Consider the following 110507-nt stretch of genomic DNA (forward strand, 5'->3'; position numbering starts at 1 on the left):
CTCGCGGCCGTGTTCCAGCTCGATCTTCTGCAGCGCGTGCAGCAGCTCGAGCGGGGCCAGCGAGGTGGCAAGCTGCGCGACGGCGTTGATGTAGTCGTCGCCGCCGGCGTCGACCGGCGCCGTGCGATAGAGCGACGACGTGCGCAGCAACTGCGATTGCGGCAAGGCGGCCAGCCGCCTGATCGCCTCTTCGACCGTGCCGCGGGCATCGCCGAGATTGCCGCCGATGCCGATGTAGGCGATGGCTTGCTGCGCTTGCATTGATGCGTCAGTCGTTGTCGCCGGCGGGCGCGGCGTCGGCGCCGCCCGATGCGCCGCTGCGACTGCGGCTGCGACGACGGCGCCTGGGGGCCTGGGCGCTGCCGGCATCGGCGCTTTCCGGTGCGGCGGGGGCCGTCTTTTCAGGCGCCGGCGCCGCTTCCGCCGCGGTATCGTTGTCCGCTTCTCCTTGCGCGGCATCCTTTGAGCGGCTGCGGCCGCCGCGGCGCTTGCGTTTCTTGGGCGCGGGGCCGGAAGCGGTATCGGCTGGCTTGCGGGCGATCAGTTCTTCGCGCTCGGCGCCGCTGCCGCCGATGAAGGCGCTCCACCATTCGCCCAGCTCGGCGTCGAGCTCGCCCGATGCGCAACGCAGCATCAGGAAGTCGTAGCCGGCGCGCAGGCGCAGGTGCTCCAGCAGCTTGTAGGGCGCCTTGCCGACGCGGCGTTCGAAGCGCGGCTGCATGGCCCAGATGTCGCGCATGTCGGAGGCGATCTTGCGCTGCAGGGCCAGCTTTTCGGTCTGGGCATCGAGCACGTCGTCGGCGGCCAGGTGCAGCGCGGGGATCGGATATTCGCCGGCGGCCTGGTAGGCGCGCCATTTCTCCAGCACCTGGTGCCACAGCAGCGAGGCGAACAGGAAACCGGGCGACACCGGCTTGCCTTCTTTGACGCGGGCGTCGGTATTGGCCAGCGCCAGCGTCACGAACTTCTCTCCCAGCGGTTGTTCCAGCACCACGTCCAGCAGCGGCAACAACCCGTGGTGCAGGCCTTCCTTGCGCAGCTGCTGCAGGCAGGCCAGGGCGTGTCCGCTCATGAGCAGCTTGAGCATCTCGTCGAACACGCGCGCGGCCGGCACGTTGTCGATCAGCGGCGCCATCACGCGGATGGGTGCGCTGCTGGCGGGGGCGATGGTGAACTTGAGCTTGGCGGCGAAGCGCACCACGCGCAGCATGCGCACCGGGTCTTCGCGGTAGCGCGCTTCGGGCTCGCCGATGATGCGCAGCTTCCTGGCGCGGATGTCGGCGATGCCGCCGTGGTAATCCAGCACCGTCTGCGTGGCCGGATCGTAGTACATGGCGTTGATGGTGAAGTCGCGCCGCACCGCGTCCTCATGCTGTTCGCCGAAGGTGTTGTCGCGCAGCACGCGGCCGTGTTCGTCCTTGGGCGAGTTGTCGGCCGAGGCGCCGCGGAAGGTGGTGACTTCGATCAGTTCCTGGCCGAACATCACGTGCACGATCTGGAAGCGGCGGCCGATGATGAAGGCGCGGCGGAACAATTGCTTGACCTGTTCCGGAGTGGCGTTGGTGGCGACGTCGAAATCCTTGGGCTTGACCGACAGCAGCAGGTCACGCACCGCGCCGCCGACGATGAAAGCCTTGAAGCCGGCTTCCTGCAGCGTCTGGGTCACGCGCACCGCGTTGGGCGACACCAGCGAAGGATCGATGCCGTGCTGTTTGGGGCCGAGCACGTCCGGTTCGGTGGCGTCGGAGGCGGCGCCTTTCTTGCCCTTGCCCAGGATCGAGCGAATCAGTTTCTTGATCATTGCGCGTGGCCGTCGAAGAGATTGATCACCGGCCAGCCGCGCGCCTGGGCATGCGCCAGCAGCTTGGCGTTGGGGTTGGTGGCCACCGGATCGGTCACGCGTTCGAGCAGCGGGATGTCGTTTTGCGAGTCGCTGTAGAAGTAGCTGCGCTCGAACTTGGCCAGCGTGTGTCCGAGCCGGTCCAGCCAGGCTTCGGTGTGGACGATCTTGCCGGGACCGTAGGTCGGCGTGCCGCGCAGCTTGCCGGTGATGTTGCCGAGTTCGTCCAGCTCCGGCAGGGCGGCGATCAGGTGTTGCACGCCGAAGTGCGAGGCGATGGGCTCGGTCACGAAGTGGTTGGTGGCGGTGACGATGGCGACCAGGTCGCCGGCGTCCAGGTGTTTCTTCACCAGCGCCAGCGCCTGCGGCAGGATCGCCGGCTGGATCACTTCAGCCATGAACTGGCGATGCATCTCGTCCAGTTGCGCGCGCGGGAACCTGGCGAGGATGCCGAAGGCGAACTCCAGGTACTTGACCGGGTCCAGCGTGCCCGCCTGGTATTGGGCGAACCATTGGTCGTTGGCCTGCCTGAAGCTGGCGGCATCGACGGCGCCGGTGCGGGCCAGGAACTCGCCCCACTCGTGGTCGGAGTCGAGCGGAAGCAGCGTGTGGTCGAGGTCGAATAAGGCAAGGTTCATTGTTGTTCGGTTTCCTGTTGTAACAGATCGCGCAGCAGTGGCAGCGTAATGGCGCGCTTGGTCGCCAGCGAGTAGCGGTCCAGCGCATCGAGCATGCGCGACAGCGAAGGCATGTCGCGCCGGTAATGGGTCAGCAGGTAGGGCAGCATGCCGGGCGGCAGTTCCAGCCCGCGGCCTTGCGCGGCCTGCGCGAGGGCGGCGATTTTCTCGTCGTCCGACAGGCCGTGCACTTGGTAGATCAGGCCCCAGCCCAGGCGCGTGCGCAGGTCTTCGCGCAGTTCCAATTGGGTCGGCGGCAGCGCGCCGGTCGAGACCAGCCAGCCGCCTTGTTCGCGGATCTGGTTGAACAGGTTGAAGGCGGCGATCTGGGCTGGCGGACCGAGCTGGTCGGCGTCGTCGATCAGGTAGTGCGCGACCTGCGGGCTGTACTCGAAGGCCGATTCCGGCGCATCGGCGGCGATCAGGCGCGCTTGATCGCCGGCCTGGTGCGCGATGGCATGCAGCAGGTGGCTCTTGCCGGCGCCGGCTTCGGCCCAGAGGTAGAGGAAGCGGTCGGTGCTGGCGCTGGCGGTGTGGGCGGACTTGTCCGCGCCGGCCGTGGCGAGTTGCTGCAAGCGCTGCAGCAGTTCTTCATTGCGGCCAGTAACGAAAGTATCGAAGCTTTGCGGCTGGTCCGCGCTTAAATCGAGCGGAATCTGTTTCATCGGAATGTGTTATGTCCTATTCCAGCCCCGGAAACGGGCCGGATACAAGGCACGACGACATGCCGCAGCGGCGCTGCGGCAAGGAGAAATAAGGCGGCGGGCGGCCCGTTTCCGGGGCCGCCCGAAGGATTTCGGATGAGCGTGCGCCTTGCGCGGCATTGCTTCTCATTCGGACGCTGGGGCTGGAATAGGACATGGCGCACGTCAGTGGTTGTAAAAATTGCTGGCCAGATAGGCGCGCCGCACGTGCATGGCGATCACCGAGACGATGGCCGATGCCGGCAGCGCCAGCAGCACGCCCACGAAACCGAACAACTGGCCGAACGCCAGCAGCGCGAAGATCACGACCAGCGGATGCAGGCCGATGCGTTCGCCGACCAGCTTGGGCGTGAGGATAAAGCTTTCCAGCACCTGCCCGATGCCATAGATCAGCGCCACCCACAGCAAGCCCACGGCGCCGTCGAATTGCAGGATGGCGGCCAGGATCGCCAGCACCAGGCCCATGCCGAAGCCGACGTAGGGAATGAACACCAGCAGGCCGGTCAGCACGCCGACCGGCAGGGCGCTGTCGAAGCCGGCGACCGTGAGCGCCACCGAATAATAGACCGCCAGCGTCAGCATCACCAGCAACTGGCCGCGCAGGTACTGGCCCAGCAGGTCGTTGACTTCGGTCGCCATGAGGTTGATGCGCGGCGCCCAGCGGCGCGGGATCATGCTCTGCACGCGCTTGATGAAGGGATGCCAGTCCTGCAGCAGGTAGAACAGCACCATCGGCACAAACAGCAGATTGGCGGCCCAGGCCAGCAGCGCCGTGCCGCCCGCGCGCGCCGAGGCCAGCACGGAGGTCCACATTTCATCGCTGCTGGTGCTGATCTGCTGGGTCAGCAAGGCCTTGATGCCGGCCAGATCCAGGCGCACGTCGATGCCCAATAGGTGCAGGCGCGGCGACACGATGGCGTTGAGCTTGTCCAGCAACGGCGGTATTTGCGCCTGCAATTGCGGGATCTGGCGCAGCAGCAGCGGCACGACGATCAGCACCAGCGCCAACACGGCCAATATCAGCAGCAAAATCATGATGGTCACGGCCACGAAGCGCGGCACCCGCAGCGGGCCGATGCGGCGGCTGGCGATCCAGTCCACGCCCGGATTGAGCGCGTAGCCGATGATGCCGGCGGCGATGAATGGCGACAGCATGGGGCCGAGCGCGGCCAGCAGGGCCAGCAGCAGGATTCCGACGATCAGCCACACCAGATTTTGTTTTTGCTCTTCGGATAAAGAAAAAGGCATGGAATCGGGGTTTGGGGGTGTCGGTTTTGTTAAAATCACGGTTTAGCGGGGTTTATCAACCCCGGATTTCCTTATTTTACCGTCTTCACTGGCAATATCATCATGACTTCATCATCCAATGTCTCCCTTTCCTACCGCGACGCCGGCGTCGACATCGATGCCGGCGACGCCCTGGTGGAGGCAATCAAGCCTTTTGCCAAGCGCACCACCCGCGAAGGCGTGCTGGGAGGCATTGGCGGTTTCGGCGCCCTGTTCGAGATCAGCAAGAAATACAAGGAACCGGTGCTGGTGTCCGGCACCGACGGCGTGGGCACCAAGCTGAAGCTGGCGTTCTATCTTAACAGGCACGATACGGTCGGTATCGACCTGGTCGCCATGAGCGTCAACGACATCCTGGTGCAGGGCGCCGAGCCGCTGTTCTTCCTCGATTACTTTGCCTGCGGCAAGCTGGACGTGGCTTCGGCCACCGATGTCATCAAGGGCATCGCCGCCGGCTGCGAACAGGCCGGCTGCGCCCTGATCGGCGGCGAAACCGCCGAAATGCCCAGCATGTACCCCGATGGCGAGTACGACCTGGCCGGTTTCGCGGTCGGCGCGGTGGAAAAGTCCAAGATCATCGACGGCACCAAGATCGCACCGGGCGACGTAGTGCTGGGCCTGGCCTCGTCGGGCGCGCATTCCAACGGCTACTCGCTGGTGCGCAAGATCCTGGAAGTGGCCAAGCCCGACCTGAACGCCGATTTCCACGGCCGCAAGCTGGCCGACGTGCTGATGGCGCCGACCCGCATCTATGTCAAGCCGCTGCTGTCGCTGATGGAGAAGCTGGAAGTCAAGGGCATGGTCCACATCACCGGCGGCGGCCTGGTGGAAAACATTCCGCGCGTGCTGCAGGACAACCTGACCGCGGAACTGGACGCCAAGTCCTGGACCATGCCGCCGCTGTTTTCCTGGCTGCAGCAGCACGGCGGCGTGGCCGATGCCGAGATGCACCGCGTCTTCAACTGCGGCATCGGCATGACCGTGATCGTCTCCAGGGAAAACGCGGACGCCGCCGAAGCGCACCTGAAGGCGGCCGGCGAGACCGTGTTCCGCATCGGCCATATTCGCGCCCGCGCCGAAGGCGAAGCGCAGACGATTGTTGTCTGAAAGAAATTTTCCCTCCCTGGCTTTCCAGCGGAGGGAAAAAGATAAAAAAATGGCTGCGATAGCGATATCGCAGCCATTTTTATTTCCAGAAGGAAATTTTCTGGAATTTAATGGGCCTGTTCCTTATTGCCGTCCTGATGCGCCAGGATCTGGCGCGGCACGGTCGAGGCATTGCGCGCGACATTGGGCGGCGGCGGCACCCGCACCGGTTCGCTGTGGTCGGCGGAGGAAGACAGCACATTGAGCGTGGCTTCGGGCGCGGCATCCCAGACCGGATCGTCGATGGCTTCGAACACGCGCTTCAGTTGCGCGCCCCAGCTGCGGCGGATCATCTGGAAATACTGGTTGTGCTCGTCGATCGTCACGAAACGGCTCACGGCCAGCTCGTCGCTGTTGTAGAGCAGCAGGTCCAGCGGCAGGCCGACCGAGATATTCGACTTCAGCGTCGAGTCCATGGAAATCAGGGCGCACTTGGCGGCCTCGTCCAGCGTGGTCGAAGGCGTGACCACGCGGTCGATGATGGGCTTGCCGTATTTGGCTTCGCCGATCTGGAAATAGGTGTTCTCGTCGTGCGACTCGATGAAGTTGCCGGCCGAATACATCTGGAACAGGCGGCAACGTTCGCCCTTGATCTGGCCGCCGAAGATGATGGAAACGTTGAAGTCGATGCCGAACTTGCCCAGTTCGCCGGCTTCGCGCTCATGCACCGCGCGGATGGCGTCGCCCAGGATCTGGGCCGCCTCGTACATGGAGGTGGCGGTCCAGATGCTGCGCCCCTCGGCGTTGGTGCGCTCGCCCAGCATCTGGCGGATCGACTGCGAAATCGAGAGATTTCCTGCGGTCATCAGGACCATGACGCGATCGCCCGGATTCTCGTAAACACTCATTTTGCGGAAAGTGCCGATATGGTCGACCCCCGCATTGGTTCGCGAATCGGAGAGGAATACCAGGCCGCTGTTCAGGCGCATGGCAACGCAATAGGTCATGATGTGATCTGAAAATGTAAAAACCGGATTTTACAGGAAGCCTTGTCCACCCAAGTCGCGGACAAGGGCTTCTTGTCGCCGTGTGCCTACAGTAACGGCGCAATTCAGAATTTTCTTAGGTAATGGCGTTGGTTTTTTGAATATTCATGCTGCCAAAGGAACAAGAAAATCCCGGCTGATCCGGTTGCCCAGCTCGAAGATGCGCTCCAGGAATACCGTCAGGTAATCGTGCAGCCCGGCATCGAGCACTTCCTCGATGCGCGCGAACTTGAGGTCGGCGTGCAGCTTGCCGGCGAAGCGTTCGGTGTCGGACGAGACGTCGTTGTGCACGTTCTTCAGGTTGGACAGCACATGGCCCATGCAGGCCAGCAGCGAGCGCGGCATGTCGGCGCGCAGGATCAGCAGTTCGGCTACCCGCTCGGGCGTGATGACGTCGCGGTAGACCTTGCGGTAGATCTCGAAACCGGACACCGAGCGCAGGATCGCGGCCCAGTAGTAGAAGTCGATCTGGCCGTCGCCTTTCTCTCCGGATTGCGACTGCGATTGCGATTGGCCGTTGTGCTTTTGCGACTGGCTTTCCTTGGCGCCGTGGAACTTGACGTCGATGATGCGCGCCGTGTTGTCGGCGCGCTCCAGGAAGGTGCCCAGGCGGATGAAGTGGAACGCCTCGTCCTTGAGCATGGTGCCGATGGTGACGCCGCGCGAGAGGTGCGAGCGGTGCTTGACCCATTCGAAGAAATCGCTCGGGTTCTGCTCCAGCGCGTTGGTCTGCAGGTAGGACTGCATCTTGATCCAGGTGGCGTTCTGGATTTCCCAGGCTTCGGTGGTCAGCGCGCCGCGCACCGCGCGCGCGTTCTCGCGCGCCTGGCGCAGGCAGGAGGCGATCGACGAAGGGTTGTTCGGATCGCGCACCATGAAGTCGATCACATCCCTTTGCGTGAGCTGGTCGTACTTCTGGTTGTAGCCGTACAGCAGCTCGGAAATGCCGAGGACGGCGCGCCAGCCTTGCTCGGCGTCATCGGTCGATTGCGGCAGCAGCGCGGTCTGCACATGCACGTCGAGCATGCGCGCGGTGTTTTCGGCGCGCTCGGTGTAGCGGGCCATCCAGAACAGGTGATCGGCGGTACGGCTGAGCATCTTATTTCTCCAGAATCCAGGTGTCCTTGGTGCCGCCGCCCTGCGACGAGTTCACCACCAGCGAGCCTTCCTTGAGCGCTACGCGCGTCAGGCCGCCCTTGACCATCGTCACGTTCTTGCCGGACAGCACGAACGGGCGCAGGTCGAGGTGGCGCGGCGCGATGCCGGCCTCGACATAGGTCGGGCAGACCGACAGCGCCAGCGTGGGCTGGGCGATGTAGCCGTCGGGTTTGGCGATGACGCGGGCGCGGAAATCCTCGATTTCCTGCTTGGTCGAGGCCGGGCCGACCAGCATGCCGTAGCCGCCGGCGCCGTGCACTTCCTTGACCACCAGCTTCCCGAGGTTGGCCAGCGTGTAGTCGAGGTCTTCCTTCTTGCGGCACTGGTAGGTCGGCACGTTGTTGAGGATGGGTTCTTCCGAGAGATAGAAGCGCACCATGTCCGGCACATACGGATAGATCGACTTGTCGTCGGCCACGCCGGTGCCGATGGCGTTGGTCAGCGTCACCTTGCCGGCGCGGTAGGCCTGCAGCAGGCCCGGCACGCCCAGCGCGGAATCGGGACGGAACGCCAGCGGATCGAGGAAGTCGTCGTCGATGCGGCGGTAGATCACGTCGACCCGCCTGGGGCCGCGCGTGGTGCGCATGTAGACCACGTTGTCCTTGACGAACAGGTCCTGGCCCTCGACCAGCTCCACGCCCATCTGCTGGGCCAGGAAGGCATGTTCGAAATAGGCCGAGTTGTACATGCCCGGGGTCATCACCACCACCACCGGATCGGTCACGCCGGCCGGCGCCACCGAGCGCAGGTTGTCCAGCAGCAGGTCGGGGTAATGGTCGACCGGGGCGATCTTGTGGCGCGTGAACAGGTCGGGGAACAGCCGCATCATCATCTTGCGGTTCTCCAGCATGTACGACACGCCGGAGGGCACGCGCAGGTTGTCTTCGAGCACGTAGAACTCGCCCTCGCCGGCGCGCACGATATCGACGCCGGCGATGTGCGCGTAGATGTCGTTGACCACGTTCACGTCCTGCATCTCGCGGCGGTACTGCGCGTTCTGGAAGATCTGCTCGGGCGGAATGATGCCGGCCTTGACGATCTTCTGCTCGTGGTAGATGTCGTGGATGAACATGTTGAGCGTCTTGACGCGCTGCACGAGGCCGGCTTCCAGCTTGGCCCATTCGGCCTTGTGGATGATGCGCGGGATGATGTCGAAGGGGATCAGCCGCTCGGTGCCGGCGTCGTTGCCGTAGACCGCGAAGGTGATGCCGACGCGGCGGAAGATCAGGTCGGACTCGGCACGTTTGCGGGCGATGGTTTCAGCCGACTGCGCCGCCAGCCAGTGGGCGAATTCGGCGTAGTGCTGGCGCACTTGCGGGTTGTCGCTTGCGACGCTCCCCGAATACATCTCATCGAAAAAATGTGCCATAAATTTGATTCGTTTTCCTGGTGTGGACAGGAACTTTTCTAAGTTGAATGTGACGACAAACGAGACGTGGAGATCTTCTGCAAAGGCGCGCGCTTGCTAGCGTGTGCCGGATAAGCCTATCAGAGGCATATGTTTTTGGACAGTGGAAAGTTTCATGGTTTCGATCTTTGCTCCCGATCCGTTTTTCCTTCTTGCACACGTTCGAAAAATCCCGCAAAAGCATGCCCCGTTTCATCGAGACCGGTACGCCGATGAAACGGGAGGCCGGGCGGAAAGTGCGCGTCGCGCCCGGCTCAGTTCCACGGCGTGGGCGGCGGCACGGCGCATGGCGCCGGCATGTCGATGGTCTTGAAATCGGCCGGGCTGACGATCTCCAGGTACTCCATGTCGGGCGAATAATCGAACAGGAAATGCACGATGCCGGGGCGCTGGTGTACGCAGTCGCCGGCCTTCACCAGCGTCACCTGGTCTTCATACATGAAACGCGCCCAGCCCTTCAACATGATGACGATGTGGAAATTCGCCTCGTGCCGGTGCCATCCCGTGCCTTCTTCCGGCGCCATGTTGGCCTTGACCAGTTGTGCGACCACTTGCCCGCCCGTGGCGGCGGCGATGCCGAGGTCGCGGTAGAGGAAAAAGTCGCGCAACCCTCCCGATTCGTAGGGCGTATCGCCCTCGCATACATGCGAGAACGTGTTTCCTGCCAATACGCTTTCAGCTACCGTGTTCATCACATCCATCCTTTCTGCGGCGTCCCGCATTTGGCTTGCGACAAAAATAGCTGCGGCGGCCGCCGCACCCGCGGGCGCGTTCGATTTTCCAGCGAACGCGTCCTAAAACTCCACATCCAGCTCATCAATGTCTTCCGGCTCCTTCTTGGCGGCGGTGATCCATTCCTGCATCTCCGGCATGGCCATGATGCGCTTGCCATAGGCCGCGCACACCGGATCGAGCTTGACGTCGTAGGTGACGAAGCGCGTCACTACCGGCGCATACATGGCGTCGGCCATGGTGCGCTGCTCGCCGAACAGGAAGGGGCCGCCGTACTTGGCCAGGCATTCCTTCCAGATGGTGGTGATGCGGTGGATGTCGGCTTCGGCGCGCGACCATACCTTGAAGTTGGGGAAGTGCGCCTTGAGGTTCATCGGCAATGCCGCGCGCAGCGCCGAGAAGCCCGAATGCATTTCGCCGCATACCGCGCGGCAGTGCGCGCGGGCGGCCTGGTCGGCCGGCAGCAGCTGCGCCCCGGGACGGATTTCGTTGAGGTATTCGGCAATGGCCAGGGTGTCCCACACCAGCACGCCGCCATGCTTGAGGCTGGGCACCAGGATGGAGGAAGACAGCAGCAGGATCTCCGCGCGGGCGGTCGGATCGTCCGGCGGCACGATGTCTTCCTCGAAAGACAACCCGGCGAACTTGACCAGGAGCCAGCCGCGTAAGGACCAGGAAGAGTAGTTCTTGCTGGTGATGCGCAAAGTCGTCTTAGGCATGTCAGTCCTTTATCTGTTTTCTTGCAATGTTGACTTTGGGCACGACGTTGCCGGCGCGGATACGCTGGCGCAGGCACGACATCGTTGCCGCTTTTGTTCCCGTGTTTGTCCGGCCGGGATGGAAGGCGGCAGCTGGAGCATGTGCTTGCAAAGCGCGTGCCAGCCTGCGGATTTGTCGCGGCCCACGGTCGACAAAAAATGCCGCGATGGCGGCGCGCGGGCCGCGCCGCGAAAGGCATCGGTGGATATCAGTGGCATGCATATTGCATCGCAAGGAAGACTGCGAGCGAACACTATAAGAGACAGAAGGGCGGCGTCCTCATGATCAATACCTACCAGCTCTACCAGCAATATGCAGACGCCACCGATCCCCTGCGGACTTGCGCCAGGATGATGGCACCCGTGTTCGGGTACCAATGGCCGGGCTTGCCGGCGCATCCTGTCATGCGCAGGCTGGCGTCGGCCTGCGAAGTGTTCGCGCGTACCCAGCTCACCCACGTCCGCCCGGATTTCGGGATCACCGCCGTTGACGATGATGGGTGCACAGTTTCGGTGCGCGAGGAGGTCGTCGCCGGCACGCCTTTTTGCAGCCTGCTGCATTTTCGCAAGGAAATTCCGGATGCCCAGCCCAAGGTGCTGGTGGTGGCGCCGATGTCGGGCCACTTCGCCACCTTGCTGCGCGGCACGGTCAACACCCTGTTGCGCCATCACGATGTCTACATCACCGATTGGCACAATGCGCGCGACATCCCGCTCGGGCATGGCAAGTTCGGCATGGATGAATACGTTTCCCACATCATCTCCTTTCTCGAGATCCTGGGGCCGGGCGCCCATCTGCTGGCGGTTTGCCAGCCTACCGTGGCGGCCCTGACGGCGGCCGCCGTGATGGCCGACGACGGCAATGCGGCGCAGCCGCGCACCATGACGCTGATGGCCGGCCCGCTCGACACGCGGGTCAATCCCACTGCCGTCAATGCCCTGGCCAAGAGCAAACCGATCGCCTGGTTCGAAAAGAACATGGTCAGCACCGTGCCGGCCCGCCATGCGGGCGGCGGCCGGCGCGTGTATCCGGGTTTCATGCAACTGGCCGCGTTCATGAACATGAACCTGAACCGCCACGTCGACGCTTTCCGTAACCTGTACCGCCACTTGGCCGACGGGGATGACGAGAAGGCCTCGCAGATCAAGACCTTCTATGAAGAATACTTCGCCATGTCGGACTTGCCGGCCGAGTTTTACCTGGAGACGGTGCAACTGGTGTTCCAGGAGCATGCGCTGCCGCTGGGCGCGTTGCAATACCAGGGGCGCGCCGTCAATCCGCGCGCCATCCGCCGCACCGCGCTGTTGACCATCGAGGGCGAGAAGGACGACATCTGCGCCGTCGGCCAGACGGTGGCCGCACAGGAAATGTGCAGCAGCATCCGGCCTTACATGCGCTTGCACCACGTTCAGACGGCCGTGGGACATTACGGCGTCTTCAACGGCCGCCGCTGGGAAAACGAAATCTATCCACGCCTGCGGGATTTCATTAATATGCATCACAGGTAGGTACGGCGGCGTAGTCGCAGTTCCAGGGGAGGGGTAATGAACAGGTTTCACGCATAACCCGGTATGCATCACCGTCGCTGCGCCCGCCTTGCGCAACCGGAAAGGCGCATGGAGCGGATGACGGAAATGCAGATCGCAGTCAGGTATTCATCATTTGCTCGCCGTAAAGGATCTCCATGTCAATTCACGTGGCGCTGAACCATGTCACCTCGTACCGGTATGACCGTCCAATCAACCTCGGGCCGCAAGTCGTCCGCCTGCGTCCCGCCCCGCACAGCCGTACCCGCATCCTGAGCTATTCGCTGCGCATCCTGCCGGAGCCGCACTTCATCAACTGGCAGCAGGATCCCGAGGCCAATTACCTGGCGCGCCTGGTGTTCCCGGAGAAAACCACCGAATTCAAGATCGAGGTCGACCTGGTGGCCGAGATGTCGGTCATCAACCCGTTCGATTTCTTCCTCGAACCCTACGCCGAGCAATTCCCCTTCGAGTACGCCAAGGACTTGCAGAACGAACTGATGCCGTACCGGCAGAAGCTGCCGTTGTCACCCTTGTTCAAGAAATTCCTCGATGGGATTTCACGCGAGAAAATGGGCAGCGCCAATTTCCTGGTCGCGTTGAACCAGAAGCTGGCCAACCACATCGATTACACCATCCGCATGGAACCCGGCGTGCAGACCCCGGAGCAGACGCTGGAACTGAAGTCGGGCTCCTGCCGCGACTCGTCCTGGCTGCTGGTGCAACTGATGCGGCATCTGGGGCTGGCGGCGCGCTTTGTCTCCGGCTACCTGATCCAGCTGACGGCCGACCAGAAATCGCTGGACGGCCCCTCCGGCCCCGAGGCCGACTTCACCGACCTGCATGCCTGGTGCGAGGTCTACCTGCCGGGCGCCGGCTGGATCGGGTTGGACCCAACCTCGGGGCTGTTCGCCGGCGAAGGCCACATCCCGCTGTCATGCACGCCCGAGCCGGCTTCGGCGGCGCCGGTGTCGGGCCTGGTCGACCCCTGCGAAGTCGAGTTTGAGCATCTGATGAGCGTCAAGCGCATCTGGGAAGCGCCGCGCGTGACCAAGCCCTACAGCGAGGAGCAGTGGGCCGAGATCGAAGCGCTCGGCCACGCAATCGACCACGACCTGGTCGCCAACGATGTGCGCCTGACCATGGGCGGCGAGCCGACCTTCGTCTCGCTCGACCACCCGGACGAGCCGGAATGGAATACCGCCGCCATGGGGCCGACCAAGAAGCCGCTGGCGGCCGCGCTCTACCACCGCATGCGCGACAAGTACGCGGTGCAAGGCCTGCCGCATTTCGGCCAGGGCAAGTGGTACCCCGGCGAGCAGTTGCCGCGCTGGGCGCTGAACTGCTACTGGCGGCGCGACGGCGAACCGATCTGGCTCAATCCCGCGCTCATCGGCGACGAGACCCAGCCGAACGTGGCCGACAAGATCGTCACCAGCCACTTCCTGCACCGCGTGGCGCAGCGTCTGAAGCTGGATGGCAAGAACGTGTTCCCCGCCTACGAGGACGTGTTCTACTACATGTGGCGCGAGCGCCGCCTGCCCGGCAACGTCGACCCCTTCGATTCGCGCGTGGACGACAAGCAGGAGCGCGAACGCCTGATGCGGGTGTTCACGCAAGGCCTGCAAAGCGCGGCGGGCCACGTGCTGCCGCTGGCGCGCCGCTTCGACGGCCGCGGCTGGCAGAGCGGCAGCTGGTTCCTGCGCAGCGAGCGCTGCTACCTGTATCCGGGCGATTCGCCGCTGGGTTATCGCCTGCCGCTCGATTCGCTGCCCTGGGTGAGCGCCAGCGAATATCCGGCGGTATATCCGGCCGACCCGTCGCAGGCGTTCAAGGGGCTGCCCGGCGCGGCCGAGATCCGGCGCCAGGCTGGCGGCCCGCAACAGCCGCCGTTGCGCGTGGGGGCGCCCATCGGCGCCGCCGCGGCCAGGCCGGCGCGGCGGCAGATCGGTGAGGCTGCGGACAATGCCGGCAATGCCAGCAATGCCAGCAATGCCGCCAGCGTAACGCCGGCGCATGGCGAATCGGCCAACGGGATCACCCGCACCGCGCTGTCGGCTGAAGTGCGCAATGGCGTGCTCTACCTGTTCATGCCGCCGCTGGCGCAACTGGAGCATTACCTGGAGCTGGTGGCCGTTATCGAAGCGGTGGCGGAGGAACTCAAGCAGCCGGTGCTGCTGGAAGGCTACGAACCGCCCAACGACCCGCGCTTGCGCAAGTTCAGCGTGACGCCGGACCCCGGCGTGATCGAGGTCAACATCCAGCCGGCCAACAACTGGAGCGAACTGGTCGAACAGACCACCCACCTGTACGAGGCCGCGCGCGAGTCGCGCCTGACCACCGAGAAGTTCATGCTGGACGGCCATCACTCCGGCACCGGCGGCGGCAACCACATGGTGCTGGGCGGCATCACCACCGGCGATTCGCCCTTCCTGCGCCGGCCGGATCTGCTGCGCAGCCTGATTTCGTACTGGCACAACCATCCGTCGCTGTCCTACCTGTTCTCGGGCATGTTCATCGGCCCGACCTCGCAAGCGCCGCGCATCGACGAGGCGCGCAACGATTCGACGGTGGAGATCGAGCTGGCTTTCGTCGAGATGGACAAGCAGGTCGCCAAGGGCGAATGCCCGCCGTGGCTGGTGGATCGGTTGCTGCGCAACCTGCTGATCGACGTCACCGGCAACACCCACCGCGCCGAGTTCTGCATCGACAAGATGTATTCGCCCGACAGCGCCACCGGCCGCCTGGGCCTGCTGGAGCTGCGCGCCTTCGAGATGCCGCCGCATGCGCGCATGAGCCTGACCCAGCAGTTGCTGCTGCGCGGCCTGGTGGCGCGTTTCTGGCAGCAGCCGTACCAGCCGGCGCGGCTGGTGCGCTGGGGCACCGAACTGCACGACCGCTTCCTGCTGCCGCATTTCATCGCGCAGGATTTCCGCGACGTGATCGACGATATGAACGAGGCCGGCTACGCCATGAAGGCCGAGTGGTTCGCGCCGCACATGGAATTCCGCTGCCCCAAGATCGGCGACTATGCGGTCAAGGGCATGGAGATCGAATTGCGTACGGCGCTGGAGCCCTGGCATGTGCTGGGCGAGGAGAGCAGCGGCGGCGGCACCGCGCGCTATGTCGATTCCTCGCTGGAGCGCTTGCAGGTGAAGGTGTCCGGCATGGCTTCCGATCGTTATGTGCTCACCTGCAACGGCGTATCCGTGCCGCTGCAGCCTACCGGCACGGTCGGCCAGTTCGTGGCCGGCATCCGCTACCGCGCCTGGCAGCCGCCATCGGCGCTGCACCCGACCATCCCGGTGGATTCGCCGCTGACCTTCGACCTGGTCGATACCTGGAACGGCCGCAGCCTGGGCGGATGCCAGTACCACGTGGTGCATCCGGGCGGGCGCAATTACGAGACTTTCCCGGTCAACGCCTTCGAGGCCGAAAGCCGCCGGCTGGCGCGCTACTTCCGCCTCAACCACACGCCGGGGAAATTCGATGTGCAGCCGGCGCGGCCGTCTGTCGAGTTTCCTTTTACGTTAGACTTACGTTACTTCTAACTCATCCGGGCGCGGCGTTCGCGCCGCGCCGGTCCTCCCGCCCACGCAAGCCGGTTCGCCGGCGCCAACAGGCAGCGGCGGACCCGCCCGCATCGCGCCCGCCCAGCCCCATTTATGCATCAGCGTTTACTGGAAAGCTATTCGGCCAACAGCGATCGTTACGACGAAATGCTGTCAGCCGACGGCCGCCTGCGGCCGCATTGGCGGACGCTGATCGACCAGCTGGAAAACCTGTCGCCGGAGATGTTGCGCCGGCGCGCCAGCGAAGTGCGCGAGGCCATCGCTTCCGATGGCGTCACCTACAACGTCTACGCCGATCCCAAGGGCGCCAACCGCCCGTGGGAGCTGGACTTGCTGCCGCACATCGTGGCGGCCGACGAGTGGCAGTTCCTGGCCAAGGCGGTGGCCCAGCGCGCGCGCCTGATGAACGCGGTGCTGGCCGACCTGTACGGCGAGCAGGCCCTCCTCAGCGAAGGCCTGCTGCCGCCGGCGCTGGTGTTCGGCCAGCACGGCTACCTGATGCCGTGCCATGGCATCAGGCCGCCGGGCGGCGTGCATTTGCATGCTTATGCGATCGACCTGGCGCGCTCGGCCGATGGCACCTGGTGGGTGGTGTCGGACCGCACCCAGGGGCCGTCAGGCACCGGCTACGCCCTGCAGAACCGCCAGATCATGGCGCGCGCCATGCCCGAGGCGCTGCGCGACATGCACGTGCAATCGCCGCATGGCTACTTCCACACGCTGCGCGCCATGCTCACGCAACTGGCGCCGGCCAATGGCGAGATGCCGTTGATCGTGCTGCTCACGCCCGGCCCCTACAACGAAACCTATTCGGAGCATGTGTTCCTGGCGCATACGCTGGGCTTCCCGCTGGTTGAAGGTGTCGACCTGACGGTGCGCGGCGACCAGGTGTTCCTGAAGACCCTGAACGGCCTGCGCCGCGTGCATGCCATCCTGCGCCGCATGGACGACGATTATTGCGATCCGCTGGAATTGCGCGCCGATTCGGCGCTGGGAATTCCCGGCCTGACGCAGGCCGCGCGCCTGGGCAATGTACTGGTGGCCAATTCGCTGGGCAGCGGCGTGCTGGAATCGACCGCGTTGCACGGTTTCCTGCCGGCCATCAGCGAGCGCCTGCTGGGCGAGCCGCTGGCGCTGCCGGCGGTGGCGTCCTGGTGGTGCGGCGAGAAGCCTGCGCTGGATTACACGCTGGAGCATCTCGACGACCTGGTCATCGTGCCGGCCTTTTCTTCCATGCGCATGCAGCCGGTATTCGGCCATACCGTCACCGGCGCGGCGCGGCGCCGCCTGATCGAAAGCCTGCAACTGCAGCCGCACGCCTATGCGGCCCAGGAATGGGTGCGCCTGTCGCAGGCGCCGGTGATGTCGCGCAGCGGCGACTATGGCCTGATGGGGCGCACCATCAGCCTGCGCGTGTTTGCCGTGGCCGACGGCCGCGGCGGTTACCAGGTGATGCCGGGCGGCCTGACCCGCGTGGCGTCGCGCCAGCGCCGCGACGTGGTGTCGATGCAGCAGGGCGGCACCACCAAGGATGTCTGGGTGCTGCGTGAAAGCGAACCCGGTCCGGCCGAGCAACTGCCCGATGATATCGTCGATACGGTCAACGGCACGCTGATCCGCAGCACCGTCGACGTGTCTTCCCACTCCGGCGAAAACCTGTTCTGGATGGGGCGCTATTCGGAGCGCGTGAAGAACCTGGCGCGCCTGCTGCGCACCACCTTGCAATACACGATGGACGGCCAGAGCGAAAGCCGCGGCATCCTGGGCAGCGTGAGCTGGATTTGCAGCCAGCTTGGCGTGCTCATGCCCAAGTCCGATCCTCGCCCGACCATCACCGGCCTGCAGCAAAGCCTGCAGGCCGCCGTCATCGATTCGTCGGCGCCGGTCAGCGTGGCGACCCAGGTGCGCCAGCTGGCGCACGCGGCCTACCAGGTGCGCGAACACCTGTCGCTGGACAATTGGCATGCCCTGACCAAGATGCCGGCCATGGTGCAGGAGCGCATCAGTACGCCCACCGGCGCCCAGCATGTGCTGGGCAATGTGATCGACGCCTGTTCCGGCCTGGCCGGCCATGCCTTGGACGACATGACGCGCGACGCCGGCTGGCAGTTCCTGATGGTGGGGCGGCATATCGAGCGCATGGTCAACATGGCCACGCTGCTGGACAACTTCCTGCGCCTGCCGGCGGCGCGCCAGACCGCGGCGCTGTCGTGGCTGCTGGAGTCGGCCAGCAGCATCGTCACCTACCGCGTGCGCTATCGGCGCACGCCGGAGTGGCTGCCGGTGTTGCACTTGCTGGTGTTCGATACCAGCAATCCGCACGGCATGGCTTACCAGTTCCGCATGCTGCAGCAATACCTCGCCGACATCGCGCAGCAACTGGGCTTGCTGAGCATGACCATTCCGGCGCACCTGGCCGGCCAGCTGGAGGCGATGAACCTGGCCGATTTCGCGCACGGCTCGCCTACCATGGAAGAGGCCAACGCGCGCCTGGCGCAATTGATGCGCGACGCCGTCAGCGGCGGCTATATGCTGTCGGACGACTTGTCGCGCCATTACTTCACGCCGTTGACGGCGCCGGTCAGCCAGGGAGTATGAAATGACGGAAAAAGACACCGCCGGCCAGGCCGCCGACGAACGCGTCATCTACCAGATCCACCACCAGACCACTTACCAGTATTCGCTGCCGGTGCGCCTGTCGCACCAGATGCTGCATCTGACGCCGCGCGAGCTGGCCTGGCAGCGTTGCCTGTCGCACCAGGTCAATATCCAGCCGGCGCCGGCGCTGGTGCGCAGCTATGAAGACAATTTCGGCAACGTCATCAAGGCATTCTCGTTGGACATCGACCATACCAGTCTCGACGTGGTCGCCGAGTCCTGGGTCGAGTTGAGGCCGCGCCTGCTGCCGGTGCATTCCATGCCGTGGGAGGAGGCGGTCGCATTGCTGTCCTACCAGGGGGCGCGGCCTCTGCCGCCGGAGATGCTGGATGCGTCCAATTTCCTGTTCGAGTCTTCCCATGTGCGCATCAAGCGCGAGTTCATCCATTACGCCGAGCAATGCTTCACGCCGGGGTTGTCGTTGCTGGACGGGGTGCGCGCGCTGATGCTGCGCATCTTTGATGAATTCGCGTTCGACCCGGCCGCCACCACCGTTTCCACGCCGGTGACCGATGTGTTCGCCAACCGGCGCGGCGTGTGCCAGGACTTTGCGCACCTGATGTTGTCCTGCCTGCGTTCGGTCGGACTGGCCGCGCGCTACGTCAGCGGCTACCTGCTGACCCAGCCGCCGCCGGGCCAGCCGCGCCTGGTGGGGGCCGACGCCTCGCATGCCTGGGTTTCGGTGTATTGCCCCGGACGCGATGGCCAGGCCGGCGTGTGGATCGATGCCGATCCCACCAACGGCCTGTTTCCCGGCACCAGCCACATCACGCTGGGATGGGGGCGCGATTTCCTCGATGTCTCGCCTTTGCGCGGCGTACTGATTGGCGGCGGCCAGCAAACCATGCAGGTGGCGGTCACGGTGATGCCGGGCGAAGAGGCGGGCGAACTGGCGTTCGCGGTCTAGGTGTCTATGTAGGCAGGCGGGATGGCGCAACCCGGTTCTTGTCGGGTTGCTGCATGGAAATCCATGGCGGATACCGCCTTGCCAGGCGCGGCGGCGGCCCGGGATTTAAGCCTGCGGCTTGAGCATGAATACGCTGACGGCCTGCTGCAGGCGCTGCGCCTGGTCCTGCAGGGTCTGCGCGGCGGCGGCGGCCTGTTCCACCAGCGCCGCATTTTGCTGCGTGGTCTGGTCCATCTGCAGGATGGCGTCGTTGATTTGCTGGATGCCCGAGGCCTGTTCGCGCCCGGCTTCGGTAATCTCGGCGACCACGTCGCATACCTTGCGGATGCTCTCGACCACGCCATCCATGGTGCTGCCGGTCTGCTGCACCAGCTGGTAGCCGCTGTCGACGTTGCTGACCGATTCTTCGATCAGGGCCTTGATTTCCTTGGCCGCCGATGCGCTGCGCTGGGCCAGCGAGCGCACCTCCGAGGCGACCACGGCGAAGCCGCGTCCCTGTTCGCCGGCGCGCGCAGCTTCCACTGCGGCATTCAACGCCAGGATATTGGTCTGGAAGGAAATGCCGTCGATCACGTTGATGATGTTGACGATCTGCTTGGACGATGAATCGATCGCATTCATGGTGGCGATCATGCGTTGCACCGACTGGCCCGCATTCTCGGCGATCTCGGAAGCCGAGATCGCCAACTGGCTGGCCTGCGCCGCGTTATCGGCGTTTTGCCGCACGGTGGAGGTCAGTTCTTCGATGGCCGCCGCGGTTTCTTCCAGCGAGCCGGCCTGCTGCTCGGTGCGCGACGAGAGGTCGAAGTTCCCGGTGGCGATCTGGGTGGTGGCGACGGCGATGGCATCGCTGCCGGTGCGTACCTCGCTGACGATCTCCTGCAGGTTGCCGTTCATCGATTTCATGGCATGCAGCAAGCTGGTTTTCTTGCCGTCGACGGTGATCTGGCTGCTGAGGTCGCCGGCGGCGATGCGGTTGGCGATGTCGGCGGCATACGCCGGCTCGCCTCCCAGTTGGCCGACCAGCCCGCGCGAGATGGCCAGCGCCAGGACGATGCCGATGGCCAGCGCGATGACGCCCAGTACCAGTATGGTGTGTTTGGCGACCAGGTAGAACGAGGTCGCCTCCGCGCTGGCTTCGTTGTTGAGGCGGTCTTCCAGTGCGACCAGCTCACCCAGTTTCACGCGGCGTTCCGTTTGCTTGGCAGTCAGGCCACTGGCCAGCAACTGGCGCACGCCCTCGATGTCGTCGGCGTCCGCCAGTTCGGTCAGCTTTTGCAGCAACGGTGCGGCGGACGCTGAAAGTGCCTTGACCTGTGCCATGGCGGCTGTTTCGATGTCGGCCGTCTCTGCCAGGGTGCTGAACATCGTATCGAGTTCCTTTTCGATGCCCTGGTAATTGGCGATTTCCTTCCTGATGCGTTCGGTGAAGATTTTGCGCGCCGCAGCATCCGGCGCCAGCAGGAGGTCGCGCGTGGCCATCGACTGCTCATACAGCGAGGTGCGCAAGGCCACTGCCAGTCGCGCTTCGACATTGTTGACGTTGCTGATGGAGTTGAGACGGGCATTGATTTCGCCCATGAGGTTCACGCCAATGGCGATGACCAGCGCCAGCAACCCCAGCACGACGCCGAATCCCACGTTCAGGCGATTGGAGACTTTCATTTGAGACAGTTTCATCGGTGAGCCCTTTCTTGGTCTTGATTATTAGAGGGGGCGGGGATGATGGCCGATGTCGTCTTGCCCTTGCCGTCCCCCCGGACGTCAAGGATTTCCCCGTGAGTTGAAGATTGTAAGGCCCGAAAGGCTTGTCGCGGAACGGCGATCAGAGCGGGTTTTACCTCGCTTTTTGCGATCGAGCCGGACCGGCTCGCAATGTGTTGCCGCAGGAAATCATGGCGTGCGGATGTGGTCGATCAGCGCGATGGTAGCTTCGTCCGGCGGCGGCGTGAGCAGGCTGACGATGACCATGGCCGCAATGCCCACCGGCACGCCGAACACGCCGGCGGAGATCGGCGCGATGTGGAACCACTGGCCGGCGGCGCTGCCGCCGAAGGTCGGGTTGGTGTGCAGCATGTAGTACACGCACATCAAAAAGCCGCACACGATGCCGGCCACCGCGCCGGCCTGGTTGGCGCGTTTCCAGAACACGCCCAGCACCAGCGCCGGGAACAGGGTGGAACCGGCCAGCGAGAAGGCGGCGCCGACCATCGACAGGATATCGCCCGGTTTGAGCGAGGCGGCATAGGCCGCCAGCAGCGCCACCACCAGCAACAGCAGCTTGGAGATGGTCACGCGTTTCTGGGTCGAGGCGCTGGGGTCGACCACCTTGTAGTAGATGTCGTGCGAGAGCGCGTTGGAGATCGTCAGCAGCAGGCCGTCGGCGGTCGAGAGCGCCGCCGCCAGGCCGCCGGCGGCGACCAGTCCGGAAACGAAGTAGGGCAGTCCGGCGATTTCGGGCATGGCCAGCACGATGATGTCGCCATCCATCGAGATTTCGCCCAGTTGCACCAGGCCGTCGCGGTTGAGGTCGGTAATGGAGACCAGCGGATTGACCTTGTCGATGTTGGCCCAGTAATAGACCCAGTCGGGCAGGTGGTTGTAGCTGCTGCCGACCAGCGAGGTGTAGATGTCGTATTTCACCAGCACGGTCAGGGCCGGCACCGAGAGGTAGATCAGCATGATGAAAAACAGCGTCCAGAATACCGACTTGCGCGCGGCCGACACGGTGGGCGTGGTGTAGTAGCGCATCAGGATGTGCGGCAGCGCGGCGGTGCCCAGCATCAGGCAGAACACCAGCGCGAGGAAATTGTTGCGCTTGATGTCGGAACTCTCTTTGTCGCGGCCGGGGAAGGGTTCGGTCTGCGAGACCGGCGGCTGCGCCCGTATGAGGTTGGCGGCGCGCGCGTCGCTCCAGCGCCGCTCGGCTTCTCCTGCACTTTTCGGATAGGACGACAGGGCGCGGCTGGCGGCCTTGATTTCGGCCAGCGAGGCGTGCGTGTCGCGCTTGACTTCGTCGATGTGGCGCTGCGCTTCCAGGCGCCCTTCTTCCCAGGAGTGGGGCAGGTTCTTCAGTTTGTATTCGAGCTCGTCGGCGCGCGCCAGGAAGATCTTGCGGATCTCCTGTTCCTTGGGGGCGTCTTCGAGCTTGTGTTCGATCGCCTTGAGCTTGGGCAGCACCGCGCCGTAAGCCACCGGCGGCACCGGCACCGTGGTGTGCTTGGCCGACAGCCAGACCACCGGGATCAGGTAGGCGAACAGGATGATGATGTATTGGGCCACCTGGGTCCAGGTGATGGCGCGCATGCCGCCGAGGAAGGAGCACACCAGGATGCTGGCCAGGCCGAGGAAGATGCCGATCGAGAAATCGATGCCGGTGAAGCGCGAGGTGATCAGGCCCACGCCGTAGATCTGCGCCACCACGTAGGTGAAGGAAATCAGGATGGTGGCGGCCACGGCCAGGATACGGATCGGCGTGCCGCCGAATTTTCCGGGATAGCGCGCGGCCAGGAAGTCGGCGATGGTGTATTGGCCGAACTTGCGCAGGTAAGGGGCGATCAGCAGCGCCACCAGGCAGTAGCCGCCGGTCCAGCCGAGGATGTAGGCCAGGCCGTCGAAACCTTGCAGGTAGAGTCCGCCTGCCAGGCTGATGAAGGTGGCGGCCGAGATCCAGTCGGCGGCGGTGGCCATGCCGTTGAACAGGGGCGGCACGCGGCGCCCGGCGACGTAGTATTCGGGCACGTCCGAGGTGCGGCAGACCACGCCGATGGCGGCATACAGGCCGATGGTGACGAACAGGAACAGGTAGCCGATCCAGGAGCGCGGCATGCCCTCGTGCTCGAGGATGGCCAGTACGCACAAAAAGGCGATGAAGCCGACCGTGTAGAGGGAGTAGTAGCGGGTCAGCCGCCAGAAAAAATGCTTGTTACTCTCCATGTCCCTGCTCGCCGTGTACCTGTTGTTCGATGCGCTGCATGCGCCGGATGTAGATCACCACGATGGCCAGGTAGATCAGGATCATGCCCTGGGCCGCCATGTAGAAAGAGATGGGCCAGCCGAACAAATGGATCCGGTCCAGTTCGCGCGCGAAGAAGATGAAAAAGAACGTGGCCAGAAACCAGGCCGCCAGCAGCGCGGCGGTGTGCTTGCGGATCTTGTGCCAGTGGTGGCCGGCATCGCCGGGGCCGTGGTGGTGGGAGGGGCCTTGGTCCATGTCAGCCGATGTCGTCGATGAAAGACGTGCGCGGCACCAGGCGGAAGCTGACGCAAAACAGGCTGCCCGGCAGCTTGGGGTCGCCGCTGCGCGGATTATTGGAAATGTCCACCTTGGCGTCATGCTGCTGGGCGATCTCGCGTACGATCGCCAATCCCAGCCCGCTGCCGGTGCTGGGCGTGCCGAGGATGCGGTAGAAGCGTTCGAACACGTTTTTTCGTTCCGCGGGCGGGATGCCGGGGCCGGTGTCTTCCACTTCCAGGATCGCCAGCCCGGCTTGCTCGTCGCTGCGCGCGCGCACCGTCACGCTGCCCAGGCCGTCGTGCGGCGTGTAGTGCAGCGCGTTGTCGAGCAGGTTGGAGAGCAGTTCGCGCAGCATCAGCGGATTTCCGTGGATCATGATCGGGTGGCCGGGCTGTTCGAAGCCGAGGTCGATGCGCTGGGTGAACGACATCGGCACCCAATCCTGCACCACCGTGCGCGCCAGCTCCGAGAGTTCGATCGGCACCATGGCGCCGGCCTGCGAGACCTGGTTCTCGGCGCGGGCCAGCGACAGCAGCTGGTTGACCAGGCGGGTGGCCGATTCGGAGCTCTTGGCCAGCTGCTCCAGCGAGCGCCGCACATCGACCTGGTCGTCCTGGCGCAGGGCCAGTTCGGATTGCATGCGCATGCCGGCCAGCGGCGTCTTCATCTGGTGCGCGGCATCGGCGATGAAGCGCTTCTGGATCGCGATGGTCTGCGACAGCCGCTCCAGCATGTCGTTGAGCGAACGCACCAGCGGCGAGATTTCTTCGGGCACCTGGCCCGAGTCGATCGGGCTGAGGTCGTCGGGGCGGCGCGCGCGGATGCGCTGCTGCAGTTCCGACAGCGGCGACAAGCCGCGCGAGAGCGCGAACCACACCAGCGCCAGCGCCACCGGCAAGATGATGAACTGCGGCAGGATCACGCCCTTGATGATTTCATTGGCGAGCTGGGCGCGCTTTTCCAGGGTTTCGCCGACCTGTACCGTGGCCAGCCGGGGTTCGCGGGCGGCCGCGCGTTGCGCCGCGCTGCGGCGCAGGTCGACTTGCACGTAGGCGATGCGCACGTCGCTGCCGTGCAGGATGTCGTTGCGGAATTGCACGGTGCCGATGTTCTGGCGGTCGTCTTCGGGCGGCGGTTGCGACATGTCGACGTCGCCTTCCACATACTCCCCGTTGGGGCCGCTGACCTTGTAATAGATATTGTCGATGTCGTCGGCGCGCAGCAGGTCGCGCGCCGAGACGGGCAGCCGCGCCACGACCTTGCCGTTGACCTCGGACACCTGCTGCGCGAGCACGGTGACGCTGTCCTCCAGCGCGCGGTCGAACGGCTGGTTGGCAATCGATTGCGCAATCAGGTAGGTGATGGCGATGCTCATGGGCCACAGCAGCAGCAGCGGGGCCAGCATCCAGTCGAGGATTTCGCCGAACAGCGAGCGCTGGATGCGCTCTACCGGCTGGGTGGCGATGGCGGCGCGGCGTTTCTTGCGCGGCGGCGGCGCCGGCGGGGGCTCGCCGCCGGGCGAGGCGGCCGGTTCGGCCGGCGCAGACGGAGGATCACGCCGCAGCATGGTGGCCGAAGGCATCAGGAGTGGAAGCGCGGCCGGCGCTGGCCGTCATCGCATCAGGCGGCGTTGCTGGCTGCGGTCTCGGGGAGTTTTTCGAGGCAATAGCCCAACCCGCGTACGGTAGCGATACGCACGCCGCCGACCTCGATTTTCTTGCGCAGGCGATGGACATAGACCTCGATGGCATTGTTGCTGACTTCCTCTCCCCATTCGCACAAATGGTCCACCAGCTGTTCTTTGGAAACCAGGCGTCCCGTGCGTTGCAATAATACTTCCAGAAGGCCCAGTTCACGCGCGGACAATTCCAGCATCTGTTCGCCGATGTAGGCGATGCGACCGACCTGGTCGTACGACAGCGGCCCATGCTTGATCACGGTCGGGCCGCCGCCGGCGCCGCGCCGGGTCAGGGCGCGCACGCGGGCTTCCAGTTCGGACAAGGCGAACGGCTTGGCCATGTAGTCGTCGGCGCCCAGGTCCAGCCCTTGCACGCGCTGTTCCACCGAATCGGCCGCCGTCAGGATCAGCACCGGCAGGCGCGAGTTGCGCGCGCGCAGCCGGCGCAGCACTTCCAGCCCGGACATCTTGGGCAGGCCCAGGTCCAGGATCAGCAAATCGAAATCCTGGGTGGAGAGGGCCGAATCGGCTTCCAGGCCATTCTTGACGCAATCGGCGGCGTATCCGGAATGGCGCAGGGAGCGCGTCAATCCATCGGCCAGAACACTGTCGTCTTCAGCTAAGAGGATGCGCATAGGAATCGATCAGAGAGGCGCCTCGTCTGATTTGTCTCGTAATATAGAATTATTGTGGTATTTTTACGCATAATCTACTAATTCAATCGTCAATGCAAATGAGGGCGACGATTGTGTTGAACATAAGCTCGCAATCCGACCAAAGGTCTTCACGGGGCTTGCGATTTATCCGGGAAGCTTGCGCAAGATCGGTATCGGGAGTGCAGGCTCCGTGAGATCATCCGGAAATAAATGTAACAACGGGCGGCCGGCACTTGAAATGGATGGCCTGGTCGCCATCTGGTTGCTGTATTTAATTTTTATCCGTGCTGTTGTCGACATTTTTGTTGTTATAATTTCTCGCATCTTTGCTGGAAAATCTGATGAAACGTTTGTGGGTTCTGTTGCTGATCTGTCTGTTCCCGGTGCAAGTATTTGCAGCGGTGCTGACTTATGCCAGCTCGGTCGCTGCAACCGATTTCTCGGCGCCGGTCCAGATCGAGCTCAACGTCGCCGCCAAGCACCTTGGCGCGCAGACCGTCGCGCTTGCCGATCATGCCGCCGCCGACCTCCCGCAGCCTGGCGCGGTGGCCGAGGCCGACAATGGCGGCGCCAATGACGACAGCAACGGCTACGCCGACAGCGGCGAAGATTTCTCTACCCATGCCGGCATCGGTGACGAACCGGTGCTGATCCAATCTCTGGCAGTCCTGCCGGAACCCTCAAGCCTGGCGCCCGCTCTTCGCAGCGACGACGCCAGTCAACCTCCGTTCTTGCCTCTCGCAGGCCGTCCTCCCCGCGCCTGATCCTGTCGCCTTGCGCGACATCCGTTGCCGCGTCCGCTGAACCGCTCCTGAAACTTGTGGCTTTGCGTCTTGCGACAGCGATGTCCGTACGCGCATGGCTCGCCAGCCGGCTTCGCCCGGCATCAATCAGGTACGCAACAGTTCAGTCAATACGGCCGGTGTGACCGCATCACACCAGATATCAATCTCAGGAGATAGCATGAAAAAAGCATTTGTCGCGCTGATCGTGGCGGCGATGACGCTGTCGGTTGGCATCACCAGCGTCGAAGCCAAGCGTCTGGGCGGCGGCGGTTCGTTCGGCAAGCAATCTTCGTCGGCCAGCCGCCAGGCGCAAAGCCCGGCCCCGATGCAGAACCAGGCCGCTGCCGCCAAGCCCGCCGCGCCGGCAGGCGCTGCGGCCGCCGCACCCAAGCCCAGCCCATGGAAGGGCATCCTGGGTGGCGCGTTGCTGGGCTTGGGCCTGGGCGCGCTGCTCTCGCACCTCGGCCTGGGCGGCGCCCTGGCCAGCATGATCAGCACCATCCTCACCATTGCGCTGATCGCAATGGCGGCAATGTTCATCTACCGCATGTTCCGCCGCAAATCGGAAGCATCGCAGCCGCGTCCGGCCTGGGCCGCGCCCAATGGCGGCCACCCGGCTGACAGCACCGCGACCCCGAAGATCGGTTCGCTGCTGGAACCGGCACAGCCGCCCGCGGCGCTGCAAGGTTCGGGTTTCGGCGGCGGTTTCGGCTCGGCTGAACCGGTGGCTGCCTATGGCATCCCGGCCGGTTTCGACACCGTCGGTTTCGTGCGCAATGCCAAGACCTATTTCATCCGCCTGCAAGCGGCATGGGACAAGGCCGACATCAACGATATCCGCGAATTCACCACGCCGGAAATGTTCGCCGAACTGCGCCTGCAGTTGCAGGAGCGCGGCGCTTCGGCCAACCAGACCGATGTGGTATCGCTGGATGCGGAAGTGCTGGGCGTGGAAACCGTGGGCAACGACTACATCGCCAGCGTGAAATTCTTCGGCTTCATCAAGGAAGACCCGAACAGCTCGCCGGCGCAGTTCGCCGAGATCTGGAACCTGTCCAAGCCGGTTTCGGGCCAAGGCGGCTGGTTGTTGGCAGGTATCCAGCAACTGGATCCCGTGGCGGCGTAAGCAAGCATGCATCAGTAAAAGTTTGGCGCGGAAGGCGGCGGTTAGTGGATGAGCGTCGCCAGTCCGTTTTACCGCCGGCTCTGCCGGCGGTTTTTTTATTTGCACTCCACGCGCCTGACCGTTTCCGTTCGGTCATTCTTTCTTCGCCACGCCCGGCAATTGCGTGACGCATCCCTTCCAGGCCGCTTCTGGCCGTATCCATTCGTAGTTTGTCTTTGCCATCGCCGTGCCATCGCTGTTTCTCGCGAAATCCTACGCGGCGACGCGCCGTTGTCCTATCGTCGCGTGCATGTCGCCGCTGCATGATGAAACACCCTGCGGGCAGCTTGCCGGATCGCAAGGCGGTTGCGCGCCTGTTTCAACCCTGAGCGAAGGAGGCTGTCATGAAACGCAAGGCATCGGCGGTATGGAGCGGCAATCTGAAGGACGGCAAGGGCGCACTCAGCACCGAGAGCAAGACGCTGTCCGATACCCAATACTCGTTTTCCACCCGTTTTGAAAACGGCGTGGGCACCAATCCGGAAGAATTGATTGCGGCAGCGCATGCCGGATGTTTTTCGATGGACTTGTCGGCGCGGCTGGAAAAGGCCGGTTTGGGCCCCAGGCGCATCGATACGGAAGCTACGCTGACGCTGGAAAAGACCGACCCCGGCTTTAGCATTACCGCCATCCAGCTGGCGGTCAAGGTCGACCTGGATGATCGCGATGAGCAGAAATTCAATGACGCGGTGGCTGCCGCCAAGGCCGGTTGTCCGGTGTCGAAGGTGCTGAAGGCGGATATCTCGGTGATGGCCTCGTTGGCCTAGCGATGCCTCTTCCGGTCTTTGGCGGGAGCGCCGTCGCCGTCTTTGCGGCCATCGCCACGGCTGCCCGATAGCGGAAACAGCAATGCCACCACGACCAGCAACACCATGAGCGCCAGCGTGATCTTGTCGAGCCCGTCCATGCCTTACCCCAGTCGCGCCGGCTTCCAGATCGCGACGTCGGCCGTGTTTACCTTTTTCGGCAGCAGGCTGGCGGAGAAGAACGCATCGGCGATGCGTTGCTGTTCGCCCAGCGCCTCCAGTTTTACCGCGCGCACTTCATAGCTGCGGCGGCTGTTGGCCAGCTCGACGGTGTCCGCATCCAGGCCCCACAGCGGCGCGAGGAAGACGGCGGCTTCCCTGGGATGTTGCTTGGCCCATTGCCCGGTCTTTTGCAGTTCGTCGAACACCGTGCGCAGCACATCGGGGTTGGCGTCGGCAAACGGCGTCGACGCCAGGTAGTAGCGCTGGTAGTCGGCAATGCCGCGGCCGTCCGAGAGCACGCGCACCTGGGATTGGCGCTGCACGCCCGACAGGAAGGGATCCCAGGTCACCCAGGCATCCACGCTGCCGCGCTCGAAGGCGGCGCGTCCGTCGGCCGGCGAGAGGTAGGCGGCGTCGACGTCGCTGAATTTCAGGCCGGCCTTTTCCAGGGTGGCGATCAGCAGATAGTGCACGCCGGCCGCCTTGGTCACGGCAATCTTCTTGCGCCTGAGTTCGGCCACGCTGCGGATCGGCGAATCGGCGCGGACCACGATGGCCTGCGCCGACGGCGAGGGCGACTCCTGCGCCAGATAAGTGAGCCTGGCGCCCGCCGCCTGGGCGAACACCGGTACGGTGTCGGCCACGTCGGCGCTGAGGTCGACGCCGCCGACATTGAGCGCTTCCAGCAGCGGCAGGCCGCTGGAGAATTCGTGCCAGGTGATCTTGGCGCCGCCGGGGGCCAGCAGTTTTTCCAGCGAACCGTTGGCCTTGATGATGGTCAGCAGGGTCGAGGATTTCTGGTAGCCGATGCGGATCGCGCGGCCGTTGTTTTGCGCCAGCAGGGACGGCGCCAGCGTGGCGGCGGCGATGGCGGCGCCGGCTTGCAGGAGATGGCGGCGGGTCAGGTCGGGAGAGATGTTCTTGCGCATGGGAATAGTCGGAAAGGGCTGGGTCAGGATTTCGCGGAAGAGGCGCGATGGGCGTCGCGCCAGCGCAGGCAGTGTTGTTCCAGCCGGCGCAGCAGGCCGTCGCTGAGCTTGCCCAGCAGCGCCAGGATCAGGATCGCCGCCAGCACCAGGTCGGGGCGGCTGCTTTCGCGGCCATCGGACAGCAGGTAGCCGACCCCGCGCGTGGTCGCGATCAGTTCGGCCGCCACCAGGAACATCCAGGCCAGGCTGAGGCCGCCGCGCAGGCCGGCGAACAGGTAGGGAAGCGCGGCCGGCAGCAGGATGTGGCGTATCAGTTGGGACGCGCCCAGGCCGGAACTGGTGCCGACTTCGATCAGCTTGTCGTCGATGTCGCGGATGCCAGCCACCAGGTTGAGGTAGACCGGGAAGAAGGCGCCGATGGCGATCAGCACGATCTTGGGCGTTTCGTCGATGCCCAGCCACAGCAGCAGCAGCGGGATCCAGGCCAGGCTGGGGATGGCGCGCAAGGCCTGGAAGCTGGGTTCCAGCAAGGCCTCGGCGCGCCGGCTGATGCCGACCAGCAAGCCCAGCGCGATCGCCAGCAGGCTGCCGATCGCAAAGCCCGCGAGCACCCGCGCCAGGCTGGCCCGGATATGCGGCAGCAGTTCGCCGCGCACGGCCAGCGACCACAGCGTTTGCGCCAGCTCGCTGGGCGGCGGCAGCAGGCGCGCCGGAATGATGTCCAGCCGCGCGCACGCTTCGGTCAGCAGCAGGAAGGCCAGGGGCAGAATCGCACCGGTGAAGCGGCCCGGACGATAACCGTCGTCGTGCGGCCAGCCCTTGCGGAGGGACTTGGCCGTAACGGATTTGGCCCGGACGATTTCCGTCCCTACCGATGCCTGCGCGGGCAGGCTGCCGGATCCCGTCTCGCTCATCGCCTCAGGCCTTCACCACGCCTTGCGCGTACGACGGATCGATCAGCGCGTTGATGGTGCGCGGCAGGTCGGTACCGCTCTTGACCAGGTCTTCCTCGGTCAGGATGGGGGCGGCGGCGCGCAGCGCGTCGATGTGCTCGCGGCCGATCTGCGGATGCGAGAAGTCGTTGCGCTTGAGTTGCAGGCGCGCCACGTCAGGCGACAGTTTGGATTCTTCGGCCAGCAGCTTGACGGTGTCTTCCGGATGCGCGGCGATCCATGCGCGCGCCTGTTCATAGGCGGCGATCACGCGCTTGACCTGGTCGGGATGGCGGGCGGCGAAGGCGTCGCTGACGTTGAGGAAACCGTAGGTGTTGAAGTTGACGTTGCGGTAGATCAGGCGCGAGCCGGCTTCCAGCTCGCTGGCCGCCAGGTGCGGATCGAGCCCGGCCCAGGCGTCGACCCGGCCTTGTTCGAGCGCGACGCGGCCATCGGGATGCTGCAGATGGACGATCTCGACATCGCTTTTCTGCAAGCCGTTTTCATGCAGCGCGCGCAGCAGGAAGAGGTAGGGATCGGTGCCCTTGGTGGCCGCCACCTTCTTGCCCTTGAGTTCGCGCACGGATTTGATCGGGGAATCCCTGGAGACTGCCAGCGCGGTCCATTCCGGGCGCGAATAGACGTACACCGCCTTGATCGGATTGCCGTTGGCGCGCGCTAGCAACGCCGCCAGGCCGGCCGTGCTGCCGAAGTCCACGCTGTCGCTGTTAAGGTATTCGAGCGCGCGGTTGCTGCCCTGGCTCAGCACCCATTTGACGTCGGTGCCCTGGGGCTTGAGCGCTTCTTCCAGCCAGCCGAACTTGCGCAGCACCAGGCTGGGCGGCGAGTAATAGGCGTAGTCCAGGCGGATGGTCTTGGGGGCTTGCGTGGCGCGCGCCATCAGCGGGGCGGCGCCCAACAGGCCGGCGCCGAGCGCGGCCGGGCCGATGCGGAGGAAGTGTCTGCGTTCCATGTGGTCCGTTCTTGTAATGTTGGGGAGTCTGCGGTGCAGACGAACACTCTAAGGACGAACGCGGTGCGGCAGAACGACTATTTTCAAGCTTGGATATGCGCTTTGCGCATGCTGGCGCGACGGTCGCCGCGACAGGCGCGCAGCGGGCTCAGGGCAGGAGGAGTTCGAACAATGCGCCGCCGTCCGGATGGTTGGACAAGCGCGCCTGGCCATGCCGGGTTTGTTTGTTATGGGCCGTGGCGATGGCATTGCACAGGTCCATGCCCAATCCGGTGGACTGTTTCTTTTCCTGGGTGCCGATGCCGGGGCCGTCGTCGCGCACGGTGAAGATCACGCCGCCGTCCGGATTCTTGCGGCAGCCGAGCTCGATGCGCGCACAGGCGAAGCGGCTGGCGTTTTGCAGCGCCGCCTCCAGCGCCAGGGCCACCAGGTGTTCGTCGAAGAAGCCGACCAGCGGCATGTCGGTCTCATCGATCCTGAGTTCGGCATGATGGCCATTGCGGCTCAGGGCGTGCTCGCGCAGCAGCGCCTCCAGGAAGTCCAGCGGCGAGACCGCTTCGACCTGCGCGCGCAGGCCTTGCGAATCGGCCTTGTAGAGCGTCAGGAAGGCGATCAGCTTTTCCTGCAGCGCCAGGCAGGTGACATGCGCCTGCTGCACGCGCGGCACATCGTCGCAAAGGCGGCGCAGTTCGCCCTCAAGGACGCCCAAGGAGTTCTTGATGTCGTGGATGATGATCGCGGCAAGCTTGGGATCCATGGTCAGCTCTTCGGGGCTACTTTGCTTAAGGTGTCGCGTAAAAACTTATGCATCTTGGCAACACGGTCATTGCCCGGAATCAGGCGATCGAGCGTGGCGAGATAGCGCCGCACGCGCCTGACGTATTCGTCGTTCCAGCCGCGCTGGCTCATCCACAGTAGGTGCAGCTGGGCCGACGCCAGCAGCACGCCGGTGTTTTCCGGCATGCTGGAGAGCGCTTCTTCCAGCTTGGCCAGCGACTCGTCGGGCTTGGCGTTGCGCATGAGCGCGTTGGCCTCGGCGATGATGCCCATGCAATGCTTGACGGCGCCGTCGATCAGTTCCTCGGCCAGCGCGGCCTTGCCGGTATCGGCCAATACCTTGCGCGCCAGCATCTGCAGCGTTTTGTTCTCATGGTCGGACTTGATGGCGTTGGCGATCAGCCTGGCGCCTTCGTCATCCTTGCCCATCGAGAAAGCGGCCTTGGCCAGGGCCAGCGTGGCGACCTCGGAAATATCCTCGCCGATGGCCTGCCTGGCCGCTTCGAAGGCCTGTTGCGCCGAGATGGTATCGCCCAGCTGCACATAGGCCTGGGCCTGCATCGCAGCCTGGGCCGCGGTGAACATCCTGGATTCCTCATAGCGGCGCGGGGCGCTTTCCAGCAAGCGCAGGGCCTGGTCGGGATCGCCGCTGTCGACATGCACCTGGGCCAGCGACAGCAGGTCGGTCGGCTGTGCGGTAAGCGAGCCCTTGGTGTGCTTGAGCACCTTGTCGTAGGCTTCCCTGGCCTGCTCCAGATGGCCGCTGCGGTAGGCCACATCCCCCACCAGCCGGCTGCGGCGGGCCGAGGGAATGATTTCGGAGGACATGGTCAGCGCCGCCAGCGCGCCGTCCTGGTTGCCCTGTGCCTCGTCGATCTGCGCCAGCAGGTCATAGGCGGCGATGAACTGCTTGTTCTGGGCGAGCACTTCCTCGACTGTCTTGCGCGCATCATCCAGCTGGCCGGCCACGATATTGCAGCGCGCCAGGCCGAGCTTGGCCCACACCAGGTCGTCGCGCATGGCCAGGGCCTGCGCATACACCTCGCGCGCTTCGTCGATGCGGCGCTGGTCGACCAGCAGCGTGCCCTTGGTCTTCATGATTTCGACGATCCACTTGGGCGCGGCCTTGAGCACGTTGTCGCATTCGGCAATAGCGCCGGCGAAATCCTTGCGCTTCATCTTTTCGGTCACCGGCAGCATGGCGTGTTGCTTTTCCAGCAGGCGATCGACGCGTTCGGCGATGCGGCTGGCGGTGAGCGGCTTGAGCATGTAGGCGTCGGGCTGGAACTCGGCGGCGCTGGCTACCAGGTTGTAGCCGCTTTCGGCGGTCACCATGATGAACATGGAGGTCGGCGAGAGCATGTTCTGGGTACGGAAGAACTCCAGCAATTGCTGGCCGTTGCTTTCCTTGTTCAGGTTGTAGTCGCAGATGATGAGGTCGTAAGTGCCGGCCTGGACGAAACGGATCGCCTCGTCAGGCGTGGCGGCTTGATCCACTTTGGTCACGCCGAGTTGGCCGAGGTGCATCCGGATGTTCTGGCGCATCGTCGGCATGTCGTCGATGATCAGGCAGCGCAAGGCGCTGATATGGCTAAAGGGCACTAAACTCATGACAACAATCTAAAACAGTCTCTATCTCGTTATATTGCAAGTCTGCAATGTATATCAAGCCGACATGCGCCCGTCGCAAGGTTAGGGGCGAAAACGGCATCCATTTCTGGAACACATGTCACTCCTGTTGTGAAATGTGTTCCAGGAAAAGCGCGAGTTTGACGGTTTTTGCTTTTGCTTGCAGTACTTGTGTCGCATTTCTGCGGCCGATCCTCCCGATCTTTTATAATCGGCCCCTCGACTGCGGGGATCGGCCTTCGTCCTCCGGGTGACAAAAAAGCTTGCGCGAATCACTGTTTTTTTATACAGTACTGCTTCATGAGTGCAGCGACACAGAATTGACCGGTGCGCAGTTTCCGGCGCACTGAAGAGATACATCCTGCAGTAGACACCTTCTTCACGACCTTTTGCCGAAAGAGATTTATGGACGACAAAAAAGCTGCAAACAACTCTGAAAAGGGCAAGGCGCTTGCCGCCGCATTGGCGCAGATCGAAAAGCAATTCGGCAAGGGCTCCGTGATGCGCATGGAAGACGGCGCCGTCGCCGAGGAAGTCCAGGTCTTTTCGACCGGCTCCCTGGGGCTGGACATCGCATTGGGCGTCGGCGGCCTGCCGCGCGGCCGTGTCGTCGAGATTTACGGCCCGGAATCCTCGGGTAAAACCACGCTGACGCTGCAAGCCATTGCCGAAATGCAAAAACTGGGCGGCACCTGCGCCTTCATCGATGCCGAACACGCGCTGGATGTCACCTACGCGCAAAAGCTGGGCGTCAACCTGCACGACTTGCTGATCTCGCAACCCGACACCGGCGAGCAGGCCCTTGAGATTACCGACGCACTGGTGCGCTCGGGCGCGGTCGACCTGATCGTGGTCGACTCCGTCGCGGCGCTGACCCCCAAGGCCGAAATCGAAGGCGACATGGGCGACTCCCTGCCCGGCCTGCAGGCCCGCCTGATGTCGCAGGCATTGCGCAAGCTGACCGGCAGCATCAACCGCACCAATACCACCGTCATCTTCATCAACCAGATCCGCATGAAGATCGGCGTCATGTTCGGCAATCCGGAAACCACCACCGGCGGCAATGCGCTCAAGTTCTATGCATCCGTGCGCCTGGATATCCGCCGCACCGGTTCGATCAAGTCCGGCGACGAAGTTATCGGCAGCGAAACCAAGGTCAAGGTCGTCAAGAACAAGGTGGCCCCGCCGTTCCGCGAAGCCCACTTCGATATCCTGTATGGCGAAGGCACCTCGCGCGAAGGCGAAATCCTCGATCTCGGTTCCGAGCACAAGGTGGTGGAAAAATCCGGCGCCTGGTACAGCTACAACGGCGAACGTATCGGCCAGGGCAAGGACAATGCGCGCAACTTCCTGAAGGAACACCCGGAACTGGCGCGTGAAATTGAAAACAAGGTGCGCATCGCGCTCGGCGTGCCGCAACTGGCCAACGGCGAGGCCGAAGTCCAGGCATCGTAATCCGCAAGAAGCTGCCGTCGTGGGCGCCATGCCCTTATTGGCGTACTAGTATGGCCGGGGCAGCGGCAAGGGATGCCTCTCCCGTCGTTGCTGTCCCGGTAGTTGTCGCCGTTGCCGGCGTTGTATGGTGTTATTTGCGATGCCGGCGATGGTTGGTGTTTCTGTCGTTGCTGTTTTGCAGTATCCGTTTTGCCTGCATGTCCGCATGCGTTCAGCGTTTTTGACGTATGCAGTCACCGTTTCATCCGCCTCATAGCCCGTGTAGTCGAACGTCATGCCTAGACCGCCGATCAGCCTGAAAGCACGGGCGCTCAAATATCTCTCTTCACGTGAGCATAGTCGCCTGGAACTTGCGCGTAAGCTGACCCCTTACGCGCAAGAGGGCGATGATGTCGAAGCCTTGCTCAACTGGCTCGAACAATCCCGTTTCCTTTCCGCAGAGCGTTTTTCCGAATCCCTGGTGCACCGGCGCGCGGCGCGTTATGGCAACAATCGCATCTTGTCCGAGCTGCAAAGTCACGGCATCGAAGGCGAGGCGCTGTCCGAGCTGAAATCCGGCCTGGCTGAAGACGAAGGGACCCGTGCGGCCCAGGTACTGCGGCGCAAATTCAGCGAGCCGCCGGTCGATGCCGAGTCTCGCGCCAAGCGTATGCGTTTTTTGCAGCAGCGGGGGTTTTCCCACCGCAGCATCCGTGAAGCGCTCAATACCGCCTGGTCGGATGACGACGGGCCGGATGACTGATTAAGGTGCGAGCGCCATGGCGTCGTTCGGCTGATACCTCCCCGGTAGCGATTGAAAGGCTCAGGCGCAGGTCTTTATCGGCAAGGTTAGCGCTACCATCCCTCAGCACCCCTGCCCTGTGCTAGAATTCGGAAGTTTTTGCTGCGGCGCGGTAGCCGATAAATGTCGATTATTGCTGTTTTCTTGAAAGCGGCGGGTCGATGTAAGGCTGGCGACAGCAGGGAAGACGGATAATGCGGATCGCTCCGGTGCATGCCGGCGAGATGCGAATATCAGAGACCAACTCATGCAGACGGCATGCACATGCCCAATTTTACGAATCCTTTCGCAACCCGCGCAGCTCATGTCTGCGCCAGTTCTCGTCCGGCAACGGATGCGACGCCCGCCTGCGGGTTGCGGTCTGCTTTCTCGTCAGCCGGCATTGCGCCGATGACGGAATTTCAATCCGGCAAGTTTTATTCAATTAGTGTCTAAAGGGAAGCTCCCATGAAAATCCATGAGTATCAGGGTAAAGAAATCCTGCGCCAGTTTGGCGTAACCGTTCCGCGCGGCGTTCCTTGCATGTCGGTCGACGAAGTCGAAGCGGCAGCCAAGAGCCTGGGCGGCTCGGTTTGGGTCGTGAAGGCACAGATCCACGCCGGCGGTCGCGGCAAGGGCGGCGGCGTGAAGGTGGCCAAGTCCATCGAACAGGTCAAGGAATACGCCAACCAGATCATGGGCATGCAGCTGGTCACGCACCAGACCGGTCCTGAAGGCCAGAAGGTTCGCCGCCTGCTGATCGAAGAAGGCGCCGACATCAAGAAGGAACTGTACGTTTCCCTGGTGACCGATCGCGTCAGCCAGAAGGTCGTGCTGATGGCTTCCAGCGAAGGCGGCATGGACATCGAGGAAGTTGCCCACAGCAACCCGGAAAAAATCCACAACGTGATCATCGATCCAGTCACCGGCCTGACCGATGCCGACGCCGATGACGTGGCCGCCAAGATCGGCGTGCCGGCCGCTTCCATCCCCGAAGCGCGCAAGAACCTGCAAGGCCTGTACAAGGCTTACTGGGAAACCGACGCTTCCCTGGCCGAAATCAACCCGCTGATCCTGACCGGCGACGGCAAGGTCATCGCCCTGGACGCCAAGTTCAACTTCGACTCCAACGCCCTGTTCCGCCATCCGGAAATCGTCGCCTACCGCGACCTGGACGAAGAAGATCCGGCTGAAGTCGAGGCTTCCAAGTTCGACCTGGCCTACATCTCGCTGGACGGCAACATCGGCTGCCTGGTCAACGGCGCCGGCCTGGCCATGGCGACCATGGACACCATCAAGCTGTTCGGTGGCGAACCGGCCAACTTCCTGGACGTGGGCGGCGGCGCCACCACCGAGAAGGTCACCGAAGCCTTCAAGATCATGCTGAAGAACCCGGGCCTGAAGGCCATCCTGGTCAACATCTTCGGCGGCATCATGCGCTGTGACGTGATCGCCGAAGGCGTGATCGCCGCATCCAAGGCGGTTTCGCTGAAGGTGCCTCTGGTGGTGCGCATGAAGGGCACCAACGAAGAGATCGGCAAGAAGCTGCTGGCTGACTCGGGCCTGCCGATCATCTCGGCCGACTCGATGGAAGAAGCCGCGCAAAAGGTCGTGGCTGCAGCCAAGTAAGTAACCCAACACGAAAGCCCGCGCCGGCAAAGTCCGGAGCCAGAAAACAGATTGCGCACCGACCGAAGCCGGGCGCGGGCATCACAGTCAAGGAAGAGAAATGTCGATCCTCATCAACAAAGACACCAAGGTCATTACCCAAGGCATCACTGGCAAGACCGGCCAGTTCCACACCCGCATGTGCCGCGACTACGCGAACGGCAAGAACGCGTTCGTCGCCGGCGTGAACCCGAAGAAGGCCGGTGAAGACTTCGAAGGCATCCCCATCTACGCCAACGTGACCGACGCCAAGAAGGCCACCGGCGCTACCGTCTCGGTGATCTACGTGCCGCCTGCCGGCGCCGCCGCCGCGATCTGGGAAGCGGTCGAAGCCGAACTGGACCTGGCCATCTGCATCACCGAAGGCATTCCCGTGCGCGACATGCTGGCCCTGAAGGATCGCATGGCCAAGGCCGGCTCCAAGACCCTGCTGCTGGGCCCGAACTGCCCCGGCCTGATCACCCCGGACGAAATCAAGATCGGCATCATGCCGGGCCACATCCACAAGAAGGGCCGCATCGGCGTGGTGTCGCGCTCGGGCACCCTGACCTATGAAGCCGTCGGCCAGCTGACCGCGCTGGGCCTGGGCCAATCGTCGGCAGTGGGCATCGGCGGCGACCCGATCAACGGTTTGAAGCACATCGACGTGATGAAGGCATTCAACGACGATCCGGACACCGACGCCGTCATCATGATCGGTGAAATCGGCGGTCCTGACGAAGCCAACGCTGCGCGCTGGATCAAGGACAACATGAAGAAGCCGGTGGTCGGCTTCATCGCCGGCGTGACCGCGCCTCCGGGCAAGCGCATGGGCCACGCAGGTGCGCTGATCTCCGGCGGCGCCGACACTGCCGAAGCCAAGCTGGCGATCATGGAAGAGTGCGGCATCAAGGTGACCCGCAACCCGTCCGAAATGGGCCGCCTGTTGAAGTCGGTGCTGTAATTTAGCGCCAACGCGGAACCAGCAAGACAAGCATGGGGAGCTTCGGCTCCCCATGTTCATTTATGGAGGCGGCGGCATCATCGGTTGCCGCCGCTGCGCGTTTGTGCCGATGCAGGCATTGCGGTGCGTCCGGCAAAGCAGGAGAATCGCGCTGGCGCATGATGCGTACAATGGCGCGATTTCTCATCACAAAGGAAACGAATGGAATTTCTGGCAAATCTGAACTGGATCGCGGTTGGGCAAATCATCCTGATCGACATCCTGCTCGGCGGCGACAACGCCATCGTGATCGCGCTGGCCTGCCGCAACCTGCCGGCCAAGCTGCGCATGAAGGGCATCGTCTGGGGCACCCTGGGCGCCATTGCGATCCGCATCGCCTTGATCGCTTTCGCCGTGACCATGCTGGAGCTGCCATACCTGAAACTGATCGGCGGCCTGTTGCTGCTGTGGATCGGCGTCAAGCTGCTCAACGAGGATGACGGCCATGCCGAAGTCAGCGGCAGCGACCGCCTGTGGGGCGCGGTCAAGACCGTGATCGTGGCCGACCTGGTGATGAGCCTGGATAACGTGATCGCCATCGCCAGCGCGGCCGAGCAAGCCGGCGAGCACCAGATGGCGCTGGTGGTATTCGGCATCGTCGTCAGCATTCCCATCATCGTCTGGGGCAGCACGCTGGTCTTGAAATTGATGGAGAAATTCCCAGTTATCATCACGCTGGGCGCCGCATTGCTCGGCTATATCGCCGGCGGCATGATTTTCAGCGATGTCGGCATCCAGCCGCACCTGCAGAGTTTCATCCCCGACAGCGAATTCGTCGTTCCCGGCGCGCAATTGCACCTGAGCCTGCCCGGCCTGATCGGCGCCATCGGCGTGGTGCTGGTCGGACTGAACCTGAAGCGCAGGACGCAGGAGAAGAGCGGCCAGCCCTGAGCCGGCCAGCCGGATCAGCCGCGCACGCTTGATCCAGGTCAGCGTGGCGGAGATTAAATTCTGCTAGTTTGGAAGTATTTCTCTTTGCAGCACCATGGGCGCTGCCGATACTGGCAACGTCTTCCATTTTTAAACAGGAACGCAATGAAAACCGCTGTCGGCAACAAGAAGCAACAAGGTTTCACCCTGATCGAACTGATGGTGACGCTGGCCATCATCGGCATCCTCGCCACCATCGGCGCTACACAGTTCCAGGACTACATCGCGCGTTCGCGCGTGGCCGAAGGGCTGAACCTGGCCGCACCTTACAAGCTGGCGGTGGCGGAGCAGGCCAATACCAACAATGGCGTCTTCACAGTGGCGCAGCTGGGATTGCCGGGCTTCGTAAAAACCGAGAATGTGGAAAACATCACTGTCACTCCCATGCAAACGCGCGGCGTGGGCGGCGTCATTACGATCACTTTCAGCAAGCGTGTCGGCAACGGCGGCACATTGACGTTGACCCCGACCCTGACCGCCTCTTCCATCCAATGGCAGTGCGCGGCAGCCGGTGTGGCGCAGGCAACGGCGCCGGAAGGCGCGCCGCGCAATAGCGGCTTTGCCGCCGGCACGCTGGAAGCGCGCTACGCGCCCGCCAACTGCCGTGAATGATTCGCCATCGGAAGGACTGCCTGAGCACCCATGAAAAAGCGCCCTGCGGGGCGCTTTTTCGCAAGGCCTATGGCCGCGCCATGCTGATATCGCTTTTCCCGCCGCGTTTTTCCGTCACGCAGATATCGGTCATCACCATGGTCTTGTCGACCGCCTTGCTCATGTCGTAGACGGTCAATAACCCGACCTGCACCGCCGTCAGCGCTTCCATTTCCACCCCGGTCTTGCCATGGGTTTCCACGCGCGCGGTGCATCGCACGCTGGCGTTGGCGGCGTCGGTTTCAAACTCCACCGCCACCCGCGTCAGCGCCAGCGGATGGCACAGCGGGATCAGGTCCGACGTGCGCTTGGCGGCCATGATGGCGGCGATGCGCGCAATGCCCAGGACATCGCCCTTCTTGGCGGTGCCGGATTCGATGATGGCCAGCGTCTCCGGTTTCATGCGGATCACGCCGCTGGCCACAGCCACGCGGTGCGATTCGCGCTTGCCGCCGACGTCGACCATGTGGGCCTGGCCGCCTTGGTCGAAATGGGTGAGGCCGTCGCTGGGAGGTTGCTGGTCGCTGGGTATGCTCATGTGCCGATCTGCCGGGGAAAATGATGAACGAAGAAACAGAGCAGGTATCATAGCAGGCGTGCCGGGCCTGTTCGCAGCGACTGCTGCGGGCATTCTCGTTTTCAGCACGACGGCAATCCTTTTCCGATTTTGTCCATGCAACAATCCGAGATTTCGTCTGTTAGCCCATCATTTCATCCGGCGCGCAGGATGCTGGCGCGCGCGCTGACGGCGGCGCTGCTGCTGTTGCCCACCGTGCCGCTGACGATCGCCCCGGTGGCGAGCGTGGCGCAGAACCTGCCGACCTTGGGCGATACCGAGCGCGAAGGACTGTCGCCGCTGATGGAGCGCAAGCTGGGCGAGCAGATCATGCACGACATCCGCAGCGACCGCGACTACATCGACGATGGCCCGGTGTCGGAATACCTCAACAATTTCGGCCTGAACCTGGTATCGATCCATCCCGAAGTCCGCGGCGAAGCCGGTTTCGATTTCCAGTTCTTCATGGTGCGCGACCCGACGCTCAACGCCTTCGCGTTGCCGGGCGGCTTCATCGGCGTCAACAGCGGCCTGATCCTGGCGGCGCAATCCGAATCCGAACTGGCCGGCGTGCTGTCGCACGAAATCGGCCACGTCGCGCAGCGCCACATCGCGCGCATGCTGGGGCAGCAGAAGCAGAATTCCATGATCCAGCTGGCCGCCATCGTGCTGGGCGCCCTGGCGGGCGTGTCCCGGGCCGGCGGCGATGCCGCCATGGCGACCATGATGGGCGGCACCGGCCTGGCCATCCAGCGCCAGCTCAATTTCAGTCGCGATGCCGAGCGCGAGGCCGACCGCATCGGATTGCAAATCATGCGCGATGGCGGTTTCGACCCGTCCGGCATGGTCACCTTCTTCGGCCGCTTGCAGACGGCTTCCCGCAATTTCACCGATGCCGTGCCGCCTTACCTGCTGACCCACCCGCTGACGACGGAACGCATCGCCGACATCGAGGCGCGCATCCGCGACCAGCGCTACAAGCAGCGTGTGGACAATCCCGAATTCCAGCTGGTGCGCGCGCGTACCCAGGTTCTGCAAAACGAATCGATACAAGGGCTGCGCGATGTGGCCGAGCGCTTCCAGAGCCAGATGAAGCAGAACACCAAGCTGCAGACGATGTCCGCCAAGTACGGCCTGGCGTACGTCTACTACCGGCAGAACAAGCTGGAGCAGGCCGAAGCCATGCTCAAGGAGGCGCAGGAGGCGTCGCAGCCGTTGCAGACCGGCATCATGCTCGCCAGCCTGGAGATCGACATCAAGATCGCCCGCAAGCAAGGCCAGCAGGCGCTGCAATTGGCCGAGGCGATGCGCAAGCAGTTTCCGATCTCGCGCGTGGCGGCGCGCCAGTATGGCGATGCCCTGATTGCGGCCCAGCGTCATGACCAGGCGGTGGCGTATCTGCGCGACCAGGCGCAGCTCTACCGTACCGATCCGCAGATCCAGAAACAACTGGCGAAAGTCTATGCGGCGCAGGGCAAGCAGGCGCTGCAGCATCTGGCGCTGGCCGAAGCCTATGCCTTGAATGGCAGCCTGCTGGCCGCCATCGAGCAGTTGGGGATCGCGCGCCGCGCGCCCGACGCTACCTTCTACGACCAGGCCATGATCGATGCGCGCGAGCGCGAGTGGAAGGAAAAATGGAAGGATGAATCCAAGGACATGAAGGATCGCGGTTAACGCAAATCTTCAGCCGGACTTCAGCAGGACTTCATTCCGGGCGGGGCATGGCGACAAAGCCGAAGTGCCGCGCCAGCTCGTTCGCATCCAGGCGCTGCACGGTGAGCGCGCGGCCGGCATGTTCAAGCTTGAGCACGGCGCCGGGGTTGCCGCCTTCCATCCAGCGTAGCAGCGCATCCTCGTCGGCGCTGCCGTCCACCCGCAAGGCGCCGAGCATGTGCGCCATGTCGCGGTCGTCCAGCGCGCCGGCTTTCTCCCCCTCCTTGAGGTACAAGCGCCCGTGCTGGTCGAGCCAGGCGGCATCGATTTTGTCCATGCGCTGGCCGGTGTGCAGGACGAGTTCGGGATGGCCATTGGCGCCCGGTTGGGTGCGCACGATGTAGGGCATCAGTTCGAGATCGACATACACGCGCTGCGGGCCGTTCTGGAAATACCAGCGGCCGGTTTCGTCGGCGGCGTAATTGCGTTCGATGAAGGCCAGCAAGGCCGGGTGCGCGATGCGGTCGCCGGGCAGGCCGAGATGCTGCGCGCGCTCGTCGCGCATGCGCCAGCCGCCGCGCGCATCCAGTCGCAGCCAGCCGAAGCAATGCGGCACGTTGGGCCATTTGGCCATGGCCTGGCGGACGATCTCATCCATGAATGCCTTCCTTTGGCTCCGTGAAGGCAGACTCGCTCTTGCCTTCCAGGAAATGCAGCAGCCGGCGCGGCAGCCAGTCCAGCCGCCCCGGCGGTCCGCCGGCGGCGAAGCCCACGTGCCCGCCTTGCTCAGGGTACTCCAGTACCACTTCGGGCGCAGCCGTGCGCGGCAGATGGCGGGCCGGCAGGAACGGGTCGTTTTGGGCATTCAAGACCAGCGTAGGCACCGTGATGTCGTGCAGGATGTGCCTGGCGCTGGCGCGGTCCCAGTAATCGTCGGTGTTGCGGTAGCCGTGCAGCGGCGCGGTGACCACGTTGTCGAAGGCATGCAGGTCGCGCGCGGCCAGCAGCGCTTCGCGGTCGAACAGGCCGGGGAACTGATCCAGTTTCACCAGGCACTTGGGCCGCATGGTGCGCAGGAATACCCAGGTGTAGAGGCGGTTGAAGCCGCGCGCCAGCGCCGCGCCGCCGCCGGCCAGGTCGAGCGGCGCCGACACCGCGCAAGCGGCGTCGACGATCTCTGCTTCATGCTGCGATTCGCCCAGCCAGCGCAACAATGCATTGGCGCCGAGCGAGACGCCGGCGGCATACAGGTGCGTGGCGCCCAGGTCCGACTGGCGCTGCTTGAGCCGCCGCAAGATCCAGTCCAGTTCCGCGGAATCCCCCGAATGGTAGAAGCGCGGCGCCAGGTTGATTTCGCCTGAACAGCCGCGAAAATGCGGCACTGCGCCGTGCCAGCCGCGCCGTTGCACTTCGGCCATCAGCGAGCGGCTGTAGTGGCTGTCCGATGAGCCTTCCAGGCCATGGAACAACACCACCAGCGGGCGGCCGGGTTTGCCGTCGACGAAATCGACATCGACGAAGTCGCCATCGGGCGCTTGCCAGCGTTCGCGCCGATAGGTCACCGGCGGCTTGGCGATGAAGGTCGACGGATAGATGGTTTGCAGGTGACCGCCGGGAAGCCAGCGGGGCGGGATGTAAAGCATGGTGCGGCCTTGTTGTGCCAATGGTGGCTAGTGGGCGGGTAGTGGGAATAGGGGCGTCAGTGCAGCATGGCGCCGCTGGTAATCGGTTCGGCCGGCGCCGCGCCCGGCGCCACCGAGGCATGGTGCATCACCATGCGCCAGCCCAGCGCGGTTTTCATGTAGACATTGGTGGCGATGACATGCACCTCGGATTGCGTATCGTTGCCGTGGTTGATCTCTTCGACCACGCTGTGCACCGCCGTCATCATGTTCTGCGTGGCGTGCAACTGGCGCGGCCGGATATGCAGGCCGCCATTGCCCAGGATGTCTTCCCACGCCGCGCGGATTTCGGCATGGCCCACCAGGCGCCGGGAGCCGGGGTGGATGCAGACGATCTCCTCGTCTTCGGCCCACAGGGCCATCAGCGCTTCCAGGTCGGCGCGGGCGAGGGCGTCGTAGTAGGCGGCTTCGATTTCATCGGGGGAGCCATGGATCATGCTGGCGCGGGGCATGGGAATCTCCGAAGCAGATGAGCCAGTTTAAACAGGCTCGGAAAAAGAGGGCCAGCGGCCCTCTTGGTTTTTGTTTCAGTGGCCCTTGACCACGGTGCCCGGCTTCAACTGGTACTGGGTGCCGCAGTACGGGCATTTGGCCGCGCCATGGTCGTCCAGTTCCAGGAACACGCGCGGGTGCGAGGACCAGCTGGTCATGTTGGGGTTGGGGCAGTGGGCCGGCAGGTCCTTGCCTTCGAGTTGGACGACTGCCTGGGATGCTTGAGCTTGGCTCATGTTTTTCTCCGTAGGTGATGCTGTTTGAGCGTTGAAACGTTGATGCGGTGAATGAATCCTGATGGCTTACACCAGCGTCAGCCAGTGCGCATATTGCGGCGCCTTGCCCGCGACCACGTCGAAGAACAGCGACTGCAGTTTCTCGGTGATGGGGCCGCGCGCGCCGTTGCCGATGGTGCGGCGGTCCAGTTCGCGGATCGGCGTGATCTCGGCGGCGGTGCCGGTGAAGAAGGCTTCGTCGGCGCAGTACATCTCGTCGCGCGTGATGCGTTTTTCGATGACCTCGATGCCGAGGTCGCGCGCCATGGTCAGCACCGCGTCGCGGGTGATGCCGTCCAGGCAGGAGGCCAGGTCGGGCGTGTACACGCGGCCGTTCTTGACGATGAAGACGTTCTCGCCGGAGCCTTCCGAAACGTAGCCGTCGGTGTCCAGCAGCAGCGCTTCGTCGTAGCCGTCGGCCAGCGCTTCCTGGTTGGCCAGGATGGAGTTGATGTAGTAGCCGCAGGCCTTGGCGCGCACCAGCGACACATTGACGTGGTGGCGCGAGAACGACGAGGTCTTCACGCGGATGCCTTTGGCGATGCCGTCTTCGCCCAGGTAGGCGCCCCAGGGCCAGGCGGCGATGGCGACATGGATCTTGTTGCCCTTGGCGGACACCCCCAGTTTTTCCGAACCGATCCACACCAGCGGGCGGATATAGCAGGACTCCAGCTGGTTCTCGCGCACTACCTGGCGCTGCGCTTCATAGATGGTTTCCTGGTCGAACGGCACTTCCATCTGGAAGATCTTGGCCGAGTTGAACAGGCGTTGCGTGTGTTCCTTGAGGCGGAAAATCGCCGTGCCTTGCGCTGTCTTGTAAGCGCGCACGCCTTCGAACACGCCCATGCCGTAATGCAGGGTGTGGGTGAGCACGTGGATGGTGGCGTCGCGCCAGTCGACCAGCTCGCCATCCTTCCAGATTTTGCCGTCGCGGTCTGCCATGGACATGATGGATGTCTCCTCGGGGAATAATCGGAAAACGGAACGAAAGAGCTCCATTTTAGCGGATTCAAGCGAGCAAAAACTTTCATCTGTAGAATGACTGGCTTGGGTAAAAATGCTGTGAGGCAAACTACACGGCCACCCATTTCATCAAGCGCAAAGCGGAAATAACAATGCAGAAGGAGACGGGCGCCGCCGCGCCATCGGACAGCGCCGCGCTGCCGGAGGCGCGCCGCGTCGAAAGAGAAGCGTTTCAGGAAGGCTGGCGGGCCAGTGCCTCGACCATACCGGCGGTGTTCGCCTGGGGGATCGTGTCGGGCATGGCCATGGTCAAGTCGGGCATGAGTATTTTCCAGTCGCTGGGCATGAGCCTGCTGGTGTATGCCGGTTCGGCGCAGTTCGCGGTGCTGCCGCTGCTGGCGGTGGGCACGCCGCTGCTGGTGGTGTTTTTCACGGCGATGATCGTCAATTTGCGCTTCGTCATCTTCTCCGCCGCCGTGGCCCCGCATTTCGAGCATTTGCCCTGGTACCGCCGGGTCTGGTACGGCTTTTTCAACGGCGATATCTCGATGGCATTTTTTCCGCAGCGCTTCCCTCACCACACCGTGGGCCAGCCGGCCGGCAAGATCGGCTTCTTCGCGGCCATCTGCTATCCCGGCTGGGTGGCATGGCAACTGGGCGCGACCATCGGCATCCTGCTGGCCAGCCAGATTCCGGAAAGCTGGAACATCGGCTTTGCCGGCACGCTGGCGCTGATTGCCATCATGATCCCGATGACCAACAACCTGCCCGCGCTGGCCGGCGTGGTGGTGTCGGGCGCCGTGGCGGTGCTGGCGCTGCATTTTCCCTATCGCCTGGGGTTGCTGGCGGCGATGGTCCTGGGCATGGCGGCGGCGCTGGCGGTGGACAAGTTCCTGCCGATGCGCGACAAGGATGATGAAGACGGGGCAACAGCCACATGAGCGACTGGTATATCTGGGCGGCCATCGCCCTCATGACATTGTCCACGCTGATCACCCGCAGCGGTTTCTTTCTGTTCGGCCACGCCGTCAAGCTGCCGCCCCGGCTCAAGCATGCCTTGAGCTACGCGCCGGCGGCGGCAATGGCGGCCATTGTCATTCCCGACCTGGTGGCGGCCGAAGGCATCGTCGACGTCAGCCTGGCCAATCCCAAGCTGCTGGCAGGCATCGGCGGCGCGATTTTCTTCATTGCAACGCGGCATCTGCTGGGAACTATTGTGGCAGGAATGGCACTCTTTACAATATTGAGATTGATATTGTGAGTGGTTGCCAGTCTGTAAACCTGAGCTCTTCCGCACCATAGCCTGCCTGCAGGCAGCGCAGGGCGAATTACCGCCCGAACGATCCCCAGAAACCGTCTGGAAGCAGGCAGGCTGGAGTAAAATACTGCATTTTTCGCCCCCACCTTCGAATTTGGACCTATGAAATTCAACCGACTGAGCGACCTGATTTCTGCCAACCAGTTGCAAGGAAAACGCGTCTTCATCCGCGCCGATCTCAACGTGCCGCAGGATGATGCCGGCAATATCACCGAAGACACGCGCATCCGCGCTTCGGTCCCGGCCATTCGCGATGCACAAAAGGCCGGCGCCGCGGTGATGGTCACGTCCCATCTGGGGCGTCCGGTGGAAGGCGAATTCAAGCCGGAAGATTCGCTGGCGCCGGTCGCCAGGCGCTTGTCCGAGCTGCTGGGTGTCGAGGTCAAGCTGGTTTCCAATTGGGTTGACGGCGTCGATGTGGCGCCGGGCCAGGTGGTGCTGCTGGAAAATTGCCGTTTGAACAAGGGCGAGAAGAAGAACAGCGACGAACTGGCGCAAAAGATCGCCAAGCTGTGCGACATCTATGTCAATGACGCCTTTGGCACCGCCCATCGCGCCGAAGCCACCACCCATGGCGTGGCCAAGTTCGCGCCGGTAGCCTGTGCCGGCCCGTTGCTGGCGGCCGAGCTGGATGCGCTGGGCAAGGCGCTGAACCAGCCGGCCCGCCCGCTGGTGGCGATCGTGGCCGGTTCCAAGGTGTCGACCAAGCTGACCATCCTCAAGACCCTGGCCGAAAAGGTCGACAACCTGATCGTCGGCGGCGGCATCGCCAACACCTTCATGCTGGCCGCCGGCCTGAAGATCGGCAAGTCGCTGGCCGAACCGGATCTGGTGGGCGACGCCCGCGCCATCATCGACATGATGGCCAAGCGCGGCGCTTCGGTGCCGATCCCGGTCGACGTGGTATGCGGCAAGGAGTTTTCGCCGACCGCCGTGGCGACCGTCAAGGATGCGCAGGATGTGGCCGACGACGACATGATTTTCGACATCGGCCCGAAAACCGCGGCGCTGTTGGCCGAGCAGCTCGGCAGTGCCGGCACCATCGTCTGGAACGGCCCGGTAGGCGTGTTCGAGTTCGACCAGTTCGGCAAGGGCACCGAAGCGCTGGCGCGCGCGATCGCCGCCTCCAAGGGCTTCTCGATCGCCGGCGGCGGCGACACCCTGGCTGCGATCGCCAAGTACAACATTGCCGACAAGGTCGGCTACATCTCGACCGGCGGCGGCGCTTTCCTGGAATTCCTGGAAGGCAAGCCGCTGCCGGCCGTCGACATCCTGCTGCAGCGCGCGCAATAGTCATCAACCAGCGGGTGCGCCGGAGACGCGCATCCCGGGGCAGGAAGCCATCCGCCAGGTCCCGATGCCTCTACCGGGATCTGGCGGGCTTCTTCACTAAGTCGAAACCAGAAAGTCCTCATGTCCAGAGCAACAAAAATCGTCGCAACCATCGGCCCAGCGTCCAGCGACCGTGAAACCCTGACCCGCATGATCCGTGCGGGCGTCGATGTCGTGCGCCTGAACTTCTCGCACGGCAAGCCGCAGGATCACATCGACCGCGCCACGCTGGTGCGCGAAGTGGCGGATGCATGCAACAAGAAGGTCGCCATCATGGCCGACCTGCAAGGGCCCAAGATCCGCGTCGGGAAGTTCGAGAATGGCAAGATCATGCTGGCCAACGGCGACAAGTTCATCCTCGACGCCGATTGCCAGCTGGGTAACCAGGAGCGCGTGGGGCTGGACTACAAGGCATTGCCGCGCGACCTCAAGGGCGAGGACGTACTGTTGTTGAATGACGGCCTGATCGTGTTGACCGTCGAGCGCGTGATCGGCAACGAGATCCACACCGAGGTCAAGATCGGCGGCGAACTGTCCAACAACAAGGGCATCAACCGCCAGGGCGGCGGCCTGTCCGCGCCGGCGCTGACCGCCAAGGACATGGACGACATCAAGACCGCGATGAGCTTCCAGGCCGATTATGTCGCCGTCTCCTTCCCCAAGAACGCCACCGACATGGAAATGGCGCGCCAGTTGGCCAACGTTGCGGCCGAGCCGTTCGGCCACAAGCCGATGATGATCGCCAAGATCGAGCGCGCCGAAGCGATCCCGCTGCTGCAGGAGATCCTCGACGCCTCCGACGGCATCATGGTGGCGCGCGGCGACCTGGCCGTCGAAGTCGGCAATGCCGCCGTGCCGGGCCTGCAAAAGCGCATGATCAAGATGGCGCGCGCGTCCAACAAGCTGACCATCACCGCGACCCAGATGATGGAGTCGATGATCGTCAACGCCGTGCCCACGCGCGCGGAAGTGTCCGACGTCGCCAACGCGGTGCTGGATGGTACCGATGCCGTGATGACTTCGGCCGAGACCGCCTCCGGCAAGTATCCGGTGGAAACCGTGGAAGCCATGTCGGCCATCTGCCTGGAAGCCGAGCGCTCCGAAGATGTGCGCCTGGATGCCGATTTCCTCAATCTGCGTTTCACCCGCATCGACCAGTCGATCGCCTACGGCGCGCTGTTTACCGCGCACCATCTGCGCGTCAAGGCCATCGCCGCGCTGACCGAGTCGGGCTCGACCGCGCTGTGGATGAGCCGGCACAATATCGATATTCCCATTTTTGCCATCACGCCCAATGTGGCCACCCGCCAGAAGGCGGCGCTGTTCCGCAATGTGCGCACCTTCGAACTGGCCCAGTCGACCGACACCGAAGTGGTCTTGAAGGGTGTGCAGGACCTGCTGCTGGCGCAAGGCGTCGTGCAGAAGGGCGACCTGATCGTCGTGACCTGGGGCGAGCCGATCGGCCAGGTCGGCGGCACCAACGCCCTGAAGATCCTGCGGGTTGGCGAGTACTGATTTTTTATCGTTCTGGAGTTCTTATCATGCCTCTCGTATCCATGCGCCAATTGCTGGACCACGCCGCCGAAAACGGTTACGGCCTGCCAGCGTTCAACGTCAACAACCTGGAGCAAGTTACCGCCATCATGCAGGCTGCCGATGAAGTCGGCGCGCCGGTCATCATGCAAGCCTCGGCGGGCGCCCGCAAGTATGCCGGCGAAGCTTTCCTGCGCCACCTGATCTCGGCGGCGGTGGAAGCCTATCCGCACATCCCGGTCGTCATGCACCAGGACCACGGCCAGTCGCCGGCGGTGTGCATGGCCGCGATCAAGTCGGGTTTCTCGTCGGTGATGATGGACGGCTCGCTGATGGAAGACGGCAAGTCGGTGGCCAGCTATGAATACAACATCGAAGTCTCGCGCAAGGTGGTCGAGTTTTCGCACGCCATCGGCGTGACCGTGGAAGCCGAACTGGGCGTGCTGGGTTCGCTGGAAACCATGATGGGCGACAAGGAAGACGGCCATGGCGCCGACGGCAAGATGACCCGCGAGCAACTGCTGACCGACGTCAACCAGGCCGCCGACTTCGTCAAGCAGACCCAGTGCGATGCGCTGGCTATCGCCATCGGCACCTCGCACGGCGCCTACAAGTTCTCGCGCAAGCCGACCGGCGACATCCTGGCCATCGACCGCATCAAGGAAATCCACGCCCGCATTCCCAACACCCACCTGGTGATGCACGGCTCCTCCTCGGTGCCGCAGGAACTGCTGGCCGAGATCCGCGAATTCGGCGGCGACATGAAGGAAACCTACGGCGTGCCGGTCGAAGAGATCCAGGAAGGCATCAAGCACGGCGTGCGCAAGATCAACATCGACACCGACATCCGCCTGGCGATGACCGGCGCGATCCGCCGCTACCTGTTCGAGAACCCGTCCAAGTTCGATCCGCGCGACTACCTGAAGCCGGCGCGCGAAGCGGCCAAGCTGGTCTGCAAGGCGCGCTACCTGTCGTTCGGCTGCGAAGGCCAGGCCGGCAAGATCAAGGCGCTGCCGCTGGAGAAGATGGCAGAGAAGTACAAGAAGGGCGAATTGGCGCAAATCGTTCAGTAATTTCAGTCATTCGACGCACGCGCACTAACCAACCGGGATCCGTTCACAGCGGTCCCGGTTTTTGACTTTACGAAAATACCACCATGAGCAGTCTGTACAAATCCTCGATCACTTCCCTGCCTCTCCTGGGCACCGGCAAGGTCCGCGAAAACTACGCCGTCGGCGACGACAAGTTGCTGATCGTGACCACCGATCGCCTGTCGGCCTTCGATGTCGTCATGAACGAGCCGATCCCGGGCAAGGGCAAAGTGCTGAACCAGATGAGCGACTTCTGGTTCGAGAAGCTGGGCCATATCGTGCCCAACCACCTGACCGGCGTCGATCCGGAATCGGTGGTGGCGCCCGGCGAAGTGGAGCAGGTGCGCGGACGCGCCGTGGTGGCCAAGCGCCTGAAGCCGATCCTGGTGGAAGCCGTGGTGCGCGGCTACATCATCGGTTCGGGCTGGAAGGATTACCAGGCCACCGGCGCGATCTGCGGCATCAAGCTGCCGGCCGGCCTGCAGCAGGCCTCCAAGCTGGAGCAGCCGATCTTCACCCCGGCCGCCAAGGCCGACCTCGGCGAGCACGACGAGAACATCAGCTTCGAAGAAACCGAACAGCGCATCGGCGCCGAACTGGCCAGCAAGATCCGCGACATCGCGATCAAGTTGTATGTGACCGCTGCCGATTATGCCGCCACCCGCGGCATCATCATCGCCGACACCAAGTTCGAGTTCGGCCTGGACGACAACGGCGTACTGCACCTGATGGACGAAGTGCTGACCGCCGACTCCTCGCGCTTCTGGCCGGCTGACAGCTACCGGGTCGGCATCTCGCCGCCGTCGTTCGACAAGCAGTTCGTGCGCGATTACCTGGAAACCGTGGACGGCTGGCAGAAGACCCCGCCGGCGCCGCCGCTGCCGGCCGACGTGATCGAGAAGACCGGCGCCAAGTACCGCGAAGCGCTGGAACGCCTGACCGGCAACACGCTGAAGGACTGAGCCATGAGCAACGTCGTCAAGCCGCTGGTCGGCGTCATCATGGGTTCCTCCTCGGACTGGGATGTGATGCAGAACGCCGTGGCCATCCTCAAGGATTTCGATGTGCCGTTCGAGGCGCAGGTGATTTCCGCGCACCGCATGCCGGACCAGATGTTCGACTACGCCGAGACCGCGCGCGCGCGCGGCCTGCGCGCCATCATCGCCGGCGCCGGCGGCGCCGCCCACCTGCCGGGCATGGTGGCGGCCAAGACCATCGTGCCGGTGCTGGGCGTGCCGGTGCCGTCCAAGTACCTGCGCGGTGAGGATTCGCTGCTGTCCATCGTGCAGATGCCCAAAGGCATTCCGGTGGCGACCTATGCCATCGGCGAAGCCGGCGCCGCCAATGCGGCGCTGTCGGCCATCGCGATCCTGGCGACCACCGACGATGCGCTGGCCGCCAAGCTGGAGGCCTTCCGCAAGACCCAGACGCAAGTCGCCCTCGACATGAAACTGCCCGTATGACCACGCAGTCCCCGAAACAAGCCCGGCCCGCCGTTCCCTCGACCACGCCTGCCACCTGGCTGGGCGTGATGGGCGGCGGCCAGCTGGGCCGGATGTTCGCCCATGCCGCACAGAGCATGGGCTTCAAGGTCGCCGTACTGGAAGCCGATGCCGATTGCCCGGCCGGCCAGGTGGCCGACCGCCTGCTGGCCGCACCTTATGACGACGCCCGCGCCCTGGCCGAGTTGGGAAGCCTGTGCGCCGCGGTTACTACCGAATTCGAGAACGTCTCGGCGCACAGCCTGGCGGCCCTGGCCGGCCAGACTTTCGTCGCGCCTGCCGCCAGCGGGGTTTCGATCGCCCAGGACCGTACCGCCGAGAAAGCCTTCTTCACCGAGTGCGGCAGCCGTTCCGGCGTATTGCCGGCGCCGCATCGCGTGATCGCTTCCGAGGCTGACATCGCCGCCATCGGCGAAGACCTGCTGCCGGGCATCCTGAAGACCGCCCGCATGGGCTACGACGGCAAGGGCCAGGCGCGCGTGCGCACGCTGGATGAAGTGCGCGCCGCCTTCGCCGACATGAAGGGCGTGACCTGCGTGCTGGAAAAGATGCTGCCGCTGGCCTATGAGGTCTCGGTGCTGGTGGCGCGCGGGGACGACGGCCAGGCCGTGGTCTATCCGATCGCTGAGAACGTGCATCGCGACGGCATCCTGTTCACCACGACCGTGCCCGGGCCCAACATCGGGCAAGACGCTGCCGCGCGCGCCCAGCAGGCGGCCTTGCAGATCATCGAAGGCATGCATTACGTCGGCGTGCTGTGCATCGAGTTCTTCGTGCTGCAGGACGGTTCTCTGGTGGTCAATGAAATGGCGCCGCGTCCGCATAACAGCGGCCATTACACCATCGATGCCTGCGTCACAAGCCAGTTCGAACAGCAGGCGCGCGCCATGGCCCGCCTGCCGCTGGGCGACACACGACAGCATTCGCCGGCGGTGATGCTGAACATCCTGGGGGATGTCTGGTACGACGGCGAGAACGTGCGCGAACCGGCATGGGAGCAAGTGCTGGCATTGCCCGGCGCCCATCTGCATTTGTATGGCAAGGCCGAGGCGCGCCGCGGCCGCAAGATGGGCCATGTGACCTTCACCGGCGCCACCATTGAAGAGGCGCAGAAGCAGCTTGCTGCCGCTTGCGCCATCCTCGGCATCGCGCCTTGAGCCAGCAGGAACCGAGCATGGGCGACGACAAGCACAATCCCACTACGCTGCAGATCGATGCGGCCGCAGTGATGTTGGCTGCGCGCAAGCTGGAGCAGGGCAAGCTGGTGGCTTTCCCGACCGAGACGGTCTACGGCCTCGGCGGCGATGCCGAGAATCCGGCCGCCATCGCGGCGATCTATGCCGCCAAGGGGCGTCCGGCCAACCATCCGGTGATCGTGCACGTGGCGCCCGAGGCCGACATCGGCTACTGGGCGGCGTCGGTGCCGGTAGAGGCGCGCCGTCTGATCGCCTCTTTCTGGCCGGGGCCGCTGACCTTGATCTTGAAGCGTGCCTCGCACATTCCCGACGCCGTTGCCGGCGGCCAGGATTCGGTCGGCTTGCGTTGCCCGTCGCACCCGGTGGCGCAGGCCTTGCTGCGCGAATTCCGCGGCGGCAAGGGCGGCATCGCCGGCCCGTCGGCCAACAAATTCGGACACGTCAGCCCCACCACCGCCGAGCATGTGCGCGAAGAGTTTGGCGGCGATGAAGACAGCCTGGTCGATTACGTGCTCGATGGCGGCCAAAGCGAGGTCGGCATCGAGTCGACTATCGTCGACCTCAGCCGTATCGATACCCACGGACCGGTGCTGTTGCGCCCGGGCCAGATCAGCGCCGAGCAGATTGCCGCAGTGCTGGGCGCCGCGCCCGCCGCGCCGGATGCCGCCGCGCCGCGCGCGTCTGGCACGCTGGATGCGCACTATGCGCCGCATACGCCGGTAGTGCAGGTCAACCCGGAAGAACTGCCGCAAGTGCTTGCCAAGCTGCATGCGCAGAACAAGACGGCGGCATTGATCCATCGCCTGCCGCAAGCGTCCCAGGTGTTTGCCGCGCGGCGCATGCCGCAAGACGCAGGCGCCTATGCGCATGACATCTATGCCGCCTTGCGCGACATGGACCACGCCGGCGCCGACATCATCGTCGTCGAGGCCCTCCCCGTGACGAGCCAGTGGCAAGGCGTTAACGACCGTTTGCGCCGCGCCGCCTTCGATTCCATCGGCATCCTGTCGCGTCTGACCGGCGCCTGAGCGCCGCCTTTCCTTCCCCTGAAGCTCTGCCGTCGTTGCTGGTACTGACCTGCGGGTCAGTTGCTGGTTGTCAAAACAAGACAACGGCCGACATCGTCTATACAAATTGTCACAAAGCTGGCATAGTATCTTCAAAGAATAGCACGCACGTTCTTTTTGTTTGGCAGATGTAAATATCGGGGGAAGTATCAGTCGCCCTGAGTGATGCAAAAAATCAAAAACGGCAAATTAACCGTTGAGAAACCACCTGCCGACACCAGCCGGCGGGAATAAAAAATCTGGGCACAGCCCTCAATTCTTGGAGACAGAAATGCAGAAACAATTTTCCCTTTTGCCCAAAATCGCCGCATTGTCCGTGATGGCGGCATTCGCTGCTCCGGCCATGGCGCAGACCGCCGGCAGCAATATCGTGAACTTGGGGTGGTTTCACCTGATGCCGCAGGATTCCAGCGAAACTCTGCGCAAGAACGATGGGCCGGGCGCCGGTCCGATTCCAGGTTCAGGAGCGACGATCACCAATGCCGATACGCTCGGTTTTGCTTTCACCCACTTTTTCACCGATAACTTCGCATTGACGACCGACCTCGGCATTCCTCCGACCTTCAAGCTGAACGGCACAGGCTCGCTGGCAGGCGTTGGCGAGATCGGCAAGGCCAAGCAATGGAGTCCGGCGATCGTGGCCAAGTGGTACTTCGGCGATGGCAACAGCAAATTCCGTCCATTCGTCGGCGCCGGTGTGAGTTATATCTGGTATGACAATATCGAACTGAGCCAAGGTTTCCAGCGGACCATCTCGAGCAAGTACAGCGGCGGGGCCGTCACTACGGCCAAGTCCAGCGCCAACCTGAGTTCGTCATGGGCGCCTGTGTTCAACATCGGCGCGGCCTATAATTTCGACAAGAACTGGTCGGTGTCTTTCTCGGTTTCTTACCTGCCGCTCAAGACCAATGCTGATATCACTACTGAACTGCCGGCGGCCGCAGGCGGCACCACGCACTCCAGCACCAGCCTGACGATCAACCCGATCGTGAGCTTCCTGTCTGTCGGCTACAAGTTCTGATTTAGCCGGAGCTGAATGAAAAAGCGCCCTCGGGCGCTTTTTTTATGCCGTGCCTGCGCCATCGAGGCCGAGGCAGCATGTCGGGCGGGTCAGATTTTCCCGGTTTTGATGAAGCCCCCATTGTGGAATACCAAGGCCGCCTGCGGATGGACCTCGCAGTGTTCGACCTCGCCGACGAAGATCACATGGTCGCCCTCAGGATACTGGCTGCGGTTATGGCATTCGAACCAGGCGGACACGCCGTCGAGCACGGGCTGGCCGGTGCGCGAGAGTGAATAGGAGATGCCTTCGAAGCGGTCTTCCTTCTTGCTGGCGAACTGCTGCGCCACATGCGCCTGGTCGGCGCCCAGGATGTTGATGACGTAATGCGAATTGCCCGAGAAAACCGGCAGGCTATTGGCCTTTGTCCCCAGGCTCCACAGCACCAGCGGCGGATCGAGCGAGACCGAATTGAAGGAGCTGGCGGTCAGGCCGAGCAGGCTGCCATCGGCCAGGCGCGTAGTGATCACGGTGACGCCGGTGGCGAATTGGGACAGGGCCTGGCGGAAATGGGCGGCGTCGAATTCGCGCGACTCGGCGCGCGGGAAGCGTGTGTGCATCGAAAGTATGGGGTTTGATTCGAAAGGGCGGCGCCTGGTAAGTGCGCAAGCCGGACATGCGCATGATAACGGATCGCGGCCGGTCCTGCCGCAGGCTGGCGCGAATACGTGGCCGCTCCGATATTGGCGTGCATCAACAAAATGCACGGTTGCTACCGTTTTGCGTTAGAGTTTTAACTGATGCAATGGCAATCAAGAACAGGGAGGTTTGTATGGCTAGCGAAATCGCAGTGCTGGGCGGCGGTTGTTTCTGGTGCCTGGAGGCGGTCTACCAGCAGGTCAAGGGCATCGATGCGGTGGAGTCCGGCTATACGGGAGGGACGGTCGTCAATCCCAATTATGAGCAGGTTTGCGCTGGCCAGACCGGCCATGCGGAAGTGGTGAAACTGAGTTTCGATCCGCAAACCATCAGCTACCGGGAAATCCTGGAAATATTCTTTACCATCCACGACCCGACCACATTGAACCGCCAGGGCAACGACATCGGCACCCAATACCGTTCGGTCATCTACTACCAGAACGAGCTCCAGCGCGATACCGCCAAGCACATCATTGCCGAGATGGCGCTGGTATGGGACGCGCCCATCGTCACCGAGCTGAGTCCGGCGCAGCCCTACTACAAGGCCGAGGATTACCACCAGAACTATTTCCAGCAGCACCCCTTCCAGGGGTATTGCGCTTTTGTGGTGGCGCCCAAGTTGGCGAAATTGCGCGAGGTATTCGCAGGCAAGAGCAAGCCTGAATAAGGAAAACGGCTCTCGCGGACGCGGGCGTATGGCGTGAGCCGTACGCCCGCTTTTATTTGCGCCTTGAGCTGCTTGAGTCGTTTGAGCCGCCTGCGCCTATCGGCGCCGGGCCGAAAAAGGGGAGGGCTACGGCTTCCTCATTTGCCGTAGATGTAGTTGCGTGACCAGGGCAAGCCTTGCGCGCTGGTATTGGCCTTGGTGCAAACGACCTGGTACAGCGAGATCCAGTCGCGCTCGAAACCGTAGGCGCTGCCGGCCAGATAGACGCGCCAGATGCGGTAGCGCTTCTCGTCGGTGACTTTGCGGATGGCGTCGGTGTTGGCTTCGAAATTGTCGGCCCACATGCTGCAGGTCCTGGCGTAGTGGCGGCGCAGGTTTTCCACATCGAACGCTTCCAGGCCGCCTTCCTGCATGGCCTTCAAGACCGCGCTGAGGTGCGGCAGTTCGCCCGCCGGGAACACGTACTTGTCGATGAATTCACCGGCGCCGTAAGGCGATTCGCCATTGTCGATGTCGGTGGTGGTGATGCCGTGATTCATCGCCATGCCGCCGTCAGCCAGCAGATTGTTGATCTGTCCGAAATAGAGCGGCAGGTTCTTGATGCCGACGTGTTCGAACATGCCCACGCTGGTGATGCGGTCGAAGACGCCGGTGACGTCGCGGTAGTCCTGCAGGCGGATTTCGACCTGGTCGGCGAGGCCGGCGCGTTCGACGCGTTCCCTGGCCAGCGCGTATTGGTTCTGCGACAGGGTGATGCCCACGCATTTTGCGCCGAATTTCTGCGCCGCCCGGATCACCAGCGCGCCCCAGCCGCAGCCGATGTCGAGCAGGGTCTGGCCGGGTTTGAGCTGGATCTTGTTCAGGATATGGTCGATTTTCTTGACCTGGGCGGTGGCGAGATCCTCGTCGCCGTTTTCGAAGTAGGCGCAGGAATACACCATGCGCTCATCGAGGAACAACTGGTAGAAGTCGTTGGAGACGTCGTAGTGGTACTGGATCGCCTCGGCATCCTTCTTCTTGGTGTGGGTCACGCTGCGCACCATGCGCCCCAGCTTGCCTTCAGCCTTGAGCGTGTTGGACGCCAGCGCGTTGGCGACGTTGATGATGCTCTTGACCGCGCCCTCGACCTCGATCTTGCCCTCGACATAGGCTTCGCCCAGGTTGGCGAGGGAAGGGTTGAGCAGCGAGGTGATGGCCGATGCCTGGGGCACTTTCAGCGTGACCTCGGGGGCTCCCTGGCTGAAGTCGTATTGCTGGCCGTTCCACAACACCAGCCGCAGCGGCAGGGCCGATGCGTTGCGGACATTCTCTACCCAGGCGTCAAGCTTCTTTTCCCAAAACACGATTTTCCTCCGCGTAGTGACGTGAATGCTTAAGAACCCGTTTCATTGTGAAACGGGTTCTGCAGCCCCGGTCAGGCAGCGATCAGGGCTGCAGGCGCTGCCGCTGCCATTCGCCGCTGTCTGTTCGGGTGTAGAGCACACGATCATGCAGGCGCGAGGGCCGGCCTTGCCAGAATTCAATGCGATCAGGGATGACCCGGTAGCCACCCCAATGGGCGGGGCGAACCGGATGGTCGCCGTATTGCCGTTTCGTCGTTTCGTATTGCTGTTCCAGCGTGTCGCGATCTGCGACTGCCTGGCTCTGCCGGGAAGCGATGGCTCCCAATTGGCTGGCCAGGGGGCGGCTGGAGAAGTACGCGTCGCTTTCTTCCTGGCTGACGCGTTCCAGCTTCCCTTCGATGCGAACCTGGCGTTCAAGTTCGACCCAGTGGAACAGCAAGGCAACGTACGGATTGGCCTGGGCTTCCTTTCCCTTGCGGCTGTCGTAGTTGGTAAACCAGGTAAAGCCATGTTGATCAAATTGCTTGATCAATACGATGCGCGAAGACGGTCTTCCATCGGGCCCGACGGTGGCAACGCTCATTGCGTTGGGTTCGGGGATCTGTGCTTTGGTCGCTTCGTCGAACCAGATTGCAAATTGGTCAACTGGGTCGGCGGCGACTTCGAGTTCGGACAAACTGGCGCGGCTGTAGTCTTTACGTAGGTCTGCTATCGACATGCTACTTGATCCTTTTGGAACAGCGCTAGATTAGCGCGTTTTAAAAAGTTCTGCAGAGATGCAAAACGGCGAATGCGAGCCATTGTGCGACATCCTGGCCATTGGCTCAATGATCCATTGCAAGGATTGCACATGTGCCGGGGACGTAAAAAAGCCGATGCGCAAGGCATCGGCTTTCTATGGGGGCAGGCCCGATGCTGATCAGTTGCTCTTGATCGCCTCGACCTGGATGGCCAGCTTGGTTTCCATGGAGAAGCCGTATTTCGCGCCGTAGTCGATGCCGAAGTCGGCGCGGTTGAAGCTGGCCGAGGCATCGCCGCCGCAGACTTCGCGCTTGAGCATCGGGTGCTGGATGCAGTTGAACTTGTTGATGGCCAGCGTCAGCGGCTTGGTCACGCCATGCAGGGTCAGCGTGCCTTCGACCGATACCGGCTTGTCGCCGTCGAACTTGATGGCGGTGCCCTTGTAGACGGCGGTCGGGTACTTGGCCACGTCGAATATCTCGGCGCCCTTGGCATGCTCGTTCATCTTGGCATGGCCGAAGTCGATCGAGGAAGTGTCGACGGTAATTTCCATGGTGCCGGTCTTGGCGGCGCGGTCGAGGTTCACGGTGCCGCTGGTCTTGGTGAATTTGCCGCGCCAGAACGACACGCCCATGTGGTCGGCTTCGAAGCTGGGATAGGTGTGGTTCGGATCGATGGTGTAGGTGTCGGCGGCGAAGGCGGAGCCGACGGTGCCGGCGGCGATCAGGGCGAGGAGGGCGTGGTTCAGTTTCATGTATCGGTTCCTTGTAGGTAATGTTGGCGCTTCAAACGCGATGCGTCTGGCGGGCGCGGACTGTTGCGTGGATGGCGCGGTTCTTCTGATGTGTTCTGCCGGCGAGGCGGGTTATGGCGTGGCGACGATATGGAACTTGATGCTCACTTCATCGGCCACCATGCCGGTATCTTTCCATTCGCCTTCGCCGATGTTGTAGGTCAGGCGCTTGATCGGCAGCGTGCCGTCGAAGACTTGGGCATTGCCTTCTTTCTTTACCGCCAGCGGGAAGCTGACATCGGTGCTTTTGCCCTTGATGGTCAGCTTGCCGGCGACATCGAATCGGGTGCCGGCCGGTGCGCCGGCGCTGGGCTTGATCGAGCTTGCCACGAACGTGGCCTTGGGAAATTGGGCCGCGTTGAACCATTCCTTCTTCTGCACTTCCTGGTTGTATTCGGCGGCGCCCAGGTCGAAGCTGGCAATGTCGATGTCAACGCTGGCACGGCCTTCGGCAGGCTTGGCCGGATCGAAATCGATGGCGGCGGTGAATTTCTTGAACTTGGCGTCAATCGGCACGTTCAGTTGCTTGAAGGTGGCGGTGACCGCGCTTTTGGCGGCATCGACCTTGAGCGGCGCGGCCTGGGCCGAAGCGGCCAGCGCGATCGTTCCGATGGCGATCAGGGAGGGGGAGAGGAAGCTTCGCAGTGTCATAGGGGGTTCCGGTAAAGACAAACTGAAACGAACTGAAACAAACAGTGGGCTTGGGGCAAATCGGCAGATGCCGGCGGGCCGCTTACGGCAGCATGCGCCGGAAGAGGTTGTCGCGGTCGATGAACTGGTGCTTGAGCGCGGCCAGCACATGCAGGCAGAAGGCCGCCAGCAGGACCATGTTCAGCGCATAGTGCATGTCCTTGAGCAGCGGCTTGAGTTCCGGATTGGGCGCCATCAGCACCGGCAGCGGCACGATGCCCAGGTAAACCACCGGCACGCCGGCCGACAGGCTGTAGAAATAACCGGAGAGCGGGACGGCGAACATGAGTACGTACAGGCCCACATGCATCCAATGCGCCATGCTCTGCTGCCAGCGCGGCATATGTGCCGGGTAGGCGGGCGCTTTATTGCTGAGGCGCCACAGCAGCCGCAGGCAGGCCAGGGCCAGTACGGTGACGCCTATCCATTTGTGCCAGGAGAAGTATTTGAGCTTGGTCGGGGTCAGTCCGGGGATGTCGACCATGGTCAGTCCCAGGCCGAAGGCGGAGATGATCAGCAGGGCGATCAGCCAGTGCAGCAGCACGGCGGGTTTGGTGTAGCGGTCCATAGCGTGTGAATTTTGTTGTTGCGGTTGGAACGGTGTGGCCTGAAATGGTTTCGTCACAGCAGGGAGCCAGGCCAGGAATTGCGCGATGGAGACGCTGCGGCAAATTCCTCAGTGCATTGCATCATGCCATTCTTTTGCCGGTATGTGAGTATAAAGAGGTTGGCAAGGGGCCATTACTGCTTGAAATGGAATTTCACCCATCCGGTTTTGCGAGCAATCCTGTCGGCGAGCGGAGGGCGTGGGCGGGGAAACAAAAATGGCGTGCAGGAAGCACGCCATGGGGCGGGGGGGATTGCCTGCCCGGCGGCAGGCGATCCGGGGCTCAGATCTGCTTGGCCAAGGCCACCGCGTTGCCGATGTAGTTGGCCGGGGTCATGGCCAGCAGGTGGTCGCGGGCTTCCTGCGGGATGGCCAGGCCATTGATGAAGTCGCGCAGCGCTTCCTTGGAAATGCCCTTGCCGCGGGTCAGTTCCTTCAACTGTTCATACGGGTTTTCGATGCCGTAGCGGCGCATGACGGTCTGCACCGGCTCGGCCAGTACTTCCCAGGTGGCGTCCAGGTCTTCGGCCAGGCGCGCCGGGTTGACCTCCAGCTTGTTCAGGCCGCGCAGGCAGCTGTCATAGGCCAGCAGCGAGTAACCGAAGCCGACGCCGATGTTGCGCAGCACGGTCGAATCGGTCAGGTCGCGCTGCCAGCGCGAGACCGGCAGTTTTTCGGACAAGTGCTTGAGTACGGCGTTGGCCATGCCCAGGTTGCCTTCGGAGTTTTCGAAGTCGATCGGATTGACCTTGTGCGGCATGGTCGACGAACCGATTTCGCCGGCCTTGGTGCGCTGCTTGAAGTAACCCAGCGAGATGTAGCCCCAGATATCACGGTTCAGGTCCAGCAGGATGGTGTTGGTGCGGGCGACGGCATCGAACAGCTCGGCCATGTAGTCGTGCGGCTCGATCTGGATGGTGTAGGGGTTGAAGGTCAGGCCCAGGCGCTGCTCGATCACGTTCTTCGAGAAGGCGGCCCAGTCGGTCTGCGGATAGGCGGACAGGTGGGCATTGTAGTTGCCCACGGCGCCATTCATCTTGCCCAGGATCTCGACGGCGGCGATGCGCTTGGCGGCGCGTTGCAGGCGCGCCACGACATTGGCGATTTCCTTGCCCAGGGTGGTCGGGCTGGCCGGCTGGCCGTGGGTGCGCGAGAGCATCGGGACGGCCGCGTGTTCATGCGCCAGTCCGGTCAGCTTGGCGATCACGTCGTGCAGGGCCGGCAGCATCACGCTGTCGCGCGCGGCCTTGAGCATCATGCCGTGCGAGGTGTTGTTGATGTCTTCCGAGGTGCAGGCGAAATGGATGAATTCGGACGCCGCAACCAGTTCCGGCACGTCTTTCACTTTTTCCTTGAGCCAGTATTCCACGGCCTTGACGTCGTGGTTGGTGACGGCTTCGATTTCCTTGATGCGGGCGGCATCGGCTTCGGTGAAGTCGGCCGCCAGCTTGTCCAGCAAGCGGCTGGCCGCGGCCGGGAACGGCTTGATTTCGGCAAAGCCGGCTTCCGACAAGGCTTGCAGCCAGGCAATCTCGACCTTCACGCGATGGTGCATGAAGCCTGCCTCGGACAGGATGGGACGCAGTTTGTCGGTTTTGGAAGCATAGCGCCCGTCCAGTGGGGACAGGGCCGAAAGAGCGGAGAGAGACATGATGGAAAACGGATGAGATGCGTTGACTGAAGATTGGCGGAAATTTGATATATGACTGACATCAATCCCGGAATCACCTGAAGGCAGGATTTTACCATCCGCCGGCTATCCGGCCCCAGTTTTGCGGGCTTGTTGCTTTCCGGCCGGCCGGGGCGGGCGCCTGAATTTGAGCCCAAGTCCGAATGCTATAATCGCTGCGGATAATTACACTAAAGACTATGCTGAAACTCATTGGCTCTTACGCCAGTCCGTTCGTGCGCAAGGTACGCGTCGTAATGGCTGAGAAAAAAATCGATTACGAACTCATCCTGGAAGATGTCTGGAGCGCATCGACCACCATCCAGCAAAGCAATCCGCTGGGCAAGGTGCCTTGCCTGCTGATGGACGACGGCGGCGCCATGTTCGATTCGCGCGTGATCGTCGAATACCTCGATACCCTGACCCCGGTCGGCAAGCTCTTGCCGACCAACGGCCGCGAGCGCGCCGAGATCAAGTGCTGGGAAGCGCTGGCCGATGGCTTGCTGGATGCCGCAGTGCTGGTGCGCCTGGAAAAGACCCAGCGCCCCACCAAGCAGCAGAGCCCGGAATGGATCAAGCGCCAGTGGAGCAAGGTGGAGGCGTCGCTCAAGGCGATGGCCGATGGCCTGGGGGACAAGCCGTTTTGCGTCGGCAACCACTACAGCCTGGCCGACGTCGCCGTCGGTTGCGCTTTGGGCTGGCTGGCTTTCCGTTTCCCCGATCTGACGTGGCGCGAAGACTATCCGGAGCTGGCCCGCCTGTTCGACAAGCTGTCGGAACGGCAGTCATTCAGGGATACGGTGCCGCAGGTCTGAACCCGGAGCGGCGCGCAGGCGCCGATGGATGTAAAAAAACGCGCTTCTGGAAGCGCGTTTTTTTATGGCAGGCCATCCGTCAGGCTTACTCGCTGGCCGGGGACATCTGGCTTTGCAGGTAATTCTGGATGCCGACTTTCTCGATCAGGTCCAGCTGGGTTTCCAGCCAGTCGATATGCTCTTCGGTATCGTCCAGGATCATCTGGAACAGTTCGCGGGAGACATAGTCGCCGTGCTGTTCGCAGGTGGCGATGCCTTCCTTGACGGTCTTGTGCGCAGCCTTTTCCAGCTTCAGGTCGCACTCGATCATTTCCTTGGTGTTCTCGCCGATCATCAGCTTGTGCAGCGCCTGCAGGTTGGGCAGGCCGTCCAGCATCAGGATGCGGTCGATCAGCTTGTCGGCATGCTTCATTTCGCCGATCGACTCGGCGTATTCCTTGGCGCCGATCTTGTCCAGGCCCCAGTGCTTGTACATGCGGGCATGCAGGAAATACTGATTGATTGCGGTGAGCTCGTTTGTCAGTTGCGCATTGAGCAACTTGATGACAGCTGGATCGCCTTTCATGGGAACCTCTGAATTCGTTGGTAGATGAAGAAGCCGCACACAGGAGCCGGGCCAATGGGCCGAGGACATGCGGCGGCAAGAACGGACGCATCATAGCGCAGGCCTTTTGTTTCTTCATCATTAATTAGCGCGAATCATTCTTGTCATAATTCTTCGTTGCTTTGCGCAAGCAGGCGAAGAGCGCCGGTCGCCGGGTTGGCGCGATGCGCCCGGAGCGGGAAAAAACAAAGCCTCCATCGCATCACGAGGGAGGCTTTGCCTGGTGTCGGCGATGGCCAGGCTGCAGGGCATCGCCGACTTGTCGCGCTTGTTTCTGCGCTTGCTGCCGTGTTTACTTCTTGTCCGGCTCCGTGACGAAACCGATCTTGGTCAGGCCGCCGGATTGCGCGGCGGACATCACCTGGGCCACCTTTTCATATTGCGTGGTGCGTTCGGCGCGCAGGTGCAGTTCGGGTTGCGGTTGCTTCTGGGCGGCGGCGGCGATACGCAAGCCCAACTGGTTGCTGTCGATCTTTTCTTCGTTCCAGAACACTGCGCCGCTGGCGTCGATGGAGAGGTTGATGCTTTCCGGCTTGACCTCATCCGGCTGGCTGCTGGCCTTGGGCAGGTCGATCTTCACCGCATGGTTCATCACCGGGATGGTGATGATGAAGATGATCAGCAGCACCAGCATCACGTCGACCAGCGGCGTGGTGTTGATCTCCGGGTTGAAATCGTCGTCCGAATCGGACAGGGAACCCATGGCCATTACGCTCTCCCGACGGCGGACAGTTTGGCCTTACCGCCGTTTTTTTCCGATTCTTCCGAAGCGGTGCGCGAACCGGTCACGAACAGGGCGTGCAGGTCGAAGCCGAACTTGTTCAACTTGGCGATGATGGTCTTGTTGCCGCGCACCAGGGCGTTGTAGCCGAAGGTGGCGGGAATCGCCACGGCCAGGCCCAGCGCGGTCATGATCAGCGCTTCGCCGACGGGGCCGGCGACCTTGTCGATGCTGGCCTGGCCGGTGGTGCCGATCGACACCAGCGCGTGGTAGATGCCCCAGACGGTGCCGAACAGGCCGACGAACGGGGCGGTCGAGCCGACCGACGCCAGCACGGCCATGCCGGCCTGCAGCTTGCCGGAGGCTTCATCGATGGCCTGGCGCAGCGACAGGGTGACCCAGTCGCTGACCGACAGCTGGTCGTGCAGGTGGCCCTTGTGGGCGGTGTGGTGGCTCATCGCGGTGACGCCGGCACGGGCGACATCGGCGAACGGATTGTCCTCGCCCAGCGTGGCCACGCCTTCGGGCAGGCTGGTGGTGTCCCAGAACTGATGGCCGGCGGCGTCCGATGCCTTGGACAGGCGCAGCAATTGGATCGCCTTGGTGACGATCACGTACCAGGATGCGATCGACATGGCCACCAACAGGACGGCAACGCCCTTGGTCACGAAATCTCCTTGAGCCCAAAGGCTTTCCAATCCGTACGGACTAACTTCCATGATGACTTCCTTTGCTACTGTTTGTGAGTTTATGAATTGAGTTTGAAGGCAATGCTGCCGGTGGTGGCAACGACGATGGCGCGGCCATCCTCGATATAGGGCTTATACACGGCGCGCATGACGGCGCGGCGCGCTTCCTCGTCCAGCCGGGGATAGCCGGAAGACTTGATGATTTCCACCTTTTCGGCGCGGCCGCCGGTATTGACGGTCACCTTGAACTGCACCACGCCTTCTTCGCCCATGCGTTTGGAGACGGCGGGGTAATTCACCCGCGGCGGCTCAATGTATTCGATGCCGGAGGTGATCTGCTTGGGCAAGACGGGGCCGGGCGGCGCCGCCGGCGCCGGGGCGGGCGCTGCTGCTGCCGGGGGGGAAGGTTCGGCCGGCTGCGGCGGTTGCGGGGGCGCGGTGATGGCGGTCGGGGCCGGCGCTTGCGTGACCGGTATCGGTGGTGGCGGGGTGATGTTTTTCTTGACCGTCTTGACGACCTTGGGCGGCGTCGGCTCTGCCTTGGGCGGGGCCGGTTCCGGCGCTTTTTCCGGGACGATGAAGGTGGCGATCACTTCTTTGGGGATGGCGCTGGCGACCTGGTGGACCAGGCCGCTTTGCAGGGCCCAGAAAAAGGCGATGTGCAAAAGGATGATCAGCCCGAGCGGGCCGATTTTTCGTGCCTGGCGCATCAATGTGCTGGGGGAGCTGCTATTCATAACAGGTGGCGAAATTGCGTTCATGAATTTGGCTTATGCCGCCGCCATCGATGCATGGAACATGATGGGACGCGCATTTTGATGTGTCTGGGAGGCATTGTTGAGACATTCGCGCAGGACGTGCTTGGCGCAAGAGTGACATTTGCCGCAGCACGTGCCAACGCCGAATTGCGCGCGCAACTCGGCCATGGATGTCAGCCCTGCATCGACTGCCTGGTGAATCTTGCCTTCTGAAACATTATTACAAACACATACGATCATTGTACGCCTTGCCGCCTGCTGTATCAGGCCTTATGCGGATCGCGCTCCTGCGACGATACGCGTGAAGAATTTGAACTTTTCCGGCTGAGGCATCGTACGTTCCACGACATTGCCCCATTGTTCCGAGAGCTGCTGGCAAGTCGCCCGCAGCACTGGCGCCAGGTTGGGCAAATCCGCCAGGGCTTTCAGGTGACGCTCAATGACTGACGCCAGTTTGACGCAGCTTTGGGTTTCCTGATGGTTGTTGGCGGTGTAGTGGGACATCAGATGCAAGACGGCTGATACCAGAAGTTCGGGCTGGGCCGGCGCACCGTTGGGTTCCATGAAAGCAGAATTCATTTTGTCGGTAACCATCAAACTCTCCTCACTTGGCTAGCTTTGCTGGCTGAACGTCAGAATGGCCTCAACGTTGGCTGGCTTGTTTGTCCACCTTGCGCTTCGATTGCAACGGCGTTACGCCGTCAGAATCAGCTTGTTCAATTGCGTCAGGCGCAATTTGTAAATTCGACCGCCATGGTCGATTTCCAGTTCGCGCATCTGACGGAACAGGTCCGTGCTCTTGATGCGGGTGATCGGAGTACCGTTGGCAGTCGTGCTTGGCTTGTTACGACGGTCCACGCCCTGTTCGTGCAGTTGGCTCATAACACCTCCTATTAAATGCGAACAATTCTTATTTAGATTATTTGTCATTTGCGGCCAGAATGCAAGTCCTTTTATCAATGAGATTGATTATTTTTATCGACTGGAGATTTCCTTGTGGCAATGCCGATGAATTTTCTTGTTGAAAAGAAACGCCCCGCTGGCGTTTCCGCTGCGGGGCGTGTTTTTGTTGGCTTTAAGTAATGTATCAGGGCGTGGCGTTGCCGCTTTCGATAATGCCGCCGCCCAGGCAGATGTCGCCGTCATACAGCACGGCGGATTGGCCGGGGGTGACCGCCCATTGCGGCGTGTCGAAGCTGAGCGAGAATTGCCCGGCGCCGGCGGAAAAGCCGCAGGGCACGTCGGCCTGGCGGTAGCGCGTCTTGGCCGACAGCGCTTCCTGCTGCGGGGCGCTGCCGGCGACCCAACTGACCTGGCCGGCCGACAGCGTGGGCGACAGCAGCCAGGGATGGTCGTGGCCTTGCACAATATATAAGGTGTTGTTTGCCACATCCTTGCGCGCCACGTACCAGGCGTCGCCGTGGCCATCGGCATTCTGGTGCGCCTTCAGGCCGCCGATGCCGATGCCCTTGCGCTGGCCCAGCGTATAGAAGGAGAGGCCGACGTGCTCGCCTACGGTGTCGCCGTCGGCGGTCTTGATCGGGCCGGGCTGGTACGACAGGTAGCGGTTGAGGAACTCGCGGAAAGGGCGCTCGCCGATGAAGCAGATGCCGGTCGAGTCTTTCTTTTTGGCATTGGGCAACTGCAATTGCTCGGCGATCTTGCGCACCTCGGTCTTGTGGATTTCACCCAACGGAAACACGGTGCGCGAGAGCTGCTCCTGGTTCAGACGATGCAGGAAGTAGCTCTGGTCCTTGCTGGCGTCGACGGCCTTGAGCAGTTCGAAGCTGCCGGCCTGGTTCTGGCGCACGCGCGCGTAGTGGCCGGTGGCGATCAGGTCGGCGCCCAGTTTCATGGCGTGGTCGAGGAAGGCCTTGAACTTGATCTCGGCATTGCACAGCACGTCCGGGTTGGGCGTGCGGCCGGCCTGGTATTCGCGCAGGAATTCGGCGAACACGCGATCCTTGTATTCGGAGGCGAAGTTGACCGCCTCGATGTCCACGCCGACCACGTCGGCCACGCTGACCGCGTCGATCCAGTCTTCGCGCGTCGAGCAGTATTCCGAATCGTCGTCATCTTCCCAGTTCTTCATGAACAGGCCGATGACTTCATAACCCTGCTGCTTCAGCAGCCATGCCGAAACCGACGAATCCACGCCGCCCGACATGCCGATGACTACTCTTTTCTTACTCATGATGATATTGCTCGCAAGTGGCGGGAATCAATGTCCATGGTCTGCCAGGCTGCCGATCGCGCTCGGATCGGCGTGCAGCAGTTCCAGCGGCGCCCGCTGGCCGCGCAGGTAGTCGTCCACGCAGCGCAGCACCAGCGGGCTGCGGTGGCGTTCGGCACAGGCCGCCAGTTCGTCGCGCGTCAGCCAGACGGTGCGCAGGATGCCTTCATCGAGTGCGCGATCCAGCGGCTCGCCCACGCTGCCGGCGAAGGCGAAGCGCAGGTAGGTCACGCTCATGCCGCCGCGCGAGGACGATACGTTGCGCGACAGATAGGCGCCCACCAGCGCCGTCGGCGCAAAGACCCGCGCGGACTCTTCCAGCGCTTCGCGCACGACCGCGTCCAGCAAGGATTCGCCCGGCTCCAGGTGCCCGGCCGGCTGGTTGATGCGAATGGCGCCGCCGCTTTGCTCTTCGACCATCAGGAAGCGGCCCTGCCGTTCGACGATGGCGGCGACGGTGACCGAAGGTTTCCAGACTTCAGACATTGATTACCTCGTGAATCCGACATTTTACCGCGTCGCGCCAGACTCTTCAGCGCAAAGCCCCGCCGCAAGCGGATTCCCTGCTTACCGTAATGTCCTAGTAAAGTTATTGGGTTTCAAATTTTGTCGTGTAAGATTCGGGTAAGAATCAACAAAACAGGAGCTTTGAATGAGGATAGGTATTCCCGCCGAAAGTCGGGATGGAGAAACGCGTGTCGCGGCAACTCCGGAAACCGTCAAGAAACTGGTGGCCGCCAAACACGAAGTCATGGTCCAGTCGGGCGCGGGCGTGAAGTCCAGCATTCCCGATGAAGCCTATGTCGCCGTCGGCGCCAGTATCGGCAGTGCCGACGCCGTCTATACCGCAGAAGTCATTCTCAAAGTGCGCGCCCCGAATCAACAGGAGCGCGCGCAGATCAAAGCTGGAACTGTTGTGGTCGGCATGTTGAATCCCTTCGATGCCGACAACATCGCGGCCATGGCCGGCGCGGGGCTGACCGCCTTCGCGCTGGAAGCCGCACCGCGCACCACCCGTGCGCAATCGATGGACGTCCTGTCCTCGCAAGCCAATATCGCCGGTTACAAAGCGGTGATCATGGCAGCCAACACGTACCAGCGTTTCATGCCCATGCTGATGACGGCCGCAGGCACCGTCAAGGCGGCGCGCATGCTGATCATGGGAGCCGGTGTGGCCGGCCTGCAGGCGATCGCCACCGCCAAGCGGCTGGGCGCGGTGATCGAGGCGTCCGACGTGCGTCCGGCGGTCAAGGAACAGATCGAGTCGCTGGGCGCCAAGTTCCTCGACGTGCCGTTCCTGACCGACGAGGAAAAGGAAATCGCCAAGGGCGTGGGCGGCTATGCGCGCCCGATGCCGCCCGACTGGATGAAGCGCCAGGCCGAACTGGTCCACGAGCGCGCCAGGCAGGCCGACATCATCATCACCACCGCGCTGATCCCGGGCCGCAAGGCGCCGGTGCTGATCAGCGAGGAAACGGTGAAGGCGATGAAGCCGGGTTCGGTGATCCTGGACATGGCGGTCGACCAGGGCGGCAACTGCCCGCTGTCGGAACCCGGCAAGACGGTCATCAAGCACGGCGTGCACATCATCGGCGAAGGCAACCTGGCGGCCCTGGTGGCGGCCGATGCATCGGCCCTGTATGCGCGCAACGTGCTCGACTTCCTGAAGCTGATCATTGACGGCGAAGGCAAGCTCACGATCAACCGCGAAGACGACATCGTCGCCGCCACGCTGTTGTGCAGCGGCGGGGAAGTCCTGCGCAAATAAAGGGCCCCGCGTGCGCGTTGCGGCGATGGTTGCCGCACGCGTGCGCGGTTTCCATTGCGTTACCTCGCTATTTCGCTATCCCGATTACGCGCCGGCACGACCGGCGCATGCATTACAAGGAAAGAAACACATGCAACGCATCATGCTGCGCGCCAAGATCCACCGCGCAACAGTCACCCAATGTGACCTCAACTACGAAGGCTCCTGCGGCATCGACGAAGACCTGCTGGAGGCCGCCGACATCCGCGAGTTCGAAAAAATCGAGCTGTACAACGTCAACAACGGCGAACGCTTCTCCACCTACGCTATCCGCGGCAAGCGTGGCAGCGGCGAGATCTCCCTCAACGGCGCGGCGGCACGCCTGGCCCACCTGGGCGATCTGCTGATCATCTGCACCTATGCACCCATGACCGATGATCAGGTTGCGCAGTACAAGCCCAAGGTCGTCTTCGTCGACGACAAGAACCGCATCACCAGCCTCAAGGCCATCTGACCCCAGCGATCTGACCCGCGATGCCAACATCGCGCAATAACGAGAGGAACAACAAATGGAAGTCAGCCATACCATCATCAACCTGATCATCTTCGTGCTGGCGATCTACGTCGGCTACCACGTCGTCTGGACCGTCACACCGGCGCTGCACACGCCGCTCATGGCGGTCACCAACGCCATTTCGGCGATCATCATCATCGGCGCCATGCTGGCCGCCGGCCTGACCGAAGGCCCGGTGGGCCGCATCGCCGGCACGCTGGCCGTGGCACTGGCCGCGGTCAACGTGTTCGGCGGTTTCATGGTGACCCAGCGCATGCTGGAAATGTTCAAGAAGAAAGAACCCAAGGCCAAGGCCGCGGCAGACAAGGCGGGAGCATCAGCATGAGCCTCAATCTCGTTACCCTGCTGTACCTGGTCGCTTCGATCTGCTTCATCCAGGCCCTGAAGGGCTTGTCCCACCCGGCTACCGCGCGCCGCGGCAATGCCTTCGGCATCGCCGGCATGACCATCGCCGTGCTGACCACGCTGGCCCTGATCGTCAGGCTCAAGGGCGAAGGCGCCAACGCCACCGGCGACATCGGCTATGTGCTGGTGGCCGCCGGCGTGATCGTGGGCGGCGGCATCGGCGCCTATCTGGCGCGCAGCGTCGAGATGACCAAGATGCCGGAACTGGTCGCGGCGATGCACTCGCTGATCGGCCTGGCCGCGGTATGTATCGCGGTCGCCGCCGTGGCCGAACCGTGGGCGCTGGGCATCTCGGCGCATGGCGCACTGATCCCGGTGGGCAACCGCGTCGAACTGTTCATCGGCACGTTCGTGGGCGCCATCACCTTCTCCGGTTCGGTGATCGCGTTCGGCAAGCTCTCGGGCAAGTACAAGTTCCGCCTGTTCCAGGGCGCGCCGGTCAACTTCTCGGGCCAGCATTTCCTGAACCTGTTGCTGGCGCTGGCCATGATCGGCTTTGGCATCATCTTCGTGCTCACCCAGAACTGGCTGCCCTTCATCATCATGGCCGCCATCGCCTTCGTGCTGGGCGTCCTGATCATCATCCCCATCGGCGGCGCCGACATGCCGGTGGTGGTCTCGATGCTGAACAGCTACTCGGGCTGGGCCGCGGCCGGCATCGGCTTCTCGCTGAACAACCCGATGCTCATCATCGCCGGTTCGCTGGTGGGCTCTTCCGGCGCGATCCTGTCCTACATCATGTGCAAGGCGATGAACCGTTCGTTCTTCAACGTGATCCTGGGCGGTTTCGGCGGCGAAGCGGCAGCGGCGGGTGGCGGCGAACAGCAGCAGCGTTCGGTGAAATCCGGTTCGGCCGACGACGCCGCCTTCCTCATGGGCAATGCCGAGACCGTGATCATCGTCCCCGGCTACGGCCTGGCGGTGGCGCGCGCGCAGCATGCGCTCAAGGAACTGACCGAGAAGCTGACCCACAAGGGCGTGATCGTGAAATATGCGATCCACCCGGTGGCGGGCCGCATGCCGGGCCACATGAACGTGCTGCTGGCCGAGGCCGAAGTGCCGTACGACCAGGTGTTCGAGATGGAAGACATCAACAGCGAGTTCGCGCAGGCCGACGTGGTGCTGGTGCTGGGCGCCAACGACGTGGTCAACCCGGCCGCCAAGGATCCGAAGTCGCCGATCGCCGGCATGCCGATCCTGGAAGCCTACAAGGCCAAGACGGTGATCGTGAACAAGCGCTCGATGGCGGCCGGCTACGCCGGCCTGGACAACGAACTGTTCTACATGGACAAGACCATGATGGTCTTCGGCGACGCCAAGAAGGTCATCGAGGATATGGTCAAGGCAGTGGACTGAGTTTTTTGTCCCGCGACGAGCGACGTCGTCGCGCATCAGGACGGCACGCCGCAATAGCCGATGGAAACGAAACAGGCGGGCGGAGCAGGGCAGCGCTTCGCCCGCCACCGCTCCACTTCGCCGCCTTGCTGCCGTGTGCGGCGCGGCGCCTGGGGCGGATTGCCGTCCGCTTCCCCTCCCCGATTTTCCCCTCCGCTTTTCCCCCTCCGCTTTCTCCGAAAAAACGCCAACATTCCCCCTGGCCGGGTTTGCCGTATTCGATGTCGATACGGATGAAAAAATGATTGTTTTGATAATAATTATCGAGCGTCAGCCACGCATTTTTTCAGAATGTGCAATAAAGCATTGCCAGCCGCCCGGTTTTTCTTGTGCGATTACCTGATTAAACTTCCAGCATGTGGATGAAGTTAGGTAAATGGATTCGCAATGAGCAGGATCCGCTTGCATTCACGGGGATAAATCATGAATACCATCACACTGGGAAAACTGGGACTGGCCATCGCGCTTCTGGGCGTAGCCGCCGGAGCGGGCGCAGCAGAAGACAAGGCCGCGGTGCCGGCCGAAGCCGCCGGGAAAACGCTGGTAAAGCAGGTTCAGCCGGGCGGGCAGGAAGCACGGGCCACTGCGGCCGCATCCGGGCTTACGCGCGAGCAGGTCATCGAAGAACTCAAACAGTACCAGCGCGAACACGCCAATCCCAGCTATAGCGAACTGGTGTTCCTGCGCTGACCGATCCGGCGATGGCTAGGGCGTCGGGGTGCGCCCATCGGGCATGAAGATCTTCTGCAGCAACGCGATCAGTTGCGCGCGTTCGGATTCGCTGAGCGCTTCGGTGGCTTTCAGCTCAAGTTCGCTGGCCGTTTTTTCCGCCTTTACGCACATGCGCATGCCGGCGGCGGTCAATACCAGCACCTGCGAGCGGCGATCCTGCGGATTGCGCTGGCGCATCACCAGGCCGCGCTGTTCCAGGCGATCCAGCAAGGTCGCCAGGTTGGGGGGCGAGACGTTGATGGCTTTGGAAAGGCGCTTCTGGTTGATGCTGGGATTGGCCTTGAGCAGGCTCAGCACCGTGAAGTCGACCGGACGCAGCTCGAACTTGGCCATGCGCTTTTCAAACAGCGGCATGATGGTGATGTAGGCGCGCCGGCAGTTGTAGCCGACCAGGTCCAACAGGACCTGTTGGTCCAGCGGAGCGCTTTCCGGCGATTCGTCGTCGGGGTCGAAGTCAGCCGGCTTCTTGGGCAGCATGATGATGTCGGTCGGAGAGAATAGCCGGAACGCCAGTTGACAGGCAGCCGTCGACGACGTCGAACAACTGCAGCACTTCCGGAAACACAAAGGCAAAATAATAGCATGCGGCATCCCGCTTGCCGTTGTAGTACGCAGGGTCGCAATCCAGCGCCGCAAGCGCCCGCAGCGCGGCGCGCAGCCACATCCAGCCCAATGCCAGATGTCCCGTCAGGCGCAGCATTTCATCAGCCAGGAAGTAAGGCAGCGACGGATTGCTTGCCATGCCGACGGCGATATCCGCTGCCGCTTGCCGCAGCTTTTGCGCGGCCTGCAGCAGCAGCGATGCCTGCTGTTCGAATGCGCCCCCGTCGGCGCGCCGCGCATCGGCTTGCACCAGCGCCACGAAATCCTCCAGCCGGCGGCCATCGTCGGCCAGCACTTTGCGCAGCAGGAAATCGATGCCCTGAATCTCGTTGCTGCCTTCGTAGATCATCGTGATGCGGGCGTCGCGCAGATATTGCTCGATGCCGCTCTCGACGATATAGCCATGCCCGCCGAACACTTGCAGCGCGCGGCTGGCGCATTGGAATCCCTGCTCGGTCAGGAAGGCCTTGACCACCGGCGTGATGAATTCCAGCCGATCGCGGTGGCGGCGTCTTGCGTCTGCATCCGTATCGTGTTCGGCCAGGTCCAGCAGCAATCCGGTCCAGCAAGCCAGCATGCGTCCGCCTTCGATGCGGCAGCGTTGCTCCATCAGCAGCTTGTGCACCGCCGGATGCAGCGCGATCGGATCGGCCGCCTGGGCGCCGGCCGGACGTACCGGCGCGCGCGACTGGCGCCGCTCGTGCGCATAGGCCAGCGAACGCTGCCATGCCGCTTCCGCCAATCCCAGCCCCTGGACGCCGACGTGCAGGCGCGCCGCATTCATCATCACGAACATCGCCGCCAGCCCGCGTCCGGCTTCGCCCACCAGCCAGGCTTGCGCCTGCTCGAAGCGCAGGCTGCAGGTGGCGCTGCCGCGGATGCCCATCTTGTGTTCGATGCCGGTGCACTGTATGCCGTTGCGGCTGCCGTCGGGCAGCAGCTTGGGCGCCAGGAACAGCGACAGGCCTTTGCTGCCCGGCGCGGCGTCGGGCAGGCGCGCCAGCACCAGGTGGACGATGTTGCCGGTGAGGTCGTGTTCCCCGCCGGAGATGAAGATCTTGTCGCCGCTGAGGCGGTAGCCGCCGTCGTCGCCCGGCGCGGCGCGCGTGCGCAGCAGGCCCAGGTCGCTGCCGGCATGCGCTTCGGTCAGGCACATGGTGGCCAGCCATTCGCCGCTGGCGATCTTGTCCAGGTAGGCCTCGCGCAGCGCCGGCGAACCGTGCGCGGCCAGGCAGGCATAGGCGCCGTGCAGCAGGCCCGGATACATGGTCCAGCCGTGGTTGGCTGCGCTCAGCATTTCATAGAGCGCGCAATCGAGCACCTGCGGCAAGCCCTGCCCGCCATGCTCGGGCGCGCAAGCCAGCGCCGGCCAGCCGCCTTCGCAGAAGCGCGCATAGGCGCCGGCGAAACCGGACGGCGTCGTCACCGCGCCTTGCTCGAAGCGGCAGCCCTCGCGGTCGCCGCTGGCATTGAGCGGCGCGACCACATTGGCGGCGAAGCGGCCCGCTTCTTCCAGTATCTGCATCATCAGCTCGCCATCGAACCCGGCGTGCGCAGGCAAGGCGCGCAAAGCCTGCGGAGCCTGCAGCACCTCATCGAGCACGAAAGCGAAGTCGCGCAGCGGGGGCACATAATTCATCGGCATTCCCCGGACGGCCAGGTTGGGCAGGCGGCGGGCGCCGCCGCTGGAAAACCGGGGGCGATCGGCGCCAGGAATGGTGTGGTCATGAGCGTCTCCTGAATGGATTGTTTATCTCTTGCGCGGCGGCGGATGCGCCGAACTCAGGAGGCCAGCGCATCCGGCGTGGCCTGCTTGCCGAAGCCGAGATAGGCCTGGATCACCTGGCTGTCGCCGGCCAGTTGCGCCGACTCGCCTTGCATGGTGACCTTGCCCAGTTCCAGCACGTAACCGTAGTCGGCGGTCTGCAGCGCCGCGCGCGCGTTCTGTTCGACCAGCAGCACCGAGATGCCGGCGCTGCGCAGTTCGGCCACGATCTGCAGGATTTCCTTGACGATGCGCGGGGCCAGCCCCAGGCTCGGTTCGTCCAGCATCAGCAGCTCCGGCTTGGCCATCAGCGCGCGGCCGATGGCCAGCATCTGGCGCTCGCCGCCCGAGAGCGTGCCGGCCAGCTGGCGCCGCCGTTCCTTCAGGCGCGGGAACATCTCGAATACCGTGGCCAGCTGATCCATCGGTTGCGCCTGGCGCAGCCGCAAGCGGCGGAATCCGCCCAGCAGCAGGTTGTCTTCCACGCTCATGGTGGAGAACAGTTCGCGCCGCTCAGGCACCAGGGCGATGCCTTCCAGCACGCGCTGTTCCAGGCTGCAGCGCTCGATGGCGCGGCCGCGGTAGCGGATCGTCCCCCGGGCCGGCAACACGCCCATGATGGCGTTGAGCAGGGTGGACTTGCCGGCGCCGTTGGGGCCGATCACGGTGGCGATGCTGCCGCGCTCCAGCCTGAGATTGATGTCGTGCAAGGCCGGCACCTTGCCGTAGCTGGCGCGCAGCTGCGTCACTTCCAATAAGGTTTCGCTCATTCGATTCCACCCAGGTAGGCTTCGATCACGGCGGGATGCCGCTGGATTTCCTGCGGCGTGCCTTCGGCGATCTTGGCGCCGAATTCCATCACCACGATATGGTCGGTCAATTGCATGACGAATTCCATGTCATGTTCCACCAGCAGGATGCTCATGCCGTCGGCGCGCAGCTCCTGCAGCACCTTGGCCAGCGCCTGCTTTTCCAGGTGGCGCAGGCCGGCGGCGGGTTCGTCCAGTAGCAGCAGCAGCGGATCGCAGCACAGCGCGCGGGCGATTTCCAGGATGCGCTGCTGGCCCAGCGCCAGGTTGCCGGCCTGCTCATGCATCAGGTGTTGCAGGCCGACGCGATGCAGCGCGCGCGCGGCCTCTTCCAGCAGCGCCTGTTCTTCGCGGCGCTCCAGGTGCAGCATGGCGTTGACGGTATTGCGCAGGAAACCCTGGCGGCTGCGCAGGTGCGCGCCCAGCGCCACATTCTCCAGCACCGACATGCCCGGCAGCAGGCGCACGTGCTGGAAGGTGCGGGCGATGCCCAGGCTGGCGATGGTGCGCGCCTGCAGGCCGGCGATGTCGCGACCGTTGAAGCTGACGCGTCCGCCGCTGGCATGCAGCAGGCCGGTGACCAGGTTGAAGGTGGTCGACTTGCCGGCGCCGTTGGGGCCGATCAGGCCGACGATCTCGCCGGCTTTCACATTGAAGGACACCTCATTGACCGCCACCAGTCCGCCGAAGCGCTTGGCGATCTGGTCCACCTGCAGCAGCGCCGCGCCGCGCGCCGGCGCCTGGCGCTTCGACATGGCCTGCGCGCCCGGCTGCAGCAATGGCCGCGGCGCCGGCGGAAAGACGCGCGTCCATAGCGCCCGCAGCCAGGGCCACAGGCCGCCGCGCGCATACTTGAGCAGCAGGATCAGGATCAGGCCGAAGACGATGCTTTCATAGCTGCCTTCGCCGCCCAGCAGCGCCGGCAGCAGCACCTGTAACTGGTCGGCCAGCAGCTTGAGCACGCCGGCGCCCAGCAGCGCGCCCCAGATATGCGCGATGCCGCCGACCACCACGATGAACAGGTATTCGATGCCCATCGCCAGGCTGAACGGCGACGGGTTGACGGTGCGCTGCATGTGCGCGAACAGCCAGCCCGACACCGAAGCCAGCAACGCCGCCAGCACGAAGATCAGGATCTTGTAGCGGCCGGTATCCACGCCCATCGCCTCGGCCATCGAGCGGCCGCCCTTGAGCGCGCGGATGGCGCGGCCGGCGCGCGAATCGAGCAGGTTCAGCGACAGCCAGGCGGCGCCCAGCACGATGGCCCAGATCAGGTAATAAAGATGGCGATCCTGCGTCAGGTCGATGCCCGGCAAATGCAGCGGCGGGATGCCGGCGATGCCGTCGTATTTGCCCAGCCATTCCACCTTGCCGAACAAGAAGTACAGGCTGATGCCCCAGGCGATGGTCGCCAGCGGCAGGTAGTGGCCCGACATGCGCAGCGTGATGCGTCCCAGCACATAGGCCGAGGCGCCGGTCAGCAGCAGGCCCAGCGGCAGCGTCAGCCAGGGCGAGATGCCGTGCGCGGTGCTCAGGTAGGACGTCGTGTAGGCGCCCAGCCCGACGAAGGCGGCCTGGCCGAACGAGGTCATGCCGCCGATGCCGGTCAGCAGCACCAGGCCGATGGCCACCAGCGCATACAGGCCGATGTAGTTGGCCTGGATGATCCAGAACTGCGGCGTGGGCAGCAGCGGGAAGAGCACCAGCAGCGCCAGCAGCGCCAGATGGGGAATGCGTCGCGTCGTCATGGTTTTCATTCCTCGTCCTCGTCATGCGCCGGCGTGACCAGCGAGCGCCACAGCAATATCGGCAGCAGGGCCATGAAGACGATCACCTCCTTGTAATCGCTGGCCCAGAACGAACTGAACGATTCCAGCAGGCCCACCAGCAGCGCCCCTCCGGCGGCCAGCGGGAAGCTGGCCAGTGCGCCGATGGTGGCGGCGACGAAGCCTTTGAGGCCGATCAGGAAGCCCGAGTCATAAAAAATGGTGCTCATCGGGCCAATCAACACGCCCGACAGAGCACCGATAAACGCCGCCACGGCAAAGGAGAGCTTGCCGGCCAGCGTCGTGGAAATTCCCATCAGGCGCGCGCCCAGGCGGTTGACCGCGGTCGCGCGCAAGGCCTTGCCGTACAGGGTGTAGCCGGAGAACAGCCACAACGCCAGCAGCAGGGCGCAGGCCGCGCCGACCACCACCAGCGTCTGCGCGCTCAGGGTCAGCGCCCCGATGTTCCAGCGCTCATCCCAGAATGCCGGCGTGCGGAACCCTTCGGCGCCGAAGAAAACCAGCCCCAGCCCGGTCATGGCCAGATGGATGCCGACCGAGACGATCAGCAGTTGCAGCACGCTGGCATCGGCCATCGATTCGAATACCACTTGATACAACAGCGGTCCCAGCGCGGTGATGAGCAGCAGCGTCAGCGCCACTTGCACCGGCAGCGGAAACTGCTGCGGCGCGGCCCACCAGACCAGCGCGGCGATGGCCAGCGGCAGGCCCAGCGTATTGGCCAGGACGCGCGGCAAGCGCGCCGCCTGGCCGGCGCGCAGCAGCGCCGTGGTTTGCATCGCGGCCGCGCAACATGCCAGGATCAGCAGCAGCCACAGCGGGCCGGGACGCTGGCCCTGCTGCAGCATGGCCAGCGTGAGCGCGCCGAAGGCGACGAATTCGCCTTGCGGAATGAAGAGGATGCGAGTGACCGTAAACACCAGCACCAGGGCGATGGCGATCAGCCCGTAGACGATGCCGTTGGTCAGGCCGTCCAGCAGCAGGATGGCGGCGATGGATGAGTCCATGTGTGGAAAATGGAAGAATCAGGAACAAGGGCGGCGCGGCCATGGACTTGCATATGGGCCGCGCCGCTGCGTTTGAGGAAGATCGCCGTCAGGGATTGGCGGCCTTCCAGTTGCCGTTCTGGATGGTCAGCATGATGCGCGCATCGTCGCCCAGGCCGAAGTGATCCTTGGCGCTGTAGTGCAGGGTGCCTTGCGAGATCTGGATATTGCCGGAGTTCTCCAGGGCATCCTTGAGCGCCGCGCGGAAGGCGGGCGTGCCGGGTTTGGCTTTCTTCAGCGCTTCCGGCACCACCTTCTGCAACACCAGCTGGGCGTCGTAGATGTGGGCCGCGAACAGGTTGCGGGTGCCGGCGCCGTACTGCTTTTCATAGCGCGTGACGAAATCGGTGGCCAGCTTCTTCGACGGGTTGCTGTCGGGCAGCGCTTCCGGTACCACCGCCGGGCCCGACACCACGAAGGAACCCTCGACATCCTTGCCGCCCAGGCGGATCAGGTCGCGCGAGGCGGCGCTGTGGGTCTGGTAGATCTTGCCCTTGTAGCCGCGTTCGACCAGGGCCTTGTGCGGCATTGCCGCGCCGCTGCCGGATGCCACCACCAGCACCGCGTCGGGGTTGGCGCTGACCACCCGCAAGGCTTGCGCGGTGACGCTGGTGTCGGCGCGCGAGAAGCGTTCTACCGTGCCGACCTTGATGCCGGCGGCCGGCGCCAGGCGCTGCACTTCCTTGAGCCAGTTTTCGCCGTAGGAGTCGGAGTAGCCGAGGAAACCGATGGTTTTCACGCCTTGCTTTTTCATCTGGTCCACCACGCCGCCGGCCATGACCGCGGTCGATTGCGGCAGGCGGAAGGTCCAGGCATCCTTGCCTTCAGGGGTTTCGATGGGAGAGATGGCCAGTTGCACCGTCTGGGTTTCCAGCGCCACGTCGGCGATGGCCAGCGTCGGCGGCACCGCCGCCGAGCCGATGATCAGGTCGACCTTGTCCTCGGCCACCAGGCGGCGCGCGTTCTTGCTGGCCTGGGTCGGGTCGGTGGCGTCGTCCAGCACCACCAGCTTGACCTTCTCGCCGCCGATGCTGTCGGGCCACAGCGCGAAGCCGTTCTTGGCGGGAATGCCCAGGCCCGAACCGGGGCCGGTCAGAGACATGATCACGCCGATGGTCAGTTCGGCATGGGCCGCGCCCGCGCAAGCCAGCATCGACGCCAGCAGGCTGGCCTTGAATACCTGTTTTACCCTCATTTTCGTCTCCTTGTATTTTGTGGTGTGTTGTTCAGATTTGTCCTCTACATCTTTCCGTCCGGACTGCGCAGGCCCCTGGAGGCCATCCCGAAGGCGCTCGGACGGTGCGCCTTCGATACGCGGCGAGGCCGCTATTCAGTCCGAACGGTATTCCGGCATGTCGAAACGGCCTCCTGTCAGCTGCACATTGCCCGGATGTCGGCCGGGATGGCGATGGCCTTGATGCGGCCGGGATCGTCCGGATGCCGGATGGCGAATACCCGGGTGTCGCGCCCTTCGGCCAGCAGTTCGCCATCGCGCTTGAGTTCGTGCCGCATGACGAAGGTCTTGTCGTTCCACTCGACGATGGCCGAGTGCACTTCCACCCGGTCGCCATAAGTGGCCGGCCGCACGAAGCGCGAACTGATGTCGACCACCGGCGTGCCGATGATGCCGCGTGTCTTTTCCGTCTCGCGCCAGGGCGGCACGCCGCACTGGTGGAAGAAGTTGCGCGAGGCGGCGTCGTACCAGCGGAAGAAATTGGGGAAGAACACGATGCCGGCCGGATCGCAGTCGCCGAATTCGACATTGATGGGATAGATGACGGTTTTGCTCATGGCGTGCTTCCCTTTAACGCGGCGCCAGGCGCAATGCGCCGTCGAGGCGGATCACCTCGCCGTTGAGCGACAGGTTGCCGGCGATGTGCAGCGCCAGTTGCGCGAACTCTTCCGCCTTGCCCAGGCGCTTGGGGAAGGGAATGGACGCCGCCAGCGACTGCTGCACCTCTTCCGGCAGCTTGTAGAGCAGCGGCGTGAGGAACAGCCCCGGCGCGATGGTCGCCACGCGGATGCCGTATTGCGCCAGGTCGCGCGCCAGCGGCAGCGTCATCGAGGTGATGCCGCCCTTGGAGGCGGCATAGCCGGCCTGGCCCACCTGGCCGTCATAGGCGGCCACCGAGGCGGTGGCAATTATCACGCCGCGTTCGCCGTCTTCCAATGGACTGGCGGCGGCCATGCGCGCGGCGGCCAGGCGGATCATGTTGAACGTGCCGATCAGGTTGACGTTGACGATGCGGCTGAAGTCCTCCAGCGGCATCGGGCTGCCATCCTTGCCGACCATCCGCTTGGCGCCGCCGATGCCGGCGCAGTTGACCAGGATGCGCGGCGCGCCGTTGGCTGCCTGCGCGGCATCCAGCGCCGCTTCGACCGAAGCGCTGTCGGTGATGTCGCAGCGCGCGGCATGGCAACCCAGTTCGGCCGCCAGCGCTTGGGCGGCTTCGGCATTGACATCGAGAATCGAGACGCGGGCGCCGGCGCGCGCCAGCTGGCGTACGGTCTCGGCCCCCAGTCCTGATGCGCCGCCGGTCACCAGCGCGGCTTGTCCTTGCAATTGCATGTTTGCTTTCCTTGTCGGTTCAATGGGAGGCGGAAGGGTTTTCCAGCAGCAGCGCGATGCCCTGGCCGCCGCCGATGCAGGCCGAAGCCACGCTGTAGCGCGCGCCGCGGCGGCGCATCTCGCGCGCCGCGGTGATCGACAGGCGCACGCCGGTGGCGGCCAGCGGATGGCCCAGCGCGATGGCGCCGCCGTTGACGTTGAGCTTGCTCCGGTCCAGGCCCAGCTCGCGTTCCACGGCCACGATCTGCGCCCCCTGCGCTTCGTTGATTTCGAAGCAGCCGATATCGTCCAGCGTCAGGCCGCTGCGTTCCAGCAGCAGGCGGATCGCCGGCGCCGGGCCGATGCCCATGATTTCCGGCGGCACGCCGACCACGGCGGCGGCGGCCACGCGCGCCAGCGGCGCGCAATCGTTGCGGCGCAGGTAATCGCCCGAGGCCACCACCGTGGCGGCGGCGGCATCGACCAGCGCCGAGCTGTTGCCGCCGGTCTGCACGCCGTCCGGGTACAGCGTGCGCAGCCTGGCCAATACTTCCAGCGGCGACGGACGCGGGTGGGTATCCTGCGCGACCTGCTCGACCTTGCCTTGCAGCTTGATGTGGCGGTCGTGATAGCCGTCCAGGCGGAAGGTCTCGTTGCCGACCGCGACGATCTCGCCGGCGTGGAAACCGTCCTCCCGGGCGCGCAGCGCACGCTCGAACGACAGCGCAGCGTATTCGTCGACCGCGGCGCGCGCGATGCCGTATTTCTTGGCCAGGTTCTCGGCGGTCTGCGGCATGGTGATGCCGGGGGCGGGATCGACCAGCGCTTCCCACATGTAGTCCTGGAAATCCACCGGCGCGCCGAGCTTGAAGCCGGTGCGGTGCGAGAAGGAGGCGATCGGGTTGCGCGTCATCGATTCGCTGCCCACCACCAGCGCGGTCTCGGTATAGCCGCGCTCGATCTGGTCGCCGGCCTGGCGGATCAGTTCGAACCCGGTGCCGCAGATGCGCTGGACCATGATCGCCGGCACCGTCAGCGGCACGCCGGCATACAGGCCGATGTGGCGCGGCAGTATGTACTGGTAGGCATCGCCCGGCGCCATGTTGCCGGCGATGACCGAACCGATGTCGGCGGCCGGGATGCCGGTGCGCGCCAGTACTTCGCGCGCCACCTTGATGCCCATGTCGGTGGGCGAGAGCTGGCTGAAGGCGGTGCAGTAATCGACCATGGGCGTGCGTACGCCGCCGGCCATCCACACATCGTTGAAACTGGAATAGAAAGCGTGTTGTGCCATGTCCTGTCAGTCCTTAATGAGTGGCGGCGGCAGGCGCGCGCACCGTCAATACGGCCGCGTCGCTGCCCTGGTACAGGGTGTCGACCAGGGCTGCCCGGTGCGTCAGCACGGCGCGCTGGTTGATCGAGCCCTTGTCGGTGATTTCGCCCTTGTCGAAGGACGGCGGATCGACCAGCAGCAGCGCGCGCACGACGCGGTTGGAACTGCCGGTGGCGTGCTGCTGCAGGCGTTCCAGCATTTCCTGGAAGAACGCGCGCACCGGCGCCGCAGCGACCACCTCGGCGCGCGAGGCATCGGCGGGCAGCCGCGCAAGCTGGCGGCAGCGCTCGATGTTGGGCACGATCAGCATGCCGACCTCGTGGCGATCCTGGCCGGTGATGACGGCGTCCTGCAGGTAGGGCGCGCCTTCATGCGCGATCAGCGCGCGCAGCGGCCCGACGCTGACCCAGGTGCCGGTATAGAGCTTGAAGTCTTCCGCCACGCGGCCGTCGAACATGAAGCCGCGGTCGTGATGTTCCGGGTCCAGCCAGCGCACCGCGTCGCCGGAGCGGAAGAAGCCCTCGTCGTCGAAGGACTCGGCGGTCTGTTCCGGCGCCCGCCAGTAGCCCGGCGTCACGTTGGGGCCGCGATAGCGGATCTCCAGCTTGTCGCCGTCGGGCACCAGCTTGATTTCCATGCCCGGCGTGGGAATGCCGATCTGCCCCGCGCGCACCTGTTCATCGACCACGAACAGCGCCGAGGGCGCGGTCTCGGTCATGCCCAGTCCGCACGACATCACGATGCGTTCGCCGCAGGCCGCCTCGGCGGTGGCGTGCAGCTTGTCCCACACCGGCTGGGCCAGCGCGGCGCCGGCGTAGAACTGCATGCGCAGGCGGCTGTAGAAGGTCTTGCGCAGCGCTTCATCCTTTTCCAGCGCATGGGCCAGGCCTTCCCAGCCGACCGGGACGTTGAAATAGACCGTGGGCGCGATCTCGCGCAGGTTGTTCAGCGTCACGGCCAGGCCTTGCGGCGTCGGCTTGCCTTCGTCGATGTACATGGTGCCGCCGTTGTAGAGCACGATGCCGACGTTGTGGTTGCTGCCGAAGGTGTGGTTCCACGGCAGCCAGTCGACCAGCACCGGCGGCTCTTCGGTCAGGAAGGGGAAGGTCTGGGCGATCATCTGCAGGTTGCTGCAGATCATGCGCTGGGTGTTGATCACCGCCTTGGGCATCCTGGTCGAGCCCGAGGTGAACAGGAATTTGGCGATGGTGTCCGGGCCGGTGGCGGCGTGGGCGCGTTCGACTTCCTCGCCGGCGGCGGTGGCTTCCAGTTCGGAAAACAGGGTGCAGGCGCGTCCGGCGGGCGGCGCTTCGGTCACCACGAATTCGATATCGGGCGCCACCGCGGCGACGGCGGCGGCGAACTTCTCGCCATGCGCGGCGAAGATCAGGCCGGGCGTGAGCAGTTGCACCGCATGGCGCAGCTTGGCGTAATCCTTCGACAGCAGCGAATAAGCCGACGACACCGGCGCGTAAGGCACGCCGGCGTAATGGCACCCCAGCGCCAGCATGGCGTGTTCCAGGTCGTTTTCCGACAGGATCAGCAACGGCCGCTCGGCCGACAGGCCGCGCTGCAGCAGCGCCTGGCCGATGCGCCTGGCGCTTTGCAGCGCTTGCCCATAGCTGATGCGGCGCCAGCCGCCGGCGGCCTCTCGGCGCGCCATGAAGGTGCGCTCGGGATCGAGCGCGGCCCAGTGAAGCAGTTTGTCGGTCAGCCGCCGGGGGTAATCCTGCAGCGGTTGGCGGGTCTTGACGATGGTCTGGCCGTCAGCGGCGGGAAAGACGTCGACGCCGCCGATGCCGAACCTGACGCTGCGATAGCGAGGTGGAGTGTTCATACATGTCTCTGTTTATGTGATACGCACGGTCATTGCCGCGCGGTCGTATCTATTGTTATGTGCTGCTGTATTACTGACGCGTGATTATGCCGGCTTGACCTTGTTCTGCTTGTGGTCGAGGAACGCCGCCAGGCGCCGCTTGGTATCCGGATCGCTGCCGGCCACCGCGGCCATCAGCGACTCGGTCATCAGGCCGTCCTGGATCGACTGGTCATGGATGCGCGGCAGCACATGCATGACGCCGTAGTTGGTCATCGGCGCGTTGCCGGCGATGCGTTCGGCCAGTTCGCGCGCCTTGTCCAGGCCTTTCCCGGTGGCGGTGGCGTATTGCGAGATGCCGGCCTGGTGGCCTTCCTCGGCCGACAGCACGCGCCCGGTCAGCATCATGTCGGACATGCGCGCCACGCCGATCAGGCGCGAGATGCGCACCGAGCCGCCGCCGCCCACGAACAGTCCGCGCTGGCCTTCCGGCAATCCATAGAATGCGCTCTCTTCGGCCACGCGAATATGCGCCGCCGCCGCCAATTCCAGGCCGCCGCCGATCACCGCGCCATGCAGCACCGCGATCACCGGCACGCGGCCGAACTGGACCTGCTCGAAGGCGGCATGCCACATGCGCGAATGGTGCATCGATTCCGGCGTGCCGCGCTCGCGCAATTCCGCGAGGTCGAGGCCGGCGCAGAAGTGTTCTCCCTTGCCGTAGATGATGGCCGCCTTGACGCCTTCGGGCAGGGTTTCGAAACAATCGCGGATGGCGCGCACCAGCGGATCGCTGAGCGCGTTGCGCTTGGCTTCGCGGTTGATGGCGATTTCGGCGATGGCGCCGCGGTGGTGGATTTCCAGGAGTTCGCTGCTGTGGATGCTCATGCTTTCGCTCATCTTGCCGTTGTCGGTTTTTGAATTTAGTTATAAATTAGAACTGTTATTTAGTATAAATATGTGGGGAGTAAACGCAAGTGCCATGCCGATGCAAATTTGTTCGATATTCATAAAAGAGGGCGGTAACCGAACAAGCTGTCGATGCCAGGCGATGCATCGGAATGCTGCGTTGCGAAGGCCGGGCGGCTTGTTTTGCGGGGCGGCGCCGCGCAGCCGCCGCGCCATGCGGCGAAGGCAAGAAAAAACGCCGGTGTGCAATGCACACCGGCGTTTCATGGTTGCCTCGGACGGGAATTTACTTGCCGCTGTCCTTGACGTTCTCGAACTTGTCGAACTCGACGTTGTAGGCTTCGTTGCCGATCTTCTCCACCTTGCGCACGTACACCGTCTGCACAATGTCGCGCGTGGCCGGGTCGATGGCGATGGGGCCGCGCGGGCTGGTGAACTTCATGTTCTTGAGGATCGCCATGGCCTTGTCGCCGTCGATCTTGCCGTTGAGCTTTTTGGAAACATCGTAGATCGCAGCCATGCCGTCATATGCGGCCACCGCCATGAAGTTCGGGCGTCCGGCGCCCGGATTGGCGGCAGCGAAGCTCTTCAGGAATGCCTTGTTCTCCGGCGAATCGTGCGCGGCCGAATAGTGGAAGGTGGTGATCACGCCCAGCGTGGCGTCGCCCATGGCCGGCATCACATGGTCATCGGTGAGGTCGCCGGTGGCGATGACCTTGATGCCGGCTTCGGCCAGGCCGCGCTCGCGATAACCCTTCATGAAGGCGATGCTCTGCTCGCCGGCCGGCACGAAGATGAAGACCGCTTCGGGCTTGGCATCCTTGATGCGCTGGATGTAGGGGGCGAACTCGGGATTGCGCAGCGGCACCCGTATCGATTCGAGCACCTGGCCGCCGCCGCCCAGCAGGTTGGTCTTGAAGGCTGTCTCGGCATCGATGCCGGGGCCGTAGTCGGCCACCAGCGTGACCACGCGCCTGATGCCGTTCTTCAGCGCCCAGGTCGCCATGGGGCCGGAGACCTGCGGCAGCGTCATCGAGAAGCGCGCGATGTAGTTGGACTTGGTGGTGATCACCGAGGTCGCGGCATTCATGACGATCATCGGTTTCTTGGCCTGTTCGGCGATCGGCGCCACGGCCAGCGCTTCCGGGGTGAGGCCGAAGCCGGCCAGGAAGTCGACCTTGTCGCGCACCACCAGTTCCTGCGCCAGGCGCTTGGCGATTTCCGGCGCAGGCCCGGTGGTGTCCTTGATGATGATCTGTATCTTCTTGCCGGCGACTTGATCGCCGTGCTGCGCCATGTAGGCCTTGATGCCGCCTTCCATCTGCTTGCCGTAGTCGGCGAAGGGACCGGAGAAAGCGGCGACCAGGCCGACCTTGATGGTGTCTTCGGCCTGTGCGTGCGCGGCCGCGATGAAATTTGCCCCTGCCAGCAGCGCCAGCAAAGCGGTTTTCTTGAACGTCATTTTTTGTCTCCTGGTTACGCGTATTTCGTCGATGGGAAAACGCTTCTGTCGCGCCCGCCATTGTCGCATCGCGGACGTTTGCTGTTGCTTGAAGGCGACGCGCCGTCTTTTTTTCCGGTTCGCGTTTTGTTGACAAGCTCCGGCGAGGACAATAGTATCTCAACGAGTGTTCGGTTAACAACATATTGTTCGGTAATCGCACATCAAATAAAACAGCAAAAACAGAAGGGCGGAGACGGTTCTTCCTCAGGCATCGATCGGTGCCATTGACATGACATGACATGACATGACATGACTTGATACGGTGCGCGTAACGCATCGCATGCAGTATCAGCAGCAAGCCGACGGCACGCATTCCGCGGCAAGGGCTGCCCATGCCAGCGCAAGGTGCGGTTCGCAGGGCCAGGTATCGAAACATCGCAAATAAAGACCAAGGTATTCGCAACAAGGCAGGGAAAGCGGACGGCGAGCAGCGAATCGCCGGCACGCGCCGGATCATGGCGCGGCAGCCGGCAGCAGGCCGGCCAACAACAATCGTTCATACAACAACAGGAGGAGACAGCAATGAAAAGAAAAAAGGTATGCGGCGCAGTCGCACTGGCCGGCGCAATGTGCGCGGGATCGGCAATGGCCCAGAGTTCGGTCACCATCTACGGCATCATTGACACCGGCGTGGTGTACACCACCAACGCCAATGCCGCGGGAAATTCCAACTTCAAGATGCCCTCGCTGACGGGCTCGTTCCCTTCGCGCATCGGATTCAAGGGGACGGAAGATCTCGGTGGCGGCTTGCAGGCGATGTTCGTGCTGGAGTCGGGATTCGCGCCTGATACCGGCGCGATGGGGCAGGGCAATCGCCTGTTCGGCCGCCAGTCCTACGTCGGCTTGAAGGGCGACTGGGGCCAGATCATGTTGGGCCGCCAGGTCAACATGACTTACCTGTCCGGACTGAAGACCGACGTGATGGGACCCAACATCTTCGCCATCGGCAGCATCGACGCTTACCTGCCCAATGCGCGCAGCGACAATGCGATCGGCTATCTGGGCACGTTCAGCGGCTTCACCCTGGGCGCGACCTACAGCTTCGGCCGCGACACCTCGGGCACAGGCGGCCCGGCGGCGACCAACTGCCCCGGCGAAGTGGCCGGCAACAGCAAGGCCTGCCGCCAGGTTACCGGTATGCTGGGTTATGACGGCAAGGGTTTCGGCGTCACGACTTCCTATGACATCCTGTACGGCAATACCGGTGCATCGGGCGGGCTGAGCAGCAGCAGCAATTCGGACCAGCGCATCACCGTCAACGGCTACTTCATGCTGGGCGACACCAAGATCGGCGCCGGCGTGATCGACCGTCGCACTCGCGCGGCGGCCAATGTCAATACCGACTCCGACCTGTACTACCTGGGCGTGAGCTATCCGATCTCGACGGCATTGGTGCTGGATGCGCAGATCTCGCGCCTGGATGTCAAGAGCAGCCCCAACGACGTGAACCTGCTGGTGGCGCGCCTGACCTACAACCTGTCCAAGCGTACCGCGCTCTACACATCGGTAGGCCGCATCACCAACGGCGGCACATCGGCTGTCGCCATCGATGCGGGCGGCACGATCGGCGCCGGCAAGAACCAGGTCGGCGTGATGACGGGTATTCGCCACACCTTTTGAGCGGCAGTGGGAAAGTCTTGAGGAAAATGGCGAAGGCGGTTTCCGTCTTCGCCTTCGGCCCGGTCATCCAGCAGGATGTCCGGGCCGTTTTTTCGGGGAGCATCCGGCGGCGCGTCGCCGTCCGGGCGGAAAAGAAGCCGATGGCGTTCAGGGCAGCAGCACCGACAGCTCTTGCGCGCCGCGCAGCAGCACCGGCAGGATCTCTTCTTCCATCTGGCGCTGCGACACGCGCGCGGCTTGCGCGCCGACGTTGAGCGCGGCCAGCACGTTGCCGGAAGCGCCGCGTACCGGCACTGCGATGGAGCGCAGGCCCACTTCCAGTTCCTCATCGATGACGGCGTAGCCGGCTTCGCGCACGCGGGCCAGGATCTCGCGCAGGCGCTTTTGCGAGACCACGGTCTTGTCGGTCAGGGCGCGCAGCTTCACTTTCTCGAAATAGGCTTTCAGCTGGTCATCCGGAAGATGGGACAGCATCACGCGGCCCAGCGAGGTGCAGTAGGCCGGCAGGCGGCTGCCGGTGTTGAGCGCCACCGACATCACGCGCGAAGCGGCCGAGCGCGCCACGTACAGCACTTCGTTGTCGTCCAGCACGGCCAGCGAGCAGGATTCGCCCAGCGTGCGGCTGATGTTGTTCAGGTAGGGCTGGGCGGAAATCGTCAACGGCGTGGAGGACAGGTAGGAGTAACCCAGCGTCAGGATCTTCGGGCGCAGCGAAAAGTTGTTGACCTCGGAATCGGCGTACCCCAGCTGCTTGAGCGTATGCAGGCAGCGCCGCACGGCCGCGCGCGGGATGCCGGTCTTCTGGCTGATCTGGGCGATGGTCAGGCTGCGGCGCGAATCGCTGAAGGCGCGGATCACCGCCAGTCCGCGCGCCAGCGAAGTCATGAAACTGGGGTCGGTGAGGGCGTCGATTTCCTCGGCGATGGTCAGCTCGCGTTCCTGTTCGGCTTCCTGCTGCTTGGCCTTGGTCTTGCCGGCGTTTCCGGGAGTGGACTTGCGCGCTTTCGGAGCTGGGGTGGTAGGCATATTCGATCGGTCTGCGGTAACGGTCGGATGTTGGCGGTTCGGTATCGGCTGCGTATTGATTCTAAACGCATGTGCGGCAAACGAACACATCCGGATGGTTTTTCTTGACGGCGATCGGGCCGGATCGCTAAACTCTTTTTGTGCGAAAAACAAACATTAGTTCGTTTATCGAACATTATAAGGCAAGAAAAAAGCCTTGGAACGATAAGAAAAATCATCGGAGGCAATACCCGAGCGAGCCATGCAGGCGGCTGGGGCATCGGATTCATGCATAAGCCGCCCGAGCGGCGACAACAAAAGAGAGTGCAACGTGATCGATAAAACTTTTGAGTCTTTGGAGCAGGCGGTGGCCGATATCCACGACGGCGCCACCATCATGATCGGGGGATTCGGCAATGCCGGCATGCCGGCCGCACTGATCGACGCGCTCATCGCCCAGGGTGCGCGCGACCTCACCATCGTCAACAACAATGCCGGCAATGGCGATACCGGCCTGGCCGCGTTGCTCAAGTCCAGGCGGGTGAAGAAGATCATCTGTTCCTTCCCGCGCCAGGCTGACTCCCATGTATTCGACGCGCTCTACCGCGCCGGCGAGATCGAGCTGGAGCTCACGCCCCAGGGCAACCTGGCCGAGCGCATCCGCGCCGCCGGCGCCGGCATCGGCGGCTTCTTCAGCCCGACCGGCTATGGCACCATGCTGGCCGAAGGCAAGGAGACGCGCCTCATCGACGGCCGCCATTACGTGCTGGAGTCGCCGATCCACGCCGATTTCGCCCTGATCAAGGCGCTGCGCGGCGACCGCTGGGGCAACCTGGTGTACCGCAAGACCGCGCGCAACTTCGGTCCTGTCATGGCCATGGCCGCCAAGTGCACCATCGCCCAGGTCAGCGAAGTGGTGGAACTGGGGCAGATCGATCCGGAAGTCATCGTCACGCCGGGCATCTTCGTGCAGCGGATCGTGCAAACCAAGGAGGTGCAGCAATGAACCGTTTTTCCCGTGACCAGATCGCCGCGCGCGTGGCGCAGGACATTCCAGAGGGCGCCTATGTGAACCTCGGCATCGGCTTGCCGACCAAGGTCGCCAATTACCTGCCGGCCGACAAGGAAATCTTCCTGCACAGCGAAAACGGCCTGCTCGGCATGGGCCCGGCGCCGGCGCCGGGCCAGGAGGATGAAGACCTGATCAATGCCGGCAAGCAGCCGGTCACGCTGCTCACCGGCGGCGCCTACTTCCATCACGGCGACTCGTTTGCGATGATGCGCGGCGGCCACCTCGACATTTGCGTGCTGGGCGCGTTCCAGGTGTCGGCCGGCGGCGACCTGGCCAACTGGCACACCGGCGCGCCGGACGCCATTCCCGCCGTGGGCGGAGCGATGGACCTGGCCATCGGCGCCAAGCAGGTGTTCGTGATGATGGAGCACCAGACCAAGGGCGGCGAAAGCAAGATCGTCGAAAAATGCGCCTATCCGCTGACTGGCATCGGCTGCGTCAACCGCATCTATACCGACCTGGCCGTGATCGACGTCACGCCGCGGGGATTGCAGGTGCGCGAGATCGTCGAGGGCCTGTCCTTCGACGAATTGCAACAACTGACCGGTGCGCCGCTGCTGCCGGCGGCCTGAGTTGCATCGGAATTGCACCGGAACCATGAGGAAACCATGAAAGACGTATTTATCTGCGACGCCATCCGCACCCCGATCGGCCGTTTCGGCGGCGCCTTGAAGGATGTGCGCGCCGACGACCTCGGCGCCGTGCCGCTGCGCGCCCTGATGGAGCGCAACCCGCAGGTCGACTGGCGCGCGGTGGACGACGTGATCTACGGCTGCGCCAACCAGGCCGGTGAAGACAACCGCAACGTGGCGCGCATGTCGCTGCTGCTGGCCGGTTTGCCCAAGGAGGTTTCCGGCTCCACCATCAACCGCCTGTGCGGTTCGGGCATGGACGCGGTCGGCACCGCCGCGCGCGCCATCAAGGCGGGGGAGGCACAACTGATGATCGCCGGCGGCGTGGAGTCGATGACCCGCGCGCCGTTCGTGATGGGCAAGGCCGAGAGCGCCTTCTCCCGCAGCGCGACCATCTACGACACCACCATCGGCTGGCGCTTCGTCAACCGCCTGATGAAAGAACAGTACGGCGTCGACGCCATGCCGGAGACGGCGGAGAACGTGGCCGACGACTACAAGGTCAACCGCGCAGACCAGGACAAGTTCGCCGTGAACAGCCAGGCCAAGGCGGCTGCGGCCCAGAGTAACGGTATCCTGGCGCAGGAGATCGTGCCGGTGGTAATTGCGCAGAAGAAGGGCGATCCGGTGACCGTCTCGCAGGACGAGCATCCGCGCGCCACCAGCATGGAGGCATTGGCCAGGCTCAAGGGCGTAGTGCGTCCCGACGGCACGGTAACGGCCGGCAATGCCTCGGGCGTGAACGATGGCGCCTGCGCCTTGCTGCTGGCCAGCGCCGAGGCGGTGGAAAAATACGGCCTGAAACCGAAGGCGCGTATCCTCGGCATGGCCGCCGCCGGCGTGGCGCCGCGCATCATGGGCATCGGCCCGGCGCCGGCCAGCAAGAAACTGCTGGCGCAGCTGGGACTCGGCATCGACCAGATGGACGTGATCGAATTGAACGAAGCTTTCGCCTCGCAAGGCCTGGCGGTGTTGCGCGAGCTGGGCGTGGCCGACGACGACGCGCGCGTCAATCCCAACGGCGGCGCCATCGCGCTGGGCCATCCGCTGGGCATGAGCGGCGCGCGCCTGGTGACGACTGCAACCTACCAGCTGCAGCGCACCGGCGGCAGTTATGCGCTGTGCACCATGTGCATCGGCGTAGGGCAGGGCATCGCCATGGTGATCGAGCGGGTCTGAGGCAAGACGCAGGCGCCGCGCGTGGGCGGCGACTGCGGCAGGAAGCACAAGAATACGAAGAATACAACAAGCATTCAATCACAAGCCGCCGGTAAAAAAGAGCGGAGCAAGAGCAGAAGAGGAGAGCAGCCGCATCATGCACAAGCATTGTCATTTCACGCCCGTAACGGGCATACGACGGCCGCGCCGGGATAGGGGGCGGCCATGATCGGCAACCTCTTCGGCGTATTGTTCGACGGCATCGCCTACGGCAGCCTGCTGTTTTTGATCAGCGTCGGCCTGTCGGTGACGATGGGCATGATGAACTTCATCAACCTGGCACACGGCGCCTTCGCCATGCTGGGCGGCTATGTCTGCGTGACGTTGCTCAACCGCATGGGCGTGCCGTTCCTGGCGTCGTTGCCGCTGGCATTCCTGGCCGCCGCCGCGGTCGGCCTGGTGCTGGAGCGTTCGCTGTACCGCCGCTTGTACAAGTCCAGCCACCTGGACCAGGTGCTGTTTTCCATCGGCCTGACCTTCATGGCGGTGGCCGGAGCCACCTGGATATGGGGACCGACCCAGCAGCCGGTGGTATTGCCGGACTGGCTGCGCGGACAGATCTCCTTGCTCGGGCTGGACGTCGGCGCTTACCGCGTGTTCCTGATCTGCATCGTGGTGCTGGTGACGGCGGCGCTGGGCTTGCTGATCGAACGCACCCGCTTCGGCGCGCAGATCCGCGCCTCGGTCGACAACCAGGTGGCCGCGGCCGGCCTGGGCATCAACGTCAGCCGGGTATTCAGCCTGACCTTCGCGCTGGGCTCCGGCCTGGCCGGGCTGGGCGGGGGCCTGGGCATCGACGTGCTGGGGCTGGACCCGTCCTTCCCGGTCAAGTACATGGTGTACTTCCTGCTGGTGGTGGCGGTGGGCGGCGCCGGCACCATCAAGGGGCCGCTGCTGGCGGCAATCATCCTGGGCGTGTTCGACGTGGCCGGCAAATACTACGTGCCGCAGATCGGCGCCTTCGTCATCTACGGCCTGATGGTAGTGCTGCTGATCCTGTTCCCGGCCGGCCTGATCAGGAGGCGCGGATGAATACCGTCACTTCCACCCGACCGCGTCCAGAAGGCGCGGCCAGCCCCGCGGCAACTCACCAGGATACGACCATGAAGTCTTCGCTACGCCTGCCCAATGGCCGCTGGACCCCGCTGGAAATCATCTTCTGGCTGTTGCCGGTGGCCGCCTACTTCCTGTTCCCCGACTACCTGATCCTGATCAGCCAGATCATGATCATCGGCCTGTTCGCGCTGTCGCTGGACCTGATCCTGGGCTATGCCGGCATTGTCTCGCTCGGCCATGCCGCCTTCTTCGGCGTGGGCGCCTACACCGCCGGCCTGCTGGCCGCGCATGGCTGGGGCGAGCCGCTCACCGGCCTGCTGCTGGGGGCGGCGACGGCCGGCGTGGCCGGATTCCTGGTCAGCTTCCTGGTGGTGCGCGGCGGCGACCTGGCGCGCCTGATGGTGACGCTGGGCATCGGCCTGATGCTGTTCGAGGCGGCCAACAAGGCCGCCTTCATCACCGGCGGCGTGGATGGCCTGTCGGGCATGGCGATGGACAAGATCTTCGGCGTGTTCGAATTCGACCTCAACGGCAAGGTGGCCTACGTCTACAGTTTTGCGGTGCTGTTCATCCTGTTCGTGCTGTTGCGCCGCATGGTCGATTCGCCGTTCGGCCTGGGCCTCAAAGGCATCCGCGAAGGCGGCCGCCGCATGCCCGCCATCGGCGCCGACGTCAACCGCCGGCTGGTGGTCATCTTTACCGTCGCCGCTGCGGTCGCCGGCATCGCCGGCGCGCTGCTGGCGCAGACCACGCAATTTGTCGGCCTCGACGTGCTGGGCTTCCCGCGCTCGGCGGAGCTGCTCATCATCCTGGTGCTGGGCGGCACCGGCCGCCTGTACGGCGGTCTGGTTGGCGCCGTGGTCTACATGCTGGCGCAGGATTACCTGTCCGGCCTGAACCCGGCCTACTGGCAATTCTGGATCGGCCTGCTGCTGATCGTCATCGTGCTGTTCGCCCGCGGCGGCCTGCTGGGCGCAATGGCGGTGTTGCGCGACAAATTCTTCAAGGGAGGCCGGCCATGAGCGGCGCAATGCAAGGCGCGGATACCACGCTGCGCACCGAAGGCCTGACCAAGCGCTGGGGCGCCTTCGTGGCCAACAGCGAGGTGTCGCTGAGTTTCGCGCCGGGCGCGCGCCATGCGCTGATCGGCCCCAACGGCGCCGGCAAGACCACTTTCATCAACCTGCTCACCGGAGGCTTCGCGCCCAGCAGCGGCAAGGTCTGGTTCGGCGGCGACGACATCACCGCCTTGCCGCAGCACGAGCGCGTCAAGCGCGGCATGACGCGCACCTTCCAGATCAACACCCTGTTCGCCGGCCTCACCGTGCTGGAGTCGGTGGCGCTGGCGATCCAGGAACGGCGCGGCATGCAATACAAGTGGCACCAGACCGTGGCGCAGCAAAGCGACGTGATCGACGAGGCGATGGCGCTGCTGGCATCGCTCAAGCTGGAGGACGAAGCCAACAGCATCACCCGCAGCCTGGCCTACGGCAAGCAGCGCCTGGTCGAGATCGCGCTGGCGCTGGCCACCAAGCCCAAGGTGCTGCTGCTGGACGAGCCGGCCGCGGGCATTCCCTCGGCCGAGAGCAAGGAGCTGTTCGAGGTGATCGCGCAATTGCCGCGCGATGTGACCGTGGTCTTCATCGAACACGACATGGGGCTGGTGTTCCGCTTCGCCGAACGCATCACCGTGCTGGTGGGCGGCAAGGTGCTGGTGGAAGGCACGCCGGCCGAAATCGCCGCCGACAAGCGGGTCAGGGAAGTCTATCTGGGGGAGGCCGAACATGAGTGAGCTGCTGGCGCTCGACAAGGTGACCGCCGGTTACGGCGAGTCGATCGTGCTGGAAGACGTGTCCTTCTCCATGCGGGAAGGGGAAAGCCTGGCGCTGCTGGGGCGCAACGGCGTCGGCAAGACCAGCCTGCTGGTCACGCTGATGGGCCTGACCCGCCTGCATCGCGGCAGCATCCGCTGGCGCGGCGGCGACATCGTGCGCATGCCCACGCACAAGCGCGCCCATGCCGGCCTGGGCTGGGTGCCGCAGGAGCGCTTCATGTTCCCCTCGCTGAGCGTGGAGGAACACCTGAGCGTGGTTGCACGCGGCGGCCAGTGGGACCTGAAGAAGATCTACGATATCTTCCCGCGCCTGCAGGAACGCCGCAACAACATGGGCAACCAGCTTTCCGGCGGTGAACAGCAAATGCTGGCGATCGCCCGCGCGCTGATGGTGAGCCCGCGCATCCTGCTGCTGGACGAGCCGATGGAAGGCCTGGCGCCGATCATCGTGCAGGAACTGCTGCAGGTGATCCGCCGCCTGGTCAGCGAGGACGGCATGTCGGTGATCGTGGTGGAGCAGCATGCGCGCATGGCGCTGTCCCTGACCCAGCGCGCCATCGTGCTGGATCGCGGGCGCATCGTGCACGAGTCCGACAGCGAGAGCCTGATGGCCGACGGCGAGAAGCTCGACCGGTTGGTGGCGGTGGCTTGAGGCGTACTGTCATGCAGTAAGGAAAAACGGAGGCAGTGGCCTCCGTTTTTCTTTGTCATCGCTGGCGTTACAGATCGATTTCCAGCACCGCAGACTTGGCCCGAGACACGCAGGGCATGAACCATTTTCCCGACGCCTTTTCTTCTTCGCTCAAGAAGCTGTCCCGGTGATCGGCCTGTCCCGCCAGCAAGGCGGTCTGGCAGGTGCCGCATACGCCGACCTCGCAGGAGCAGGGCACATCCACGCCGGCTTCCTGCAAACAGGACAGGGCCGAGCGATCCGCAGCTACCGCGATTTCGCGCCCGTCTTTGAGCCGCAGTAGGAATGGCGCGTCGCCGGCCGACGGCTGCGGCGCGTTGAACGACTCCTGGTGGAAGCGAGCGGCGCCGAAACGGGCCGTCGCCTGTTGGGCGACGCTGGCCATGAAGGGCGCCGGGCCGCAGGTATAGACCTGGGCGTTGGCGAAACCGGACAGCAGGGCGGCGATGGCGGCGGCGGTCTGCGGGGCATCCAGTCCTGCATGCAGGCTGACGTGCGCTCTCAATATCGGATCCTGCAATTCGTGGCGAAAAGCCAATGACGCTGCATCGCGGGCGAAGCAAGCCAGGCGGAAATCCTCGTCCCGGCGCGCCAGCGCATGCGCCATGGACAGCAGCGGCGTGATGCCGATGCCGCCGGCCAGCAGCAGATGCGGGCCGGCGCCGGTGGCGAGCCCGAAGGCATTGCGCGGCGCGCCGATTTGCAAGATGTCGCCGGTTGCCGCCGTTTCATGCAGCCAGGCCGAGCCGCCGCGCGAAGCCGGTTCGCGCTTGACGGCGATGCGATAGGCGGCGGGCGAGGGTTGCCGGCAGCACAGGGAGTATTGGCGCACCAGGCCATTGCCCAGCGTGACGTCGATATGGGCGCCGGGCGCGTAAGGCGGCAGCGGTGCGCCGCCGGCGCCGGCCAGTTCGAAGATGCGGATGCCCGCGCCGTCGTCGGTAATGGAGGTGATGATGACGTTCATGGATGTGTGTGGCCGCCGGTCGCCTGGAGGCGGCCGGCGCGGTGAATGGGAAGAGAGCGGGAGGGCGGCCGCAGCATGCTGCCCCGGCCGGCAGCTCAGGCGGCTTGCTGCGCCTGTGCGTTGAGCGCGTCGATGATGCGGCGCGCGCGGTTGGCGCCGGCGTCGACGTGGATATCGATCATGCCCGCGCCGGGGAACTGGCGCATGTTGCGGTATTGCGACTCGATGATCACGCGGTCTTCCTCGAAAGTGGCGGCGGTTTGCTGGTAGACCGTTTCCAGGTTGTCCGGCGCATCCGGATGGGTGGAGCAGGCCATGGTCCAGAAGTAATGCGTGGTGGTTTCGGTCTCCGGCGTGATGCCGTGGAAGCCGCGCATATGGAAACCGCCGCGTTGCGGATCGTTGAGCGATTCCGTCCCGGCATCGACCGCGCCGGTGAAGATGTTGAGGTGGCTGACGTGAAAGTCGATTTCCTGCCAGCGGTCGATCAGCCCTTTGAACGGCCAGGCCGCGCTGTAGGTGGCCGGCGGCTGCGATGCCGGCATCCGGCGCACCACGCGCACGTGATGGCCGTCGCTGCTGACCTGGGTGGGAGCTTCCATGTGCGTCTTGGCATTGCCGCCGATGGTCCTGGTATGCACGTAGCCGACGTGGCTCAGGTCGAGCAGGTTGTCGTGGATCAACTGATAGGGCGCCTGGTAGTGGAAGGCGCCGCCCTTGTAGCGATAGCGCGGGTTGTCGTGGGCCGCGATTTCGGGCGGTTCGCCGGCGGCGTCCTGGCCCAGCCAGATCCAGATGACCTGGTTGCGTACTGCGACCTGGTAGGGCTTGACGCAGGCCTTGCCCGGGATCTTCAGTTGGCCCGGGATTTCGATGCACTGGCCGCTGGGCGCGTACAGCAGGCCGTGGTAGCCGCAGCGGATGCCGCCGCCTTCGAGCATGCCGCAGGACAGCGGCACGCTGCGGTGGCAGCAACGGTCTTCGAGCGCGGCCACGCCGCCGTCGGGGCCGCGGAACATGACCACGGGATGGTTGAGCAATGTGCGGGCCAATGGCTTGTCCTGCAATTCCCAGACGAAGCCGGCGACATACCATTGATTGAGCGGAAACATGATGGACTCCTTGCTTGGTTGATTCCTGGCGGGCTTACTTGGCCGGATCCTTGACCGCGTCGTAGCGGTCGATCTCGGTGGCGACGTATTGGCCGTCCTTCTTGTCGATGCGGCGGATGTAGATGGTCTGCACGATGTCGCGCGTGGCGGCGTCGATGGCGACGGTGCCGCGCGGACTGGCGGCGCTGTAGCCCTTGACCGCTTCCATGAAGGCGGCGCCGTCGGCCTTGCCGCCGGTCTTGGCCAGCGCGCCCGCGATCAGGCCCATGGCGTCATAGGACGAGACCGACAGGAAGTTCGGCTTGAAGCGCCCGCCCACCGTTTGCGCGAACGCGTCGAGGAACCTGGCGTTGTCGGCGCCGGGGCGCGAATAGGCATAGAAGCCGGCGGTGTAGATGCCCAGCATGGCATCGCCGCCCATGCCCAGCACATCCTCGTCGGCCCAGCCTTCGCCGCCAAGGAAGCGGATGCCGGCCTTGTCCAGGCCCTTTTCCTTGTAGGCCTTGATGAAGGACACCATGGGCTGGCCGTTGGGCAGGAACACATGGATGGCGTCGGGTTTCTCATCCTTGATGCGCTGGAGGTAGGCGCTGTAGTCGACCGTGTTCAGCGGCACCCGCACCGACGAAATCACGGCGCCGCCCAGGGCGGTGAAGGTCTTGCCGAACCAGGCGTCGGCATCCAGGCCCGGCGCATAGTCGGAGACGATGGAGAAGACCCGGCGCGAGCCGGTCTTGTAGGCCCACTCGGCCAGCGGCTTGACCGACTGCGCGATGGTGTACGAGGTGCGCGTGATGTACGGCGACTTGGTGGTGACGGCGGAAGAGGCGGCGTTCATCACCACCATCGGCTTCTTCGCCTTGTCGGCCACCGCGGCGGCGGCCATGGCGTTGGGCGTGAACACGAAACCGGCCACGATGTCGGCATTCTCGCGGCCCAGCAATTCGGTGGCCAGCCGCTTGGCGACGTCGGCTTGCGGGCCGGTGTCGTCCTTGTAGAGCACTTCCAGCTTCTTGCCGGCGACGGTGGCGCCATGCAGGCGCAGCCAGGTTTCCACGCCGGCCCTCATCTGTTCGCCGCTTTGCGCGGCCGGGCCGGTCAGCGAGGTGATCACGCCGATGCGGATGGTGTCGGGGGCATTGGCGGCCTGGGCGTCGGGCTGCCAGGCCAGCGTTGCCAGTGCGCTCAGCGCGGCGGCGCAGATGGTGGTGAAACGCAAGGCGATGCCTGGCCCTGCAAGCTTGGTATGTCGCATGGTGTCTCCTCTCTGATTGTCATGGCGGCCGGCTGCGGATGCCGTGCCGATGCGGGTGATTATTTTTCTGGTGGCGCTTCCCGATGGCGATCGATCATACCGAAGCGAAATTATTTGAAAATAGAATTTTCAGCATAATATTTATTCGAATTTCGAATTTACCCATTGCCCCGGGTATGGCAATCTGCGGCCTTGACGGCATCGCTGGGATGTACCGCGAAGACGTACGGAAAAAGGAGGAGGCATGGCATCGTTCGACCTGAACCTGTTGCCGGTGGCACTGGCGATCTTCGAGGAACGCAGCGTCAGCGGCGCAGCGCGCAAGCTCGACATGAGCCAGCCGGCGGTGAGCGTGGCGCTCAACAAGCTGCGGCTGGCGCTGGGCGATCCGTTGTTCGTGCGCACCGCGCACGGCATGGAGCCGACGCCGCGCGCGCTCACGCTGATCAGCCCCACGCGCGACATCATGCAGCGGCTCCATACCGACGTCCTGGCCAGCGAGACCTTCAATCCGGCCAGCACCACGCGGCGCTTTGCCATCGCGCTGTCGGACATCGGCGAGATGACCTTCCTGCCGAAATTGCTGGACCGTTTGCGGCGCGATGCGCCGCTGGCATCCATCCTGTCGCTGTCGATGTCGCCGCTGGAATTGTCGGCGGCGCTGGAAAATGGCGAGGTGGATCTGGCGGTGGGGTATTTCCCCGACCTGAAGAACCGCAATTTCTTCCAGCAACGCTTGTTCTCGCATGACTTCATCTGCCTGCTCAGCGCCGACCATCCGCATCGTTCGCGCAAGATCACCATCGATCAGTTCCTGCGGATGGGGCATGCGGTGATCAAGGCCGAAGGGCGCAGCCAGGAGTTGTTCGAACAGTTCCTGATACGCCAGAAGATACAGCGCCGCATCGTGCTGTCGACGCCGCACTTCATGTCGATACCGTTCCTGATCGCCTCATCCGACCTGATCGCGACCGTGCCGCGCGCGGTGGGCGAATCCTTCGCGCAATTCTCCAACATCAAGCTGGTGGAGCCGCCGTTCGAGATTCCCTCCTTCGATCTCCGGCAGCATTGGCACCGCAAGTATCACAAAGACGGCGGCAATGCCTGGCTGCGCGCCGTGATCGCCGAGATGTTCTCGGCCTGAGCCCGGCTTATTCTTCTTCGTGCTGGCCGTCCTTGAGCCTGGCCAGCGGCGCGCGGCTTTGCGGGTTGTTGAGGTGCACCAGCTTGTCGAGCAGGTACATGAATTGTTCCTTCTCGCCTTCGTCGAGCGGTTCGAGGATGCGCTTGCGCAGCCGCTGCAGCCCGGGTATCAGCTGTTCCAGCAATTGTTCGCCGGCGACGGTGATGCGCAGCGCGCGCTGGCGCCGGTTGTGCGGGATCACTTCGCGCACCAGCAAGCCTTTTTCTTCCAGCCGCGCGCATACGGTGGCGCCGGTCGAGGTATCGATCGCCACCAGTCCCGACAGCGTCACCTGGTCGATGCCGGGATGGTTGGAGAGCATGCGCAGGATGGCGTATTGCACCGGCGTGACCACGCCTTCGATTTCGTCATGGAACATCGAGACCGATATCTGCTGCGCCCGGCGCAGCAAGTGTCCGGGATGCTCGTACAGGTCGACCAGCTGGCTTTCGGTTTGCGGCGGGCTTTTCTTGGCGTTGTTTCTGGGCATGGTGGAAGTCGCTGGTGAGCGGGTTAAGTCGTCGGCCTCAGGTGCGGCGCAGTGTAGCGCGCGGTCTTGTGCCTGCGGCAATTTTGGTGCGCTGCGCAACAAAAAAGTTTGCCATCCGAGTTTACTTGCGGCGCGGATTGGCGGATACTTTTTCAAACATTCAGTGTACTGAATATTAAATTAAAAAGCAGAGACCCGACAGGCGCCGGATCAATCATGGCCCGCGGAACAAGAAAGACAGGCATGGCGCGCCGGCATCGGCAAGCGCCAGGCGCCAAGAGGCATCGGACGGGAGCCGGAACACGGCATCGCCGCCGCGCCGATTGAGGAATTCACCTAACGGAGGAGAAGGACATGTTCCCCAAAAATACCTGGTACGTCGCATGTACCCCCGATGAAATCGAAGGCAAGCCGCTGGGCCGCCAGATCTGCGGCGAGAAGATCGTGTTCTACCGCGGCGCCGAAGGCAAAGTGGCGGCGGTGGAAGACTTTTGCCCGCACCGCGGCGCGCCCCTGTCGCTGGGCTTCGTGCGCGACGGTCAGCTGGTGTGCGGATACCACGGCCTGGAGATGGGATGCGACGGCAAGCCGGCCGGCATGCCCGGCCAGCGCGTGCGCGGTTTTCCGTGCATCCGCAGTTTTCCGGTGGTGGAGCGTTACGGCTTCATCTGGGTCTGGACGGGCGACAAGGAGCTGGCCGATCCGGCGCAGATCCACCACTTCGAATGGGCCGTGAGCCCGGAGTGGGCCTACGGCGGCGGCCTCTACCACATCAATTGCGACTATCGCCTGATGATCGACAACCTGATGGACCTGACCCATGAGACCTATGTCCATGCGTCCAGCATCGGCCAGAAGGAGATCGACGAAGCGCCGGTCAACACCAAGACCGAGGGCGAGCAGGTGGTCACCAGCCGCTTCATGGAAAACATCATGGCGCCGCCGTTCTGGCGCATGGCCTTGCGCGGCAACGGCCTGGCCGACGACGTGCCGGTGGACCGCTGGCAGATCTGCCGCTTCTCGCCGCCCAGCCACGTGATGATCGAGGTCGGCGTGGCGCACGCCGGCAAGGGCGGCTATCACGCCGATCCGCAGCACAAGGCATCGAGCATCGTGGTCGATTTCATCACGCCCGAGACGGAAACCTCGCACTGGTATTTCTGGGGCATGGCGCGCAACTTCCGTCCGCAAGACAAGGAACTGACCGCCACCATCCGCGAAGGCCAGGGCAAGATCTTCGGCGAAGACCGCCAGATGCTGGAGATGCAGCAAGCCAACCTGCTGAAGCATCCGGAGCGTCGCCTGCTGGCCTTGAACATCGATGCCGGCGGCGTGCAGTCGCGCCGCGTTCTCGACAAATGGCTGGCCCGGGAGGCGCAAGCCTCGTCGGCTCCGGCTGCCTGAGGGAATGGGCATGAGCCAACTGCAAGTCAGGGTCACGGCGCGCCGGGAAGAGGCCGAAGGCATCGTCAGCCTGGAGCTGGCGGCGGCCGACGGCAAGCCGCTGCCGCCGTTCACGGCCGGTTCCCACATCGATGTCCACCTGCCCGGCGGGCTGGTGCGCCAGTATTCCTTGTGCAACCCCCCGCACGAAAGCCACCGTTACCAGATCGGCGTGCTGCGCGATCCCAATTCGCGCGGCGGATCGGCGGCGGTGCATGAGGCTGTGCGGCTGGGCGACGTCATTTCCATCAGCGAACCGCGCAACCATTTTCCGCTGGCGCAGGCGCGGCGCACGCTGCTGCTGGCCGGCGGCATCGGCGTCACGCCCATCCTGTGCATGGCCGAGCGGCTGGCTGCCGCCAATGCCGAATTCGAGATGCACTATTGCACGCGTTCGCCGGGGCGCACCGCGTTTCGCGAGCGCATCGCGCAATCGGCCTTCGCCGGCCGCGTGGTGTATCACCACGATGACGGAGAACCGGCGCAGAAACTCGATCTGGCGACGCTGATCGCGGTTCCCGATGCCGATACGCATATCTATGTCTGCGGGCCGTCCGGCTTTATCGGGCACGTGGTCGACACCGCCAAGGCCATTGGCTGGCCGGCCGCCAACGTACACCTCGAATATTTTGGCGCGGCGCCCGCGGCCGGCGACGGCGCGGGCGATACAGCGTTCGACGTCAAGCTGGCCAGCAGCGGGCAGGTATTCACGATCCCCGCCGGCCGCACCGTGATCCAGGTGCTGGCCGAGCATGGCGTCGAGTTGCCGGTGTCCTGCGAACAGGGCGTATGCGGCACGTGCCTCACGCGCGTGCTGGAAGGCCAGCCCGACCATCGCGACCTCTACCTCACCGACGAGGAGCGCGCCGCCAACGACCAGTTCACCCCTTGTTGTTCCCGCGCCAAGAGCGCATTGCTTGTGCTGGATGTCTGAACTTATAAAAACCGAGAGAGGAGATGCAATGAACGACACCATCAATTCGCGCCGCCGCCATCTGGTGCTGGCCGGCGCCGCCATGGCGGCCGGTGCGGCGCCGCTGGCCGCGCTGGCGGCCGACCCGGTGAAGGTCGGCCTGATCGTGCCGATGTCCGGCCCGTTCGCTTCCACCGGCCGCCAGATCGAGGCCGCCGTGAAGCTGTACCAGCAGAAGTACGGCGACAGCGTAGCCGGACGCAAGGTCGAGATCCTGCTCAAGGACGACGGCGGCGTCTCGCCCGACGTCACCAAGCGCCTGGCGCAGGAGCTGGTCGCGCGCGACAAGGCGCAGGTGCTGATGGGCTTCGGCCTGACGCCGCTGGCGCTGTCGACCGCACCCATCGCCACGCAAGCCAAGGTGCCGATGATCGTCACCGCGGCCGCGACTTCCATCATCCCCCAGCGTTCGCCCTACATCGTGCGCACCGGTTTCACGCTGGCCCAGGTCACCGCGCCGCTGGCCGGCTGGGCGGCGAAGAACGGCATCAAGAACGTGGTTACTTTCGTCAGCGACTACGGCCCGGGGCTGGATGCCGAGAAGGTATTCGCCAAGACTTTCGGCGAGGCCGGCGGCAAGGTGCTGGAAAGCCTGCGCGTGCCGTTGCGCAATCCCGATTACGCGCCTTTCCTGCAGCGCGTCAAGGATGCCAAGCCGGAAGCCCTGTTCGTCTTCGTGCCATCGGGCGAAGGCGCGGCCGTGCTCAAGCAATTCACCGAACGCGGCCTGGCCGCCGCCGGCATTCGCCTCATCTGTACCGGCGACGTGCTGGATGACGACCTGATGCCCAGCATCGGCGTCGCCGCCAAGGACGTGGTCAGCAGCCATCACTATTCGGCCGCGCATCCGTCGCCGGCCAACAAGGAATACGTGGAGGGCATCGCCAGGATGAACAAGGGCATGCGCGCCAACTTCCATTCGGTGGGCGCCTATGACGGCATGCACCTGCTGTACGAGGCGCTCAAGAAGACCAATGGCGACACCGACGGCGACAAGCTGCTGGCGGCGATGAAGGGCCTGAGTTGGGACAGCGTGCGCGGCCCGGTCAGCATCGATGCGGCCACGCGCGACATCGTGCAGACGGTGTATATGCGCCGCGCCGAGCAGAAGGGGGGCGAGTTCTACAACATCGAGTTCGACAAGGTGGAGAAGGTCAGGGACCCGGGCGTCTGAGGCCGGCAAGCGCGGCGTTCAAAAAAATCCCGGCCTCGCAGCCTGATGCCGTTCAGTTAAGAGCTGAACGGCATTTTTTATGAATCAATAGAAACCCGTTCAGGCAGTCCGAACGGGAGAAGAGATGCGTGAACGGCTTAACTGAACGGCATTAGGGCTCGCAGCCGGGCGTTTCAGATCTGCGCCAGGAAACGCGTGACCAGTTCGGCAAACGCCTGCGGCTGTTCCACCGCGCTGATGTGCGAAGCGCCGCTGATGATTTCCAGCTGCGCTCCCTCAATGCCATTGACCAGCGTTTGCGCCATCGCAATCGGCGTGCCCTGGTCCAGTTCGCCGGCGATCACCAGCGTGGGCGCCTTGATCTGGTCCAGGCGCGCCGTGGTGTCGACGCTGCCCACGGCATTGCAGCAGCCGATGTAGCCCAGCGCGTCGGTGCTGGTCAGGCGTTCGCGGAAACGCGCCACCGTGGCGGCATGGCCGGCGCGGAAGGCGTCGTGGAAGTAGCGCCCCATGACGGCATCGGCGATCGCTTCGATGCCCTGTTCGCGCACCGTGGCGATGCGCTGCTGCCAGGCATCGCGCGCGGCGTTGGGATAGGCGGAGGTGGTATTGGCCAGCACCAGCGCGCGCACCAGGTTGGGGTGGCGCAAGGCCAGCTCCTGGCCGGCCATGCCGCCCATCGACAGGCCGACCCAGACCACCGGGCCGGCATCGAGCTCGCGCAGCAGGCGCGCGACATCGTCGGCCAGATCGGCCATCGAATACAAGCCCTCCGCTTTTTCCGAACTGCCATGGCCGCGGTGGTCGTAGGCGATTACGCGGCAGTCGGCCGCCAGCAGGTTGGCCAGGCCGTCCCACATCATCAGGTCGGCGCCGATGGCGTGCGAGAGCACGACGGTGTGGCGCGGCGCGCGGCCGTTGCGCGGTTCGCGCACGCTGTAGTGCAGCGCAGGGGAAGACGCGGTGCGGCCTTCCTTGCCGATGCCGGGATGGTTGCTGTCGGCGGGACGTTGCGGCTCGATCTGGTAGCCGATCTGTTGGCCCACTTCGCGCAGGATCTGCTGGGCGTGGGTGAAGGCGGTATTGCCGGCCGGCACGCCGGCATAGATGGCGGACTGGATCAGCACTTCCTTCATCTCGTCGGGGGTCAGGCCGGTGCCTTCCTTGCTGGTCAGGGCGGCGCGCACATGCAGTTCGAACTCTTCCCAGCGGCCCAGCGCGATGGTGATGGCCAGCACGATGATGCGGCGGGTCTTGTGGTCCAGGCCGGGGCGGCCCCAGATCTCGTTCCAGGCGAAGCGGGTGATCAGGTTCTGGAAATCGGCGTTGAAATTGGTGGCGTTGGCCACCGAACGGTCGACCCATTGGTCGCCCAGCACGCTGCGGCGATTGCGCATGCCGCGTTCGAAATCGTGATCGAGGGGATCGTAGCTCATGCTTGTCTCTTGGTCGTTGTCGGGATGGATGTGAATTGGGTCTGTAATTGCCGCAACTGGTGCTCGGCCAGACGGCGCGCCGGCCGGGTCGCCAGCACAGGATCGAACAGGGCGCGCAGCGCCGCGATGTCGATTTGCTTGCGCAGGCCGCCATCGGCTTCCACCGCGTTGACCAGCACCTCGGCCAGATGTTTGCCTTGTTCGACCGTCTGGCGCGTCAGCTTCTCCAGCAGCGCATGCGCGGCGGGGCGGCCGATGGCGCCCGCCAGGTGGATCGAGGCCGATTCCGCGAACACCAGCCCTTGCAGCGCGTCGATGTTGCGCAGCATGCGGCCTGCATCCACCACCAGCCCGGCGAACGCTTCGTTGAGCGCGCGCAGGGCGCCGTGAACGCCGAGGAACAATGCCGGCCATTCGGCCAGTTCGGCTTGCCAGTTGCCCAGGCCGCGTTCGTGCTGCTGCGCCATCGCACCCAGCAGCGTCGCCGCCTGGTGCGGCGCGCGCGCGGCGGCGGCCAGGGCAATCATCGAGGACACCGGATTGCGCTTGTGCGGCATGGCCGAGGAACCGCCGCGGCCGTTGCCCGACGGTTCGGCCAGTTCGGCGATCTCGCCTTGCGCCATCAGCGACAGGTCGGTGGCGATCTTGCCCAGGCTGCCGGCCAGCACCGCCATTTCGGTGCCGAGCCGCACCCATTCGTCGCGCTGCGTATGCCAGGCGGCGTCGGGGGCTGCCAGGCCGAGCGCATCGGCCATGCGGCGGGCCACTGCCGGGCCGCGTTCGCCCAGTACCGACAGCGTGCCGACCGCGCCGCCCAGCTGCAGTTGCAGCGCGCGCTGGCCGCGCTCATGCAACTGCGCGCGCGAGCGCACCAGCGGCGCGGCCCAGCCGGCCAGCTTGAAGCCGAAGCTGGTGACCTGGGCCGGTTGCATCAGGGTGCGCGCCAGCACCGGCGTGTCGAGATGGCGTTGCGCCAGCTCCAGCAGTTGCTGCGCCAGTGTGGACAGCTCGGTGTCGACCAGCTGCATCGCCTCGCGCGTGGCCAGCACCATGGCGGTGTCGAGCACATCCTGGCTGGTGCTGCCCCAATGCACGTGGGTCGCGGCATCCTGGCTGTACAGCGCGACCGTGCGGGTCAGTTCCTTGACCAGCGGAATGGCCAGGGCGCCGGCGCGGCGTCCGGCCACGATGATGGCCGGGATGTCATACAGCTGCGCCTTGCAGACGCTGGCGATGGCGCGCGCGGCGGCTTCGGGGATCACGCCTTCGGCCGCCTCGGCCTCGGCCAGCGCTTGCTCGAAGCCGAACATGGCTTGCACGATGGCTTCGTCGTCGAAGACCTTGATCATCTCCGAGGTGGTGAGGAAGCTGTCGAATATCGAAACGCTCATGGAAACTCCACAGGGTTGAATGCGGGCTTGAAGCGCGAGCGGGATCGGGCAGGCATGCGCTTGCCGATCCCGTCGCTGCCGTCATGCGGCGATCAGACGTAGTCGAAGAATACCGTTTCGCGTTCGCCTTGCATGTAGATGTTCCACAGATAGCTGCCGTCGGCCTGCTTGCGCGCGATCAGCGTGCCGCGGCGTTCGGCCGGCACCTGTTCCAGCAGGGCCGATTGCGCCAGCGCCGGGTCGTCTTCCAGGAACACGGCGGTGAACTGGTGCTTGACCAGGCCGCGCGCGAATACCGTCACATATGCCGCCGGCTTGCCGGTCGGCGCTTGCGGCTGCGTGATCGAGAAAGCGAAAGCGCCGCTATCGTCGGTCGGCACGCGGCGGTAGCCGGGAATGGCGTGCGCGGATTCGGCCGCGGCGCTGCCGGGCAGCCAGGCTTCGGCCCAGGCGTCGTTGATGGGCGCGCCGTCGCCGTCGATGATGGCGCCGTGCACGCGTACCTGCGGCGCCGGGCTGTCGGTGCCGGCGGTCAGTTCCACGGCCCAGGCCCAGGCTTCATGCGGGAACGGGCCGATGGTTTGCGAGGTGGTGATGTCGAGCTTGCTCATGCTGTATCCCTTGTTGAGAGCGTGTTAGGACCTAGATGCCCATCGGCGTGGCGTTGCGGCCGCGCAGGACGATGTCGAATTCATAGCCGAGCATCTTGTCGTCCACCGTTTCTTCCAGCGAGAAGCGAGAGATCAGGCGCTGGCGGGCGGAGGCGTCGGGGATGCTCTGGAAGATCGGGTCGTAGTCGAACAGCGGGTCGCTGGGGAAGTACATCTGCGTGACCAGGCGCTGCGCGTAGACATTGCCGAACAGCGAGAAGTGGATGTGCGCCGGGCGCCATGCCTTGTGGTGGTTGCCCCAGGGGTACGGGCCGGGTTTGATGGTGACGAAGCGGTAGCGGCCGTCGCTGTCGGTGAGCATCTTGCCGAAGCCGGCAAAGTTCGGATCGAGCGGCGCGTCGTGCTGGTCTTTCTTGTGCCGGTAGCGGCCGGCGGCGTTGCATTGCCAGACTTCCAGCAGCGAGTCGCGCACCGGCTTGCCGTCTTCGTCGAGCACGCGGCCGGTGACGACGATCTTTTCGCCCAGCGGTTCGCCCGCGCCTTGTTTGGTCAGGTCCATGTCGTGCGGCAGGATCAGCCTGGGCGAGGCGAACAGGTTGGTGCCGGTGGCTGCTTCGTCGCGTACGCGCAGCGGGGCTTGCGTCGGGCCGCGCTTGACGGTGGATTTGTAGGGGGGATAGATCAGGTCCGGATAGACGCCGGGGGCGATGGCATCGAATTGCATGAGGTCTCCTCTTTGGGGCTGTTTGGCTATTCGGCGGATGGCGCCGCAGCGCTTGTGCGATCTGCGCGCCGTCTGTCGGGGTGACCTGATCTTAGGTAAGCGAAACCGGGCTCACAAGGCCGGAGCAGTGCACAATATTCGGTATTCGCCCATATTGTGCGAAAATCGCACAAATCCGCGTTTTTCTATGAGCCATGCATTCAATCGATGAAGATGCCGAGGCCGGCGAGCCGCTCAAGCGCGACCTGGTGGCAGGGCTGGAGAAGGGGTTGCAGGTGATCGAGGTGTTCGACCAGGAGCGCTCGCGCCTGACCATCGCCGAAGTCGCGCAGCTGACCGGCCTCACGCGCGCCGCCGCGCGCCGTTACCTGATTACGCTGACCCACCTGGGTTACATGCGGCACGACAACAAGACCTTTTCGC

Annotated in this window: 111 protein-coding genes (2 of these 111 only partly in view); 46 read left to right on the forward strand and 65 right to left on the reverse strand. The window is 63.8% G+C overall.

Annotation, left to right across the window (positions count from 1 at the left end; translation table 11 throughout):
• The 5 genes from folK to FB598_RS12165 form a co-directional block, all read right to left on the reverse strand.
• A protein-coding gene (gene folK / locus FB598_RS12145; RefSeq protein WP_255464000.1) for a 2-amino-4-hydroxy-6-hydroxymethyldihydropteridine diphosphokinase crosses the window boundary here: on the reverse strand, positions 1–261 show its 5' portion. The gene continues 225 nt to the left of window position 1, outside the view; the window shows 261 of its 486 coding nt (coding positions 1–261); it begins with the start codon at positions 259–261; the stop codon falls past the left edge of the window.
• 7 nt (positions 262–268) lie between these two features.
• Positions 269–1801, reverse strand: coding sequence for a polynucleotide adenylyltransferase PcnB (gene pcnB / locus FB598_RS12150; RefSeq protein WP_141914430.1), 1533 nt, complete (start codon positions 1799–1801; stop codon positions 269–271).
• The gene (locus FB598_RS12155; protein WP_141914429.1) at positions 1798–2478 is read right to left on the reverse strand and encodes an HAD family phosphatase; all 681 of its coding nucleotides are present in this window, start codon (positions 2476–2478) and stop codon (positions 1798–1800) included. The genes pcnB and FB598_RS12155 overlap by 4 nt, the downstream gene beginning before the upstream one ends.
• Positions 2475–3182: a DnaA regulatory inactivator Hda gene (gene hda, locus FB598_RS12160; RefSeq protein ID WP_141914428.1), complete on the reverse strand. Its 708-nt coding sequence runs from the start codon at positions 3180–3182 to the stop codon at positions 2475–2477. The genes FB598_RS12155 and hda overlap by 4 nt, the downstream gene beginning before the upstream one ends.
• A gap of 204 nt (positions 3183–3386) precedes the next feature.
• Positions 3387–4469, reverse strand: coding sequence for an AI-2E family transporter (locus tag FB598_RS12165; protein ID WP_141914427.1), 1083 nt, complete (start codon positions 4467–4469; stop codon positions 3387–3389).
• Positions 4470–4571: 102 nt separating this feature from the next.
• Here FB598_RS12165 and purM point away from each other — a divergent pair, with 102 nt between their 5' ends.
• Positions 4572–5615 carry a phosphoribosylformylglycinamidine cyclo-ligase gene (gene purM / locus FB598_RS12170; protein ID WP_141914426.1) on the forward strand — a complete coding sequence of 348 codons (1044 nt, stop codon included), beginning with the start codon at positions 4572–4574 and terminating at the stop codon, positions 5613–5615.
• Between the two features lie 107 nt (positions 5616–5722).
• Here the strand turns inward: purM and FB598_RS12175 are convergent, their stop codons facing one another.
• From FB598_RS12175 to FB598_RS12200, 6 genes are all read right to left on the reverse strand, one after another.
• Complete coding sequence (locus FB598_RS12175; protein WP_141914425.1) at positions 5723–6601, reverse strand: peptidase; 879 nt, start codon at positions 6599–6601, stop codon at positions 5723–5725.
• Positions 6602–6745: 144 nt separating this feature from the next.
• Positions 6746–7738, reverse strand: coding sequence for an alpha-E domain-containing protein (locus tag FB598_RS12180; protein ID WP_141914424.1), 993 nt, complete (start codon positions 7736–7738; stop codon positions 6746–6748).
• A 1-nt stretch (position 7739) separates the two neighbouring features.
• Positions 7740–9167, reverse strand: coding sequence for a circularly permuted type 2 ATP-grasp protein (locus tag FB598_RS12185; protein WP_141914423.1), 1428 nt, complete (start codon positions 9165–9167; stop codon positions 7740–7742).
• Between the two features lie 293 nt (positions 9168–9460).
• Positions 9461–9898: a cupin domain-containing protein gene (locus FB598_RS12190; protein ID WP_141914422.1), complete on the reverse strand. Its 438-nt coding sequence runs from the start codon at positions 9896–9898 to the stop codon at positions 9461–9463.
• A gap of 102 nt (positions 9899–10000) precedes the next feature.
• The gene (locus FB598_RS12195; protein WP_141914421.1) at positions 10001–10657 is read right to left on the reverse strand and encodes a glutathione S-transferase family protein; all 657 of its coding nucleotides are present in this window, start codon (positions 10655–10657) and stop codon (positions 10001–10003) included.
• Between the two features lies 1 nt (position 10658).
• A complete protein-coding gene (locus tag FB598_RS12200; RefSeq protein WP_141914420.1) occupies positions 10659–10919 on the reverse strand; it encodes a hypothetical protein in 261 nt (86 codons plus the stop codon).
• 59 nt (positions 10920–10978) lie between these two features.
• Between FB598_RS12200 and FB598_RS12205 the strand changes: the two genes are divergently transcribed.
• The 4 genes from FB598_RS12205 (at position 10979) to FB598_RS12220 (ending at position 19360) form a co-directional block, all read left to right on the forward strand.
• The gene (locus tag FB598_RS12205; RefSeq protein WP_141914419.1) at positions 10979–12205 is read left to right on the forward strand and encodes a polyhydroxyalkanoate depolymerase; all 1227 of its coding nucleotides are present in this window, start codon (positions 10979–10981) and stop codon (positions 12203–12205) included.
• Between the two features lie 176 nt (positions 12206–12381).
• A complete protein-coding gene (locus tag FB598_RS12210; RefSeq protein WP_141914418.1) occupies positions 12382–15774 on the forward strand; it encodes a DUF2126 domain-containing protein in 3393 nt (1130 codons plus the stop codon).
• A 114-nt stretch (positions 15775–15888) separates the two neighbouring features.
• Positions 15889–18393 (forward strand): circularly permuted type 2 ATP-grasp protein, encoded by a 2505-nt coding sequence (locus tag FB598_RS12215; protein WP_141914417.1) that lies wholly within the window; start codon positions 15889–15891, stop codon positions 18391–18393.
• Position 18394: 1 nt separating this feature from the next.
• Complete coding sequence (locus FB598_RS12220) at positions 18395–19360, forward strand: transglutaminase family protein (RefSeq protein WP_141914416.1); 966 nt, start codon at positions 18395–18397, stop codon at positions 19358–19360.
• Between the two features lie 105 nt (positions 19361–19465).
• Here FB598_RS12220 and FB598_RS12225 read toward each other — a convergent pair whose 3' ends face one another.
• The 5 genes from FB598_RS12225 to FB598_RS12245 all read right to left on the reverse strand — a co-directional run bounded on the left by FB598_RS12225 (position 19466) and on the right by FB598_RS12245 (position 25910).
• Entirely contained in the window at positions 19466–21025 is a 1560-nt protein-coding gene (locus FB598_RS12225; RefSeq protein ID WP_255463999.1) for a methyl-accepting chemotaxis protein, read from the reverse strand.
• A gap of 228 nt (positions 21026–21253) precedes the next feature.
• Positions 21254–23296, reverse strand: a complete 2043-nt coding sequence (locus FB598_RS12230; RefSeq protein WP_141914414.1) for a sodium:solute symporter family protein — start codon at positions 23294–23296, stop codon at positions 21254–21256.
• Positions 23286–23573 (reverse strand): DUF4212 domain-containing protein, encoded by a 288-nt coding sequence (locus FB598_RS12235; RefSeq protein ID WP_141914413.1) that lies wholly within the window; start codon positions 23571–23573, stop codon positions 23286–23288. Before FB598_RS12235 ends, FB598_RS12230 begins: the two co-directional genes overlap by 11 nt.
• A gap of 1 nt (position 23574) precedes the next feature.
• Positions 23575–25164, reverse strand: a complete 1590-nt coding sequence (locus FB598_RS12240; protein WP_141914936.1) for a sensor histidine kinase — start codon at positions 25162–25164, stop codon at positions 23575–23577.
• 53 nt (positions 25165–25217) lie between these two features.
• Entirely contained in the window at positions 25218–25910 is a 693-nt protein-coding gene (locus tag FB598_RS12245; RefSeq protein WP_141914412.1) for a response regulator transcription factor, read from the reverse strand.
• Between the two features lie 362 nt (positions 25911–26272).
• Here FB598_RS12245 and FB598_RS12250 point away from each other — a divergent pair, with 362 nt between their 5' ends.
• The 3 genes from FB598_RS12250 (at position 26273) to FB598_RS12260 (ending at position 28648) form a co-directional block, all read left to right on the forward strand.
• Positions 26273–26695: a hypothetical protein gene (locus tag FB598_RS12250; protein WP_141914411.1), complete on the forward strand. Its 423-nt coding sequence runs from the start codon at positions 26273–26275 to the stop codon at positions 26693–26695.
• A 199-nt stretch (positions 26696–26894) separates the two neighbouring features.
• Entirely contained in the window at positions 26895–27842 is a 948-nt protein-coding gene (locus FB598_RS12255; protein WP_141914410.1) for a Tim44 domain-containing protein, read from the forward strand.
• A 383-nt stretch (positions 27843–28225) separates the two neighbouring features.
• Positions 28226–28648, forward strand: coding sequence for an OsmC family protein (locus FB598_RS12260; protein ID WP_141914409.1), 423 nt, complete (start codon positions 28226–28228; stop codon positions 28646–28648).
• On the opposite strand, the gene FB598_RS20745 is transcribed toward FB598_RS12260, so the two are convergent.
• The 6 genes from FB598_RS20745 to FB598_RS12285 all read right to left on the reverse strand — a co-directional run bounded on the left by FB598_RS20745 (position 28645) and on the right by FB598_RS12285 (position 34071).
• Complete coding sequence (locus FB598_RS20745; protein WP_183405826.1) at positions 28645–28788, reverse strand: hypothetical protein; 144 nt, start codon at positions 28786–28788, stop codon at positions 28645–28647. The genes FB598_RS12260 and FB598_RS20745 overlap by 4 nt on opposite strands.
• A gap of 3 nt (positions 28789–28791) precedes the next feature.
• Positions 28792–29778 carry an aliphatic sulfonate ABC transporter substrate-binding protein gene (locus tag FB598_RS12265; RefSeq protein ID WP_141914408.1) on the reverse strand — a complete coding sequence of 329 codons (987 nt, stop codon included), beginning with the start codon at positions 29776–29778 and terminating at the stop codon, positions 28792–28794.
• 23 nt (positions 29779–29801) lie between these two features.
• Complete coding sequence (locus FB598_RS12270) at positions 29802–30692, reverse strand: ABC transporter permease (protein ID WP_141914407.1); 891 nt, start codon at positions 30690–30692, stop codon at positions 29802–29804.
• A gap of 4 nt (positions 30693–30696) precedes the next feature.
• Positions 30697–31683 (reverse strand): aliphatic sulfonate ABC transporter substrate-binding protein, encoded by a 987-nt coding sequence (locus FB598_RS12275; protein WP_141914406.1) that lies wholly within the window; start codon positions 31681–31683, stop codon positions 30697–30699.
• 148 nt (positions 31684–31831) lie between these two features.
• Complete coding sequence (locus FB598_RS12280; protein ID WP_141914405.1) at positions 31832–32440, reverse strand: sensor histidine kinase KdpD; 609 nt, start codon at positions 32438–32440, stop codon at positions 31832–31834.
• A gap of 2 nt (positions 32441–32442) precedes the next feature.
• The gene (locus FB598_RS12285) at positions 32443–34071 is read right to left on the reverse strand and encodes a tetratricopeptide repeat-containing response regulator (protein WP_141914404.1); all 1629 of its coding nucleotides are present in this window, start codon (positions 34069–34071) and stop codon (positions 32443–32445) included.
• Positions 34072–34494: 423 nt separating this feature from the next.
• On the opposite strand from FB598_RS12285, the gene recA reads away from it, so the two are divergent.
• The 6 genes from recA (at position 34495) to FB598_RS12315 (ending at position 40496) form a co-directional block, all read left to right on the forward strand.
• Positions 34495–35544: a recombinase RecA gene (gene recA / locus FB598_RS12290; protein WP_141914403.1), complete on the forward strand. Its 1050-nt coding sequence runs from the start codon at positions 34495–34497 to the stop codon at positions 35542–35544.
• Between the two features lie 274 nt (positions 35545–35818).
• Positions 35819–36286: a recombination regulator RecX gene (recX, locus tag FB598_RS12295; RefSeq protein ID WP_141914402.1), complete on the forward strand. Its 468-nt coding sequence runs from the start codon at positions 35819–35821 to the stop codon at positions 36284–36286.
• 486 nt (positions 36287–36772) lie between these two features.
• Positions 36773–37933 carry an ADP-forming succinate--CoA ligase subunit beta gene (gene sucC / locus FB598_RS12300; protein WP_141914401.1) on the forward strand — a complete coding sequence of 387 codons (1161 nt, stop codon included), beginning with the start codon at positions 36773–36775 and terminating at the stop codon, positions 37931–37933.
• Positions 37934–38033: 100 nt separating this feature from the next.
• Complete coding sequence (sucD, locus tag FB598_RS12305) at positions 38034–38915, forward strand: succinate--CoA ligase subunit alpha (RefSeq protein WP_141914400.1); 882 nt, start codon at positions 38034–38036, stop codon at positions 38913–38915.
• A gap of 201 nt (positions 38916–39116) precedes the next feature.
• A complete protein-coding gene (locus FB598_RS12310; protein WP_141914399.1) occupies positions 39117–39845 on the forward strand; it encodes a TerC family protein in 729 nt (242 codons plus the stop codon).
• A 144-nt stretch (positions 39846–39989) separates the two neighbouring features.
• Complete coding sequence (locus FB598_RS12315) at positions 39990–40496, forward strand: pilin (protein WP_141914398.1); 507 nt, start codon at positions 39990–39992, stop codon at positions 40494–40496.
• A 67-nt stretch (positions 40497–40563) separates the two neighbouring features.
• Here the strand turns inward: FB598_RS12315 and moaC are convergent, their stop codons facing one another.
• Positions 40564–41073, reverse strand: a complete 510-nt coding sequence (gene moaC, locus FB598_RS12320) for a cyclic pyranopterin monophosphate synthase MoaC (protein WP_141914397.1) — start codon at positions 41071–41073, stop codon at positions 40564–40566.
• Positions 41074–41208: 135 nt separating this feature from the next.
• Between moaC and FB598_RS12325 the strand changes: the two genes are divergently transcribed.
• A complete protein-coding gene (locus tag FB598_RS12325) occupies positions 41209–42765 on the forward strand; it encodes a M48 family metallopeptidase (RefSeq protein ID WP_141914396.1) in 1557 nt (518 codons plus the stop codon).
• 31 nt (positions 42766–42796) lie between these two features.
• Here FB598_RS12325 and FB598_RS12330 read toward each other — a convergent pair whose 3' ends face one another.
• The 5 genes from FB598_RS12330 to FB598_RS12350 form a co-directional block, all read right to left on the reverse strand.
• Positions 42797–43402: a DUF2946 family protein gene (locus tag FB598_RS12330; protein WP_141914395.1), complete on the reverse strand. Its 606-nt coding sequence runs from the start codon at positions 43400–43402 to the stop codon at positions 42797–42799.
• Positions 43395–44387, reverse strand: a complete 993-nt coding sequence (locus tag FB598_RS12335) for a YheT family hydrolase (RefSeq protein ID WP_141914394.1) — start codon at positions 44385–44387, stop codon at positions 43395–43397. Before FB598_RS12335 ends, FB598_RS12330 begins: the two co-directional genes overlap by 8 nt.
• A gap of 56 nt (positions 44388–44443) precedes the next feature.
• Entirely contained in the window at positions 44444–44878 is a 435-nt protein-coding gene (locus tag FB598_RS12340; protein WP_141914393.1) for a nuclear transport factor 2 family protein, read from the reverse strand.
• A 75-nt stretch (positions 44879–44953) separates the two neighbouring features.
• The gene (locus tag FB598_RS12345; RefSeq protein ID WP_141914392.1) at positions 44954–45154 is read right to left on the reverse strand and encodes a zinc-finger domain-containing protein; all 201 of its coding nucleotides are present in this window, start codon (positions 45152–45154) and stop codon (positions 44954–44956) included.
• 66 nt (positions 45155–45220) lie between these two features.
• Complete coding sequence (locus tag FB598_RS12350; protein ID WP_141914391.1) at positions 45221–46141, reverse strand: branched-chain amino acid transaminase; 921 nt, start codon at positions 46139–46141, stop codon at positions 45221–45223.
• Positions 46142–46308: 167 nt separating this feature from the next.
• Between FB598_RS12350 and FB598_RS12355 the strand changes: the two genes are divergently transcribed.
• From FB598_RS12355 to FB598_RS12400, 10 genes are all read left to right on the forward strand, one after another.
• Positions 46309–47097, forward strand: coding sequence for an AzlC family ABC transporter permease (locus tag FB598_RS12355; protein ID WP_141914390.1), 789 nt, complete (start codon positions 46309–46311; stop codon positions 47095–47097).
• Positions 47094–47417 carry an AzlD domain-containing protein gene (locus FB598_RS12360; RefSeq protein ID WP_141914389.1) on the forward strand — a complete coding sequence of 108 codons (324 nt, stop codon included), beginning with the start codon at positions 47094–47096 and terminating at the stop codon, positions 47415–47417. Before FB598_RS12355 ends, FB598_RS12360 begins: the two co-directional genes overlap by 4 nt.
• Positions 47418–47576: 159 nt before the next feature.
• Positions 47577–48767 carry a phosphoglycerate kinase gene (locus FB598_RS12365; RefSeq protein ID WP_141914388.1) on the forward strand — a complete coding sequence of 397 codons (1191 nt, stop codon included), beginning with the start codon at positions 47577–47579 and terminating at the stop codon, positions 48765–48767.
• A gap of 120 nt (positions 48768–48887) precedes the next feature.
• Positions 48888–50321: a pyruvate kinase gene (gene pyk / locus FB598_RS12370; protein ID WP_141914387.1), complete on the forward strand. Its 1434-nt coding sequence runs from the start codon at positions 48888–48890 to the stop codon at positions 50319–50321.
• 26 nt (positions 50322–50347) lie between these two features.
• Entirely contained in the window at positions 50348–51412 is a 1065-nt protein-coding gene (fba, locus tag FB598_RS12375; protein WP_141914386.1) for a class II fructose-bisphosphate aldolase, read from the forward strand.
• An 83-nt stretch (positions 51413–51495) separates the two neighbouring features.
• The gene (locus FB598_RS12380; RefSeq protein WP_141914385.1) at positions 51496–52392 is read left to right on the forward strand and encodes a phosphoribosylaminoimidazolesuccinocarboxamide synthase; all 897 of its coding nucleotides are present in this window, start codon (positions 51496–51498) and stop codon (positions 52390–52392) included.
• 3 nt (positions 52393–52395) lie between these two features.
• On the forward strand, positions 52396–52893 hold the full coding sequence (gene purE, locus FB598_RS12385) for a 5-(carboxyamino)imidazole ribonucleotide mutase (RefSeq protein ID WP_141914384.1): 498 nt from the start codon (positions 52396–52398) through the stop codon (positions 52891–52893).
• On the forward strand, positions 52890–54089 hold the full coding sequence (locus FB598_RS12390; RefSeq protein WP_141914383.1) for a 5-(carboxyamino)imidazole ribonucleotide synthase: 1200 nt from the start codon (positions 52890–52892) through the stop codon (positions 54087–54089). The genes purE and FB598_RS12390 overlap by 4 nt, the downstream gene beginning before the upstream one ends.
• A gap of 17 nt (positions 54090–54106) precedes the next feature.
• Positions 54107–55156, forward strand: a complete 1050-nt coding sequence (locus FB598_RS12395) for an L-threonylcarbamoyladenylate synthase (protein ID WP_141914382.1) — start codon at positions 54107–54109, stop codon at positions 55154–55156.
• A gap of 310 nt (positions 55157–55466) precedes the next feature.
• Positions 55467–56216: an OmpW family protein gene (locus FB598_RS12400; RefSeq protein WP_141914381.1), complete on the forward strand. Its 750-nt coding sequence runs from the start codon at positions 55467–55469 to the stop codon at positions 56214–56216.
• An 89-nt stretch (positions 56217–56305) separates the two neighbouring features.
• Here FB598_RS12400 and FB598_RS12405 read toward each other — a convergent pair whose 3' ends face one another.
• The gene (locus tag FB598_RS12405; RefSeq protein WP_141914380.1) at positions 56306–56815 is read right to left on the reverse strand and encodes a flavin reductase family protein; all 510 of its coding nucleotides are present in this window, start codon (positions 56813–56815) and stop codon (positions 56306–56308) included.
• Positions 56816–57027: 212 nt separating this feature from the next.
• On the opposite strand from FB598_RS12405, the gene msrA reads away from it, so the two are divergent.
• Positions 57028–57561, forward strand: coding sequence for a peptide-methionine (S)-S-oxide reductase MsrA (gene msrA, locus FB598_RS12410; protein WP_141914379.1), 534 nt, complete (start codon positions 57028–57030; stop codon positions 57559–57561).
• 137 nt (positions 57562–57698) lie between these two features.
• Here msrA and FB598_RS12415 read toward each other — a convergent pair whose 3' ends face one another.
• The 6 genes from FB598_RS12415 to purB all read right to left on the reverse strand — a co-directional run bounded on the left by FB598_RS12415 (position 57699) and on the right by purB (position 63386).
• Positions 57699–58904 carry a cyclopropane-fatty-acyl-phospholipid synthase family protein gene (locus FB598_RS12415; RefSeq protein ID WP_141914378.1) on the reverse strand — a complete coding sequence of 402 codons (1206 nt, stop codon included), beginning with the start codon at positions 58902–58904 and terminating at the stop codon, positions 57699–57701.
• 82 nt (positions 58905–58986) lie between these two features.
• Complete coding sequence (gene pdxH / locus FB598_RS12420) at positions 58987–59622, reverse strand: pyridoxamine 5'-phosphate oxidase (RefSeq protein ID WP_141914377.1); 636 nt, start codon at positions 59620–59622, stop codon at positions 58987–58989.
• A gap of 201 nt (positions 59623–59823) precedes the next feature.
• The gene (locus tag FB598_RS12425; RefSeq protein WP_141914376.1) at positions 59824–60399 is read right to left on the reverse strand and encodes a YceI family protein; all 576 of its coding nucleotides are present in this window, start codon (positions 60397–60399) and stop codon (positions 59824–59826) included.
• 111 nt (positions 60400–60510) lie between these two features.
• Positions 60511–61089, reverse strand: a complete 579-nt coding sequence (locus FB598_RS12430) for a YceI family protein (RefSeq protein ID WP_141914375.1) — start codon at positions 61087–61089, stop codon at positions 60511–60513.
• Between the two features lie 82 nt (positions 61090–61171).
• Positions 61172–61696, reverse strand: coding sequence for a cytochrome b (locus tag FB598_RS12435; RefSeq protein WP_141914374.1), 525 nt, complete (start codon positions 61694–61696; stop codon positions 61172–61174).
• A 322-nt stretch (positions 61697–62018) separates the two neighbouring features.
• Positions 62019–63386, reverse strand: a complete 1368-nt coding sequence (gene purB / locus FB598_RS12440) for an adenylosuccinate lyase (protein WP_141914373.1) — start codon at positions 63384–63386, stop codon at positions 62019–62021.
• A 218-nt stretch (positions 63387–63604) separates the two neighbouring features.
• On the opposite strand from purB, the gene FB598_RS12445 reads away from it, so the two are divergent.
• Entirely contained in the window at positions 63605–64219 is a 615-nt protein-coding gene (locus FB598_RS12445; protein WP_141914372.1) for a glutathione S-transferase family protein, read from the forward strand.
• 85 nt (positions 64220–64304) lie between these two features.
• Here FB598_RS12445 and bfr read toward each other — a convergent pair whose 3' ends face one another.
• The 4 genes from bfr to FB598_RS12465 form a co-directional block, all read right to left on the reverse strand.
• Positions 64305–64784 carry a bacterioferritin gene (gene bfr, locus FB598_RS12450; protein ID WP_050468191.1) on the reverse strand — a complete coding sequence of 160 codons (480 nt, stop codon included), beginning with the start codon at positions 64782–64784 and terminating at the stop codon, positions 64305–64307.
• A gap of 331 nt (positions 64785–65115) precedes the next feature.
• Positions 65116–65532 (reverse strand): biopolymer transporter ExbD, encoded by a 417-nt coding sequence (locus FB598_RS12455; RefSeq protein ID WP_141914371.1) that lies wholly within the window; start codon positions 65530–65532, stop codon positions 65116–65118.
• Complete coding sequence (locus tag FB598_RS12460; protein WP_141914370.1) at positions 65532–66263, reverse strand: MotA/TolQ/ExbB proton channel family protein; 732 nt, start codon at positions 66261–66263, stop codon at positions 65532–65534. The genes FB598_RS12455 and FB598_RS12460 overlap by 1 nt, the downstream gene beginning before the upstream one ends.
• Positions 66264–66292: 29 nt before the next feature.
• On the reverse strand, positions 66293–66970 hold the full coding sequence (locus tag FB598_RS12465) for an energy transducer TonB (RefSeq protein WP_255463997.1): 678 nt from the start codon (positions 66968–66970) through the stop codon (positions 66293–66295).
• Here FB598_RS12465 and FB598_RS20920 point away from each other — a divergent pair.
• A complete protein-coding gene (locus FB598_RS20920) occupies positions 66903–67052 on the forward strand; it encodes a hypothetical protein (RefSeq protein ID WP_255464021.1) in 150 nt (49 codons plus the stop codon). The genes FB598_RS12465 and FB598_RS20920 overlap by 68 nt on opposite strands.
• Here FB598_RS20920 and FB598_RS12470 read toward each other — a convergent pair.
• The 5 genes from FB598_RS12470 to FB598_RS12490 form a co-directional block, all read right to left on the reverse strand.
• A complete protein-coding gene (locus FB598_RS12470; RefSeq protein WP_141914368.1) occupies positions 67004–67231 on the reverse strand; it encodes a bacterioferritin-associated ferredoxin in 228 nt (75 codons plus the stop codon). The genes FB598_RS20920 and FB598_RS12470 overlap by 49 nt on opposite strands.
• Positions 67232–67261: 30 nt before the next feature.
• The gene (locus FB598_RS12475; RefSeq protein ID WP_141914367.1) at positions 67262–67585 is read right to left on the reverse strand and encodes a hypothetical protein; all 324 of its coding nucleotides are present in this window, start codon (positions 67583–67585) and stop codon (positions 67262–67264) included.
• Positions 67586–67684: 99 nt separating this feature from the next.
• Complete coding sequence (gene hemP / locus FB598_RS12480) at positions 67685–67873, reverse strand: hemin uptake protein HemP (RefSeq protein WP_141914366.1); 189 nt, start codon at positions 67871–67873, stop codon at positions 67685–67687.
• Positions 67874–68078: 205 nt separating this feature from the next.
• Positions 68079–69185 carry a tRNA 2-thiouridine(34) synthase MnmA gene (gene mnmA, locus FB598_RS12485; protein ID WP_141914365.1) on the reverse strand — a complete coding sequence of 369 codons (1107 nt, stop codon included), beginning with the start codon at positions 69183–69185 and terminating at the stop codon, positions 68079–68081.
• Between the two features lie 27 nt (positions 69186–69212).
• Entirely contained in the window at positions 69213–69710 is a 498-nt protein-coding gene (locus tag FB598_RS12490) for an NUDIX hydrolase (protein WP_141914364.1), read from the reverse strand.
• Positions 69711–69876: 166 nt separating this feature from the next.
• Here FB598_RS12490 and FB598_RS12495 point away from each other — a divergent pair, with 166 nt between their 5' ends.
• The 5 genes from FB598_RS12495 (at position 69877) to FB598_RS12515 (ending at position 74035) form a co-directional block, all read left to right on the forward strand.
• Positions 69877–70992 (forward strand): Re/Si-specific NAD(P)(+) transhydrogenase subunit alpha, encoded by a 1116-nt coding sequence (locus FB598_RS12495; RefSeq protein WP_141914363.1) that lies wholly within the window; start codon positions 69877–69879, stop codon positions 70990–70992.
• 130 nt (positions 70993–71122) lie between these two features.
• Entirely contained in the window at positions 71123–71485 is a 363-nt protein-coding gene (gene panD, locus FB598_RS12500) for an aspartate 1-decarboxylase (RefSeq protein WP_050468199.1), read from the forward strand.
• 55 nt (positions 71486–71540) lie between these two features.
• The gene (locus FB598_RS12505; protein ID WP_141914362.1) at positions 71541–71870 is read left to right on the forward strand and encodes an NAD(P) transhydrogenase subunit alpha; all 330 of its coding nucleotides are present in this window, start codon (positions 71541–71543) and stop codon (positions 71868–71870) included.
• Positions 71867–73306: an NAD(P)(+) transhydrogenase (Re/Si-specific) subunit beta gene (locus tag FB598_RS12510; RefSeq protein WP_141914361.1), complete on the forward strand. Its 1440-nt coding sequence runs from the start codon at positions 71867–71869 to the stop codon at positions 73304–73306. Before FB598_RS12505 ends, FB598_RS12510 begins: the two co-directional genes overlap by 4 nt.
• A gap of 462 nt (positions 73307–73768) precedes the next feature.
• Positions 73769–74035, forward strand: coding sequence for a hypothetical protein (locus FB598_RS12515; protein WP_141914360.1), 267 nt, complete (start codon positions 73769–73771; stop codon positions 74033–74035).
• Positions 74036–74050: 15 nt separating this feature from the next.
• Here FB598_RS12515 and FB598_RS12520 read toward each other — a convergent pair whose 3' ends face one another.
• The 12 genes from FB598_RS12520 to FB598_RS12575 form a co-directional block, all read right to left on the reverse strand.
• Complete coding sequence (locus FB598_RS12520) at positions 74051–74554, reverse strand: MarR family winged helix-turn-helix transcriptional regulator (protein WP_141914359.1); 504 nt, start codon at positions 74552–74554, stop codon at positions 74051–74053.
• Positions 74532–76325 carry an acyl-CoA dehydrogenase gene (locus tag FB598_RS12525; protein ID WP_141914358.1) on the reverse strand — a complete coding sequence of 598 codons (1794 nt, stop codon included), beginning with the start codon at positions 76323–76325 and terminating at the stop codon, positions 74532–74534. The genes FB598_RS12520 and FB598_RS12525 overlap by 23 nt, the downstream gene beginning before the upstream one ends.
• Before the next feature lie 137 nt (positions 76326–76462).
• Entirely contained in the window at positions 76463–77215 is a 753-nt protein-coding gene (locus tag FB598_RS12530) for an ABC transporter ATP-binding protein (RefSeq protein WP_141914357.1), read from the reverse strand.
• Entirely contained in the window at positions 77212–79011 is a 1800-nt protein-coding gene (locus FB598_RS12535; protein WP_370455013.1) for an ATP-binding cassette domain-containing protein, read from the reverse strand. Before FB598_RS12535 ends, FB598_RS12530 begins: the two co-directional genes overlap by 4 nt.
• Positions 79008–80048 (reverse strand): branched-chain amino acid ABC transporter permease, encoded by a 1041-nt coding sequence (locus tag FB598_RS12540; protein WP_141914355.1) that lies wholly within the window; start codon positions 80046–80048, stop codon positions 79008–79010. The genes FB598_RS12535 and FB598_RS12540 overlap by 4 nt, the downstream gene beginning before the upstream one ends.
• A gap of 88 nt (positions 80049–80136) precedes the next feature.
• On the reverse strand, positions 80137–81282 hold the full coding sequence (locus FB598_RS12545) for an ABC transporter substrate-binding protein (protein ID WP_141914354.1): 1146 nt from the start codon (positions 81280–81282) through the stop codon (positions 80137–80139).
• A 176-nt stretch (positions 81283–81458) separates the two neighbouring features.
• Entirely contained in the window at positions 81459–81878 is a 420-nt protein-coding gene (locus FB598_RS12550; RefSeq protein ID WP_141914353.1) for a thioesterase family protein, read from the reverse strand.
• Positions 81879–81891: 13 nt separating this feature from the next.
• A complete protein-coding gene (locus tag FB598_RS12555) occupies positions 81892–82656 on the reverse strand; it encodes an SDR family NAD(P)-dependent oxidoreductase (RefSeq protein ID WP_141914352.1) in 765 nt (254 codons plus the stop codon).
• 19 nt (positions 82657–82675) lie between these two features.
• Positions 82676–83929 (reverse strand): thiolase family protein, encoded by a 1254-nt coding sequence (locus tag FB598_RS12560; RefSeq protein WP_141914351.1) that lies wholly within the window; start codon positions 83927–83929, stop codon positions 82676–82678.
• Positions 83930–83942: 13 nt separating this feature from the next.
• Positions 83943–85805 (reverse strand): feruloyl-CoA synthase, encoded by a 1863-nt coding sequence (locus tag FB598_RS12565; protein WP_141914350.1) that lies wholly within the window; start codon positions 85803–85805, stop codon positions 83943–83945.
• Between the two features lie 84 nt (positions 85806–85889).
• Entirely contained in the window at positions 85890–86672 is a 783-nt protein-coding gene (locus tag FB598_RS12570; RefSeq protein ID WP_141914349.1) for a crotonase/enoyl-CoA hydratase family protein, read from the reverse strand.
• Positions 86673–86979: 307 nt separating this feature from the next.
• The gene (locus FB598_RS12575) at positions 86980–88155 is read right to left on the reverse strand and encodes an ABC transporter substrate-binding protein (protein WP_141914348.1); all 1176 of its coding nucleotides are present in this window, start codon (positions 88153–88155) and stop codon (positions 86980–86982) included.
• 564 nt (positions 88156–88719) lie between these two features.
• On the opposite strand from FB598_RS12575, the gene FB598_RS12580 reads away from it, so the two are divergent.
• The gene (locus FB598_RS12580; RefSeq protein ID WP_141914347.1) at positions 88720–89817 is read left to right on the forward strand and encodes a porin; all 1098 of its coding nucleotides are present in this window, start codon (positions 88720–88722) and stop codon (positions 89815–89817) included.
• Between the two features lie 147 nt (positions 89818–89964).
• Here FB598_RS12580 and FB598_RS12585 read toward each other — a convergent pair whose 3' ends face one another.
• Positions 89965–90843: an IclR family transcriptional regulator C-terminal domain-containing protein gene (locus FB598_RS12585; RefSeq protein WP_141914346.1), complete on the reverse strand. Its 879-nt coding sequence runs from the start codon at positions 90841–90843 to the stop codon at positions 89965–89967.
• Positions 90844–91153: 310 nt separating this feature from the next.
• Between FB598_RS12585 and FB598_RS12590 the strand changes: the two genes are divergently transcribed.
• The 7 genes from FB598_RS12590 to FB598_RS12620 all read left to right on the forward strand — a co-directional run bounded on the left by FB598_RS12590 (position 91154) and on the right by FB598_RS12620 (position 97286).
• The gene (locus tag FB598_RS12590) at positions 91154–91828 is read left to right on the forward strand and encodes a 3-oxoacid CoA-transferase subunit A (RefSeq protein ID WP_141914345.1); all 675 of its coding nucleotides are present in this window, start codon (positions 91154–91156) and stop codon (positions 91826–91828) included.
• Positions 91825–92466 (forward strand): CoA transferase subunit B, encoded by a 642-nt coding sequence (locus FB598_RS12595; protein ID WP_141914344.1) that lies wholly within the window; start codon positions 91825–91827, stop codon positions 92464–92466. Before FB598_RS12590 ends, FB598_RS12595 begins: the two co-directional genes overlap by 4 nt.
• A 36-nt stretch (positions 92467–92502) precedes the next feature.
• A complete protein-coding gene (pcaF, locus tag FB598_RS12600; protein WP_141914343.1) occupies positions 92503–93705 on the forward strand; it encodes a 3-oxoadipyl-CoA thiolase in 1203 nt (400 codons plus the stop codon).
• A gap of 204 nt (positions 93706–93909) precedes the next feature.
• The gene (locus FB598_RS12605; RefSeq protein WP_141914342.1) at positions 93910–94776 is read left to right on the forward strand and encodes a branched-chain amino acid ABC transporter permease; all 867 of its coding nucleotides are present in this window, start codon (positions 93910–93912) and stop codon (positions 94774–94776) included.
• Positions 94773–95822 carry a branched-chain amino acid ABC transporter permease gene (locus FB598_RS12610; protein WP_141914341.1) on the forward strand — a complete coding sequence of 350 codons (1050 nt, stop codon included), beginning with the start codon at positions 94773–94775 and terminating at the stop codon, positions 95820–95822. The genes FB598_RS12605 and FB598_RS12610 overlap by 4 nt, the downstream gene beginning before the upstream one ends.
• Positions 95819–96592 carry an ABC transporter ATP-binding protein gene (locus FB598_RS12615; protein ID WP_141914340.1) on the forward strand — a complete coding sequence of 258 codons (774 nt, stop codon included), beginning with the start codon at positions 95819–95821 and terminating at the stop codon, positions 96590–96592. Before FB598_RS12610 ends, FB598_RS12615 begins: the two co-directional genes overlap by 4 nt.
• The gene (locus tag FB598_RS12620; protein ID WP_141914339.1) at positions 96585–97286 is read left to right on the forward strand and encodes an ABC transporter ATP-binding protein; all 702 of its coding nucleotides are present in this window, start codon (positions 96585–96587) and stop codon (positions 97284–97286) included. Before FB598_RS12615 ends, FB598_RS12620 begins: the two co-directional genes overlap by 8 nt.
• 67 nt (positions 97287–97353) lie before the next feature.
• Here FB598_RS12620 and FB598_RS12625 read toward each other — a convergent pair whose 3' ends face one another.
• The 3 genes from FB598_RS12625 to FB598_RS12635 form a co-directional block, all read right to left on the reverse strand.
• Positions 97354–98292 carry a PDR/VanB family oxidoreductase gene (locus FB598_RS12625; protein ID WP_141914338.1) on the reverse strand — a complete coding sequence of 313 codons (939 nt, stop codon included), beginning with the start codon at positions 98290–98292 and terminating at the stop codon, positions 97354–97356.
• Positions 98293–98387: 95 nt separating this feature from the next.
• Complete coding sequence (locus FB598_RS12630; protein WP_141914337.1) at positions 98388–99404, reverse strand: aromatic ring-hydroxylating dioxygenase subunit alpha; 1017 nt, start codon at positions 99402–99404, stop codon at positions 98388–98390.
• Positions 99405–99438: 34 nt separating this feature from the next.
• Complete coding sequence (locus FB598_RS12635) at positions 99439–100659, reverse strand: ABC transporter substrate-binding protein (protein ID WP_141914336.1); 1221 nt, start codon at positions 100657–100659, stop codon at positions 99439–99441.
• 244 nt (positions 100660–100903) lie between these two features.
• On the opposite strand from FB598_RS12635, the gene FB598_RS12640 reads away from it, so the two are divergent.
• Positions 100904–101803: a LysR family transcriptional regulator gene (locus tag FB598_RS12640; RefSeq protein WP_141914335.1), complete on the forward strand. Its 900-nt coding sequence runs from the start codon at positions 100904–100906 to the stop codon at positions 101801–101803.
• Positions 101804–101810: 7 nt separating this feature from the next.
• Here the strand turns inward: FB598_RS12640 and FB598_RS12645 are convergent, their stop codons facing one another.
• On the reverse strand, positions 101811–102332 hold the full coding sequence (locus tag FB598_RS12645) for a MarR family winged helix-turn-helix transcriptional regulator (RefSeq protein ID WP_141914334.1): 522 nt from the start codon (positions 102330–102332) through the stop codon (positions 101811–101813).
• A 354-nt stretch (positions 102333–102686) separates the two neighbouring features.
• On the opposite strand from FB598_RS12645, the gene FB598_RS12650 reads away from it, so the two are divergent.
• The 3 genes from FB598_RS12650 to FB598_RS12660 are packed head-to-tail and all read left to right on the forward strand — an operon-like array spanning position 102687 to position 105922.
• Positions 102687–103736 (forward strand): aromatic ring-hydroxylating dioxygenase subunit alpha, encoded by a 1050-nt coding sequence (locus FB598_RS12650; RefSeq protein ID WP_141914333.1) that lies wholly within the window; start codon positions 102687–102689, stop codon positions 103734–103736.
• Positions 103737–103746: 10 nt separating this feature from the next.
• On the forward strand, positions 103747–104709 hold the full coding sequence (locus FB598_RS12655) for a PDR/VanB family oxidoreductase (RefSeq protein WP_141914332.1): 963 nt from the start codon (positions 103747–103749) through the stop codon (positions 104707–104709).
• Between the two features lie 28 nt (positions 104710–104737).
• Positions 104738–105922 carry an ABC transporter substrate-binding protein gene (locus tag FB598_RS12660; protein ID WP_141914331.1) on the forward strand — a complete coding sequence of 395 codons (1185 nt, stop codon included), beginning with the start codon at positions 104738–104740 and terminating at the stop codon, positions 105920–105922.
• Positions 105923–106095: 173 nt separating this feature from the next.
• On the opposite strand, the gene pcaD is transcribed toward FB598_RS12660, so the two are convergent.
• From pcaD to pcaH, 4 genes are all read right to left on the reverse strand, one after another.
• Complete coding sequence (pcaD, locus tag FB598_RS12665) at positions 106096–107358, reverse strand: 3-oxoadipate enol-lactonase (protein WP_141914330.1); 1263 nt, start codon at positions 107356–107358, stop codon at positions 106096–106098.
• Positions 107355–108749 (reverse strand): 3-carboxy-cis,cis-muconate cycloisomerase, encoded by a 1395-nt coding sequence (pcaB, locus tag FB598_RS12670; RefSeq protein WP_141914329.1) that lies wholly within the window; start codon positions 108747–108749, stop codon positions 107355–107357. Before pcaB ends, pcaD begins: the two co-directional genes overlap by 4 nt.
• Before the next feature lie 92 nt (positions 108750–108841).
• Positions 108842–109360 carry a protocatechuate 3,4-dioxygenase gene (locus FB598_RS12675; protein WP_141914328.1) on the reverse strand — a complete coding sequence of 173 codons (519 nt, stop codon included), beginning with the start codon at positions 109358–109360 and terminating at the stop codon, positions 108842–108844.
• A 31-nt stretch (positions 109361–109391) separates the two neighbouring features.
• Complete coding sequence (gene pcaH / locus FB598_RS12680; RefSeq protein WP_141914327.1) at positions 109392–110084, reverse strand: protocatechuate 3,4-dioxygenase subunit beta; 693 nt, start codon at positions 110082–110084, stop codon at positions 109392–109394.
• A gap of 194 nt (positions 110085–110278) precedes the next feature.
• On the opposite strand from pcaH, the gene FB598_RS12685 reads away from it, so the two are divergent.
• Positions 110279–110507, forward strand: the 5' end (the start) of a protein-coding gene (locus FB598_RS12685; protein WP_141914326.1) for an IclR family transcriptional regulator C-terminal domain-containing protein. The gene runs 560 nt beyond the window's last position; 229 of the gene's 789 nt are visible here — the first part of the coding sequence; it begins with the start codon at positions 110279–110281; its stop codon lies off the right edge, out of view.

It is taken from the genome of Herbaspirillum sp. SJZ106 (genome assembly GCF_006715495.1).
In the GTDB taxonomy this organism is placed as follows: Bacteria; Pseudomonadota; Gammaproteobacteria; order Burkholderiales; family Burkholderiaceae_D; genus Herbaspirillum.

What these genes read in the sequence shown, in the direction of transcription:
- FB598_RS12280 (WP_141914405.1), bottom strand. Translation starts at nt 32,440, where the DNA reads ATGGATCCCAAGCTTGCCGCGATCATCATCCACGACATCAAGAACTCC.
- FB598_RS12445 (WP_141914372.1), top strand. Translation starts at nt 63,605, where the DNA reads ATGCTGAAACTCATTGGCTCTTACGCCAGTCCGTTCGTGCGCAAGGTA.
- recX (WP_141914402.1), top strand. Translation starts at nt 35,819, where the DNA reads ATGCCTAGACCGCCGATCAGCCTGAAAGCACGGGCGCTCAAATATCTC.
- FB598_RS12235 (WP_141914413.1), bottom strand. Translation starts at nt 23,573, where the DNA reads ATGGACCAAGGCCCCTCCCACCACCACGGCCCCGGCGATGCCGGCCAC.
- FB598_RS12205 (WP_141914419.1), top strand. Translation starts at nt 10,979, where the DNA reads ATGATCAATACCTACCAGCTCTACCAGCAATATGCAGACGCCACCGAT.
- FB598_RS12575 (WP_141914348.1), bottom strand. Translation starts at nt 88,155, where the DNA reads ATGACGTTCAAGAAAACCGCTTTGCTGGCGCTGCTGGCAGGGGCAAAT.
- pcaB (WP_141914329.1), bottom strand. Translation starts at nt 108,749, where the DNA reads ATGAGCGTTTCGATATTCGACAGCTTCCTCACCACCTCGGAGATGATC.
- FB598_RS12620 (WP_141914339.1), top strand. Translation starts at nt 96,585, where the DNA reads ATGAGTGAGCTGCTGGCGCTCGACAAGGTGACCGCCGGTTACGGCGAG.
- FB598_RS12470 (WP_141914368.1), bottom strand. Translation starts at nt 67,231, where the DNA reads ATGATCGTATGTGTTTGTAATAATGTTTCAGAAGGCAAGATTCACCAG.
- bfr (WP_050468191.1), bottom strand. Translation starts at nt 64,784, where the DNA reads ATGAAAGGCGATCCAGCTGTCATCAAGTTGCTCAATGCGCAACTGACA.
- FB598_RS12655 (WP_141914332.1), top strand. Translation starts at nt 103,747, where the DNA reads ATGAGCCAACTGCAAGTCAGGGTCACGGCGCGCCGGGAAGAGGCCGAA.
- FB598_RS12510 (WP_141914361.1), top strand. Translation starts at nt 71,867, where the DNA reads ATGAGCCTCAATCTCGTTACCCTGCTGTACCTGGTCGCTTCGATCTGC.
- FB598_RS12640 (WP_141914335.1), top strand. Translation starts at nt 100,904, where the DNA reads ATGGCATCGTTCGACCTGAACCTGTTGCCGGTGGCACTGGCGATCTTC.
- FB598_RS12560 (WP_141914351.1), bottom strand. Translation starts at nt 83,929, where the DNA reads ATGGCACAACACGCTTTCTATTCCAGTTTCAACGATGTGTGGATGGCC.
- moaC (WP_141914397.1), bottom strand. Translation starts at nt 41,073, where the DNA reads ATGAGCATACCCAGCGACCAGCAACCTCCCAGCGACGGCCTCACCCAT.
- pcnB (WP_141914430.1), bottom strand. Translation starts at nt 1,801, where the DNA reads ATGATCAAGAAACTGATTCGCTCGATCCTGGGCAAGGGCAAGAAAGGC.
- FB598_RS12540 (WP_141914355.1), bottom strand. Translation starts at nt 80,048, where the DNA reads ATGGACTCATCCATCGCCGCCATCCTGCTGCTGGACGGCCTGACCAAC.
- FB598_RS12635 (WP_141914336.1), bottom strand. Translation starts at nt 100,659, where the DNA reads ATGCGACATACCAAGCTTGCAGGGCCAGGCATCGCCTTGCGTTTCACC.
- FB598_RS12615 (WP_141914340.1), top strand. Translation starts at nt 95,819, where the DNA reads ATGAGCGGCGCAATGCAAGGCGCGGATACCACGCTGCGCACCGAAGGC.
- FB598_RS12325 (WP_141914396.1), top strand. Translation starts at nt 41,209, where the DNA reads ATGCAACAATCCGAGATTTCGTCTGTTAGCCCATCATTTCATCCGGCG.
- FB598_RS12265 (WP_141914408.1), bottom strand. Translation starts at nt 29,778, where the DNA reads ATGCGCAAGAACATCTCTCCCGACCTGACCCGCCGCCATCTCCTGCAA.
- FB598_RS12555 (WP_141914352.1), bottom strand. Translation starts at nt 82,656, where the DNA reads ATGCAATTGCAAGGACAAGCCGCGCTGGTGACCGGCGGCGCATCAGGA.
- purB (WP_141914373.1), bottom strand. Translation starts at nt 63,386, where the DNA reads ATGTCTCTCTCCGCTCTTTCGGCCCTGTCCCCACTGGACGGGCGCTAT.
- fba (WP_141914386.1), top strand. Translation starts at nt 50,348, where the DNA reads ATGCCTCTCGTATCCATGCGCCAATTGCTGGACCACGCCGCCGAAAAC.
- FB598_RS12595 (WP_141914344.1), top strand. Translation starts at nt 91,825, where the DNA reads ATGAACCGTTTTTCCCGTGACCAGATCGCCGCGCGCGTGGCGCAGGAC.
- FB598_RS20920 (WP_255464021.1), top strand. Translation starts at nt 66,903, where the DNA reads ATGATCAGCCCGAGCGGGCCGATTTTTCGTGCCTGGCGCATCAATGTG.
- FB598_RS12185 (WP_141914423.1), bottom strand. Translation starts at nt 9,167, where the DNA reads ATGGCACATTTTTTCGATGAGATGTATTCGGGGAGCGTCGCAAGCGAC.
- FB598_RS12335 (WP_141914394.1), bottom strand. Translation starts at nt 44,387, where the DNA reads ATGCTTTACATCCCGCCCCGCTGGCTTCCCGGCGGTCACCTGCAAACC.
- FB598_RS12330 (WP_141914395.1), bottom strand. Translation starts at nt 43,402, where the DNA reads ATGGATGAGATCGTCCGCCAGGCCATGGCCAAATGGCCCAACGTGCCG.
- FB598_RS12405 (WP_141914380.1), bottom strand. Translation starts at nt 56,815, where the DNA reads ATGCACACACGCTTCCCGCGCGCCGAGTCGCGCGAATTCGACGCCGCC.
- FB598_RS12175 (WP_141914425.1), bottom strand. Translation starts at nt 6,601, where the DNA reads ATGACCTATTGCGTTGCCATGCGCCTGAACAGCGGCCTGGTATTCCTC.
- FB598_RS12675 (WP_141914328.1), bottom strand. Translation starts at nt 109,360, where the DNA reads ATGAGCAAGCTCGACATCACCACCTCGCAAACCATCGGCCCGTTCCCG.
- FB598_RS12460 (WP_141914370.1), bottom strand. Translation starts at nt 66,263, where the DNA reads ATGGAAGTTAGTCCGTACGGATTGGAAAGCCTTTGGGCTCAAGGAGAT.
- FB598_RS12275 (WP_141914406.1), bottom strand. Translation starts at nt 31,683, where the DNA reads ATGGAACGCAGACACTTCCTCCGCATCGGCCCGGCCGCGCTCGGCGCC.
- FB598_RS12520 (WP_141914359.1), bottom strand. Translation starts at nt 74,554, where the DNA reads ATGCTGCCCAAGAAGCCGGCTGACTTCGACCCCGACGACGAATCGCCG.
- FB598_RS12165 (WP_141914427.1), bottom strand. Translation starts at nt 4,469, where the DNA reads ATGCCTTTTTCTTTATCCGAAGAGCAAAAACAAAATCTGGTGTGGCTG.
- purE (WP_141914384.1), top strand. Translation starts at nt 52,396, where the DNA reads ATGAGCAACGTCGTCAAGCCGCTGGTCGGCGTCATCATGGGTTCCTCC.
- pdxH (WP_141914377.1), bottom strand. Translation starts at nt 59,622, where the DNA reads ATGTCGATAGCAGACCTACGTAAAGACTACAGCCGCGCCAGTTTGTCC.
- FB598_RS12365 (WP_141914388.1), top strand. Translation starts at nt 47,577, where the DNA reads ATGAAATTCAACCGACTGAGCGACCTGATTTCTGCCAACCAGTTGCAA.
- FB598_RS12155 (WP_141914429.1), bottom strand. Translation starts at nt 2,478, where the DNA reads ATGAACCTTGCCTTATTCGACCTCGACCACACGCTGCTTCCGCTCGAC.
- pyk (WP_141914387.1), top strand. Translation starts at nt 48,888, where the DNA reads ATGTCCAGAGCAACAAAAATCGTCGCAACCATCGGCCCAGCGTCCAGC.
- panD (WP_050468199.1), top strand. Translation starts at nt 71,123, where the DNA reads ATGCAACGCATCATGCTGCGCGCCAAGATCCACCGCGCAACAGTCACC.
- FB598_RS12380 (WP_141914385.1), top strand. Translation starts at nt 51,496, where the DNA reads ATGAGCAGTCTGTACAAATCCTCGATCACTTCCCTGCCTCTCCTGGGC.
- FB598_RS12455 (WP_141914371.1), bottom strand. Translation starts at nt 65,532, where the DNA reads ATGGCCATGGGTTCCCTGTCCGATTCGGACGACGATTTCAACCCGGAG.
- purM (WP_141914426.1), top strand. Translation starts at nt 4,572, where the DNA reads ATGACTTCATCATCCAATGTCTCCCTTTCCTACCGCGACGCCGGCGTC.
- pcaF (WP_141914343.1), top strand. Translation starts at nt 92,503, where the DNA reads ATGAAAGACGTATTTATCTGCGACGCCATCCGCACCCCGATCGGCCGT.
- msrA (WP_141914379.1), top strand. Translation starts at nt 57,028, where the DNA reads ATGGCTAGCGAAATCGCAGTGCTGGGCGGCGGTTGTTTCTGGTGCCTG.
- FB598_RS12645 (WP_141914334.1), bottom strand. Translation starts at nt 102,332, where the DNA reads ATGCCCAGAAACAACGCCAAGAAAAGCCCGCCGCAAACCGAAAGCCAG.
- FB598_RS12535 (WP_370455013.1), bottom strand. Translation starts at nt 79,011, where the DNA reads ATGAAAACCATGACGACGCGACGCATTCCCCATCTGGCGCTGCTGGCG.
- sucC (WP_141914401.1), top strand. Translation starts at nt 36,773, where the DNA reads ATGAAAATCCATGAGTATCAGGGTAAAGAAATCCTGCGCCAGTTTGGC.
- FB598_RS12345 (WP_141914392.1), bottom strand. Translation starts at nt 45,154, where the DNA reads ATGAGCCAAGCTCAAGCATCCCAGGCAGTCGTCCAACTCGAAGGCAAG.
- FB598_RS12660 (WP_141914331.1), top strand. Translation starts at nt 104,738, where the DNA reads ATGAACGACACCATCAATTCGCGCCGCCGCCATCTGGTGCTGGCCGGC.
- FB598_RS12550 (WP_141914353.1), bottom strand. Translation starts at nt 81,878, where the DNA reads ATGAGCAAAACCGTCATCTATCCCATCAATGTCGAATTCGGCGACTGC.
- FB598_RS12230 (WP_141914414.1), bottom strand. Translation starts at nt 23,296, where the DNA reads ATGGAGAGTAACAAGCATTTTTTCTGGCGGCTGACCCGCTACTACTCC.
- FB598_RS12340 (WP_141914393.1), bottom strand. Translation starts at nt 44,878, where the DNA reads ATGCCCCGCGCCAGCATGATCCATGGCTCCCCCGATGAAATCGAAGCC.
- FB598_RS12530 (WP_141914357.1), bottom strand. Translation starts at nt 77,215, where the DNA reads ATGAGCGAAACCTTATTGGAAGTGACGCAGCTGCGCGCCAGCTACGGC.
- FB598_RS12390 (WP_141914383.1), top strand. Translation starts at nt 52,890, where the DNA reads ATGACCACGCAGTCCCCGAAACAAGCCCGGCCCGCCGTTCCCTCGACC.
- FB598_RS12630 (WP_141914337.1), bottom strand. Translation starts at nt 99,404, where the DNA reads ATGTTTCCGCTCAATCAATGGTATGTCGCCGGCTTCGTCTGGGAATTG.
- FB598_RS12255 (WP_141914410.1), top strand. Translation starts at nt 26,895, where the DNA reads ATGAAAAAAGCATTTGTCGCGCTGATCGTGGCGGCGATGACGCTGTCG.
- FB598_RS12220 (WP_141914416.1), top strand. Translation starts at nt 18,395, where the DNA reads ATGACGGAAAAAGACACCGCCGGCCAGGCCGCCGACGAACGCGTCATC.
- FB598_RS12245 (WP_141914412.1), bottom strand. Translation starts at nt 25,910, where the DNA reads ATGCGCATCCTCTTAGCTGAAGACGACAGTGTTCTGGCCGATGGATTG.
- FB598_RS12310 (WP_141914399.1), top strand. Translation starts at nt 39,117, where the DNA reads ATGGAATTTCTGGCAAATCTGAACTGGATCGCGGTTGGGCAAATCATC.
- hda (WP_141914428.1), bottom strand. Translation starts at nt 3,182, where the DNA reads ATGAAACAGATTCCGCTCGATTTAAGCGCGGACCAGCCGCAAAGCTTC.
- FB598_RS12565 (WP_141914350.1), bottom strand. Translation starts at nt 85,805, where the DNA reads ATGAACACTCCACCTCGCTATCGCAGCGTCAGGTTCGGCATCGGCGGC.
- FB598_RS12430 (WP_141914375.1), bottom strand. Translation starts at nt 61,089, where the DNA reads ATGACACTGCGAAGCTTCCTCTCCCCCTCCCTGATCGCCATCGGAACG.
- FB598_RS12270 (WP_141914407.1), bottom strand. Translation starts at nt 30,692, where the DNA reads ATGAGCGAGACGGGATCCGGCAGCCTGCCCGCGCAGGCATCGGTAGGG.
- FB598_RS20745 (WP_183405826.1), bottom strand. Translation starts at nt 28,788, where the DNA reads ATGGACGGGCTCGACAAGATCACGCTGGCGCTCATGGTGTTGCTGGTC.
- hemP (WP_141914366.1), bottom strand. Translation starts at nt 67,873, where the DNA reads ATGAGCCAACTGCACGAACAGGGCGTGGACCGTCGTAACAAGCCAAGC.
- pcaH (WP_141914327.1), bottom strand. Translation starts at nt 110,084, where the DNA reads ATGCAATTCGATGCCATCGCCCCCGGCGTCTATCCGGACCTGATCTAT.
- FB598_RS12315 (WP_141914398.1), top strand. Translation starts at nt 39,990, where the DNA reads ATGAAAACCGCTGTCGGCAACAAGAAGCAACAAGGTTTCACCCTGATC.
- FB598_RS12570 (WP_141914349.1), bottom strand. Translation starts at nt 86,672, where the DNA reads ATGAGCATCCACAGCAGCGAACTCCTGGAAATCCACCACCGCGGCGCC.
- FB598_RS12200 (WP_141914420.1), bottom strand. Translation starts at nt 10,919, where the DNA reads ATGCATGCCACTGATATCCACCGATGCCTTTCGCGGCGCGGCCCGCGC.
- FB598_RS12395 (WP_141914382.1), top strand. Translation starts at nt 54,107, where the DNA reads ATGGGCGACGACAAGCACAATCCCACTACGCTGCAGATCGATGCGGCC.
- FB598_RS12625 (WP_141914338.1), bottom strand. Translation starts at nt 98,292, where the DNA reads ATGAACGTCATCATCACCTCCATTACCGACGACGGCGCGGGCATCCGC.
- pcaD (WP_141914330.1), bottom strand. Translation starts at nt 107,358, where the DNA reads ATGAGCTACGATCCCCTCGATCACGATTTCGAACGCGGCATGCGCAAT.
- FB598_RS12180 (WP_141914424.1), bottom strand. Translation starts at nt 7,738, where the DNA reads ATGCTCAGCCGTACCGCCGATCACCTGTTCTGGATGGCCCGCTACACC.
- mnmA (WP_141914365.1), bottom strand. Translation starts at nt 69,185, where the DNA reads ATGAGTAAGAAAAGAGTAGTCATCGGCATGTCGGGCGGCGTGGATTCG.
- FB598_RS12580 (WP_141914347.1), top strand. Translation starts at nt 88,720, where the DNA reads ATGAAAAGAAAAAAGGTATGCGGCGCAGTCGCACTGGCCGGCGCAATG.
- FB598_RS12605 (WP_141914342.1), top strand. Translation starts at nt 93,910, where the DNA reads ATGATCGGCAACCTCTTCGGCGTATTGTTCGACGGCATCGCCTACGGC.
- FB598_RS12350 (WP_141914391.1), bottom strand. Translation starts at nt 46,141, where the DNA reads ATGTCCATGGCAGACCGCGACGGCAAAATCTGGAAGGATGGCGAGCTG.
- FB598_RS12360 (WP_141914389.1), top strand. Translation starts at nt 47,094, where the DNA reads ATGAGCGACTGGTATATCTGGGCGGCCATCGCCCTCATGACATTGTCC.
- FB598_RS12505 (WP_141914362.1), top strand. Translation starts at nt 71,541, where the DNA reads ATGGAAGTCAGCCATACCATCATCAACCTGATCATCTTCGTGCTGGCG.
- FB598_RS12355 (WP_141914390.1), top strand. Translation starts at nt 46,309, where the DNA reads ATGCAGAAGGAGACGGGCGCCGCCGCGCCATCGGACAGCGCCGCGCTG.
- FB598_RS12435 (WP_141914374.1), bottom strand. Translation starts at nt 61,696, where the DNA reads ATGGACCGCTACACCAAACCCGCCGTGCTGCTGCACTGGCTGATCGCC.
- sucD (WP_141914400.1), top strand. Translation starts at nt 38,034, where the DNA reads ATGTCGATCCTCATCAACAAAGACACCAAGGTCATTACCCAAGGCATC.
- FB598_RS12545 (WP_141914354.1), bottom strand. Translation starts at nt 81,282, where the DNA reads ATGAGGGTAAAACAGGTATTCAAGGCCAGCCTGCTGGCGTCGATGCTG.
- FB598_RS12190 (WP_141914422.1), bottom strand. Translation starts at nt 9,898, where the DNA reads ATGAACACGGTAGCTGAAAGCGTATTGGCAGGAAACACGTTCTCGCAT.
- FB598_RS12610 (WP_141914341.1), top strand. Translation starts at nt 94,773, where the DNA reads ATGAATACCGTCACTTCCACCCGACCGCGTCCAGAAGGCGCGGCCAGC.
- FB598_RS12525 (WP_141914358.1), bottom strand. Translation starts at nt 76,325, where the DNA reads ATGCCGATGAATTATGTGCCCCCGCTGCGCGACTTCGCTTTCGTGCTC.
- FB598_RS12285 (WP_141914404.1), bottom strand. Translation starts at nt 34,071, where the DNA reads ATGAGTTTAGTGCCCTTTAGCCATATCAGCGCCTTGCGCTGCCTGATC.
- FB598_RS12240 (WP_141914936.1), bottom strand. Translation starts at nt 25,164, where the DNA reads ATGCTGCGGCGTGATCCTCCGTCTGCGCCGGCCGAACCGGCCGCCTCG.
- FB598_RS12215 (WP_141914417.1), top strand. Translation starts at nt 15,889, where the DNA reads ATGCATCAGCGTTTACTGGAAAGCTATTCGGCCAACAGCGATCGTTAC.
- FB598_RS12400 (WP_141914381.1), top strand. Translation starts at nt 55,467, where the DNA reads ATGCAGAAACAATTTTCCCTTTTGCCCAAAATCGCCGCATTGTCCGTG.
- FB598_RS12260 (WP_141914409.1), top strand. Translation starts at nt 28,226, where the DNA reads ATGAAACGCAAGGCATCGGCGGTATGGAGCGGCAATCTGAAGGACGGC.
- FB598_RS12210 (WP_141914418.1), top strand. Translation starts at nt 12,382, where the DNA reads ATGTCAATTCACGTGGCGCTGAACCATGTCACCTCGTACCGGTATGAC.
- FB598_RS12195 (WP_141914421.1), bottom strand. Translation starts at nt 10,657, where the DNA reads ATGCCTAAGACGACTTTGCGCATCACCAGCAAGAACTACTCTTCCTGG.
- FB598_RS12225 (WP_255463999.1), bottom strand. Translation starts at nt 21,025, where the DNA reads ATGAAAGTCTCCAATCGCCTGAACGTGGGATTCGGCGTCGTGCTGGGG.
- FB598_RS12475 (WP_141914367.1), bottom strand. Translation starts at nt 67,585, where the DNA reads ATGGTTACCGACAAAATGAATTCTGCTTTCATGGAACCCAACGGTGCG.
- FB598_RS12250 (WP_141914411.1), top strand. Translation starts at nt 26,273, where the DNA reads ATGAAACGTTTGTGGGTTCTGTTGCTGATCTGTCTGTTCCCGGTGCAA.
- FB598_RS12465 (WP_255463997.1), bottom strand. Translation starts at nt 66,970, where the DNA reads ATGAATAGCAGCTCCCCCAGCACATTGATGCGCCAGGCACGAAAAATC.
- FB598_RS12515 (WP_141914360.1), top strand. Translation starts at nt 73,769, where the DNA reads ATGAATACCATCACACTGGGAAAACTGGGACTGGCCATCGCGCTTCTG.
- FB598_RS12650 (WP_141914333.1), top strand. Translation starts at nt 102,687, where the DNA reads ATGTTCCCCAAAAATACCTGGTACGTCGCATGTACCCCCGATGAAATC.
- FB598_RS12490 (WP_141914364.1), bottom strand. Translation starts at nt 69,710, where the DNA reads ATGTCTGAAGTCTGGAAACCTTCGGTCACCGTCGCCGCCATCGTCGAA.
- FB598_RS12495 (WP_141914363.1), top strand. Translation starts at nt 69,877, where the DNA reads ATGAGGATAGGTATTCCCGCCGAAAGTCGGGATGGAGAAACGCGTGTC.
- FB598_RS12585 (WP_141914346.1), bottom strand. Translation starts at nt 90,843, where the DNA reads ATGCCTACCACCCCAGCTCCGAAAGCGCGCAAGTCCACTCCCGGAAAC.
- FB598_RS12425 (WP_141914376.1), bottom strand. Translation starts at nt 60,399, where the DNA reads ATGAAACTGAACCACGCCCTCCTCGCCCTGATCGCCGCCGGCACCGTC.
- recA (WP_141914403.1), top strand. Translation starts at nt 34,495, where the DNA reads ATGGACGACAAAAAAGCTGCAAACAACTCTGAAAAGGGCAAGGCGCTT.